100 protein-coding genes and 2 tRNA genes (1 of these 102 running past the window's edge) are annotated in these 114,473 nt (G+C 66.1%); 51 read left to right on the top strand and 51 right to left on the bottom strand.

Features of this window, described 5'->3' with window-relative positions; all coding sequences use genetic code 11:
- From fliR to IAG41_RS18920, 6 genes are all read left to right on the top strand, one after another.
- Positions 1-520: the 3' portion of a flagellar biosynthetic protein FliR gene (gene fliR / locus IAG41_RS18945; RefSeq protein ID WP_187730237.1), read on the top strand. It extends 251 nt beyond the left edge of the window; only the last 520 of its 771 coding nucleotides appear in the window; its start codon lies beyond the left edge, outside the window; it ends in the stop codon at positions 518-520.
- Positions 520-1,656 carry a flagellar type III secretion system protein FlhB gene (gene flhB / locus IAG41_RS18940; protein ID WP_187730236.1) on the top strand — a complete coding sequence of 379 codons (1,137 nt, stop codon included), beginning with the start codon at positions 520-522 and terminating at the stop codon, positions 1,654-1,656. The genes fliR and flhB overlap by 1 nt, the downstream gene beginning before the upstream one ends.
- 42 nt (positions 1,657-1,698) lie before the next feature.
- On the top strand, positions 1,699-3,144 hold the full coding sequence (gene fliD / locus IAG41_RS18935) for a flagellar filament capping protein FliD (RefSeq protein WP_187730235.1): 1,446 nt from the start codon (positions 1,699-1,701) through the stop codon (positions 3,142-3,144).
- A complete protein-coding gene (gene fliS, locus IAG41_RS18930; protein ID WP_187730234.1) occupies positions 3,144-3,542 on the top strand; it encodes a flagellar export chaperone FliS in 399 nt (132 codons plus the stop codon). The genes fliD and fliS overlap by 1 nt, the downstream gene beginning before the upstream one ends.
- Before the next feature lie 37 nt (positions 3,543-3,579).
- On the top strand, positions 3,580-4,116 hold the full coding sequence (locus IAG41_RS18925) for an NADPH-dependent FMN reductase (RefSeq protein ID WP_187730233.1): 537 nt from the start codon (positions 3,580-3,582) through the stop codon (positions 4,114-4,116).
- 81 nt (positions 4,117-4,197) lie between these two features.
- Positions 4,198-4,785, top strand: coding sequence for a two-component system response regulator (locus IAG41_RS18920; RefSeq protein WP_262408769.1), 588 nt, complete (start codon positions 4,198-4,200; stop codon positions 4,783-4,785).
- 9 nt (positions 4,786-4,794) lie between these two features.
- Here IAG41_RS18920 and IAG41_RS18915 read toward each other — a convergent pair whose 3' ends face one another.
- The 5 genes from IAG41_RS18915 to argH are packed head-to-tail and all read right to left on the bottom strand — an operon-like array spanning position 4,795 to position 9,395.
- Complete coding sequence (locus tag IAG41_RS18915) at positions 4,795-5,751, bottom strand: zinc transporter ZntB (RefSeq protein WP_187730232.1); 957 nt, start codon at positions 5,749-5,751, stop codon at positions 4,795-4,797.
- Positions 5,748-6,509 (bottom strand): bifunctional precorrin-2 dehydrogenase/sirohydrochlorin ferrochelatase, encoded by a 762-nt coding sequence (locus IAG41_RS18910; protein ID WP_187730231.1) that lies wholly within the window; start codon positions 6,507-6,509, stop codon positions 5,748-5,750. The genes IAG41_RS18915 and IAG41_RS18910 overlap by 4 nt, the downstream gene beginning before the upstream one ends.
- Complete coding sequence (lysA, locus tag IAG41_RS18905; RefSeq protein ID WP_187730230.1) at positions 6,506-7,765, bottom strand: diaminopimelate decarboxylase; 1,260 nt, start codon at positions 7,763-7,765, stop codon at positions 6,506-6,508. Before lysA ends, IAG41_RS18910 begins: the two co-directional genes overlap by 4 nt.
- 11 nt (positions 7,766-7,776) lie before the next feature.
- The gene (locus IAG41_RS18900) at positions 7,777-8,019 is read right to left on the bottom strand and encodes a hypothetical protein (protein WP_187730229.1); all 243 of its coding nucleotides are present in this window, start codon (positions 8,017-8,019) and stop codon (positions 7,777-7,779) included.
- Positions 8,016-9,395, bottom strand: coding sequence for an argininosuccinate lyase (argH, locus tag IAG41_RS18895; RefSeq protein ID WP_187730228.1), 1,380 nt, complete (start codon positions 9,393-9,395; stop codon positions 8,016-8,018). The genes IAG41_RS18900 and argH overlap by 4 nt, the downstream gene beginning before the upstream one ends.
- A 16-nt stretch (positions 9,396-9,411) precedes the next feature.
- Between argH and IAG41_RS18890 the strand changes: the two genes are divergently transcribed.
- Positions 9,412-9,987: a TlpA disulfide reductase family protein gene (locus IAG41_RS18890; RefSeq protein WP_316251187.1), complete on the top strand. Its 576-nt coding sequence runs from the start codon at positions 9,412-9,414 to the stop codon at positions 9,985-9,987.
- Positions 9,988-10,001: 14 nt separating this feature from the next.
- Here the strand turns inward: IAG41_RS18890 and IAG41_RS18885 are convergent.
- Positions 10,002-10,075, bottom strand: a tRNA-Gln gene (locus IAG41_RS18885).
- A 254-nt stretch (positions 10,076-10,329) separates the two neighbouring features.
- Here IAG41_RS18885 and IAG41_RS18880 point away from each other — a divergent pair.
- Positions 10,330-11,391 (top strand): Ppx/GppA phosphatase family protein, encoded by a 1,062-nt coding sequence (locus IAG41_RS18880; RefSeq protein ID WP_187730226.1) that lies wholly within the window; start codon positions 10,330-10,332, stop codon positions 11,389-11,391.
- Positions 11,388-12,068, top strand: coding sequence for an RlmE family RNA methyltransferase (locus tag IAG41_RS18875; RefSeq protein ID WP_187730225.1), 681 nt, complete (start codon positions 11,388-11,390; stop codon positions 12,066-12,068). Before IAG41_RS18880 ends, IAG41_RS18875 begins: the two co-directional genes overlap by 4 nt.
- Positions 12,069-12,120: 52 nt before the next feature.
- Here IAG41_RS18875 and rpoZ read toward each other — a convergent pair whose 3' ends face one another.
- Entirely contained in the window at positions 12,121-12,465 is a 345-nt protein-coding gene (rpoZ, locus tag IAG41_RS18870) for a DNA-directed RNA polymerase subunit omega (RefSeq protein WP_187730224.1), read from the bottom strand.
- A 233-nt stretch (positions 12,466-12,698) separates the two neighbouring features.
- Here rpoZ and IAG41_RS18865 point away from each other — a divergent pair, with 233 nt between their 5' ends.
- A complete protein-coding gene (locus tag IAG41_RS18865; RefSeq protein WP_187730501.1) occupies positions 12,699-13,856 on the top strand; it encodes a phospholipase D-like domain-containing protein in 1,158 nt (385 codons plus the stop codon).
- 6 nt (positions 13,857-13,862) lie between these two features.
- Here the strand turns inward: IAG41_RS18865 and IAG41_RS18860 are convergent, their stop codons facing one another.
- Positions 13,863-14,531, bottom strand: a complete 669-nt coding sequence (locus IAG41_RS18860; protein ID WP_187730223.1) for a DsbA family oxidoreductase — start codon at positions 14,529-14,531, stop codon at positions 13,863-13,865.
- A 204-nt stretch (positions 14,532-14,735) separates the two neighbouring features.
- On the opposite strand from IAG41_RS18860, the gene IAG41_RS18855 reads away from it, so the two are divergent.
- On the top strand, positions 14,736-16,361 hold the full coding sequence (locus IAG41_RS18855; RefSeq protein ID WP_187730500.1) for an L-lactate permease: 1,626 nt from the start codon (positions 14,736-14,738) through the stop codon (positions 16,359-16,361).
- A 56-nt stretch (positions 16,362-16,417) separates the two neighbouring features.
- A complete protein-coding gene (locus IAG41_RS18850; protein ID WP_262408767.1) occupies positions 16,418-17,671 on the top strand; it encodes a glycerate kinase in 1,254 nt (417 codons plus the stop codon).
- Here the strand turns inward: IAG41_RS18850 and IAG41_RS18845 are convergent.
- Together IAG41_RS18845 and IAG41_RS18840 are read right to left on the bottom strand one after the other, a co-directional pair.
- Complete coding sequence (locus IAG41_RS18845) at positions 17,631-18,422, bottom strand: hypothetical protein (protein WP_187730221.1); 792 nt, start codon at positions 18,420-18,422, stop codon at positions 17,631-17,633. The two genes, IAG41_RS18850 and IAG41_RS18845, sit on opposite strands and share 41 nt — an antisense overlap.
- Positions 18,422-21,082, bottom strand: a complete 2,661-nt coding sequence (locus IAG41_RS18840; protein WP_187730220.1) for a TonB-dependent receptor — start codon at positions 21,080-21,082, stop codon at positions 18,422-18,424. Before IAG41_RS18840 ends, IAG41_RS18845 begins: the two co-directional genes overlap by 1 nt.
- Positions 21,083-21,246: 164 nt before the next feature.
- Here IAG41_RS18840 and IAG41_RS18835 point away from each other — a divergent pair, with 164 nt between their 5' ends.
- From IAG41_RS18835 to IAG41_RS18815, 5 genes are all read left to right on the top strand, one after another.
- Complete coding sequence (locus IAG41_RS18835) at positions 21,247-22,227, top strand: LysR family transcriptional regulator (RefSeq protein ID WP_187730219.1); 981 nt, start codon at positions 21,247-21,249, stop codon at positions 22,225-22,227.
- Positions 22,228-22,341: 114 nt separating this feature from the next.
- Positions 22,342-23,928 carry an alkaline phosphatase D family protein gene (locus IAG41_RS18830; protein ID WP_187730218.1) on the top strand — a complete coding sequence of 529 codons (1,587 nt, stop codon included), beginning with the start codon at positions 22,342-22,344 and terminating at the stop codon, positions 23,926-23,928.
- A 111-nt stretch (positions 23,929-24,039) separates the two neighbouring features.
- The gene (locus tag IAG41_RS18825) at positions 24,040-24,456 is read left to right on the top strand and encodes an organic hydroperoxide resistance protein (protein ID WP_187730217.1); all 417 of its coding nucleotides are present in this window, start codon (positions 24,040-24,042) and stop codon (positions 24,454-24,456) included.
- Positions 24,457-24,606: 150 nt separating this feature from the next.
- Entirely contained in the window at positions 24,607-25,554 is a 948-nt protein-coding gene (locus IAG41_RS18820) for a redoxin domain-containing protein (protein WP_262408766.1), read from the top strand.
- A gap of 37 nt (positions 25,555-25,591) precedes the next feature.
- Complete coding sequence (locus tag IAG41_RS18815) at positions 25,592-26,638, top strand: alpha/beta fold hydrolase (protein WP_262408765.1); 1,047 nt, start codon at positions 25,592-25,594, stop codon at positions 26,636-26,638.
- Between the two features lie 11 nt (positions 26,639-26,649).
- Here IAG41_RS18815 and IAG41_RS18810 read toward each other — a convergent pair whose 3' ends face one another.
- Both IAG41_RS18810 and IAG41_RS18805 read right to left on the bottom strand, forming a co-directional pair.
- On the bottom strand, positions 26,650-27,225 hold the full coding sequence (locus tag IAG41_RS18810; protein WP_222950774.1) for a transcriptional regulator: 576 nt from the start codon (positions 27,223-27,225) through the stop codon (positions 26,650-26,652).
- Between the two features lie 118 nt (positions 27,226-27,343).
- Positions 27,344-27,646 (bottom strand): hypothetical protein, encoded by a 303-nt coding sequence (locus IAG41_RS18805; RefSeq protein WP_187730216.1) that lies wholly within the window; start codon positions 27,644-27,646, stop codon positions 27,344-27,346.
- 207 nt (positions 27,647-27,853) lie between these two features.
- Here IAG41_RS18805 and IAG41_RS18800 point away from each other — a divergent pair, with 207 nt between their 5' ends.
- Positions 27,854-30,889, top strand: coding sequence for a sensor histidine kinase (locus IAG41_RS18800; RefSeq protein ID WP_187730215.1), 3,036 nt, complete (start codon positions 27,854-27,856; stop codon positions 30,887-30,889).
- Between the two features lie 3 nt (positions 30,890-30,892).
- The gene (locus IAG41_RS18795) at positions 30,893-31,531 is read left to right on the top strand and encodes a response regulator (protein WP_187730214.1); all 639 of its coding nucleotides are present in this window, start codon (positions 30,893-30,895) and stop codon (positions 31,529-31,531) included.
- Between the two features lie 52 nt (positions 31,532-31,583).
- Here IAG41_RS18795 and IAG41_RS18790 read toward each other — a convergent pair whose 3' ends face one another.
- From IAG41_RS18790 to rpmI, 6 genes are all read right to left on the bottom strand, one after another.
- Positions 31,584-32,327 (bottom strand): SDR family NAD(P)-dependent oxidoreductase, encoded by a 744-nt coding sequence (locus IAG41_RS18790; RefSeq protein WP_187730213.1) that lies wholly within the window; start codon positions 32,325-32,327, stop codon positions 31,584-31,586.
- Positions 32,328-32,338: 11 nt separating this feature from the next.
- Entirely contained in the window at positions 32,339-34,717 is a 2,379-nt protein-coding gene (pheT, locus tag IAG41_RS18785) for a phenylalanine--tRNA ligase subunit beta (protein WP_187730212.1), read from the bottom strand.
- Entirely contained in the window at positions 34,714-35,796 is a 1,083-nt protein-coding gene (gene pheS / locus IAG41_RS18780) for a phenylalanine--tRNA ligase subunit alpha (protein WP_187730211.1), read from the bottom strand. Before pheS ends, pheT begins: the two co-directional genes overlap by 4 nt.
- Entirely contained in the window at positions 35,793-36,287 is a 495-nt protein-coding gene (locus IAG41_RS18775) for a GNAT family N-acetyltransferase (protein WP_187730210.1), read from the bottom strand. Before IAG41_RS18775 ends, pheS begins: the two co-directional genes overlap by 4 nt.
- A gap of 83 nt (positions 36,288-36,370) precedes the next feature.
- Complete coding sequence (gene rplT / locus IAG41_RS18770; protein ID WP_187730209.1) at positions 36,371-36,736, bottom strand: 50S ribosomal protein L20; 366 nt, start codon at positions 36,734-36,736, stop codon at positions 36,371-36,373.
- Positions 36,737-36,750: 14 nt separating this feature from the next.
- The gene (gene rpmI, locus IAG41_RS18765; RefSeq protein ID WP_019369717.1) at positions 36,751-36,954 is read right to left on the bottom strand and encodes a 50S ribosomal protein L35; all 204 of its coding nucleotides are present in this window, start codon (positions 36,952-36,954) and stop codon (positions 36,751-36,753) included.
- 153 nt (positions 36,955-37,107) lie between these two features.
- Between rpmI and IAG41_RS18760 the strand changes: the two genes are divergently transcribed.
- The 3 genes from IAG41_RS18760 to IAG41_RS18750 are packed head-to-tail and all read left to right on the top strand — an operon-like array spanning position 37,108 to position 42,053.
- Positions 37,108-39,240 (top strand): AsmA family protein, encoded by a 2,133-nt coding sequence (locus IAG41_RS18760; RefSeq protein WP_187730208.1) that lies wholly within the window; start codon positions 37,108-37,110, stop codon positions 39,238-39,240.
- A gap of 22 nt (positions 39,241-39,262) precedes the next feature.
- Complete coding sequence (locus IAG41_RS18755; RefSeq protein WP_187730207.1) at positions 39,263-40,387, top strand: acetylxylan esterase; 1,125 nt, start codon at positions 39,263-39,265, stop codon at positions 40,385-40,387.
- A 46-nt stretch (positions 40,388-40,433) separates the two neighbouring features.
- Positions 40,434-42,053 (top strand): alpha/beta hydrolase, encoded by a 1,620-nt coding sequence (locus IAG41_RS18750; protein WP_187730206.1) that lies wholly within the window; start codon positions 40,434-40,436, stop codon positions 42,051-42,053.
- Between the two features lie 156 nt (positions 42,054-42,209).
- Here the strand turns inward: IAG41_RS18750 and hisN are convergent, their stop codons facing one another.
- Positions 42,210-42,992, bottom strand: a complete 783-nt coding sequence (gene hisN, locus IAG41_RS18745; protein ID WP_187730205.1) for a histidinol-phosphatase — start codon at positions 42,990-42,992, stop codon at positions 42,210-42,212.
- 93 nt (positions 42,993-43,085) lie between these two features.
- Here hisN and IAG41_RS18740 point away from each other — a divergent pair, with 93 nt between their 5' ends.
- From IAG41_RS18740 to IAG41_RS18725, 4 genes are all read left to right on the top strand, one after another.
- Positions 43,086-44,117, top strand: a complete 1,032-nt coding sequence (locus tag IAG41_RS18740) for a phospholipase A (protein ID WP_262408764.1) — start codon at positions 43,086-43,088, stop codon at positions 44,115-44,117.
- A 58-nt stretch (positions 44,118-44,175) separates the two neighbouring features.
- Positions 44,176-44,724, top strand: a complete 549-nt coding sequence (locus tag IAG41_RS18735) for a peroxiredoxin (RefSeq protein WP_222950773.1) — start codon at positions 44,176-44,178, stop codon at positions 44,722-44,724.
- Between the two features lie 233 nt (positions 44,725-44,957).
- Positions 44,958-46,022, top strand: a complete 1,065-nt coding sequence (locus IAG41_RS18730) for a GGDEF domain-containing protein (RefSeq protein WP_187730202.1) — start codon at positions 44,958-44,960, stop codon at positions 46,020-46,022.
- Positions 46,023-46,523: 501 nt separating this feature from the next.
- Positions 46,524-47,375 carry a glucose 1-dehydrogenase gene (locus tag IAG41_RS18725; RefSeq protein WP_187730201.1) on the top strand — a complete coding sequence of 284 codons (852 nt, stop codon included), beginning with the start codon at positions 46,524-46,526 and terminating at the stop codon, positions 47,373-47,375.
- Between the two features lie 147 nt (positions 47,376-47,522).
- Here IAG41_RS18725 and IAG41_RS18720 read toward each other — a convergent pair whose 3' ends face one another.
- Complete coding sequence (locus IAG41_RS18720) at positions 47,523-48,137, bottom strand: YbhB/YbcL family Raf kinase inhibitor-like protein (RefSeq protein ID WP_187730200.1); 615 nt, start codon at positions 48,135-48,137, stop codon at positions 47,523-47,525.
- Positions 48,138-48,181: 44 nt separating this feature from the next.
- Positions 48,182-48,853 carry a glutathione S-transferase family protein gene (locus tag IAG41_RS18715; RefSeq protein ID WP_187730199.1) on the bottom strand — a complete coding sequence of 224 codons (672 nt, stop codon included), beginning with the start codon at positions 48,851-48,853 and terminating at the stop codon, positions 48,182-48,184.
- 97 nt (positions 48,854-48,950) lie between these two features.
- Between IAG41_RS18715 and IAG41_RS18710 the strand changes: the two genes are divergently transcribed.
- Positions 48,951-49,298: a hypothetical protein gene (locus tag IAG41_RS18710; RefSeq protein ID WP_187730198.1), complete on the top strand. Its 348-nt coding sequence runs from the start codon at positions 48,951-48,953 to the stop codon at positions 49,296-49,298.
- 34 nt (positions 49,299-49,332) lie between these two features.
- On the opposite strand, the gene IAG41_RS18705 is transcribed toward IAG41_RS18710, so the two are convergent.
- The 7 genes from IAG41_RS18705 to IAG41_RS18675 form a co-directional block, all read right to left on the bottom strand.
- Entirely contained in the window at positions 49,333-49,776 is a 444-nt protein-coding gene (locus IAG41_RS18705) for a hypothetical protein (protein ID WP_187730197.1), read from the bottom strand.
- Between the two features lie 178 nt (positions 49,777-49,954).
- Positions 49,955-54,469, bottom strand: a complete 4,515-nt coding sequence (gene gltB, locus IAG41_RS18700; protein WP_187730196.1) for a glutamate synthase large subunit — start codon at positions 54,467-54,469, stop codon at positions 49,955-49,957.
- Between the two features lie 5 nt (positions 54,470-54,474).
- The gene (locus tag IAG41_RS18695) at positions 54,475-55,227 is read right to left on the bottom strand and encodes a DUF2059 domain-containing protein (RefSeq protein WP_187730195.1); all 753 of its coding nucleotides are present in this window, start codon (positions 55,225-55,227) and stop codon (positions 54,475-54,477) included.
- A complete protein-coding gene (locus tag IAG41_RS18690; protein ID WP_187730194.1) occupies positions 55,224-55,910 on the bottom strand; it encodes a hypothetical protein in 687 nt (228 codons plus the stop codon). Before IAG41_RS18690 ends, IAG41_RS18695 begins: the two co-directional genes overlap by 4 nt.
- Positions 55,911-55,924: 14 nt before the next feature.
- Positions 55,925-57,379, bottom strand: coding sequence for an NAD(P)-dependent oxidoreductase (locus tag IAG41_RS18685; protein WP_187730193.1), 1,455 nt, complete (start codon positions 57,377-57,379; stop codon positions 55,925-55,927).
- 122 nt (positions 57,380-57,501) lie between these two features.
- A complete protein-coding gene (locus IAG41_RS18680; RefSeq protein WP_187730192.1) occupies positions 57,502-58,308 on the bottom strand; it encodes an undecaprenyl-diphosphate phosphatase in 807 nt (268 codons plus the stop codon).
- A gap of 64 nt (positions 58,309-58,372) precedes the next feature.
- Positions 58,373-59,311, bottom strand: a complete 939-nt coding sequence (locus IAG41_RS18675) for a complex I NDUFA9 subunit family protein (RefSeq protein WP_187730191.1) — start codon at positions 59,309-59,311, stop codon at positions 58,373-58,375.
- 145 nt (positions 59,312-59,456) lie between these two features.
- On the opposite strand from IAG41_RS18675, the gene IAG41_RS18670 reads away from it, so the two are divergent.
- From IAG41_RS18670 to IAG41_RS18660, 3 genes are all read left to right on the top strand, one after another.
- A tRNA-Leu gene (locus tag IAG41_RS18670) sits at positions 59,457-59,543 on the top strand.
- 190 nt (positions 59,544-59,733) lie between these two features.
- A complete protein-coding gene (locus IAG41_RS18665) occupies positions 59,734-60,600 on the top strand; it encodes an aldose 1-epimerase family protein (protein WP_187730190.1) in 867 nt (288 codons plus the stop codon).
- 74 nt (positions 60,601-60,674) lie between these two features.
- The gene (locus IAG41_RS18660) at positions 60,675-62,243 is read left to right on the top strand and encodes a peptide chain release factor 3 (protein WP_187730189.1); all 1,569 of its coding nucleotides are present in this window, start codon (positions 60,675-60,677) and stop codon (positions 62,241-62,243) included.
- Between the two features lie 126 nt (positions 62,244-62,369).
- Here the strand turns inward: IAG41_RS18660 and IAG41_RS18655 are convergent, their stop codons facing one another.
- Positions 62,370-63,569 (bottom strand): spinster family MFS transporter, encoded by a 1,200-nt coding sequence (locus IAG41_RS18655; protein WP_187730496.1) that lies wholly within the window; start codon positions 63,567-63,569, stop codon positions 62,370-62,372.
- A gap of 196 nt (positions 63,570-63,765) precedes the next feature.
- Positions 63,766-66,126 carry a TonB-dependent receptor gene (locus IAG41_RS18650; protein WP_187730188.1) on the bottom strand — a complete coding sequence of 787 codons (2,361 nt, stop codon included), beginning with the start codon at positions 66,124-66,126 and terminating at the stop codon, positions 63,766-63,768.
- A 116-nt stretch (positions 66,127-66,242) separates the two neighbouring features.
- Between IAG41_RS18650 and IAG41_RS18645 the strand changes: the two genes are divergently transcribed.
- Entirely contained in the window at positions 66,243-66,920 is a 678-nt protein-coding gene (locus tag IAG41_RS18645; protein WP_187730187.1) for a TetR/AcrR family transcriptional regulator, read from the top strand.
- Positions 66,921-67,071: 151 nt separating this feature from the next.
- Here IAG41_RS18645 and IAG41_RS18640 read toward each other — a convergent pair whose 3' ends face one another.
- The 3 genes from IAG41_RS18640 to IAG41_RS18635 are packed head-to-tail and all read right to left on the bottom strand — an operon-like array spanning position 67,072 to position 68,686.
- A complete protein-coding gene (locus IAG41_RS18640; protein ID WP_316251193.1) occupies positions 67,072-67,602 on the bottom strand; it encodes an AAA family ATPase in 531 nt (176 codons plus the stop codon).
- Positions 67,603-67,628: 26 nt separating this feature from the next.
- Positions 67,629-68,177 (bottom strand): YceD family protein, encoded by a 549-nt coding sequence (locus IAG41_RS23000; RefSeq protein ID WP_222950772.1) that lies wholly within the window; start codon positions 68,175-68,177, stop codon positions 67,629-67,631.
- The gene (locus IAG41_RS18635) at positions 68,174-68,686 is read right to left on the bottom strand and encodes a ubiquinol-cytochrome C chaperone family protein (RefSeq protein ID WP_187730185.1); all 513 of its coding nucleotides are present in this window, start codon (positions 68,684-68,686) and stop codon (positions 68,174-68,176) included. The genes IAG41_RS23000 and IAG41_RS18635 overlap by 4 nt, the downstream gene beginning before the upstream one ends.
- A gap of 118 nt (positions 68,687-68,804) precedes the next feature.
- Here IAG41_RS18635 and IAG41_RS18630 point away from each other — a divergent pair, with 118 nt between their 5' ends.
- Both IAG41_RS18630 and IAG41_RS18625 read left to right on the top strand, forming a co-directional pair.
- A complete protein-coding gene (locus IAG41_RS18630; protein ID WP_187730184.1) occupies positions 68,805-69,284 on the top strand; it encodes an outer membrane protein assembly factor BamE in 480 nt (159 codons plus the stop codon).
- A 105-nt stretch (positions 69,285-69,389) separates the two neighbouring features.
- Positions 69,390-69,911: an RcnB family protein gene (locus IAG41_RS18625; protein ID WP_187730183.1), complete on the top strand. Its 522-nt coding sequence runs from the start codon at positions 69,390-69,392 to the stop codon at positions 69,909-69,911.
- 194 nt (positions 69,912-70,105) lie between these two features.
- Here the strand turns inward: IAG41_RS18625 and pbpC are convergent, their stop codons facing one another.
- Positions 70,106-72,202 (bottom strand): penicillin-binding protein 1C, encoded by a 2,097-nt coding sequence (pbpC, locus tag IAG41_RS18620; protein WP_187730495.1) that lies wholly within the window; start codon positions 72,200-72,202, stop codon positions 70,106-70,108.
- A 152-nt stretch (positions 72,203-72,354) separates the two neighbouring features.
- Positions 72,355-78,132: an alpha-2-macroglobulin family protein gene (locus tag IAG41_RS18615; RefSeq protein ID WP_187730182.1), complete on the bottom strand. Its 5,778-nt coding sequence runs from the start codon at positions 78,130-78,132 to the stop codon at positions 72,355-72,357.
- A gap of 227 nt (positions 78,133-78,359) precedes the next feature.
- Between IAG41_RS18615 and IAG41_RS18610 the strand changes: the two genes are divergently transcribed.
- From IAG41_RS18610 to IAG41_RS18590, 5 genes are all read left to right on the top strand, one after another.
- Entirely contained in the window at positions 78,360-79,757 is a 1,398-nt protein-coding gene (locus IAG41_RS18610; protein ID WP_187730181.1) for a glycosyl transferase family protein, read from the top strand.
- On the top strand, positions 79,754-80,776 hold the full coding sequence (locus IAG41_RS18605) for a hypothetical protein (RefSeq protein ID WP_187730180.1): 1,023 nt from the start codon (positions 79,754-79,756) through the stop codon (positions 80,774-80,776). The genes IAG41_RS18610 and IAG41_RS18605 overlap by 4 nt, the downstream gene beginning before the upstream one ends.
- Before the next feature lie 47 nt (positions 80,777-80,823).
- Positions 80,824-81,738 (top strand): sulfite exporter TauE/SafE family protein, encoded by a 915-nt coding sequence (locus tag IAG41_RS18600; RefSeq protein WP_187730179.1) that lies wholly within the window; start codon positions 80,824-80,826, stop codon positions 81,736-81,738.
- 35 nt (positions 81,739-81,773) lie between these two features.
- Entirely contained in the window at positions 81,774-82,496 is a 723-nt protein-coding gene (locus IAG41_RS18595; RefSeq protein WP_187730494.1) for a TIGR02186 family protein, read from the top strand.
- Between the two features lie 90 nt (positions 82,497-82,586).
- Positions 82,587-84,257 carry an ATP-binding protein gene (locus IAG41_RS18590; protein WP_187730178.1) on the top strand — a complete coding sequence of 557 codons (1,671 nt, stop codon included), beginning with the start codon at positions 82,587-82,589 and terminating at the stop codon, positions 84,255-84,257.
- Positions 84,258-84,404: 147 nt separating this feature from the next.
- Here IAG41_RS18590 and IAG41_RS18585 read toward each other — a convergent pair whose 3' ends face one another.
- Positions 84,405-85,976, bottom strand: coding sequence for a M23 family metallopeptidase (locus IAG41_RS18585; protein WP_262408763.1), 1,572 nt, complete (start codon positions 85,974-85,976; stop codon positions 84,405-84,407).
- A gap of 161 nt (positions 85,977-86,137) precedes the next feature.
- Here IAG41_RS18585 and IAG41_RS18580 point away from each other — a divergent pair, with 161 nt between their 5' ends.
- Genes IAG41_RS18580 through fdxA form a run of 3 tightly spaced genes read left to right on the top strand, consistent with a single transcriptional unit; the run spans position 86,138 to position 89,306 of the window.
- Complete coding sequence (locus tag IAG41_RS18580) at positions 86,138-88,612, top strand: helicase-related protein (RefSeq protein WP_187730177.1); 2,475 nt, start codon at positions 86,138-86,140, stop codon at positions 88,610-88,612.
- A gap of 13 nt (positions 88,613-88,625) precedes the next feature.
- Positions 88,626-88,907, top strand: coding sequence for a S4 domain-containing protein (locus IAG41_RS18575; RefSeq protein ID WP_187730492.1), 282 nt, complete (start codon positions 88,626-88,628; stop codon positions 88,905-88,907).
- Positions 88,908-88,967: 60 nt separating this feature from the next.
- Positions 88,968-89,306 (top strand): ferredoxin FdxA, encoded by a 339-nt coding sequence (gene fdxA, locus IAG41_RS18570; RefSeq protein WP_187730176.1) that lies wholly within the window; start codon positions 88,968-88,970, stop codon positions 89,304-89,306.
- Positions 89,307-89,310: 4 nt separating this feature from the next.
- On the opposite strand, the gene IAG41_RS18565 is transcribed toward fdxA, so the two are convergent.
- Positions 89,311-89,805 carry a tetratricopeptide repeat protein gene (locus IAG41_RS18565; RefSeq protein ID WP_187730175.1) on the bottom strand — a complete coding sequence of 165 codons (495 nt, stop codon included), beginning with the start codon at positions 89,803-89,805 and terminating at the stop codon, positions 89,311-89,313.
- On the bottom strand, positions 89,745-90,185 hold the full coding sequence (locus IAG41_RS18560) for a tetratricopeptide repeat protein (RefSeq protein WP_187730174.1): 441 nt from the start codon (positions 90,183-90,185) through the stop codon (positions 89,745-89,747). The genes IAG41_RS18565 and IAG41_RS18560 overlap by 61 nt, the downstream gene beginning before the upstream one ends.
- A 261-nt stretch (positions 90,186-90,446) precedes the next feature.
- Here IAG41_RS18560 and IAG41_RS18555 point away from each other — a divergent pair, with 261 nt between their 5' ends.
- From IAG41_RS18555 to IAG41_RS18545, 3 genes are all read left to right on the top strand, one after another.
- On the top strand, positions 90,447-90,980 hold the full coding sequence (locus IAG41_RS18555; RefSeq protein ID WP_187730173.1) for a CarD family transcriptional regulator: 534 nt from the start codon (positions 90,447-90,449) through the stop codon (positions 90,978-90,980).
- Between the two features lie 120 nt (positions 90,981-91,100).
- Positions 91,101-91,817, top strand: a complete 717-nt coding sequence (locus IAG41_RS18550; RefSeq protein WP_187730172.1) for a head GIN domain-containing protein — start codon at positions 91,101-91,103, stop codon at positions 91,815-91,817.
- Between the two features lie 40 nt (positions 91,818-91,857).
- Positions 91,858-92,541 carry a GIN domain-containing protein gene (locus tag IAG41_RS18545; protein ID WP_187730171.1) on the top strand — a complete coding sequence of 228 codons (684 nt, stop codon included), beginning with the start codon at positions 91,858-91,860 and terminating at the stop codon, positions 92,539-92,541.
- 10 nt (positions 92,542-92,551) lie between these two features.
- Here the strand turns inward: IAG41_RS18545 and IAG41_RS18540 are convergent, their stop codons facing one another.
- The 9 genes from IAG41_RS18540 to IAG41_RS18500 all read right to left on the bottom strand — a co-directional run bounded on the left by IAG41_RS18540 (position 92,552) and on the right by IAG41_RS18500 (position 100,504).
- Entirely contained in the window at positions 92,552-92,884 is a 333-nt protein-coding gene (locus IAG41_RS18540) for a UrcA family protein (protein WP_187730170.1), read from the bottom strand.
- Positions 92,885-93,047: 163 nt separating this feature from the next.
- Positions 93,048-93,710 (bottom strand): ligase-associated DNA damage response endonuclease PdeM, encoded by a 663-nt coding sequence (gene pdeM / locus IAG41_RS18535; protein WP_187730169.1) that lies wholly within the window; start codon positions 93,708-93,710, stop codon positions 93,048-93,050.
- A 52-nt stretch (positions 93,711-93,762) separates the two neighbouring features.
- The gene (locus tag IAG41_RS18530) at positions 93,763-95,178 is read right to left on the bottom strand and encodes a M20/M25/M40 family metallo-hydrolase (protein WP_187730168.1); all 1,416 of its coding nucleotides are present in this window, start codon (positions 95,176-95,178) and stop codon (positions 93,763-93,765) included.
- Between the two features lie 46 nt (positions 95,179-95,224).
- On the bottom strand, positions 95,225-96,289 hold the full coding sequence (gene rutA / locus IAG41_RS18525) for a pyrimidine utilization protein A (protein WP_187730167.1): 1,065 nt from the start codon (positions 96,287-96,289) through the stop codon (positions 95,225-95,227).
- Between the two features lie 5 nt (positions 96,290-96,294).
- On the bottom strand, positions 96,295-97,095 hold the full coding sequence (rutD, locus tag IAG41_RS18520; protein WP_187730166.1) for a pyrimidine utilization protein D: 801 nt from the start codon (positions 97,093-97,095) through the stop codon (positions 96,295-96,297).
- Positions 97,095-97,478, bottom strand: a complete 384-nt coding sequence (gene rutC, locus IAG41_RS18515; protein ID WP_187730165.1) for a pyrimidine utilization protein C — start codon at positions 97,476-97,478, stop codon at positions 97,095-97,097. The genes rutD and rutC overlap by 1 nt, the downstream gene beginning before the upstream one ends.
- A gap of 3 nt (positions 97,479-97,481) precedes the next feature.
- On the bottom strand, positions 97,482-98,222 hold the full coding sequence (rutB, locus tag IAG41_RS18510) for a pyrimidine utilization protein B (protein WP_222950771.1): 741 nt from the start codon (positions 98,220-98,222) through the stop codon (positions 97,482-97,484).
- A 67-nt stretch (positions 98,223-98,289) separates the two neighbouring features.
- On the bottom strand, positions 98,290-99,546 hold the full coding sequence (locus IAG41_RS18505; RefSeq protein WP_187730164.1) for a DUF2264 domain-containing protein: 1,257 nt from the start codon (positions 99,544-99,546) through the stop codon (positions 98,290-98,292).
- A 28-nt stretch (positions 99,547-99,574) separates the two neighbouring features.
- Positions 99,575-100,504: a DUF4861 family protein gene (locus tag IAG41_RS18500; RefSeq protein WP_187730163.1), complete on the bottom strand. Its 930-nt coding sequence runs from the start codon at positions 100,502-100,504 to the stop codon at positions 99,575-99,577.
- 110 nt (positions 100,505-100,614) lie between these two features.
- Here IAG41_RS18500 and IAG41_RS18495 point away from each other — a divergent pair, with 110 nt between their 5' ends.
- From IAG41_RS18495 to IAG41_RS18480, 4 genes are all read left to right on the top strand, one after another.
- Positions 100,615-101,397: a FadR/GntR family transcriptional regulator gene (locus tag IAG41_RS18495; protein WP_187730162.1), complete on the top strand. Its 783-nt coding sequence runs from the start codon at positions 100,615-100,617 to the stop codon at positions 101,395-101,397.
- A gap of 156 nt (positions 101,398-101,553) precedes the next feature.
- Entirely contained in the window at positions 101,554-102,705 is a 1,152-nt protein-coding gene (locus IAG41_RS18490) for a glycoside hydrolase family 105 protein (RefSeq protein ID WP_187730161.1), read from the top strand.
- Between the two features lie 37 nt (positions 102,706-102,742).
- Positions 102,743-103,576 carry a 5-dehydro-4-deoxy-D-glucuronate isomerase gene (gene kduI / locus IAG41_RS18485; protein ID WP_187730160.1) on the top strand — a complete coding sequence of 278 codons (834 nt, stop codon included), beginning with the start codon at positions 102,743-102,745 and terminating at the stop codon, positions 103,574-103,576.
- Between the two features lie 285 nt (positions 103,577-103,861).
- Positions 103,862-106,132 (top strand): TonB-dependent receptor, encoded by a 2,271-nt coding sequence (locus IAG41_RS18480; protein ID WP_187730159.1) that lies wholly within the window; start codon positions 103,862-103,864, stop codon positions 106,130-106,132.
- A 201-nt stretch (positions 106,133-106,333) separates the two neighbouring features.
- Here IAG41_RS18480 and IAG41_RS18475 read toward each other — a convergent pair whose 3' ends face one another.
- From IAG41_RS18475 to IAG41_RS18460, 4 genes are read right to left on the bottom strand one after another with little or no spacing between them, the layout of a single operon-like run.
- Positions 106,334-107,005 carry a hypothetical protein gene (locus IAG41_RS18475; RefSeq protein ID WP_187730158.1) on the bottom strand — a complete coding sequence of 224 codons (672 nt, stop codon included), beginning with the start codon at positions 107,003-107,005 and terminating at the stop codon, positions 106,334-106,336.
- Between the two features lie 16 nt (positions 107,006-107,021).
- Complete coding sequence (locus IAG41_RS18470; RefSeq protein ID WP_187730157.1) at positions 107,022-107,825, bottom strand: hypothetical protein; 804 nt, start codon at positions 107,823-107,825, stop codon at positions 107,022-107,024.
- 23 nt (positions 107,826-107,848) lie between these two features.
- Positions 107,849-108,556 (bottom strand): hypothetical protein, encoded by a 708-nt coding sequence (locus IAG41_RS18465; protein ID WP_187730156.1) that lies wholly within the window; start codon positions 108,554-108,556, stop codon positions 107,849-107,851.
- 27 nt (positions 108,557-108,583) lie between these two features.
- Positions 108,584-110,905: a hypothetical protein gene (locus IAG41_RS18460; RefSeq protein WP_187730155.1), complete on the bottom strand. Its 2,322-nt coding sequence runs from the start codon at positions 110,903-110,905 to the stop codon at positions 108,584-108,586.
- A 571-nt stretch (positions 110,906-111,476) separates the two neighbouring features.
- On the opposite strand from IAG41_RS18460, the gene IAG41_RS18455 reads away from it, so the two are divergent.
- From IAG41_RS18455 to IAG41_RS18445, 3 genes are all read left to right on the top strand, one after another.
- Positions 111,477-112,637, top strand: a complete 1,161-nt coding sequence (locus tag IAG41_RS18455) for a tyrosine-type recombinase/integrase (protein WP_187730154.1) — start codon at positions 111,477-111,479, stop codon at positions 112,635-112,637.
- Between the two features lie 284 nt (positions 112,638-112,921).
- Positions 112,922-113,260 (top strand): hypothetical protein, encoded by a 339-nt coding sequence (locus tag IAG41_RS18450; protein ID WP_187730153.1) that lies wholly within the window; start codon positions 112,922-112,924, stop codon positions 113,258-113,260.
- An 853-nt stretch (positions 113,261-114,113) separates the two neighbouring features.
- Positions 114,114-114,467, top strand: a complete 354-nt coding sequence (locus IAG41_RS18445; protein ID WP_187730152.1) for an immunity 53 family protein — start codon at positions 114,114-114,116, stop codon at positions 114,465-114,467.
- The last annotated feature ends 6 nt before the right edge of the window (positions 114,468-114,473 follow it).

The following is a 114,473-nucleotide window of genomic DNA, read 5'->3' as shown; positions in this document are numbered from 1 at the left end:
CGGTTTCGTGCTCCAGATCGCCTTTTCCGCGCCGATGATCGCCAGCGAGGTGATCGGCATGGGCATGGGGCTCGGCTTCGCCAATGCCGTCGATCCCAATAGCGGGCATTCGACGCCAGCGCTCGGCCAGTTCCTGTCGCTGTTGCTGACCCTGCTCTTCCTCGCGGTCGACGGGCATCTCGTCCTCGTCGACCTGGTGGTGCGCAGCTATGAGGTGATGCCGCCCGGCGCCTGGATCGCGCCGCAGCGGCTGCTCGGCATCGCGATGTTCGGCGGTTACGCCTTCCTCGCCGGGTTGCTGCTCGCGCTGCCGGTCGGCTTTCTCTTGCTCTGCCTCAACGTCGTCGTCGGCATGCTCAGCCGTGCCGCGCCCGCGCTCAACCTGTTCGCGATCGGCATCCCCGCCAGCCTCGCCATCGGCATCGTCGCCATCCTGCTCGCGTTGCCGGCGATGGGCGACTATATGCTCGTCATCATCCGCGAGGCGCTCGCCGCCGCGCCCAGCCTGGTGTTCGGCTGATGGCGGAGACCTCGGGCGAACGGTCGGAAGCCCCAACAGCCAAGCGCAAGCGTAAGGCGGTAGAGGACGGCCAACTGCTCAAGTCGCGCGATTTCGGCGCGGCGCTGATCATTCTCGCGGGCTGCGCCTGGATGATGTTCATGGGTCCGTCGCTGCTGCGCGCCTGTCGCGACGTGATGACCGCGAGCTTTTCGTTCAGCCATGCCGATGTCGAGGATTTCGAGCCCTTTCGCCCGCTCGCTTCGGCGGGTTGGAAGCTGCTGCCCTCGCTGGGCGGGCTCTTTGCCTTCACGATGATCGCGACGATCGCTGGCCAGGCCGCACTCGGGTCATTGGGCTGGAACAACAAGCTGTTCGCGCCCAAGGCGTCGCGGATCGATCCCGGCGCCGGGCTCAAGCGGATCTTCGGTCCCACCGGATGGATCGAGCTCGGCAAGTCACTGCTCAAGGTCGTGCTGCTCGGCGTGATGGGCGGCTGGATGCTGTGGTCGATCACCGGCAAGTCGATCGGCCTCACCTCGGCGGACCTGGACGGTGCGGTCGGCTCGCTCGGCGCGCAGTTCCTGACCTTGATGTTCGTGATGGGCGCCGGGTTGCTGCTGATCGCGGGCGTCGACCTGCCGATCCAGATCTTCCGTCATTTGAGCCAGCTGCGCATGTCCAAGCAGGAAGTGAAGGAAGAGCACAAGGAAAGCGAAGGCTCGCCCGAATTGAAGGGCGCGCAGCGCCAGCGTCAGCGCGAGATATTGAAGGGGGGCTTCCGCAAGTCGGTCGCCACCGCCCATGTCGTGCTCACCAACCCGACGCATTTCGCCGTCGCCCTGCGCTACGAACAGGGACAGGACCAGGTGCCCGTCGTGGTCGCCAAGGGTCGCGGGCAGACCGCGCTCGCCATCCGCGAGCTGGCCGGCGAGTTCGAGGTTCCGATCCTCGAATATCCGAGCCTTGCCCGCGCGGTCTATTACACCAGCCGCGAGGGGCAGGAGGTGCGCGACGACCTGTATCTGGCGATCGCGACCGTCCTCGCCTTCGTTTTCGGGGTCAATGCGCGCGCCGCCGGCATCCAGCCCTTGGTCAATGTGCCCACGACCGCGCTTTTCGACGAAGAAGGCAATCAAATCGGAGCTTCGGCCTAAAGCCGCCGCGCCCGCGGCCGCTTATCGGGACAGGGGGATTCCATGACGACCACCACGCCGACCACATCATCCACTTCGTCGATCACGACCACGCTTGGCGCGGGGTCGGGCATCGACATCAAGGGGCTGGTCGATCAGCTCGTCGCTGCGCAGTACGAGAACAAGAACAACACGCTCACCGCCAAGAACGACACGCTGACCGCACAGATCTCCTCCGTTGGGCAGATCAAGAGTGCAGTCGCGGCGTTCGACAGTGCGCTCAAGTCGTTGATCAAGGGCGGATCGCTGCAGACTCAGCCGGCCAGCAGCAACACCGGCATCGTCCGCGCCTCCGCGATCGTCGGCAAGACGATCGACCAGCTGTCGGGCACCGTGGAAGTGCGCCAGCTCGCTTCCGCCCAGGTCGCCAACGCTATGCCTGTCCCCGACAAGAGCGCGGCGATCGGCACCGGCAAGCTCACGCTCACCTTCGGTACCGCCACCGTCACCGATGGCGCGATGACCGGTTTCGCCGCAGGCAGCGGCACCCCCATCGACATCGACATCACCTCGGCCAATTCGAGTCTGCAGGGCATCGCCGACGCGATTAACGCCAAAAAGGCGGGCGTCACGGCATCGATCCTGACCGACGGCGATGGTTCGCGGCTGGTGCTGAAGGGCGCGACCGGCGCTTCCCAGGCGTTCACGCTGGCCGCGACCGAGGATTCGGGGGCGCCCGGCCTGGCGGCGCTCAATATCGGCGTCGGCGCGGCCGGCACGACGATCGGCACGACCGCGCAGGACGCGATCGTCGCGGTCGACGGCCTTGCGTTGAAGCGTCCCACCAACTCGATCGACGATCTGATCCCGGGCGTGAAGCTCGATCTCGTCTCGGCATCGCCGGGCACGAAGGTGTCGCTCGGTGCCATCGCGCCGACCGATTCGCTCAGCCAGGCGGTAGGCGATTTCGTCGACGCCTATAACCAGCTCTACGCCATGCTGCAGACTGCGACCGATTCGGTGACCGGTCCGCTCAAGACCGACAGCGCCGCCAAGGCGCTGATGCGCTCGATGAGCCAGCTTACCGTCAAGGACATGACGCCCGGCGCGGCCAACTCCGAGCCGCACACGCTCGCCGCGCTCGGCGTGGCGACCAATCGTGACGGCTCGCTCAAGATCGATGCGACTCAGCTCACCAAGGCGCTGGTCGAGCATCCGGCTGCGGTGGAGGCAATGTTCAAGGACGGCGCGGGCGTGTCGGCCGCGCTCGCCGGGATCGCTACCGCGGCGGCGAGCAGCACTTATGGCCTGGGTGCCAGCGAAGACCGTTACGAGAAGGCGCAGGCGGAGATTGCCGACGACCAGCAGGCCGCGCTTGCCGCCGCGGACGATACCCGCACTCGCATGACGCGCCAGTTCGCGAGCATGGACGCCATCGTCGCGAGCTACAAATCGACGCAGACCTTCCTGCAGCAGCAGGTCGATGCGTGGAACAACAGCAACAACTGATGGCACGCTATACAACGGCACTCGCCGCCGACCCCGCGGCGACCTATCGTCAGATCGACGTCGTCGGCCGCACCGCCGACGCTGATCCGCACCGGCTGGTCGCCTTGCTCTATGAAGAGGGCGTGGGCGCGCTTCGCGCCGCGGCCTGGGCGGCCGAGAACGGCAAGCCCGCGGTTAAGAGCGAGCGCATCGCCCGGGCGACCGCGGTGATGTTCGCGCTCGAAGCCGGGCTGGATTTCGCCAAGGGCGGCGAAGTCTCCAAGATTCTCGCCACCTTCTATCATGGGCTACGCAATCAAGTGGTGCAGGCGAGCCTGGGCAACAACCCAAAGCCGTTCCGCGACGCCGCGGCGAGCCTCGAGGAAATCGCCGGCGCCTGGTCAAGGGTCCGCGCCTGATCTGGCGCGCGCTGGCGCTTTGGGCTAGCGGCCTCTTATGAGCGCACCCCATATCGTTGCCCTGGGCGGAACGCTGCGGGCCCAATCGGCCACCGGCAAATTGTTGGCGGCTGCTTTGGCCATGGCCGAGGCGCGGGGCGCACGCACGACCTTGCTGACCGGCGATGCCATCGCCTTCCCCCACTATGAACCCGGCAATGCCGATGGGAACGAGGCGATCGCCCGCTACCTGGAGGCGTTGCGCAGCGCCGACGCGATCATCGTCGGCTCGCCCGGCTATCACGGAACCTTGTCCGGACTGGTCAAGACCGCGCTCGATTATGTCGAGCTGCTGCGCGGCGACGAACGTGTGTATTTCGACGGGCTTCCTGTCGGCCTGATCGCCACTGCGGCGGGTTGGCAGGCGGCGGTCTCGACGCTCCAGGCGCTGCGCACGATCACGCATTCGCTGCGCGGCTGGCCGACGCCGATGGGGCTGGCGATCAACACCGCCGAGCCCGGTGACGTCATCGTGGCGTGCGACGGCGCGATGCGGGTCATGGTCGACCAGATCTTCGACTTTCTCGGCAGCTAACAAGCGGTTTCCGCCGCCTTTACCCTTTGCTCAGGGCTTGGGGCTTAAGCCGGGTGCCTGGACGCCTGGGGACCGGAGGCAATGGAGCACGCTGCTGGTGGTGAGATGATGGGTACGCGCCGCCGCGCCGTGCCTGTGATACTGGCCGTCGACGATTGCCGATCGACCCTGAATTCGCTTGCCCATCGGCTGGGCCATCTCGGCCATCTCGTGGTGCTCAGCGATCGCGGCGCCGAGGCGCTCGATCTGATCGCCGGACGCGGCTTCGACCTGGTGCTGCTCGATACGCGCCTTCCCGACATGTCCGGTATGCACGTACTCCGCGAGATCCGCGGTTCGCGCGAGACCGCCGACCTGCCCGTCATCATGCTCACCGATCGCGAGAACGGCGCCGGGGCCGAGGCCTTGGCCGCGGGCGCCGATGATTATTGCGTCAAGCCGTTCGATTTCGAGATCCTCTCGGCCCGTGTCGAGCGCACGCTGGCGCGCGCCGGACGGATCGAAGAACTCAAGCGTTCGAACCTCGCGCTCGATGCGCGGATCGCCGCGCGCGCGATCGAGCTGGGCGAGGTCCGCGGCGAACTCGCCGCCACGCGCGCCGATCGCACCCGACTCGCGGCATCGATCCGCGCGCTCCACGACGAACTGGGCCGAAGCCAAGCCGCCTGAAAACGGACGCTAGCGCTCGAACCAGTGACGGCGGATGAAATAGGCCGCGATCGCCACCGCAAGCACTACGCATATCGCGACGACGGCGCCGAACGCCCAGGTTTCGTGCGCATAGGGAATGCCGGCGACATTCATGCCGAGTAGGCCGGTGATGAAAGTCAGCGGCAGGAACACCATCGCCACGATGGCGATGATCAGCGAGCGCTGGTCGATCTGCTCGGCACGGAGGTCGGTCAGCGTCTCGTGCGTCAGCGCGGCGCGCTCGCGGATGCTTTCCAGTTCCTCGGCCATGCGCGCGGCGCGATCGGCGGCGGCGGCGAGATGGAGCCGGTCGTCGTCGCGCAACCACTCGCCGGGCAGGTTCGCAAGCTTTTCGAGCGCGGTGCGCTGCGGCACCAGGAACCGCCGATAGCCTATCGCCTGAACGCGCACGCTATTGACCATCCGGCGCAGCTCGAACGCGTGGTGGGTGGTAATCTGCTCTTCGCAATCGTCGAGCGAATCGCCAAGCTCGGCGACTTCGGGATCGAGTTCCTCGGTAATCGTCTGCGCGATCGCGGCGATCAGATCGCCCGGATCGAGGATCTTGCCGCCTTCGATCTGCTCCCGGACCGGCCCGAGCGCGTTGAGCGGCTTTCGCGTGACCGAGAACACGTAGCCGCCCAGCGCATACATGCGGATCGACGCAAGCGGATCGGATGCCACCAGCTTTTCCGACGACAGGCCGCGCAGGTTGATGACGGCGCCTTCGCCCACCGCGTCGCAACGCGGGCGCGTCTCGGCCGCGGTCAGGGCATCGATGATATATTGCGAGAGCTTGGCCTCGCCGCTCAACCAGGCCTGGGCGCGCTCGTCATTGGTGCTCAGATGGATCCAGGTGAGCCCGGCGTCCTGGTTGCCCAGGGCAGCCTTGAGGATCGGCTTCTCGACCTTCCCGTCGCGCACCACATAAGCGAAGCCGCTCAACGCGCCATCTCCACCAGGATCGAAAGCCCAGCACCGGGATCGGTGGGCTGTTCGCTGCAGCGGATGCGCGGCGCATCGGCGCGCGCGCGGTTCAGGATCGCTTCTGGCACGTCGCCAAGATGGAAGACCCGATCGGCCTGCGCAAGGAGGCGTGCCTGGCGCAATGTCAGATCGTCGGGATCCGGAGACGGCAGCAGCAGATGGACCAGCGCCTGCGGCGGCGCGTCGCCGCTAGAAGCGATCCAATCGCCGACCTCCCCCGTGCGCCTTTCGGCAAGAGGATCCAGCGGACCGGCGAGTCCCACGCCCAGCATGCGTCGTCTCTCCGCCGGGTCGGGCCAGCGCGCGCGAAGCGCCGCCTTATGGCTCTCCAGGTCGAGGGCGAGCGGGCCCAGGCCTTGGGGCAGGACCGTTTCCAGCCGCTGGCGCAGTGCCGCCGCGAACCCGGCCGAAGCGCCGCCGGTGCCGACCGCAACGACCACGGGGTCGCGATCGATGATCGCCGGGAGCGTGAAGTCGCACAGATCAGGCCGGTCGGCGGCGTTGACCAGCACGCCGCGCGCTCGAAGCCGGGCCACGGTCTCTTCGGGTTCGTCGAGTGCCACGATCGCCAGCGCCGCTTCGGCTTCTTCGCCGACGATCATGGCGCCGGCGCGCTCCAGCAGCCGGCGCTTGGCCTCAGCTGCCTCGCCCTTGCCGATCAGGATCACCGGCCGCCCTGCCAGCCGCACGAAGATCGGCAGGGCGGGCAGGCTCATTTCAGCCAGTCCGGCACATGTTCCTCGGCCATGATCTGCTCGGCGGGGATACGCTTGGCGACGATCTCGAACCGGTCGTCGGACACCAAGACCTCGGGCACCAGTGGGCGGCTGTTATAGGTGCTCGCCATCGTCGCGCCATAAGCGCCGGCGGTCTGGAGCACGGCGAGATCGCCCTTTTGCATCGCGTCGATCTCGCGGCCCTTCAGGAACACGTCGCTGCTCTCGCACACCGGTCCGGCGACATTGGCGACCATCGTCTCGCCCGTCGGCTTCACCGCCGCGAAGCCGTGATAGGCATCATACATCGCAACGCGCACCAGGTCGTTCATCGCGGCATCGACCACTACCCAGGGATGGGTGACGCCGGGCTTCACCCACAGCACTTCGGTCACCAGCACGCCGGCATCGCCCGCAATCACCCGGCCAGGCTCGAACATCAGCTCGACATCCCAGTCCTTCGTCACGCGCGCGACCATCTCGCCGAACGCGGCGGGGGTCGGCGGCGTCTCGCCGGGGCGATAGGCGACGCCCAGGCCGCCGCCCAGATCGACATGGGTGACGGTGTGACCCGCGGTGCGGAGCTCCTCGACCAGATGCCCGATGCGCTCGAACGCGGCTTCCAGCGGCGCGAGGCCCAGCAGCTGACTGCCGATATGGACCGCGACACCATGCAGGTTCAGCCCTTCGAGGCGGGCGAGGCGATCGAAGATCGCCGGCGCCTCGCTGATCGGCAGGCCGAACTTGTTCTCCGCCTTGCCGGTCGAGATCTTGGCATGCGTGCCGGCGTCGACATCGGGATTGACGCGCAGCGCTGCGCGCACGCTCAAGCCCCGGGCCGCAGCCAGTTCGGCCAGCACCACGCCCTCTTCCTCGAGCTCGAGATTGAACTGGCCGATCCCGGCTTCGAGGCCCTGGATCAGTTCGGCGCGCGACTTGCCGACACCCGAGAAGACGATGTCCCTGGCCGGGATGCCCGCCGCAAGCGCGCGCGCCATCTCGCCGCCGGAGACGACGTCGGCGCCAAAGCCCTCATTGGCGAGCAGGCGCAGCACCGCGAGATTGGGATTGGCCTTGATCGCGAACGCCAGGTGGACGCGGCCCAACCGCGCGACGCCGTCGCGAAACGCACGGGCGTTCTCGCGCAGCCGCGCTGCGGAGTAGGCATAGACCGGCGTGCCGACGGCTTCGGCGATCGCGGAAATCGCTACGTTCTCGACGTGCATCTCGCCGCCGATCAATTCGAAATGGGTCATGGTGCTCGGAATCAGTGGGGAGGGGGCAGGTCGTATTCGTCGGTGCGGCGTTTGTCCGAACTTTCGATCAGGTCGTCGCTGCGCGCCGGTCGCGTCTGTGGGGGCGGCTTGAGCAAATCGCCAGGCCCGGGTGTCGATTTCGCGCCATAGGGCGTCGCGGGGGGCGCCTCGCCCTGCGGCAGCTTGAGATCGCCGCGCGCGCCGCATCCGCCCAGGATCAGGAGCAGGGCCGCTGCCGACAACAATCGCTTCATCGCCCAATCTCCTCGTGGCGCGCGCGCGCCGCAGCGATCGCCTCGCGCACCCGGACCGGCGACGTGCCGCCAAAACTGGTGCGGCTCGATACCGATGCGTCGACGCTCAGAACGCCATATACGCGTTCGTCGATCCGCGCGTCGATTTCCTTCAATGCATCGATCGATAACTGATCGAGCCGGATTCCATCCGCTTCGGCCCTGGCGACGGCGCGGCCGGTGATGTGGTGTGCCTCGCGGAACGGGATGCCGGCCTCGCGCACCAGCCAGTCGGCCAGATCGGTCGCGGTCGAGAAGCCGGCTTCGGCGGCGGCGCGCATCCGGTCGGTGCGGAAGGTCGCGCTCTCGATCATGCCGGTCATCGCCGCGATGCTAAGGCCGAGCAGGTCGTGCGCCTCGAACACCGGCGGCTTGTCGTCCTGCATGTCCTTTGAATAAGCGAGCGGCAGGCCCTTCATCGTGATCATCAGGCTCACCAGGCTGCCGACGATCCGTCCCGAATGGCCGCGCACCAGTTCGGCGGCGTCGGGGTTGCGCTTCTGCGGCATGATCGAGCTCCCGGTCGACCATTGATCGCTCAGGGAGACGAAGCCGAAGGGCTGGCTCGCCCAGATCACGAACTCCTCGGCTAGCCGGCTCAGATGCAAGCTGCACTGCGCGGCGGCGGTGAGATATTCGATCGCGAAATCGCGGTCGGAGACCGAATCGAGCGAATTGCGCGTCGGGCCGTCGAAACCGAGCGCGGAGGCGGTCGATTCGCGATCGATCGGAAAGCCCGTGCCCGCCAGCGCGGCCGAACCCAGAGGACACAGGTTCATCCGCGCGCGGGCGTCGGTCAGGCGCGAACGATCGCGCGCGATCATCTCATAATAGGCCATCAGATGATGCCCCAGCGTCACCGGCTGCGCGGCCTGCAGATGGGTGAAGCCCGGCATCACGCTTGCGGCATGTTCCTCGGCGCGGGCGAGCAAAGCGTCCTGCAGCACGGCGAGCGCACGGTCGGCCTCGTCGGTCGAATCGCGCACCCATAGGCGGAAGTCGGTCGCTACCTGATCGTTGCGCGAACGGGCGGTGTGCAGTCGTCCCGCCGTTGCGCCGATCTTGTCGGCCAGCCGGCTCTCGGCGAGCATGTGGATGTCCTCGAGCGCGAGATCGACCGGCACGCCGTCCGCATCGAAATCGGCGGCGACGAGTTCGATTCCCGTGCCGAGCGCAGCTGCGTCCTCGGGCGTGACGATGCCCTGTGCGCCCAGCATCGCGGCATGCGCCTGGGAGCCGCGCAGATCCTGTCGCCACATTCGCTTGTCGAAGGGGATCGAGGCGTTTATCTCGCGCATCACCGCAGACGGGCCTTCGGCGAAGCGCCCACCCCACATGGCATTGGAGCTGTCCTTGCGCTCGGCGATCGGTTTTCTCCTTCTGGGCGCGCTGGCAATCGGCGGCTGCGATAGGCAATCGCAGGCCCCTCAGCAAGCAAACGAAACTACGGCAGCGGCAAATGCGTCCGTTGGGTCCGAACCCGAATATGGCGGCACGCTCGATCGCACCCACAAGGGCGAGGCCGCTCCCGCGACCGAATTCACCGATCCGAGCGGCAAGAAGGTTTCGATCGCCAGCTTCAAGGGCAAGCCGGTGCTGCTCAATCTATGGGCGACCTGGTGCATCCCCTGCATCAAAGAGATGCCGACGCTCGATACGCTCGCCGGCGCCAACGGCGATTCGCTGCAAATCCTTACTGTCAGCCAGGATCTGAAGGGCAAGGAATCGGTCGACCCGTTCTTCACCAAGGCGGGCTACAAGCATCTGAAGCCCTATCTAGACACCGAGGCCGCGCTCAGCACCGGCATGGGCGCCAATCTGCCGACGACGATCCTCTACGATTCGGCCGGCAGGGAAGTCTGGCGGATGTCGGGCGACTATGACTGGTCGGGAGAGAAGGCCGCCGCGCTGATCGCCGAGGCGAAATGAGCGCGGGGAAAGCCTGGATGCCCCGTGAGGATTCGAACCTCAATTGACGGAGTCAGAGTCCGTAGTCTTACCTTTAGACGACGGGGCAACAGGCGGGTGCGTCTAAGCGGCGGAAATCCTCGGGTCAAGCTCCTCCGCAAGCCGCTGCGCGACATTCGCTTTGCCGCACATGCCGCATAATAGACGAATCGGGCGGATCATCGCTCCGATCGGCCAAAGAAATCCCATTTGTCGGCGGCCGGGGCGCCGCCTTGCCCCATGGAACCCCCTGCGCTAGCTTTGCGTCCAAGCACCGGCGGCCCGTATCGGCCGTGACGGAACAGAACATAAGCGAGTGAAACCATGGGGGATGGCTCCGCCAGAATGCCCCGCGGCCGGAATGCAGGCTCCGCCCGCCCCGTTAGTCCCTCCCTGCCACCCGAAAGACCGGTGCGCGCGCGCTGGCCCGAATCGCGTCATTATGCCGCGCTCGATCTGGGTACCAACAATTGCCGGTTGCTCATCGCGCGGCCGCAGGGTTCGGGCTTCACCGTGATCGACGCTTTTTCGAGGATCGTCCGGCTGGGCGAGGGGCTCGCCACCACCGGGCGCCTGTCCGACGCTGCGATCGAGCGCACGCTCGCGGCGCTGCGCATCTGCGCGGAGAAGCTCAAGCGCCGCAACGTCTCGCTCGCGCGTTCGGTGGCGACCGAAGCCTGCCGCCAGGCGTCCAACGGCGCGGAATTCATCGAGCGCGTTTATCATGAGACCGGCATCGCGCTCGACATCATCACCGCCGAGGAAGAGGCGCGGCTGGCCGTGCTCGGCTGCCACGCGCTGCTCGAGCCGGGTGACGGGCCTGCGCTCGTCTTCGACATCGGAGGCGGATCGACCGAGCTGGTGCTGGTCGATTCGCATGTTCCCGTGCCGCGCATCCTCGACTGGCACAGCGCGCCCTGGGGCGTGGTCTCGCTGACCGAGGCGACCGCGGCGGCGGGGCAGGACCCGGAAGCGCGCGCGGCCGTCTATGCCGATATGCGCGCGCGCGTGCAGGCGAGCTTCGCACCCTTTGTCGCCCGGCTGCGGCCGCCGACCGGCACGCCGCGCCTGCTGGGCACCAGCGGCACCGTCACCACGCTCGCCAGCGTCCATCTGGGACTACCCGCTTATGACCGCTCCGTTGTCGACGGCCTTATCGTTCCCGCCGCCGCGATGCGCGACGTCAGCCGCCGGCTCGCCGGCATGAGCATGGGCGAACGCTCGCAGGTGCCCTGCATCGGCAGCGAGCGCGCCGATCTGGTGGTGGCGGGCTGCGCGATCCTCGAATCGATCCTCGACCTGTGGCCGGCCGAGCGGCTCGGCATCGCCGATCGCGGCATCCGCGAGGGGATATTGCGGCGATTGATGAGCGGGGCCGGGCTGTGAGCCGTGGCGGCGGGCGCGGTCATACGCGCGTAAAGACCTCGCGCGGGCGGACGCCGCAATCCAACCGCTGGCTCGAGCGCCAGCTCAACGATCCCTATGTGAAAAAGGCCAAGGCCGAGGGCTATCGCAGCCGCGCCGCCTACAAGATCATCGAGCTCGATGAGAAGTTCGGCTTTCTCAAGGGCTCGAAGCGCGTCCTCGATCTTGGCCTCGCGCCGGGCGGCTGGACCCAGGTCGTGCGTCGGCGTCTGCCCAATGCGGCCGTTGTCGGCATCGATCTACTGCCGGTCGATCCGATCGATGGGGCGATCATCCTGCAGATGGACTTCATGGACGATGCCGCCCCAGAGCGGCTGATCGAGGAGCTTGGCGGCGCGCCCGACCTGATCGTGTCGGACATGGCGGCCAACACCGTCGGCCATCCGCAGACCGACGCGCTTCGGACCATGGGGCTGGTCGAGGCCGCGCTGGAGTTCGCGATCCAGGTGCTCGAGCCGGGCGGTGCTTTCGTGTCGAAGGTGTTCGCCGGCGGTGCCGATTCGCAGCTCGTCGCCGAGATGAAGCGCAATTTCACGACGGTGAAGCACGCCAAGCCCCCGTCGAGCCGCAAAGGATCGGTCGAATGGTTCGTTGTGGCGCAGGGTTTCAAGGGACGGTCCGAACCCGAGCCCGAATGAAAACGGCCCCGGATCGCTCCGGGGCCGTTTTCGAATTCAGTCTGTCGGACGATCAGCCGTCGTAATCGCCGCCCAGATTCTGGTTGCGCGGCGGCGCGGCGGCGGTGAGGCGTAGCGCCTCTGCCGATGCGGCCAGCGAGCCGACCTCGTCCGGTGCTTCCTCGTCGTCGACCTGGACGCGCTGGAGGCTGGAGACCACCGCTTCCTCGAGGTGCGTCGGGCGCACGGTCTCTTCTGCGATCTCGCGCAGCGCGACGACCGGGTTCTTGTCGCGGTCGCGATCGATGGTCAGCTCGGCGCCGCCCGAGATCTGCCGCGCGCGTTGGGCGGCGAACAGCACCAGGTCAAAACGGTTGGGAACCTTGTCGACGCAATCCTCGACTGTGACGCGCGCCATATACGCTTCCTTGGAATAACGGTGTCCGGGAGAGGGGCGGCACTTAAGGACGGCGCGTGCCAATGTCAAGAAAATCGGCCCCGGGCAGCGATGCGCGCGCCGTTGAACCAGTGCCGCGCTCGCTCGTTGCCCGTCGTTCCAGTTCCGTTACAGCCGGAGTCGCAATGCGCATGCTTCCCGACATCGAGACCCCGGCGCTTGCAGTGGCGGCGCGCGACCTGCATCTGAACGGAATGAAGCCCCTGTCCCAGCCCAGCTTTCCGGTGGAGGGCAACCAGCTTACCTTGCTCCCCGACGGGCCAGAGCGGATGACCAAGCTGCTCGAGCTGATCGGCTCGGCCCGGCAAAGCCTGCGCGTTCTCTATTATATCTATGTCGACGATGCCGCTGGAACCGCGGTGCGCGACGCGCTGATCGAGGCGGCCGGGCGGGGCGTCACGGTAAGCCTCATCGTCGACGGGCTGGGCAGCGAACATGCCCAGAGCCACCATTTCTTCGATCCGCTGCACGCGGCCGGCATCCATGTCTGCCGCTTCGTGCCGCGCTGGGGGCGGCGCTATCTGCTGCGCAACCACCAGAAGCTCGCATTGGCCGATGAGGCGCGGGTGATCATCGGCGGCTTCAACGTCGAGGACAGCTATTTCGGCACTGCGCAGGAGGGCGCGTGGCGAGACCTCGGCTTGCTGGTCGAGGGGCCGGCGGCGACGCGGCTCGTCGGTTACTTCGATGCGCTGGCGCGCTGGGCGCAGCATCCGCGCTCGTCGCTTCGATCGCTGGCGCGCCTGCTCCGGGCGTGGAGCGAACCCGAAGGTGCGGCGCGCTGGCTGCTTGGCGGCCCGATGCGGCGGCTCTCGCCCTGGGCCCGCATGGTCAAGCGCGACATGGAGTGCGCGCGCACGATCGACCTGATCGCCGCCTATTTCGCGCCCAACCCGGCGATGCTGCGCCGGCTCGACAAAGCGGGCAAACGCGGCCGGGTGCGCTTGGTGCTTCCCTCCAAGCTCGATCACGGTGCGGCGATCTGGGCGGCGCGATTCACTTATGCCGGGCTGCTGCGCAAGAACGTCCAGATCTACGAATATCAGCCGACCAAGCTGCACACGAAGCTCTTCGTCATCGATGATGTGGTCCATATCGGTTCGGCCAATTTCGACATCCGCAGCATGTTCCTCAATCTCGAGCTGATGCTGCGGATCGAGGATCCGGTGTTCGCCGCCTATGTCCGCACCTATGTCGAAGGCGAGATTGCCCAGTCCGAGCGGATCACGTCCGAACTCTACAAGGCGCGTACCGGGCCCTGGACGCGGTTCAAGCAGCTCGCCGCTTATTTCGTGATGGCGGTGCTCGACTATAACGTCACCCGGCGGCTCAATTTCGGCCGGCGCCGCTGATCCCTGCTACCCGATCGGAGCCGCGTGCTCCGCCTCGGTGGCGATCTGGCGCAGTGCCTGCTCGAACGCTTCGGACGGCTGGCCGCCCATGATCAGGTACTGCCCATCGATGATCACCGCCGGCACGGCATTGATGCCGCGTGACTGCCAGAGCTGCTCGGCGCTGCGCACCTCGTCCGCATAGCGGCCGCTCGTCAGCACCTCGCGTGCGGCCGCGCCGTCCAGACCAACCTTTTCGGCCGCCGCTACCAGCACGTCGTGATCGGAAGGATTCTCGCCAAGGGTGAAATAGGCTTCGAACAGCGCGTGCTTCAGCGCGGGCTGCCGGCCTTCGATCTCGGCCCAGTGGAGCAGCCGGTGCGCATCGAAGGTGTTGTAGATGCGGCTCTGGTCGGATGTCGCCATGGTGAAGCCGAGCTGCGCCGCGCGGTCATGGATCATCTTGCGGTTCTCCGCCGATCGCTCGGGTGTCGCGCCGTATTTCTGCGCTACATGCTCGACGATGTTCTGCCCCTCGGGCGGCATGTGCGGGTTGAGCTCGAACGGCTGGAAGCTGATATGCGCGTCGACCACGTCGCCGGTGCGCGCCAGCGCTTCCTCGAGCGCGCGCAATCCGATGATGCACCAGGGGCACGACACATCGGATACGAAATCGATCTTCATCGGCCGGGCCATGCGCAGTTCCTTTTCCAGCAGCTCGCACCCGATATTAGGATTGCGCCGTCGAATTGCATCGGCTGAATCGATCCGCATGGTCCTGATCACGGACGCAACACAGTGTTGCACGGCGTCACGCTGGCCGTCGCCCGAATCCATGGCAATAGAGCCTATGCGCGCCGAGGTGGCCGTGCGGAACCGGGCCGATTCTCCTTGTCGTGGATGCAGACCTATTCGCCACTGGCTTCGCCGATCGCATCCGTCGCGATATCGGCGTTGCCCATCCTGGCGCTGCTCGCCGCGATCGCCGTGTTTCGTATCCGTGCGCATCTCGCCGCCCTGCTCGGGCTCGGCATCGCGCTGGCGGTCGCGGTCTTCGCTTATGGCATGCCGGTCAAGCTCGCGGCAGGCGCCGCGGTGCTGGGCGCGGGATATGGCCTGCTGCCGATCGGCTGGCTCGTGCTCAACGTGCTGTTCCTCTACCGGCTGACCGTGCAGCACGGCCTGTTCCAGCGATTGCAGGAACAGGTGGGGGGAATCACCCCCGATAGACGGCTGCAACTGCTGCTGATCGCCTTCTGCTTCGGCGCCTTTTTCGAAGGCTGTGCCGGGTTCGGCGCGCCGGTCGCGATCACTGCGGCGATGCTGGTGGGGCTAGGCTTCGCGCCCGTGGGCGCCTCGCGGCTCGCGCTGATCGCCAATACCGCGCCGGTGGCGTTCGGGTCGCTCGGTACGCCGATCCTCGCGCTCTCCGCCGCTAGTGGGCTGCCGCTGATGCAGTTGAGCATGATGGTCGGCCGCCAGCTTCCCTTCTTCTCGCTGCTCGTCCCGTTCTGGCTGGTCATGGCCTTTGCCGGGTTCCGGGGCATGCGCGAAGTATGGCCGGCGATCCTGGTCGCAGGGCTGGCATTTGCCATTCCGCAATTCCTGGTCTCGAACTTCCACGGCCCGTGGCTGGTCGACGTCGCCAGCTCGCTTGCGTCGATCGGCTGCCTTGCATTGTTCCTGCGGCGCTGGCAGCCGGCGCGCATCTGGAGCGCGGTGGAGGGGCGTGACGGCGGCGAGCCGGTCGAGCATGTCGCGGTGCGGATCGACTGGCGCGCCTGGATGCCCTGGCTGGTGCTGAGCCTCGGCGTGTTCCTGTGGGGCCTGCCGGCCACCAAGGCATTTCTCGACGGGCTGTTCGCGCTGAAGCTTCCGGTGCCCTGGCTCGATGGGCTCGTCCTGCGCGTCCCGCCCGTGGTCGCAGCGCCGCGCGCCGAGCCGGCGGTGTACGTCTTCAACATCCTATCCGCGACCGGCACCGGCATCCTCGTCTCGGCGATCGTCGCGGGCTGGGCGATGGGGGCGCGCGCGAGAGAGATGGCGACGACCTGGCTCGCGACTTTGCGCCTCGCGCTGCTGCCGCTGCTGACGATCGCCTCGATGCTCGCGTTGGGCTACGTCACCCGCTATTCGGGCATGGACAGCGTGATCGGCCTGTCGCTCGCCCAGTCCGGCTTCCTCTATCCCTTTTTCGGGACCATGCTCGGCTGGCTGGGCGTCGCCGCGACGGGCTCCGACACGGCATCGAACGCGCTGTTCGGCGGGCTTCAGCGCACTACGGCCGAGCAGCTCGGGATCAGCCCGGTACTGATGGCGGCGGCAAACAGCTCCGGCGGGGTGATGGGCAAGATGGCGGATGCGCAGAGCATCGTCGTCGCTGCCACCGCCACCGGGATACGCGGCCGCGAGGCCGAGATATTGCGATATGTGCTGTTCCACAGCGTGGCGCTCGCGGCGCTGGTGGGACTGTTGGTGATGGGCCAGGCCTATGTCTGGCCGTTTACGACTATGGTGGTGAAATGAGGCAGAGTGCGCCCGGCGGGGCGATTGCGACAAGTGCGCCGCCGGCGCCGCGGCAGATGCTGACGGCGTTGTTCGAGAATGCGATCGCAGCGATTTCGGCGCGGCACGCGATGCCGCCACTGCCCCCGCTGCCGCTGCCCGGGCGAACGCTGGTGATCGCGATCGGCAAGGCGGCGGCGGAAATGGCCGCGGTTGCGCAAGAGCGGTTGACCGGCCCGGTGTCCGGGCTGGTGATCACGCGCGCCGGGCATGGCATCGATGGTGGCCGGCTCGATTCGATTTTCCGCTATGTCGAGGCGGGCCATCCGGTGCCCGACAGTGCGAGCATGGCCGCGGCCGAGGACGCGCTGGCGATGGCGCGCGGGTTAGGCGCCGGCGACCGGTTGCTGATGCTCGTATCGGGCGGCGGCTCCGCGCTGATGGCGTTGCCGGTTGCGGGCGTGACGCTGGCCGACAAGCAGGCGATTACCGGCATGCTGCTCCGCTCGGGTGCGATGATCTCGGAGATCAACTGCGTGCGGAAGCATCTGTCGCGGGTGAAAGGCGGCCGGCTCGCGGTCGCTGCCGCGCCGGCGAGTGTGCGCACCTTGGTGATTTCCGACGTTCCCGGCGACGATCCCTCGTTCGTCGCGAGCGGGCCGACGGTGGCTGATCCGTCGACACTGGCCGAGGCGCGCGACATATTGCGCCGCTATGCGATCGAGGCGCCGACCGCGGTATGGCGCGCGCTCGAGGATCCCGCCAATGAGACGCCGCCGCCCGATACGCTCGGTCTCGCAGGCAGCGACATCGCCGTGATCGCCCGTGCCCGCGACGCGCTGGCGGCGAGCGCACGGCTGGCGGAGAGCTTCGGCTACCGCGTCACCGATCTCGGCGACCGGCTCCAGGCCGAGGCGCGCCATCTCGGCGCGGGCCATGCCGGCCTCGCGCGGCGGCTGGCGGCGGATGGAATACGGCGGGTGATCCTGTCGGGTGGTGAGACGACGGTGCGCGTCAACAACGCCGCCGGACGCGGCGGGCGCAACCTCGAATATCTGCTGGGGTTGGCGATCGCGCTGGCTGGCGCGCCAGGTATCCATGCGATCGCATGCGACACCGACGGCATCGACGGGACCGAGGACGATGCGGGCGCGATCATCGGCCCGGATACGCTCGCCCGCGCTGCCGCTCTGGGCCTCGACCCGGCGGCGGCGCTGGCGAACAACGAGAGCTACGCGTTCTTCGCGGCGCTGGGCGACCTGGTGGTGACCGGGCCGACCCGCACCAACGTCAACGACTTCCGGGCGATCCTGATCGAGGGTTCAGGCTGATCGGCGTGGCGACCATCTCGCGGGTCTTGCGCTCGATCGACCAGAGCGTGGCGGGTTCGAAGGGATCCCAGTCGATCGCCTGGCCGTTCGTGGGGATCGGATAGGTCGCGACGAGCTCGAGCACATTGCCTTTGGCAGGAACGCGCAGCGCATAGAGTTCGGGCCGGTCGTGCCCGGTCACATAGAGCAGGTCGCCCTTCCAGCTCCCGCCCGAGCAGCTCTTCGGCGCGAAGCGCTCGAGCACGGCCTCGGGGAAAGTGAAGCGGCGCTTCTCGTGGAACTTGCCGTCGAGCTCGACCAGCAATGTCGCGCGATGGTCGCGGCCGGGGGCACCGCCGCGATCGTCATAATTGGCGAACACTGCCCACCAGCTCAAGCCGTGCCGGGTGAGCACGGTGAGCGATCCGGGGAAGGCACCCAGGGGAACGGTGCGCATGTGGCGGAGCGTATCGGCGTCGAAGAATTCGACCATCGAATGCTGCGGCACGTCGGGATAGTTGGAAGCGGCGCATGCGAGCTCGCGCCCGATCAGGCTGCAGCTGTTCATGTGCTTGAAGTGCGCGGGATCGCCTTCCCAGTGGAGCACGCGCTTGCCGGTGCGCTTGTCGTACTTGCCGATCTCGTGGTTCGAGATCGCATAGATGAAATGCAGCCCGGCGGCGACGCCCTGATTGGCCTCGCTCGCCGGGATGCGATGGGGAGCTGCTTGCGGCGCGAACGCCGCAAGCAGCAGAGGGATGGCAATCCGCATCAGAATTTCGCCGACACGCCCGCATAGAAGGTGCGGCCATAGCGCTCGTTCTGGATGAGCCAGTCGGTATTGTTCGACTGGTACTGGCGGGTCGGCTCGTCGGTCAGGTTCTGGGCCTCGAAGAACAGCCGGGCGCCCGGCAGGATCTTGAAGCTCGCCTTGGCGTCGAGACGGCGCAGGTCGTTGTTGAACTGGTCCTGGATGCCCGAGTCGAGCAGGCCCGCCGAGATCAGCTGTTTGCCGGTGTTGTGATAGGCGACCGAGGCCTCGACCCGGCCCTTCTGGTAGAAGAGCTTGGCGCCGTAGAGATAGTCCGACTGGCCGGGGAAGGTGCCCTTGGGCCCGTTCGGGATGTCGAGGTTCGATTCGGTCAAGGTAGCGTTGAGCGAGATGCCGAAGCCCGAAAGCAGGCCGGGCAGGAAATCGAACTGCTGCTGATACTGCGCCTCGATGCCCAGGATCTTGCCCTTGTCGGCGTTCAGCGGCTGCGAGAAGCTCGCGGTCTCATAAGGCTGGCCGTTGAAGGTCGTGTTGAACAGTGTGTAGGACTGGGTGAAGATCGGGTTCTTGATGAACTTGGCGAAGGCGCCGAAGCTCAGCAGGCCGCCCTTGGCGAAATACCATTCGGCGGTCGCGTCGAAATTGTCCGAACGGAACGGCTTGAGATCCGGATTGCCGAAGGAGACGCTGACGACCTGCAGGCCCGGCTGGGTGCCGTCGTCAACCGTGATCTCGCCGCCCGGGGAGAGGCTCGCATATTCCGGCCGGCCGATGCTGCGCGAATAAGCGAGGCGCATCACCATCTGCGACGAAGGCTCGATGCGCACGATCAGCGTCGGCAGGAAGTCGTTGTAATCGCTGTTGCGCGTCGCCGGGAGGATCGTCGTGCCGTCCTGCAGCTGGTTGCCGGTGATGTGCAGGCTGGTGTGCTCGAAGCGTACGCCCGGCGTCACCGTGACCATGCCGAGCTTGATGTTCGCCATCGCATAGGCGGCGGCCACGTCTTCGGTGAGATCGAAGTCGTTGAGCGTCGCGTTGGCGATCGAGGTGGGGGTGTCCTTCACGAAGAAAGCGCCGCCGATATTCTGCGCGGTGAAGTCCTTCAGCGCCGAGATGTTGAAGGTCGGGCCGTTGACGAAACCGCGGCTCGGATCGTCATTGTCCGGGTGGACGACGACGGCAGGGCCGTCGAGGCCGAACTGGCCCATGGTGAAGCGCGTGGCGTTGCTGCCGCCGCGTGCCCAGGTATCCTCGCTCGAGTCGAAATCGCGGTCGCTGGTGCGATACTTCACGCCCGCCTTGAGGAAGCTGTCGCCGCCCAGGTCGTAGGTGGCGTCGAAGCGGCCCTGCCAGATGCCTTCGGTGCCCGCCTCGTGATGGAAGAGGTACGAGCGGAACTGCATCTGGTTCGCCGTGCACTCGGTGCGCGGCGTGGCGCTGTAAATCGTGTGCGAGAAATCGAAGTCGACCGTGCCGGGATTGCAGCGGAACTGCCAGGTCGGGAAGCGATCGAGCACCTCGTTGTGGCTGCGCGCGCCCATATATTCGAGCTTGAGCCGGTCGAGCTCGGTCGAGCCGCCGACGATGCCGGTGAGCACCGTCTTGACCTTATAGTCGAGCCGCAGGTCCTCGCGGCGCTCCGGACCCGAGCCCGAGCCTACGCCGTTGGCGGGCGTCGGCGTGCCGGTGACAAAACCGGTCTCGCCATCCGGGTTCAGGTGGAAATTGGGATTGTTGACCTCCGGGTCGGTCAGCGTGTCGCCGACCAGTGCCTGGGTCGCGAAATCGAGGCGGTAGCGCGCGCGGATCTCGTTCTCGATGAACTTCGAATAGAGGCCGCGGACATAGAAGGTCTGGTGGTCGTTCGGATGCCAGTCGAAGGCGCCGGTCGCGCCGACGCGCTTACGGTCGAGCGAATATTCGGTGTATTTGATATTGGTCGGTGCGCCGCCGCGGGCGAAGCCGTCCACCGCACGCCAATCGTCGGGATAGAAGCCCTCGGACACGAAATCGCGGTTCGAATAGCTGACGCCCAGCACGACGCCGAACTGCTCGTCGGCGCCGAAGCGGCCGGCGATGCTGGCGTCGCCGCGTACCGGGACCTTCTTGTTCAGTTCCTGATAGCCCGCCTGCGCATTCACCGAGACGTTGAACGCGTCCCTATAGTCGAACGCGGTCTGGGTGACGAGGTTGAGCGTGCCGCCGATGCCCTGGCCGTCCATGTCGGCGGTCTTCACCTTGGCGATCTCGACGCGGTTGAGCAGTTGGCCCGAGACGACGTCGAGTGGTAGCGCGCGCGTATTGCCGTCCGGGTTGCCGATCTCGAGGCCGTCCAGCGTATAGCCGTTGAGCGCGGAGGGAACGCCGCGGACGGAGACATAGCGGCCTTCGCCCTGGTCATAGGCGACGCCGACGCCCGGAAGATGCTCGACCACTTCGGCGACGTTGCGATCGGGCAGCTGGCCGATCTCGTCCGACGCGGCAACGTCGAGCACGCCGATCGCGTCGCGCTTGATCTCGATCGAGCGCTCCTGCTGGGCGCGCTGGCCGGTGACGATGATCGCGTCTTCGGATTCGGTGGTATTCGCCGTGTCCTGCGCGAATGCGGTGTACGGGATGCAGCAGAGCACTGCCGCGCCAACAAGATATTTGTGCTTCATCTGGACCCACCCTTTGATTGTGCCTGGTCCGGCGCGGGGTGTTCCCCGCCCCCCGGTCGAGGCCCCACTGGGTGCGGCTGATGTTGCTTTTGTGACTCCACCGCGTCGCGGAATCGCAACATTGTGTTGCCATGGACGGGACGCCGCGCGCGGGGGTCCCTAACATGCTCGAACTCAACGATCTGCTGACCTTCACCAAGATCGTCGAGATGGAAAATCTCACCAAGGCGGGGCGCGCGCTGGGCGTTCCGAAGTCGACGGTCAGCCGGCGGATGACCCGGCTGGAAGAGCATCTCGGCACCCAGCTTGTACGGCGCAGCACGCACCAGGTGGTGCTGACCGACCAGGGCGCATTGTTCTACGAATATTGCCAGCGCTGCCTGGGACTGCTGCGCGACGGCGAGCGCGCGATCCAGAACCAGCACCTCAATCCGCAAGGGCTGCTCCGCATCGTCGTGCCGCATGAGCTCGATCGCTCGGTGCTCGGCCCGCTGATGCGCGATTATCTCGAAACCTATCCCGATGTGCGGCTGGTGAGCGTGGTCGCGAGCGAACAGGTGGCGCTGCTCCGCGACGGGTTCGACGTCGCGATCGTCGCCGGCGAACTGCCCGATGCCGGCTCTTCGTTCCTCGCCACCAAGCTCGGCGAGGCCGAATACGGCATCTACACCGCGCCCAGCTATGTCGAGCGCAAGGGCATGCCGCAGAGCCATGTCGATCTCGCGCGGTTCGACCTGCTTGCCTGGGGCGAGACCGATATGCGCGGGCTGTGGCGGCTGCGCAGCGAGGCCGGCGAAGTCGCGGTCGAGTTCAAGCCCCGTCTGGTCTGCAACGATCTGATGCTTCTGCGCCAGTCAGTGCTCTCGGGGCTCGGTATCGCCGCGCTGCCCGCATTCATCTGCAAGCATGATCTCGCCAGCGGGCGCATCCTCGAAGTGCTGCCGGGCTGGCATGCGCCGCCGACGCAATTCTATGCGGTATTCCCGCACCAGCATGGGATTCCGCCGCATGTCCGGGCGCTGATCAACTATCTGGTCGAACGGCTGCGACCGACCTTTTCCTGGGACGTGCGACCCTCGGCCGGAATGCATGATCCGGTCTCGGGCGAGACGCGCGTGGCCGGGCGTGAGCCGGAATTCACCTGAAAGATCGGAGTTTCCTGCAAGGGAACACAGTGTTGCGGCAATGCCTCGCCGCTGGTCTTCAATCGGCAATCTCCCCGGCCTAGCCGCTCGCACGACTCGAACCGGAGACGCGGAATGACCGACCCTCGCCTGCACCTCACGCGCCGTGCGCTCGTTGCCGGCGGCATGGCCGCGGGATCGGCGGCTTTGCTGGGGATCGGTGCGCGCGCGGTGACGTTGCCGGCGGGCTATCCGTTCACCCTCGGCGTGACGTCGGGCGATCCTTCGAGCGACGGCATGGTGCTGTGGACGCGGCTCGCGCCGAAACCGCTCGAGGGCGATGGCGGCATGCCCGCGCGGCGCATCCCAGTGCGCTGGGAAATCGCCAGCGATCCGGATTTCCGCAAGCGCGTCGCCACGGGCAATGCCATGGCCGATCCCGAATGGGGCCATTCGGTGCATGTCGAGGTCGCCGGGCTGCAGCCCGACCGTGTCTATTGGTATCGCTTCCTCGCGCTCGGCGAAGCGAGCCCTGTCGGCCGCACGCGCACCGCGCCGCTGCCGGGCGCGCCGGTCGCCAGGCTGCGCTTCGCTTTCGGCTCGTGCCAGAAATATGAGGCGGGCCGCTATGCCGCGCATGCCCATATCGCGGCGTCCGAGCCCGATCTGATCCTGTTCCTCGGCGACTATATCTATGAGGGTGATCCGTCCTCCAAGGCGATCCGCCCGCACCTCAATCCGCAGCCCTTCGATGTCGCCGGTTATCGCGTCCGCTATGCGACCTACCGGCTCGACCCGCAGCTCCAGGCGAGCCATGCCGCCGCGCCCTGGGCGGTGATCTGGGACGATCACGAAGTCGCCAACGACTATGCCAACGCCACCGACCAGCATAACGGCGATCCCGTGGCGTTCCTCCGGCGTCGCGCGGCGGCCTACAAGGCCTATTGGGAGCATATGCCGCTGCGCCGCGCCGCGCGTCCCGATGGGCCAGCGCTCAAGCTCTACCGCACGCTTCAATGGGGCGATCTCGCCACCTTCCAGCTGGTCGACGACCGGCAATATCGCTCGTCGCGCCCCTGCCAGCCGCCCGAGCTGGCGCTGGAGCACAAGGATTATGCCTCCAACCTGCCGACCTGCCCCGAGCGCGAGGATCCCGCCCGCTCGATCCTCGGCATGCCGCAGGAGCAATGGCTGCACCAGGCTTTCTCGGCCTCGCGCTCGAAATGGAACCTGCTCGCGCAGCAGACGCTGATGAGCCCTTATCCCCGGCTCGATCCCAAGGCGCCCGATGCGCCGCCGCGCCTCTATGGCTTTGACGGCTGGGAAGGCTATCCGGCGACCCGCGAGCGAATCCTGCGGCATTGGCGGGATGCGAAGATCGCCAATCCAATGGTGTTGAGCGGCGACATCCACGCCTTCGTCGCCGCCGACATGCCCGATCCCGATCGGCCCGACGCGGCCCCGGTCGCGTGCGAATTCGTCGGCGGATCGCTGACGTCGCACGGCGACGACGCCAAGCTCAAGGCCAACACCGCACACAACCCCCGCTATCGCTTCACCGATGGCGCGGCGCGCGGCTATGCCAGCGTCGAGCTCGATCATGAAGCGGCGCGCGTCATCTTCCAGACCACGGCGGACGTGACCAGGGCCGATTCCCCCGTCACGCCGCTCGCGCGCTTCCGGGTCGGCGCGGGGGACAAGCGCCTCGAGGTGCTGGACTGATCAGCCGATCGCATCACAATTTCTAACGGCGGCCAACAAGCCCTCACGGGTTTTCTTGCATGCGCGTTCCTAACTGGCTGGGACAGCTTTGCCTCCCAGTCAGGAACGCCCATGACCGACACCAAAGTCCTCTACACCGCGCAGACCCACACCACCGGCGGCCGCGAAAAGGGCCATGCCCGCAGTTCCGACGGCCAACTCGACGTGCGGCTCTCGACCCCCGGCACCGATCGCCCGGGCACCAACCCAGAGCAGCTCTTCGCCGCCGGCTGGTCGGCCTGTTTCGAAGGCGCCCTGGGCGTCGTGGCGCGCAAGATGCGAGTCACCCTGCCGGAAGATCTGGCGATCGACGCGGAAGTCGATCTCTGCGCGAACGAGGAAGGCTATTTCCTTCAGGCGCGCCTCAATATCAGCCTGCCGGGAGTCGAGCGCGACACCGCCCAGGCGCTCGTCGATGCCGCGCATCAGACCTGTCCCTATTCCAAGGCGATCCGCGGCAATGTCGATGTGACGATCAACCTGGTCTAGGCATCGGTGCGACCCTTGCATGTTTTCTTCGCAGCATTGGCGGCCGGCGCGGCCGCGATCGGACTGGGCCTGGGCACGGGTCTCGTGCCTTCGCCCATGACGATAGGAACGCACGCTCCCGCTGCGCCCGCGGCGGGCTTGGCGAGTCCCTTGTCGTCGCTGCTCGGCGCGCGTCAGTGGCTGAACGGCAAGCCGCTCGGCGCCGCGGACCTGCGCGGCAAGGTCGTGCTCGTCAACTTCTGGACCTATTCCTGCATCAACTCGCTCAGGCCGCTGCCCTATCTGCGCGCCTGGGCCGAGAAATACGGGAAAAGCGGCCTGGTCGTCATCGGCGTGCATACGCCCGAGTTCGGGTTCGAAAAGGATCTCGGCAATGTCCGCAAGGCGATCGCCGCGCAGGGCATCCCCTATCCCGTAACGCTGGACAGCGACTTCGCCGTCTGGCGATCGTTCGGCAATCGCGGCTGGCCGGGCTTCTATTTCATCGGCGCCGATGGCCGGGTCCGCCATTATGCGCTCGGCGAAGGCGACTATGCCGCGTCCGAACGGCTGATCCAGAAGCTGCTCGCCGAAGCCGGCACGCCCGCTGATGGGCCGATCGCCGAAATTCCCGGTCAGGCCATCCAGGCAGCGGCGGATTGGGCCAGTCTGCGCTCGCCCGAAACCTATCTCGGGCATGCCCAGGCCCAGAACTTCGAGTCGCCGGGCGGGGCGCACGCCGATGTCTCGAGCCGGTACCGCGCTCCAGCGGAACTGGCGCTCAACCATTGGGGCCTGGCCGGCACCTGGACGATCGGCGGCGAGTTCGCGACGCTCGACAGCCGGACCGGCAGCATCCGCTACCGCTTCCATGCGCGCGATCTTCATCTCGTCCTGGGCGCTCCCGCCAAGGGGCGGTCGGTCCGCTTCCGCGTCACGATCGACGGGGTCGCTCCCGGCGCCGATCACGGCTTCGATGTCGACGCGGACGGCATGGGCGTTGTGCGCGAGGACAGACTCTATCAATTGGTCCGCCAGGCGCGGCCCGTTGCGGATCGGACCTTCGAGATCGAGTTCCTCGATCCCGGCGTGCGCGCATATGTCTTCACATTCGGATAGGGCGCCCGCAGCACGGCGTCACAAGGCAAGGACTTTCATGATGGACTCGACCCTTCCCGCGGATGAAATCGACCAGTTTCGCCGCCAGTTCTTCGGCACTGCCGCGCTTGGCGTTGCCGTGCTGCCTTTCGCCACGACCGCGAGCGCACAAACGGCCGTGCCCGCCCGCACTTCAGACGCAAGCGCGCGATTCGACACGGTCAAGCAGATCGATGCCGGCGTGTTGAACATCGGCTATGTCGATATGGGGCCCGCCAAGGGTCGGCCGGTCGTCCTGCTGCATGGCTGGCCCTACGACATTCACAGCTTCATCGAGGTCGCGCCCCTGCTGGTGGCGGCCGGCTACCGCGTCATCATCCCGCATCTGCGCGGCTATGGCACGACGCGGTTTCTCGCGGCCGCCGCGGTGCGCAACGGCCAGCAGGCGGTGTTCGCGCTCGATGTCATCGCGCTGATGGACGCGCTGAAGATCCCGACCGCGATCGTCGCCGGGTTCGACTGGGGGGCCAGGACCGCTAATATCGTCGCCGCATTGTGGCCCGAACGCTGCAAGGCGCTGGTCTCGGTGAGCGGCTATCTGATCGGCAGTCAGAAGGCCAACAGCATGCCCCTTCCGCCCAAGGCCGAGCTCTCCTGGTGGTATCAATTCTACTTCGCGACCGAACGGGGGCGGCTTGGCTATGAGGCCAACCGCCACGATTTCGCGAAGCTCATCTGGCAGACCGCGTCACCGACCTGGAAGTTCGACGACGGGACATTCGATCGCTCCGCGGCGTCCTTCGACAACCCGGATCATGTGGCGATCGTCATCCATAATTATCGCTGGCGGCTCGGCGTCGCGCAGGGCGAAGCGCAATATGACGCGCTGGAGGCGCGGCTTGCAGGGGCTCCGAGCATCGCGGTGCCGACGATCACGATGGAAGGCGATGCCAATGGCGCGCCGCATCCCGAGCCCTCGGCCTATGCGGGTAAGTTCACCGGCAAGTACAGCCATCGGCTGATCGACGGCGGCATCGGCCACAACCTGCCCCAGGAAGCGCCCAGGGCGTTCGCCCAGGCGGTTATCGACGTCGCCGGTTACTGACGCCCGAGATCTTACCCGCACGTTCCTGCGCCGATCGCCGCTGAGCGGCTCTCCAGGAACGCGGCGAGCGAAGCGAAGCACTCGACCTCCGCATCGAAGGGGCGCAGCAGCCGCTGAAGCGACGCGCGGTTCTCCGGATCCTCGTCGATGATGAAGATCGCGGCCTTGGTCGTTTTCGTCGGGGCGGCCGCTTCGTCGACCGGCCGAAACAGCATCGAAACCTTGTCCGCCGCAAATCCTTCGTCGTCCACGAACAGATAGCCCCTGCCCGGCACGGTCTTGATCCTGTCGCGGTCCTTGCCGAGCACCCTTCGCAGCACCGTCATCTGAAAGCGCAGGTTGCTCTCGTCGACGGTCGTCGAGGGCCAGACGCGTCGCACGATCTCTTCCTTGGAGACGATTTCGCCGCGCGATCGGAGCAGGACGATCAGCAGGTCGAATGCACGGCTGCCGATTTCGACGGGCGCGCCTCTGAACATCAGCTTGCGCGCGGCGGGTACGGCAAGGAACTCGCCGAACACGATCGGCCGGGCATCGTCGCGTTCGTGATGGTCGTCGGGCAGGAAGGGCCAGAGGGTTTCAGCCATTTGCATCGCTCGGTTGCTCATGTTCCACCTCCTTTCGAGAAGGGCGGTCTTCGGCCTTCTCGGCGCCGGTAACCATACCATGACGGGGCGCGCGGCGACTACACGATCGGGACCGCGCTCAGCCGGGCAGGTGCATGGTGCGGCGGCCGAACAGCCGCGCATCGATCGAGAACGCACCGGGCCCGATCAGCGCCAGCGCGGCGGCGTCAAGCACATGCGGGAAGAGGGACAGGGGCGGGGCCGCCGTCATGGGCCATATCATGATCGCGCAGGCCACCGCGCAAAGGCCCGCCACAATTCGCGTGAGATAGCCGGCGCTTATCAGGATCGCGGCAAGGCAAAAGAGGATGGCGATCCAGGAACTCGGAGCAGCCACGACCGCCGGCACCGTGACGACGAAAAGCGCCAGCGATGCGCGCAATAATAGCAGCGCCGCACCGGCAAATCCCCCCGGAAACGCGAAAAAGATATGTTTCATGGGCGTTTAGCTAGGCCGGTTGGCGGGCTGTCGGAAACATCAGAATAGGCTATGCTGCTCTAACCCTTTCGAGGGCTGCGCGCCTTGGCCGCTTGCGCGAAGCACCGGCGACGGCGCGAAACCAGGATCGCGCCGGGGAAAGGGGGATGCATGCGGCTGCTCAGGATGCTGCTCCCGCTATTGGGCATGGGCTGCCTGTTGCTGGCGATGCCCGTCGGTGCCGCGGACCCCGAGCCGAAGCCCGAACCCAAGATTATTGGATATAAGCACACCGCCTGGACCCCGGAGAATGGCGGCCCGGCCGCGATACGCGATCTCGCCCAATCTACGGACGGCCACCTTTGGATTGCGGCAGCCGACGGCCTGTTCCGCTTCGATGGGCTCATGTTCGAGAAGATGCCGGACTTGACCGATCCGGAGCTTGGCGAATTCCAGCCCCAGGTCCTTTACGCCGCGCCCTCGGGGGACATGTGGATCGGCTATAATCAGGCCGGGATTGCACGCTATCGTCGCGGCGAATTGCGCAGCATGAAGATGCCCAATGCGCCCGAGTTCGTCGTCGGGATCGTCGACGACGGAAGTGGCGGCCTGTGGATCATCAACGGTCGCGACAAGGCTTCGCTCACCCATTTCTCGAACGGCAAATGGCAGGAGATGGGCGAAGCCCAGGGGGTCCCCCTGGGCCAGGTGCGCAACCTCGTCGTGGGCCGAGATGGCACGACCTGGATCGTCGTATCGCGGAGGTTGCTCTTCCGGCGCAGCGGCGCGACGCGTTTCGAAACCACGCCCGAGCCGATTGGTATCGGCGTAGCCATCGCCGAGGATGCGCGTGCCCAGCTATGGCTGGTGGACACGCTCGGCGTTCGACGGGTCCCCGATTACCAGAACCGCGCGAAGGTACCGGCCGCTCCGGTCGTGCTTGCGCAAAGTGGTCCGCAACGTGCGGCAGTCTTCGACCGCGACGGGAATCTGTGGAGCACCGATCGCTCGACCGGGCTTTCGCGCATCCGTGCCTCGCAGTTCGGCGATCCAGCCCGCGCAAGGCCCGAATTCTTCCAGGAGGCCGACGGGCTGACATCCGACCGCGCCCGCCCGGTGTTGCAGGACCGCGAAGGCAATATCTGGGTCGGCACCGAAACTGGTCTCGACCGGTTCAGACCCGCGGTGGTCCGCCTCCAGGACGGAATTCCGCTGGCTTCTCCGACGGGGTACACCGCCGCCCGCGCCGCCGACGGCGTTGTCTACGTCGCGCTCGATACGGGCATATTCTCGATCTCGTCGCGCCAGCCCGCGAAACGCATCGCCGCAGTGTCCGGTATGCTCGCCGGTCCGTGCCTCCGCCGTGACGGCTCCGCCTTTGCCTGGACGCCGGGCACCTTCCTCGCGCTCCGGCCCGACGGAGCCAGTGCCGGCAAGGGCATCGACCAGCCGATCTACGACTGCGGCGAAGACAGATCCGGGCGGCTCTGGGTCGACACCGTGCGGGAGGGCTTGCTCTGGCGCGGCCCGGACGGATGGCACCCGCTTGCAGGACCGCCCGAGAAGGCGCTGAGCGACGGCCTGACGGTCGCGCCGTCCGGTGTGGTGCTGGCCAAGCTCGGATCGCGCTACCTGATGTCTCTCGATCCCGAGCGGCCCGTGCTCGAACCCGCTGCCAAATTCGGCGTGGGAGCCCTCGTCAGCGTCAACCGCGGCCAGCGCGACGTGCTGATCAGCGGCGCGCGCGGGCTGGCCCGGCTTCGCGGTGGCGTCATCCGAGTCCTGGACGGAAGCCGCTATCCCTGGCTGACCCACCTGCGTGGCCTGGCGCAAAGCGCGGCCGGGGATACGTGGATGCTCTCGCCCGCCGGTATCGTCCGCGTCGCCACGCGCGACCTCGATCAGGCCTTCGACCAGCCCGGGCGCTCGCTCTCTCATGATCTGTTCGATGCCGAGGACGGGCTCAGCGGCAGGATGCAGAAATATGGCTATTCGGGCGGCCAGGTCTTCGAAGGCGCGGACGGCGGCATGCGCTTCCTCACCACCGCCGGTGTGGCGCTGATCTATCCCGACACGATCAAGCGCAATACCGTGCCTCCCCCGGTCAGCGTGACTGCGCTGATCAGCCGCGGCACGAAATATCTCGACCCATCGAGCCTCGCGCTGCCCGCCGGCACATCGAGCGTCCAGATCGCCTATTCGGCGCTCAGCCTGGCGGTCCCCGAGCGAGTCAGCTTCCGCTACAGGCTGGAGGGTGTCGACGAGGACTGGATGGACCCGGGGATGCGCCGCCAGGCCTTTTACAGCAATCTCGGTCCCGGAACGTATCGGTTCCGCGTGATCGCCGCGAACAGTGATGGCGTGTGGAACCGCGAGGGCGCGATGCTCGCGTTCACCATTCCGCCCACCTTCCTACAGTCGATCTGGTTCAAGCTGCTCTGCGCGCTGGTGGCCGGCGCGGCGTTGTGGATCACCTATTCGGTCCATGTGCGCCGCGTGACCGCGCGGTTGCAGGCGGGGCTGGAGGTGCGGCTCGCCGAGCGCGAGCGGATCGCGCGCGAACTGCACGACACGCTGCTCCAGGGTTTCCAGGGCCTCATGCTGCGCTTCCAGTCGGTCGCCGATCGCATCCCGCCGGGCGAACCGTTGCGGAAGGTGGTCGACGAAGCGCTCGACCGTGCCGATGCGGTGCTGGTCGAGGGCCGCGACCGGGTGCGCGAGCTGCGCACCGTAGCGAGGACCGACGATTTGGCCCAGGCGCTGCTGGCGGCCGCGGGCGAGATCGCCATGGATCCGCCGGTGCGCTTCGACCTCACCATCGAAGGCAGTCCGCGCCCGCTGCATCCGATCGTCTCTGAGGAAATCCAGCGCATCGGCGAGGAGGCGATCCGCAACGCGTTCCAGCATGCGCAGGCGAGCAAGGTTGCGGGGACCCTCGCCTATCACGCCCATCAGCTGCGCTTCGATATCCGCGACGACGGGATCGGCCTGCCGGCCGATGTCGCCGCGGCGGGCGAGCGTCCCGGGCATTTCGGACTGACCGGCATGCGCGAGCGGGCGGCACGGATCGGCGGCATCCTCACGATCGTCAGCCGTGAAGGCGCGGGCACTGAAATTCTGTTGTCGATTCCCGGTCGGGCGGCCTATGTCGCGAAGCGCAGCCGGTGGCGCCTTCCGCGCCTTGGCGCCGGGAAGCCGAAAGGCTGAGCCATGCAGACACCCGACCCCGCACGCCCGATCCGCATCATGACCGTCGACGACCATCCGGCGCTGCGCGACGGCATCGCCGCGATCGTCGAGCTGCAGCCGGACATGCTGCTGGTCGGCGAGGTTTCCAACGGCGCCGAAGCGATCGCAGCCTTTGCCAATCTGCGGCCGGATGTGGTGCTGATGGACCTGCAGATGCCGGTGATGGGCGGCATCGACGCAATCGCCGCGATCCGCAAGGAATCGCGCAACGCCCGCATCATCGTGCTGACCACCTATGACGGCGACGTGCAGGCCGCGCGCGCGCTGAAGGCCGGTGCCGCAGCCTATCTGCTCAAGAGCTCGCTGCGCAAGGAGCTGCTCGATACCATCCGCTCGGTGCATGCCGGGCGGCGCTACATCCCGCCTGAGATCGCCCAGGAGATCGCGCTCCATGCCGCCGACGAGCCGCTGAGCGAGCGCGAGATCGGCATCCTCCAGCTCGTCGCCGCGGGCAATGCGAACAAGGAAATCGCCTGGCGCCTCTCAATCTCCGAGGACACGGTGAAGGCGCATATGAAGAGCATCTTCGGGAAGCTCGACGTCAATGACCGGACGCACGCGGTGACCGCGGCACTCAAGCGCGGCGTCATCGAGCTCTGACGGCGTAGCCGCCCGGATCGACAAGAAGCTGTTTCCGCCGCGGGTTTGCATTTCAGCCCGGGCGGTGGACCGCGAAACCCTGCCAGCTCTGGTTGACCGGCATCAGCTCGAGCGAATTGATGTTGAGGTGCGGCGGCAGCGTCGCGACCCACAGCAAGGTCTCGGCGATGTCCTCGCCGGTCATCGGATCGACGCCGCCGTAAAGCTTGTCCGACGTTTCCTGGCTGCCGGTGCGCACCAGGGTGAACTCGGTCTCGACCATGCCAGGCTCGATCGAGGTCACGCGCACGCCGGTGCCGTGCAAATCGGCGCGCAGATCGAGGCTGAACTGGCGCACGAATGCCTTGGTGCCGGCATACACATTGCCGCCCGGATAGGGATAGTTCGCCGCCACCGACGAGATGTTGATGATCGCGCCCTTGCACGCGATCAGTCCCGGCAGAAGCTTGTGCGTGATCGAAACCAAAGCCGTGATGTTGGTGTCGATCATCGTCGTCCAGTTGGCGAGCGACGCGTTCTGCGCGGGCTCCAGCCCCAGCGCGAGCCCGGCATTGTTGATCAGCAGGTCGATGTCGCGGAATTCGGTGGGCAGCGCATCGAGCGCCACGTCGCGCACGGCTTCGTCGCGAACGTCGAACACCGCGGCGTGGAAGCGCTCGCCCAATTCGCCCGCAAGCGCTTCGAGCCGGTCGGCGCGGCGGCCCGTGCCGATCACGTGCCAGCCCGCCTCCACGAACGCTCGCGCCGCCGCTTCGCCGATACCGGCGGTAGCGCCGGTGATGAGTGCAACTGCCATGAAAGTCTCCGTTATCCGCGCAGGGTGGCGCCAAGTTTGACGGCAGCCGCGACGACCTTGTCCGCAACTGCCTTCAACTCTTCGTCGGTGAAGCTCTTCTCGCCCGGCTGGAGTGTCACTTCGATCGCGAGGCTCTTCTGCCCCTCCGGAACACCGGTTCCCGTGAAGACGTCGAACAGCCGCGCATCGGTGATCACCGCCTTGTCGGCGCCCTTCACGGTGCGGACAAGATCGCCCGCCGCCAGATCCACCGGCACCAGGAACGCGAAGTCACGCGTCACTGCCTGCAACGCTGGCGGCGTATAGGCCGTGCGCATGAAGCCGCTGCCGCGCTTCGCCGGCAGGGCATCGAGATAGATCTCCACCGCAGCGACGTCGCCATCAAGGTCGAATGCCTTGAGCACGCTCGGATGGACCATGCCGAACGCCGCGAGCACGGATTTCGGCCCCAGCCGGAGCGTTGCCGACTGGCCGGGATGATAGACTTGGCCCGCCTCGCCCATCACCTGCAGGTTCGCAGTCGGAGCGCCGACGGCCTCGAGCAGCGCCAATGCCTCGGCCTTGGCGTCGAAAGCGCCGAAGCCCTGCACCTTGCCCGCGTGCCAGCCACGCGGCGAACGCGATCCGGCGAGCACCACGCCCAAAGTCAGTCGCTCCCGATCGGCCAGATAGCGCCGGCCGATCTCGAACAGGCGAACCGACGCCGCGCCACGCTTGAGGTTGCGCTCGGCCGCGGCGAGCAGGCCGGGCAGCAGCGAGGGCCGCATGACCTTCATGTCCTCGCTGATCGGGTTGGCGAGGCTCCAGGCCCCGCCGCCGAACGGCGCGGCCTCGGCTTCGGAGATGAAGCTCCAGGTCACCGCCTCGCTCAGCCCGCGCGCGGCCGCGGTGCGGCGCGCCTTGCGCTCCAGCTTCTGCTCGGCCGTCGCAGTCGGCCGTGCCACGCCGGGCGCGCGCTCCAGTGGCACCGGCGGCACATTGTCGATGCCCTGGATGCGGATCACTTCCTCGACCAGGTCGGCCGTGCCGTCCACGTCGCGGCGCCAGCTCGGAACGGTGATGTTCCAAGCCCGCGGACTTGATCCGGGGTCCACGGTGAAGCCCAGGCTCTCCAGGATTTCCTTCTGCCGCTCGTCCGCCACTGCGAGCCCGCCCAGCATCTCGGCGCGCTTCGTGTCGTAGCGATAGCTGCGCGGCACCAGCGGCGGCTCGCCCGATCGCGTCACCCCGCTTGCCGTGCCCCCGCAGATGTCGAGCACCATGCGGCTGGCAATGGCGAGACCATCGTCGAGGAATGCCGGATCGACGCCGCGTTCGAAGCGCGTGCGCGCGTCGCTGGTCAGCGTCAGCTTCTGGCCGGTCTTGGCGATATGGTCGGGATCGAAAAAGGCGCATTCGATCAGCACGTCGGTGGTCGCGTCGCTGCAGCCCGAATGCTCGCCGCCCATGATCCCGCCGATATCGTGGACGGTCTCGGCGTCCGCGATCACGGTCATGCTCGCGTCGAGCGTATAGGTCTTGCCGTTGAGCGCCAGCACCTGCTCGCCGTCCACGGCCTTGCGCGCGACCAGCCCGCCCTTGAGCTTGGCGCGGTCATAGACGTGCAGCGGCCGGCCGAGATCGATCATGATGTAGTTGGTGATGTCGACCAGCGCCGAGATCGGCTTCTGGCCGATCGCGGTCAGGCGCTTGCGCATCCATTCGGGCGCCTCGCCATTGGTCACGCCCGAAACCGACTGGCCGAAGAATGCCGGGCAGCCCGCCGTGTCGTCGGTCCGCACGTCCGGCCCCGCACCTTCGCCCGCAACCGGCTCGACCTTCAGCGGTTTGAGCGTCCCCAGCCCTGCCGCCGCGAGGTCGCGCGCGATACCGCGCACGCCCATGCAATCCTGCCGGTTGGGCGTGATCGAGACGTCGATCACCGGATCGTTCAGGTCGGCATAATCGGCAAAGGCCACCCCGACGGGCGCGTCGGCCGGCAGCTCGATGATGCCTTCATGATCCTCGCCGAGCTCCAGCTCGCGCGTCGAGCACATCATGCCATTCGATTCGACGCCGCGCACGGCAGCCACCTTGAGCTGCATGCCGTTGACCGGAACCACCGCGCCTGGGGTGCCAAGCACGCCGACCAGGCCCGCGCGCGCATTGGGCGCTCCGCAGACGACCTGGAGCACGCCCTCGCCGGTATCGATGGAGAGCACCTGCAATTTGTCCGCCTGGGGATGGCGCTCGGCGGTGAGCACCTTGGCGACACGGAAACCCGAGAATTTCTCGCCCGGATTCTCGACGCCCTCGACCTCGAGCCCGACGCGGGTCAACGCCTCGACCACGGTGTCGAGGTCGGCTTCGGTCTCCAGATGCTCCTTGAGCCAGCTCAAAGTGAACTTCATGCGCCCACTCCTCCGCTCAAAGTAGGCACGTCGAGCGCCGAGAAGCCGTAGTGCCGAAGCCAGCGGATATCGCCGTCGAAAAAAGCGCGCAGATCGTCCATCCCGTATTTGAGCATCGCCAGCCGATCGATCCCGCAGCCGAACGCGAAGCCCTGCCATTCGTCGGGATCGAGCCCGCATGCGGCGATCACCTTGGGATGCACCATCCCCGAGCCGAGCACTTCCATCCAGCCGCCGGAACCGCCGATCACGCGCTTGCCGTTCTGGATCGTGTAGCCGACGTCCACTTCGGCCGATGGCTCGGTGAAGGGGAAATAGCTCGGGCGCAGGCGCAGCTCGATGTCGTCGCGCTCGAAGAACGCCTTGAGGAAGGTCTCGAGCGTCCATTTGAGATGGCCGAGCGTGATCCCCTTGTCGATGACGAGGCCCTCGACCTGGTGGAACATCGGCGTGTGCGTCGCGTCCGAATCCGAGCGATAGGTGCGGCCGGGCGCGATGATGCGGATCGGCGGCTTCTGCGTCACCATCGTGCGGATCTGCACCGGCGAGGTGTGCGTGCGCAGCAGCATCTTGCGCTCGCCGCTGCCGTCCTCCGGGAAATAGAAGGTGTCGTGCATCGCCCGCGCCGGATGGCTTTCGGGGATGTTGAGCGCGGTGAAATTGTGCCAGTCGTCCTCGATCTCGGGCCCGGTCGCCACCGCGAAGCCCAGATCGGCGAAGATCTCCGCCAGCTCGTCCATCACCTGGCTGACGGGATGCACCGTCCCCGGCGGCTGGAGATCGACCGGCAGCGTCATGTCGAGCGTCTCGCTCGCCAGCCGCGCGTCGAGCGCCTTGCGCTCCAGCACGTCCTTGCGCTCCGCCAGCGCATTGGTCACCGCCTCGCGCAGGCCATGGATACGCGGGCCCTGGATTTGGCGCTCCTCCGGGCTCATCGCGCCCAGCGTCTTGAGCAGGCCGGTGACCGCCCCTGCCTTGCCGAGCGCATGAACGCGCAGCGCCTCGATGGCGTCCAGCCCCGTCGCGGCGTCGATGGCGCCGAGCAGGTCGGTGCGCAGCTGGTCCAGGTCGGTACTCATTCTCGTTCCCCTTGCGCCAGTCGAAGCGACCAGCAGATCAGTGCGCCGTCCTCATCGTCGTATCGTTCGCCGCTGCGCTCGAATCCGTTGCGTTCCAGCACCCGCTGCGATGCCCGATTGTCGATGCTGGTCTCGGCGGTCAAGCCGGCCACGCCATTTGCGCGCGCGAGCTCGGCAAGTGCCGCCACCGCCGCGATCGCCAGCCCGCGTCCTTCGCGCGCCGGCGCGATGCCATAGCCGATGTCGATGGCACCCGCCTCGTCGGGCGCGGCCTTGTAGCTGATCAGCCCCACCGCCTCGCCATCCGCCACGGCAAGCCAGGCCGATGCGCCGGAATAATGGGGCCGCACGCATGCCGCCATGTCCGCGACGATCGGCATCACCGCGTCCGGCGCCAGCCCGCCCTCGCAAACCAGGGGCATTCCCGCTGGCGCGGGCGCGCCCTTCAGCAGCCAGTCGAACACGGCCTGGTCGGCGGGAATCAGCTCCATTCTCGGCTCCGTCGGTCCAAATCAAAACAAAGGGCGCCGGTGTTGCCACCGACGCCCCAATGTTGCTTGCGCGCGTGCCCGGCTCAGGCGGCCTGGGGCAGCGCCGCCTTCGCCTGCGCGACGATGGCGGTAAACGCCTCGCCTTCGTGCATCGCGATGTCGGCCAGGACCTTCCGGTCGAGTTCGATGCCGGCGAGCTTCAGCCCGTGCATGAACTGCGAATAGGTCAGGCCTTCGGCGCGGACGCCGGCGTTGATGCGCTGGATCCACAGGCCGCGGAACGTGCGCTTCTTAACCTTGCGGTCGCGATAGGCGTACTGGCCGGCCTTCTCGACGGCCTGGCGCGCGATGCGGATCGTGTTCTTGCGACGGCCATAATAGCCCTTCGCCTGATCCAAGATCCTCTTGTGCTTCGCCTTGGTGGTCGTGCCACGCTTTACTCGTGCCATTGTCTAGGCCTCCCTTACTTCAGGCCGTACGGCGCCCACGCGACAACGCGTGCGACGTCAGCATCGGCGAGCACGGAGGTGCCCCGGTTCTGGCGGATATACTTTGCATTATGGCTGATCAGACGGTGGCGCTTGCCGGCGACGCCGTGCTTGATCTTGCCAGTCGCGGTGAACTTGAAGCGCTTCTTCACACCGCTCTTGGTCTTGAGCTTGGGCATTTTGGTCTCCTCGTAAGTCGACGATTGCGGACAGACGCGGCAGCCCTATTGGCCGGACGGTCCCTCGATCGCGGAAAGCGGGGCGCATAGCCGAAGCCTCGCCGCATTGCAACCAGCGCGGAACCCCAAGGGGTTGCGGGGCTTTTGAACGCAATGGCAGAGCCCGACGAACCCGTCCCGGAACCCGAAACGGCCGCCCCGCCCAGGCCCGCCCGCGCGCTGGGCACGCCCTTAGCCTCGACCATCGCTGTCGTCACCACCCTGCTCGGCCTGATCGTGCTCGCCTGGACGATCCTGTTCGTCACCAAGGGCCGCTTCCTCAAGCATAGCTTCGAGACCATCATCGCGAGCCAGACGCACCGCCAGGTCAAGGTCGCGGGCGACTTCCAGCTCTATTTCGCGCCCCTGAACGTCAAGTTCGTCGCGGAAGGGCTGACGATCTCGAACCCCGAATGGGCCGGCACCGGCAATTTCTTCTCGGCCAGGCGAATCGATTCGCGCATCTCCACCTGGAGCCTGATCACCGGTAAGCGCCGGATCAACTGGCTCGGGCTCCAGGACGGCCATGTCGATCTGCAGTGGGACAAGGCCCGCAAGCGCAACACCTGGACTTTCAGCGAAGAGAAAGGCGAGCCGCTCGAGCTGCCGCTCATCCGCAGTGCTATCATCGAGGGCACCCGCATCCGCTATATCGACCCGCGGATGTACATCGAGGCGGCAATCCGCGTTCAGACCACCGAGGCCAAGGATACGCGATTCGCAAGCGCGATTCGCTTCGACGGCAATGGCACATTGCGCGGTGCGCGCTTCACCATGTCTGGCGCGCTGCTCAGCCCCAATGCGACGATCGGGGGCGGCAGGAACCAGCTCCAGCTTCATGCCGAGGGCTTGCGTACTCGGCTCGACGTGTCGGGCACCTTGCCCGGTGCGACCGAGATCGAAGGCTCCGACCTCCACATGGAGCTGCGCGGCGGAAATCTTGCGGACGCCTTTACGTTGCTCGGAGTCGCGGTGCCCGACACGCGCGGGTATCGCTTCACCTCGGCGCTCACCAAGCATGGCGACGAATGGCGCTTCACCGGCCTCAAGGGCCGGTTCGGCGACAGCGATCTCTCGGGCAAGCTCACCGCCGCGATCCGCGAGCCCCGGCTCCTGCTCACCGCCGAGCTCTATACCAACGTGCTCGACATCATCGATGCCGGCCCGTTCATCGGCTATAATCCGGACAAGCTCGCCGCCCAGGGCGCCGCCGGCACGATCACGACCGTCGCGGGCACGCCGCGCCTGCTGCCCGACGCCCAGCTCCGCGTCGAAGCGCTCAGGAATTTCGACGCCAAGGTCGATTGGAGCGTGCGCACCGTCCGCGCGGACAATCTGCCGGTCTCCAACATCAAGCTCGGGCTCGACCTCGACGACCGGCTGCTCAAGCTCAGCCCGCTCAATTTCAGCCTCGCGCGCGGCACGGTCAGTTCGGACATCATCATCAATGCGCGCAAGGAGCCGGTCGTCACCGATTACGACATCCGCCTGTCGCCCACGCCGATGGGCGTGCTGCTCGCGGGCTTCGGCGTCGAGGAATCGGGCACCACCGGCACGCTCAAGGCACGCATCCAGATGACCGGCACCGGCAACAGCGTGCATGATTCGCTGGCCAATTCGAACGGCCGCATCGCCGTCATCCTGCCCAAGGGTGCATTCTGGACCCGCAACGTCCAGCTCGCCGAGCTCGATATCGGCACCTTCCTCCAGAAGATGTTCGAACAGAAGCTCAAGGAGCCAGTCCAGATCAATTGCGGCCTGATCGGCTTCACCGTGCGCAATGGTATCGCCGCCGCCGATCCGATCCTGATCGACACCCAGAAGAGCGTGATGCTCGGCCGCGGCGGCTTCAGCTTCAAGAACGAGTCGGTCGATCTCGCCTTCCGCGCCGACGCCAAGAAGTTCAGCATCTTCTCCGGCCAGTCGCCCGTCGGGATCGGCGGCTATTTCGCGCGACCGGGCATCGACGTGATCAGCCCCGATCTGCTCACCCGCGCCGGCGCCGGGCTCGGCCTCGCGATGGTCGCCAGCCCGCTGGCGGCAGTGATCGCGTTCGTCGATGTCGGCGATGCCAAGGCCGCCGATTGCGGCCCCGTGCTCTCGGGCGCCAGCGCCGCCGCCCAGCGCGACACCAAGGGACGGCCGCGCGACGATGTCGGCAAGGGCACGACCGCGAAGGCCGAAAGCGGCAAAAGCTCCCCGCAGGAGCGCAAGCAGCAGCGCAAGAAGTTCCTCGGCATTTTCTGAGCCAGGGGCTAGCCTGGGGCACATGCTGTTCCGCCACCTCGCCCTTCTGCTCTGGTTCGCGGCCGCCACCGACAGCGCGCCGCCCCAGCTCGTCGTCACCGATAGCGGAAACCACAGCGTCACCCGCGACATGCAGCCGCTCGCCGTCCATGTCGGCGGCCGCGTCGAGGTGTCGGGCCGCAGCTATCGCCATCAATGGCCGGGCGTCTATTTCGAGGCGGCGTTCAAGGGCGACCGCGTGATCCTCCGCTTCGACGATACGGCGAACGAATATCGCGCGCAGATCGACGATCTCCCGCCCGTCACGATCGCGCAGCCAGGCAAGGGCGACGTGACGATCGCCGCGCTCGGCGCGGGCGCGCACCGCATCCGGCTCGACAAGGTGACCGAGAGCATCAACGTCACCACCCTGTTCGGCGGCTTCTATGTTCCCGCCGGGAAAGCGTTGCCGGCGCCGCGTCCGCGCAAGCGCCAGATCGAATTCATCGGCGATTCGGCGATGACCGGCTATGGCGCGCGCTCGCCCAAGCCCGAATGCTCGGCGGAGGAAGTGCGCCTGCGCACCGATACGCCGCGCGCCTTCGCCGCGCTCACCGCGCGCCATTATGACGCCGATTACCAGATCAACGCGGTGTCGGGCCGCGGCCTCATCCGCAATTTCGGCGATGCCGTGCCCGACCTGGTCATGTCGCGGATCTATCCGCATCTGTCTCCCCGCGAGCCCGCACCCTATGCGGACAAGAGCTGGCGGCCCCAGATCATCGTCATCAAGCTCCAGGCCGATTTCGTCGGCTTCCCCGGCAAGCCAGAGCGCTGGAAGAGCCTCGATCAGGTTATGATCGACTATGCCAGGGCCTATGGTGCGTTCGTGGCCGATCTGCACAGACGCCAGCCCCAGGCGGCGATCCTGCTCTGGTGGTTCGGCCCGGACGCCTCGTCGAACCCGCAAATAGCCGCCGCGCAGGCCACCATCTCGGACGCCGCCGCAAAAGCCGGCGTGAAGTATTTCGGCTATCTCCCCTTCGCCAATACGGGCCTGGAGAGCACCGCCTGCCACAATCATTTCAGTCTTGCCGATCATCAGAACGCCGCCGAATGGCTGGAGCGCGAGATCGACGGGCATCCCGAATATTGGAGCGGGCGCTAGCCTGCTCGGGGACTCATCAAGAGCAGATCGCAAAGGGGGCGTGACAATGAAGTTCGTTCGGACATCGATCATCGCGCTGGCCCTCCTCGGTACCAGCGCCGCCGCGCAGCAGGCCGCGCCGCCGCTCGCAGCGATCCCGGTGACCCTGGCGCCCGCGATCCCCGGCCCCGAATCGGGCCGCATCATCGTCTTCGCCAAGCGCGCCGAACCCGGCGAGGCACCCGCGACGATGATCGATACCTCGCCGTTCGAGCCCAGCGGCACCGCCATCGCGGCGCGCGAGATCTGGTCGCTCACCCCCGGCGAGGTGGCGAGTGTCGATACCGAAACCGACACCTTCCCGGCCGCCTTCGCCAGCCTGCCGCCCGGGACCTATCGCTTTCAGGCCGTGCTCGATCGCAACCGCGATTATAATTATGGTGGGCGAGGGGGTGGCGACATCGTCTCTCCTATCGTCGAGGCGACCTTGCCCGGCCCATTGCCGCTGCTGACCCTGACCGACACCCTTCCAGAGCGCACCATGGAGGACGGCCTTGCCCGCGTGCCGGCGGAAACGGCGGCGATGCTGCGCGAGAATCTCTCCAAGGCGGAGCCGATCGACTTTGTCAGCCCCGCGCTCTCGGCCTTTTGGGGTCGGCCGGTCCATGTCCGCGGCTGGGCGGCGCTCCCTCCGGGCTATGCGAAGGGCGGGCCGCGTTTCCCGACGGTCTATTCCACCGGCGGCTTCGGTTCGACGCTGATGAGCGCGCAAGGCAATGCCGCGGCGATGATCGACCTGATGGCCAAGGGCGAAGCGCCCCCGATGATCTGGATCTATCTCGACCAAAGCTCGCCTACCGGCACGCACGAGTTCGCCGATTCGGTCAATAACGGTCCCTGGGGACAGGCGCTCACTGCGGAGTTCATTCCATGGATCGAGACGCAATATGCGATGGACGCCAAGCCGTCCTCGCGCTTCCTGACCGGCCATTCGTCCGGCGGCTGGGCGACCCTGTGGCTACAGGTGCGCTACCCGAAGCTGTTCGGCGGATCCTGGCCGACCTCGCCCGATCCCAGCGACTTTCACGACTTCACCAATGTCGACATCTATGCGCCGAGCGCCAACGCCTATAGCGATGCCCAGGGCCAGCCGGTGCCACTCGTGCGCGACAAGGGTAAGGTGATCGCGACCTTCGAACAGTTCGCCAAGATGGAACGCGTGATCGGCCCCTATGGTGGGCAGCTCGCTTCGTTCGAATGGGTATTCTCGCCCAAGGGGCCGGACGGGCGGCCCATGCCGCTCTATGACCGGCTGACGGGCAAGGTGGATCCGGAGGTCGCTCTATATTGGCGCGACCATTACGACATCGCCTATATCGTCGAGCGCGACTGGCCCAAGCTGAAGCGCGATCTCGATGGCAAGATCCATCTCGCCGTCGGCACGGCCGACACCTTCTATCTCGACGGCTCCGCGCATCGGCTGAAAGCGGTGTTCGACAAGCTCGGCGCGCACCAGGATTTCACCTTCATTTCCGATCGCACCCATTTCGACCTGTTCAAGCAGGGCGATGACGATCGCGGACTGATGAAGGAGATCGCCTGGGCGATGTATGCGAAAGCACGTCCCGGGGCGAAGCGGCCCGCCAAAGAGGGCCGTACGACCCCGCCGGTTTCGCTGGCAATGTAGGATTTGCGCTGCAATCCTCCGCCAGGCTCTTTCTCATCGTCGGAATCCTGAAACGCGCAAAATCCGGGAAGGAAGATTTTTCGACATAGCAGGTGTCAACCGTGTCAACTTGGCAGGCCGGAACTCCTCCGCGAGTAAACTTCATCAACCGACAGCTCAGTGCCCCCTGCAGGCCAGCGCATCGAGGATGTCGTCGATCCGCGCCGGATCGCCCGCCGCGATCACTTCACCGTTGCTGCCGGCATGGAGCGGATCGCCCTGCCAATCGCACATCCGCCCGCCCGCGCCCTCGACGATCGGCACCAAAGCGGCGAAGTCATGGAGCTTGAGCCCGGCCTCGACCACCACGTCCATCCAGCCGCTCGCGACGCAGCCATAATTATAGCAATCGCCGCCCAGCACCGTGCTCATCACCGCCGCGTCGAGATGCTCGAAGGCATGGAGCTGGTCGTCGCCGAACAGTGCCGGGGAGGTCGTCGCGAGGATTGCGCCCTTCAATTCGCGGCAGATCCGCGTCGCCGCCGGCTTGCCGTTGAACAGGGTTGTCCGCCCCGCTACCCCTAGCCAGCGCTCCCGGGTGATCGGCTGGTCGATGATGCCGAGCACCGGCCAGCCATCCTCGATCAGCGCGATCAGCGTGCCGAAGATCGGCCGCCCGGCAATGAAGGCGCGCGTGCCGTCGATCGGATCGAGCACCCATTGCCGCTTGCTCGTGCCTTCGCGGGTCTCGAACTCCTCGCCGATGATGCCGTCCATCGGCCGTTCCGCGATGATCAGCCGCCGCATCGCTTCTTCCGCCTCGCGATCGGCGCGCGTCACGGGGGAGAGATCGGCCTTGGCCTCCAGCCCATGCTCCTTGCGGAAATAGGGCCGGATCGCCGCGCCGGCGGCATCGGCGAGGCGCCCTGCAAGCGCGACATCTGTTTCGGAAACGGGCATGTGCTTGGCCCTAGCCCTCCAATTTTGACTCGCCAAGGTCACAATCGCCTGCCACTTCCCGCAGCAATGCGTCCGCTCCTCCTAGCGATCGGCTTGACCGCCGCCGTGCCCGCTGCGGCGCAGATCCGCGCGGTCCCCGCCCAGCCCGCTTCCGAACAGGCTGCCCTGCGCGGCGTCGAGGTGTTCCTGGTCAACGAGGGGCCGGATCCGATCGCCGATGCGGGTCCCCGCCAGATCGAGATCACCGCGACCGACGGCACCAAACTGATCCTCGAGCGCACTCCCGGCCCCATACCGACGATCGCCCCCGGCGGCTTCGCCAAGGCACGCTATGTCCCGGTCGGTGTCGCCGGCACGGCGATCCCACCCGGCGAGCAGCATGCCGCGGCCGAAATCCCGTCCGGCGAGACGATCGTGCAGACCTCGACAGGCGCATCCTCCGGCTTTCTCGACCGGTTCGAGCCGCACGAGCCGATCTACGGTGCGTTCGGGCTCAACGATTCGGGCGGCAAGCTCCAGGTCAGCTTCGGATTCCGTCCCTTTGCCGAGACTGCGCCGCTCCATCTTGGCAATCTCCGCTTCGCCTATACCCAGACGATGTTCTGGGCGATCGACCAGCCTTCGGGACCGTTCCGCGCGACGACCTACAGCCCCGAAGTCTATGCCGACATACCCTTCGACGAGACGACGCGCGTGGCTCTGGGTTGGCGCCACGATTCGAACGGCCGCGGACCGGCAGACTCAGTGGACGTCAACCGCCTGTTCCTGCGAGGTGAAAAGAGCTTTGATCTGGGTGGAGACTGGCGGCTCCACGTCGCCCCCCAGGCCTGGCTCTATATCGGCCGGCTCGGCGTCGCCCCCGACGTGAAGGACTATTTCGGCTATACCTCGCTCACCGCCGCCATCCAGCAGAAGGACGGCCTCAAGCTCTCGATCACCGGCCGCGGCAATTTCGAGACGGGGCACGGCGCCGCCGAAGCCTTTGTCTCCTACCCACTCGCCCCGATCGGCGGCGGGCTCGGCGTCTATCTGTTCGGACAGGTCTTCACCGGCGACGGCGAAGCGCTCGACGAATATCGCAAGAACGACACCCACGCCCGGCTCGGAATCGCTTTCACCCGCTAGCCACGCGATCGGCACAGGCGTAGGAGAGCAGCCGCACACCCTCCCGGAGTCCTGAGTCATGCGGATGAAGCTTCTTTTCGCGGCGCTGATCCTTCCCTTCGCGGTTCCCGCCGGCGCGGCGCTCGCGCCCGGTGCCACGGCACCCGACTTCACCGCCCAGGGCGCCTCGGCCGGCCAGCCCTTCACCGTCAAGCTAAGCACCGCGCTCAAGAAGGGGCCGGTGGTGCTTTATTTCTTCCCCGCCGCCTTCACCAGCGGTTGCAACGCCGAAGCCCATGCCTTTGCCGAGGCGCTGCCCGATTTCACCAAGGCCGGCGCCACGGTGATCGGCATGACCGCGGGCAATGTCGACCAACTCGCCAAATTCTCGAGCGAGCATTGCGCGGGCAAGTTCGCCGTAGCCGCCGCCAGCCCCGAAGTGATCAAGGGCTATGACGTGCTGCTCAAGAAGTCTGACGGCACGCCGACCACCATCACCAGCCGCACCAGCTTCGTGATCGCGCCCGGTGGCAAGGTGCTGTTCGCGCATACCGACATGAATCCGGCCGATCATGTCCGCCTGACGCTGGAAGCGGTGCAGAAATACAATCAATCCAAGCACCATTAAGGCGCTCGCCGCTAGCGTCTCCGAAACGGCGCGAACGCTGAAAAATTTCGGAAACATAGTGGCAAGCGCCTGTTTCTGCTCGTGAAAATAACTCATCATCCCTTCCGAGGGATGAATTCTTTACGTGTGCGAAACCTTTACACACCAGATTTTAGCTTTCTGTCCCTACCTCATCCGCATGCAATCGCGGCCTAGGGAGCCGCACCGCAGGATTGGTGGGGGAATTGGAGCTTATGTCGGTGGCGCGGGCAGTCCGGGCAGCTAATGCAAGCGATTCGACGCGCCGCCTGTACGAGCGGATCGGCGATTTCCTGTTCGATCAGCGGCTGGAGCCCGATCCGGCGAACTTCACCTTCGCCTATCATCTGCTGGCCGATCCCAACGGCCCGCTGGCGCGCGCGGTGCATGCGCTGACCGATGGCGGCGTCCGCCTGACCCAGCGCGACATCGAGACGCTCAACGTCGATGCGAAGCCCAATCACGACGTCAATGTGAAGGAGCGCGCCGAGGGCCTGGTCGCCCGCACGCAGATGCAGGTCGAAGGCTTTGCCGACATGGTCACGGCGATGCGCGCCGAGACCGCCGATTTTGGCCGTAACCTTGCCGCGAGCGCGGAAGCGATCTCCCGGTCGGTCGTCGAGATCAAGGACGAGGATGGGCTTGCACTCGACGAAGTGACCCAGATCACCGCCGCCATGCTCGCCCGCGTGCGTGCCGCCGAGGCGCAGCTCGAAAATGCGACCCGCGAAGCCAGCGACCTGCGCGAGAAGCTCGAGGAAGCGCGCGACAATGCGCGCCGCGATCCGCTGACTCAGCTCCCCAATCGCCGCGCCTTCGAGGAAGCCTTTGCCAACAAGTCGCTGACGCGCGGGCAGATGTGCATCGCAGTGTGCGACGTCGACCACTTCAAGTCGGTCAACGACCGCTTCGGCCATGCGGTGGGCGACCGCGTGCTGAAGGCCATCGCCGAAGCGCTGTCGCAATCCTGTGTCGGCCAGCTCGTCACGCGTTATGGCGGCGAGGAATTCGCGATCCTCTTCTCCGGCACCACGCTCGAACGCGCGCAGGAGACGCTGGAGACGGCACGCGTGTTCGTCCAGACCAAGCGCTACAAGCTGCGCGACTCCGACGAGCCGCTGGGCGAAATCACCTTCTCGGCGGGCCTTACCCCGGTTGCCGAAGGCGAGATGCACCAGACCGCATTCCACCGCGCCGACCGGCTGCTCTACGAAGCCAAGAACGCCGGCCGCAACTGCGTGCAGATCGGCGCTGCTCCGGATCGGCCGTCCCGCCGATAATTGGGGTTTTTCGCCACTGCCTCGAGAGAAATTTACCAACTCTCGATATCGGCCTCGAGCCCCGATACGCAATTTCAATTACTTAGAGAATTGGCACGCCTCCTGCAAAGCTCCAGGCATCGGCCGCCGGATGGTCCGGAAGCCGATCCGCAGGGAGTAATTGCAATGACCGTTCGTATCGACTCGCTTCACCGCACCGTCGCCGTCTTCGGCGCCTTTCTCTTCACCGCCGCTCTGGTGGTCTTCTCCACTCCGATCGTGCCGATTGCGTGATGTCCGGCAATAACGACAAGCAGGAGAAGATCTCCATGGCACGCAGCATACTCGTCGGGTTCGCGTCCTTCGCGCTCACCGTCGTCCTGATCGCCGGAAGCGGCTTGCAGGGTTCGGGCCTGATCGCCTGAACCCTCCCCGCCTCCGGCGGCGGAAAATACTCGGAACCTCCGGCGTTCCGCACCGGTTTTGCCCGCACATTCTTCCCTTTGTCAGGAGGTTAGTGCCGTGAGCGACACCGTAGAGATGATCCACGAAGACGCGCTGCCCGGGCATGAAAGCGCGCTCGAACCCAAACCCGATTGGGAGCCGCGCTATCCCGGCTCCGAACGCCTCCAGGGCAAGGTTGCCGTCGTCACCGGCGCCGACAGCGGCATCGGCCGAGCGGTCGCGGCGCTCTATGCGCGCGAGGGCGCCGACGTCGCGATCCTCTATCTTTGCGAGCATGACGACGCGGAGAAGACTGCCGGAATCGTGCGCGGCGAAGGCCGCAAGGCGCTGACCATCGCCGGCGATGTGGGCGACAAGGCATTCTGCGAGTCCGCGATCGAACAGGTCCTGTCCGAATTCGGACAGATCGACATATTGGTGAACAATGCCGGCGAGCAGCATCCCGACAGGGACATCACCGAGATCACCGAGCAGCAGCTCCGGCGCACCTTCCAGACCAACATCTTCGGCATGTTCTTCATGGCCCAGGCCGCGGTGCCGCACCTGAAACAGGGTGGCGCGATCGTGAACTGCACCTCGGTCACCATGTATCAGGGCGAGGCCGAACTGCTCGATTACTCGAGCACCAAGGGCGCGATCACCGCTTTCACGCGCAGCCTTTCCGAGAACCTGATTGGCAAGGGCATCCGCGTGAATGCGGTCGCACCGGGGCCGATCTGGACCCCGCTCAACCCGAGCGGCGGTGCCAGCCCCGAGAAGCTCGAGAGTTTCGGGAAAAAAACGCCAATGGGCCGTCCGGGCCAGCCCAACGAAGTCGCACCCGCCTTCCTGTTCCTGGCGTGCGAGGATGCGAGCTACATGTCCGGACAGGTGCTCCACCCCAATGGCGGGACGATCGTGAACGGCTGAGCGCCGACTCGGAAGGTAACGAAGTTCACGGGGATGACGCGCGATGTGCACCCCATTGCGTGGCGATCGACGGAGTCAAAGAGCGGTCCGGCACAGCCCCGACCGCGCGAGCCCAGCAGGCCAAATCCTACATTGCAAGGCCCGCTCTCAGGCGGGCACGCTCGCGCCCACCGGCCCGACCGGCGATTCCTCGCCACGCGAATATATGCCGGTCAACAGTCCGGCCGCCAGCACGCGGCCGGCCATCGCCTTGACGATCGCGCCGCGCCCGGGATTGTTGCCGGGATCGGGGCACGGGCCGAGCGCGAAAAGCTGGAAGGCATAATGATGCGCGCCGTGCCCGGTCGGCGGATCGGGCGGCAGCCAGCCTTCGCCGAAATAGCTGTTGCGGCCGACATCCTTGCCATCGGGGCTGCCCGCGCCGTCCGCGCGGATGGCACCTTCCTTCAGATCGCCTTCGACCGGCAGGCCCCAGACCACGGCATGGACCAAAGGCTGCGGGGCCGGGGCGTCGGGATCTTCGACGATCAGCACCAGACACTCGGTCCCCTCGGGCACCCCCGTCCAGAACAAAGGCGGCGACACCCCCTCGCCATCGGCGGTGAAACGCTCGGGCATCCGCGCACCATTAGCGAAGGCGGGGCTGGCGAGATGCAGCGATTCGAAGGTGCCGAGCTCGGGCTGGACGATCGCCAGCTTGCCGCTGCCCGCGCGCAAGCCCTTGAGCGCGCTTCCCAGCCAGTGCGGCACATGTTCGAGCATCGCCTTCTCCTCTCCCGCTCAACTCGCCAATCGCTTCGACGCTCCTAAAGGTCGAGCTTCTCGTAATCGGCCGGCGGCGGGATTCCCTCCATCCGCTCGGTCAGCAGCGGGCGGAAGCTCGGCCGGCTCTTCATGCCGATATACCAGCGCTTGGCCTGTTCATGGCTCTTCCAGTCGATCCCGCCGAGATAATCTGCGATCGAGATCTGCGCGGCGGCCGCCAGATCGGCGAGGCTCATCGTCGGCCCGGCCAGCCAGGTGCGGTGATCAAGCAGATAGTCGATATAGTCGAGATGGCCGACCGCGGCCTTCATCGCCTCGCGCAGCGCCTTGGCGTCGGGCGCCACCTTGTGAACGACGCGCTTGATCATCCGCTCGTGGAGCAGGGGCGCTGTGATGTCGCCATAGAAATGCGAATCGAACCACACGACCAGCCGGCGCTGCTCGGCGCGGTCGGTCGCGGTGCCGTTGAGCATCGCGCTCTTGCCGACGGTCTCTTCGAAGAATTCGCAGATCACGGTCGAATCAATCAGGGTCACGCCTCGCTCGGTATCGACCATCACCGGCACCTGGCCGGTGGGGTTCAAATCGAGGAATTCGTCGCGCCGCAGCCAGGGCGATTCGCGCACCGGCTCATAGCCCACACCCTTCTCGCCGAGCAGGAGCCGGACCTTGCGGGAGAAGGGGCAAAGCGGGAATTGATAGAGCTGCCACATGCGATCGGTCTTAGCGCGTGCGGGCGACGGGTAAAGCAGTCAGAAATCGGTTGAGCGAAGATAGCGTGTTGATGAATTCTGCTCGCGGGGGACGAAAATGCACGCCGACAGCTTCGAGACGGTCGCGATCACCTATCGCCAGCCACAGACGGCGGTGATCCTTTCGATGTTCGAATTCTATGGCATCCCCGCTTATGCACTCTGGGCGAACACGCTTCGGATGACACCCGGCGACACGATCGCATTCGGCGGCATCCGTATCCGGGTACATATCGCCCATGCGGACGAAGCACGGATATTGCTGCGCGAGGCCGCCGCACGCGAAGACGAAACGCCGCACGAAACCCCGGTGATGCGGATCAACAACGGCCTTTGGGCGCTGGCTTTGACTTTGGTCGGCGCGCTGCCACCGCCGCGACTGGGGCCGATTATCGTCGGTCGATAGACGGCGCGATCAGCCGAGTGGCCTGACAGGCCCGCTAATCGCCGCGGTGATCTTCGCGCGGTCCGCGTTGCGCCTCGGCCGCCTTGCGCAGCGGTTCGAGCGCCGCGCGCAGGCGATCGGAGGTCTCCTGCAACGACTTGCTCATCGTCACCACATCGTCCGCAATGATGCCGGCGCCCGCAACAGCGCGGCGGGTATCGTCGTGAAGCCGCTTCTCGAATTCGGGATCGCGGCGTCGCTCGATGTCGCGCAGCGTGTCGTTCGGGCGGATATCGTCCTCCGGATCGGCATAATGGGCGAGCGGACCGACCTTCGTGTCGAGCACGATGCCGGCTAGGTTGCTCATCGTCGCGGCGACGGCTTCCTGCACCATCGGATTCTTGAGCGCCTGCGCGACCGCGGCGCCCTGGTCGCGCGACTGCGCCATGGCAGGCACGGCGATGGTGCAGAGGATAGCGGCGGTGGAGACAAGACGCATGTTACGCTCCCGAGTCGTCAGGATCTGGCAGCGCTTATATCACAATCGCTTAGCCGTGGCTGAACAGTGTTGATCTACCTTTCCGTCATCCCGCGAAAGGGGGGACCCGAGCCAAGCGGGACATTGCCTGCGACCCTGGATCCCCGCTTTCGCGGGGATGACGGGAAAGCGGGGATGCCTATTCCGCCGCCACCGCCTCGACGCTGTCGTCGAGCGGATAGGGGAGGCGGGTCAGCATCTCCTTCGGCACTACCTGCCAGAACTGGCCGACCGCGCGATCCCATTCGTCGAGCAGCCCGCGCGACCATTTGCTGTCGGTCGCCTCGGCATGTGCCTCGACCAACGCGCGCAGCTTGCCCTCCCAATGCTCGGAAGCGAGCCGCTGCCAGACGATGTTCTCCGGGTTGGCGCGGCGCTCGAAGCTGCCATCGGCGTCGTAGACGAACGCCATGCCGCCGGTCATGCCCGCGCCGAAGTTCATGCCGACCTTGCCGAGTACAACCGCCGTGCCGCCGGTCATATATTCGCAGCCATTCGCGCCACAGCCTTCGACCACCACTTCGGCGCCCGAATTGCGCACCGCGAAGCGCTCGCCCGCCTGGCCCGCGGCGAACAGCCGGCCCGAGGTTGCGCCATAGAGCACGGTGTTGCCGATGATTGTGTTGTTCCAGCTCTCAAGCGGTGAACTGACCATCTGGCGCACGACGATGACGCCGCCCGAGAGCCCCTTGCCGACATAGTCGTTGGCGTCGCCGAACACCTCCAGCGTGATGCCCTTGCACAGGAACGCGCCGAGCGACTGGCCGGCGCTGCCGCGCAGCCGCACTTGGACGTGATGGTCGGCGAGGGTGGACATGCCGAATCTGCGCGTCACCTCGCTCGACAGCCGCGTGCCGACCGCGCGGTGGGTGTTCCGCACCGAATAGGTAAGCTGCATCTTCTCGCCGCGCGAGAAGACCGCCGCCGCGTCGTTGATCATCTGCGCGTCGAGGCTGTCGGGCACTTCGTTGCGGAAGGTCGACAGGCTGAAGCGCCGCTCGGCATCGTCGGCATCGACCTTGGCGAGCACCGGATTCAAGTCGAGATCGTCGAGATGCTCGGCGCCGCGGCTGACCTGGCGGAGCAGCTCGGTGCGGCCGATCACTTCGTCGAGGCTCTTGAAGCCGAGCTTGGCGAGAATCTCGCGGACTTCCTCGGCGATGAAGGTCATCAGGTTGATGACCTTTTCCGGCGAGCCGACGAACTTGGCACGGAGCTTCGGATCCTGGGTGCAGACGCCCACGGGACAGGTGTTCGAATGGCACTGGCGCACCATGATACAGCCCATCGCTACCAGGCTGAGCGTGCCGATGCCGAATTCCTCGGCGCCCAGGATCGCGGCGATGACGATGTCGCGCCCGGTCTTGAGCCCGCCATCGGTGCGGAGCTTCACCCGGCCGCGCAGGCCGTTGAGCGTGAGCGTCTGGTTGACCTCGGACAGGCCCATCTCCCAGGGCGTGCCGGCATATTTGACCGAGGTGAGCGGCGAGGCGCCGGTGCCGCCGACATGGCCGGCGACGAGGATGACGTCGGCATGGGCCTTGGCGACGCCAGCCGCGACCGTGCCGATGCCCGCCGAGCTGACCAACTTCACGCACACGCGGGCGCGCGGGTTGATCATCTTGAGGTCGTAGATGAGCTGCGCCAGGTCCTCGATCGAATAGATGTCGTGGTGCGGCGGCGGCGAGATCAGGGTCACGCCCGGCGTCGCGTGGCGCAGCTTGGCGATGAACTCGGTCACCTTGAAGCCTGGCAGCTGGCCGCCCTCGCCGGGCTTCGCCCCTTGCGCGACCTTGATCTCGATCTCGTCGCAGGCGTTCAGATATTCCGCGGTCACGCCGAAACGGCCCGAGGCGATCTGCTTGATGACGGAGTTGGCGTTGTCGCCGTTTTCGTAGGGCGAGTAGCGCGCCGAATCCTCGCCGCCCTCGCCCGACACTGCCTTCGCGCCGATGCGGTTCATCGCGATCGCGAGCGTCTCATGCGCTTCCGGGCTCAAGGCGCCTAGCGACATGCCGGGAGTGACAAAGCGCTTGCGGATCTCGGTGATCGCCTCGACCTGGTCGATCGGCATGGCTTCGGAGGGGAAGTTGAACTCGAGCAGGTCGCGCAGATAGACCGGCGGCATATCACGCACGCCACGCGAGAATTGCAGGTAGGAGGAATAGCTGTCGGTCGCGACTGCGGTCTGCAGCAGGTGCATCAGCTGCGCCGAATAGGCATGCGTCTCACCGCCTGCACGCTGGCGATAGAAGCCGCCGATCGGCAGCGTCGCGACTTCGCGGTCGAACGCCGCTTCGTGGCGCATCATCGCGTTCAGGTGCAGCGAGGCATAGCCTTCGCCCGAGATCTTGGCGGGCATGCCTGGGAACAGGTCGTTGACCAGCGCGCGGGAAAGCCCGACCGCCTCGAAATTATAGCCGCCGCGATAGGAGGAGATCACCGCGATCCCCATCTTCGACAGGATCTTGAGCAGCCCCTCGTCGATCGCCTTGCGGTGGCGCTTGAGGCATTCCTCGAGGCTGAGATCGCCGAACAGGTTGCGCGCATGGCGATCGGCGATCGAGGCCTCGGCGAGATAGGCGTTCACCGTCGTCGCGCCGACGCCGATCAGCACCGCATAATAATGCGTGTCGAGGCATTCGGCAGTGCGGACGTTGACGCTGGCATAGGAGCGCAGGCCCCGCCGCACGAGATGCGTATGCACCGCCGCAGCCGCCAGCACCCCGGCGATAGCGACCTTGTCCGGTCCGAGATGCTCGTCGGTGAGGAACAGTTCGGTGCAGCCGGCGCGCACCGCCTGCTCGGCCTCGTAGCGGATGCGCTTGATCGCCTGGCGCAGCTCGTCGGCGCCGCCGGTGACTGCGAAGGTGCAGTCGATCTCGGCGGATTGGCCGCCGAAATGGCTGCGCAGCCGCTCCCAGTCGGCATTGGTGAGGACCGGGCTTTCGAGCACGAGCACGCGGCTCGCCCCTCCCTGCGCGTCGAGGATGTTGGCGAGATTGCCGAAGCGCGTCTTGAGCGACATCACATGGCGCTCGCGCAGCGGATCGATCGGCGGGTTGGTGACCTGGCTGAAATTCTGGCGGAAGAACTGGCTGATCAGCCGGGGCTTGTCCGAGATGACGGCGAGCGGCGTATCGTCGCCCATCGATCCGATCGCCTCCTTGGCAGTCTCGACCATCGGCGCGAGGATCAGTTCCATGTCCTCGAGCGTCTGCCCGGCTGCGACCTGGCGACGAGTAAGCTCGGCGCGCTCGAAGCGCAGCGGATCGCCCTCGGGCGCGGGAAGATCGTCGATGCCCATGAACTCGCCGATCATCGAAGCGTAATCGGCCTCGCCGGCGATCCGGTCCTTGATCGCAAGATCGTCGAGCAGCACGCCTTCCTGAAGATCGACCGCGATCATCTGACCCGGACCGAGCCGGCCCTTGGCGACGACATTGCCCTCGGCGACCTGGACCATACCGGTCTCGGAGCCGACGATCAGCAGCCCGTCCGACGTCTGGGTATAGCGCAGCGGACGCAGCGCGTTGCGGTCCATGCCCGCCACCGCCCAGCGGCCGTCGGTCATCGCCAGCGCGGCGGGGCCGTCCCAAGGCTCCATCACCGAGGCGAGATATTTGTACATCGAGAGGTGCGTCTCGGGCGTGTCGTCGCCCATCGCTTCGGGCACGAGCATCAGCTTGGCGGTCGGCGCGTCGCGGCCCGAGCGGCAGATCGCCTCGAACACCGCATCGAGCGCGGCGGTGTCCGATGCGCCGGCCGGAATCACCGGCTTGATGTCCTCTGATTGCTCGCCGAACGCGATGCTCGCCATCTTGATCTCGTGGCTGAGCATCCAGTTCTTGTTGCCGCGGATCGTGTTGATCTCGCCATTGTGCGCGAGGCAGCGGAACGGCTGCGCCAACCACCATTGCGGGAAGGTGTTGGTCGAATAGCGCTGGTGGAAGATCGCGACGCGGCTCTCGAAGCGCTGGTCCTTGAGGTCGGGATAGAAGTCCGACAGCGATTCGGCGAGGAACAGCCCCTTGTAGATGATCGAGCGGCACGACAGCGAGCAGATGTAGAATCCGCTGATCTGCGCCTCGATCACGCGCTTCTCGATCCGGCGGCGGATCAGATAGAGATTCTTCTCGAACTCAGCGGCATCGACATCGCCCGGCATCGGTCCGGCGATCATGATCTGCTCGATCTCGGGGCGCGTCGCCTGCGCCTTGAGGCCGATCACCGAGACGTCGACCGGCACCTGGCGCCAGCCATAGATGGTGTAGCCCGCGCTGATCACTTCCGATTCGACCAGGGTGCGGCAGGTCTCCTGCGCGCCGAGATCGGTGCGCGGCAGGAAGACCATGCCGACCGCGAGCCGGTTCTTGCGCACGCGGTGGCCGCCCGCGGCGATCGCGTCGTCGAAGAAGCGCGCAGGCAGATCGACATGCAGGCCGGCGCCGTCGCCGGTCTTGCCGTCGGCATCGACCGCGCCGCGATGCCACACCGCCTTGAGCGCATCGATCGCCGACTGGACGACGCGGCGGCTCGCCTGGCCGTCGGTGGCGGCGACCAGGCCCACGCCGCAGGCATCGCCCTCGAACTCGGGACGATACATGCCTTCGCGCGCCATGCGCTCACGTTCGCTCTGGGAGACACCGGACATCGCTATCATTCCTTCTCGCCGTGCTCGGCGATGAACTTCTGGACCGTATCGATCGCAAGCTTCTGCAACTGCGCGCTGTTTTCGGATTCGTTCGCCCATTCGACCGCCAGCGCCTGGATGCGGGGCGCGAGCGCACCGGCCTTGCTGCCTGCCGGCGTGACCGCGAAGCGCACAACCGCGGCCTGTTCGTCGGCCGTCAGCCGGTCGCCGAGCTTGTCCATACCGGTCGTGAGACCTTTACGCAGCGAGTCGGTCGAAATCTTGTTGTCCTCCGACTCGATGGATTCTTTGACCGCGGCCGAGAAGTCGGTCTCAGCCGTCATGACCTGAATGACTTTCGCGCCCGCCGGCGAGCGATAAAATTGCAGGGCCGCGCGAATTTCCGCGTCGGTCAGGTTCTGCGCGTAGAGCGTACCTATCCGGTCCCATAGGAGCGGCAGGCGCTGGATCGTCTGCTCGAGCGCCGCCGGCATGACCGCGTCGAGCAGCGCCTTGATGACGCCCGGATAGGCCTGTTCGGCCATCTTGAGATCGGGATCGGCGGCCAGCGCCTGCGGGAAGGTCTGGGCAATCATCTTCGCGCCCTGCGCGCGCGTGATCTCCTCGCTGTTGAGCAACCGGGCCAGTTCGACACCCAACACTTTGCGCGCAGGATCGATGGCCTGCGCGCTGGCTGGCGCAGTGGCGACCACGGCATTTCCCGCAACCGCCGCCAAGAACAGCAACGCGAAGCGCACAGAGAAAGTGTCCGCGCTCATTTGCTCTTCGCCAGGAATTCGGCCGTCGCCGCTGCCGCGAGCTTGCGCAGCCGCGCTTCGTTGGCGGCGATCATCTGCGCCGTCCAGCTCTGGCTGGCGGCCGAGATCTTGGGCGTCACCGACTGCATCTTCTGCGCGGCGCTGCTTGTGCCGAACGCCATCAGCGCCGGATAGTCGTCGGGCGTCAGGTTCGTCATGGCCGCATCGACGATGCTCTGCTGCATCTCGGCCTGGGTCCGGTCCGGCCTGTCGCCGATCGACCGATAGATCTGCGCCTTCATCTTGATCCCGGTGGGACTGGAGAAGAAGGCGAGCGTGTCGGCGATCTCGCCCGCCGTCATTTCGGCGGTCACGATCGCACCCAGGTCACGCCGCAGATCGGGAAGCGCACGGCTGAGGATCGCCTGGAATTCCGGACGGACCTTTCCGGTGACATATTCCTTCATCCCGGGGTGCGCGTCATAGACCTTGCGGAGTTCGGGGTCGATGAGATCGCCCTGGTTCACGCCATATTCGAGCGCGCGCCCGCCTAGATCGAGAATATCGTCCTGCGAGGCCAGGATGCCGATCAGCTTCTCGACATCCGCCCGCGCGTCAGCCGCCACCGCGCGCGGCGCCGGATGCGCGGCGGCGTGGCCCGGGAACGCCAGGGCCAGCGCCAGCATGGCAACAAGCGACTTCATCGATTCCATTTCCTTCAAGCCGCCTGTGCGGAGGCATCCGCATGGGCACGCATCCAGGCATGCATGTGCGCCGCTACGTCGCGGCCGTCGCGAATCGCCCAGACGACGAGACTCGCGCCGCGTACAATATCGCCCGCCGCAAATACGCCGTCGAGGCTCGTCATCATCGTCTTGCCGTCGGTGCGCACAGTGCCCCAGCGCGTCACGCCAAGTCCATCGGCGTTGAAAAGCCTGGGCAGATCCTCCGCCTCGAAGCCCAAAGCCTTGATCACCAGATCGGCCTGGAGCTGGAAGCCGCCGCCGGGATCGAGCTCGGGCGCGCGGCGGCCGCTGGCGTCGGGCGCGCCGAGCCGCATTCGCGTGGCGCGCACGCCGGTCACCGCGTCGCCCCCATTGCCCTCGCTATCGAACGCCTCGGGCGCGGAGAGCCAGACGAACTCGACGCCTTCCTCCTCGGCATTGGCGACTTCGCGCTGCGAGCCGGGCATGTTGGCGCGGTCGCGGCGATAGAGGCACTTCACCGAAGCCGCGCCCTGGCGAACCGCGGTGCGCACGCAGTCCATCGCGGTGTCGCCGCCGCCGACCACGACGACATGCTTGCCTTCGGCATCGAGGCTACCGTCGTCGAACTCGGGCACCGCGTCGCCGAATCCCTTGCGGTTGGACGCGGTGAGATAGTCGAGCGCCTCGACCACGCCTGCGGCGCCGACGCCCGGCGCCTTGATCGCGCGGGCCTTGTAGACGCCGGTAGCGATCAGGATCGTGTCGTGGCGCGCGCGCAGATCGCCCAGGGTCGCGTCGCGGCCGACTTCGAAGCCGCGATGGAAGACGATGCCGGCTTCCTCGAGCCGTTCGACGCGACGCTGGACGACATACTTTTCGAGCTTGAAGCCGGGGATGCCGTAGGTGAGCAGTCCGCCTGAGCGATCGTGGCGATCATAGATATGGACGTCATAGCCCATTTCGCGAAGATACTCGGCTGCAGCCAGACCGGCGGGGCCGGCGCCGATCACACCGACCGACTGGCCCTTGGGCCGCCCGACATGGACCGGCTCGACCCAGCCCTGTTCCCAGGCCGTGTCGGTGATGAACTTTTCGACCGATCCGATCGTGACCGCGCCGTGGCCGGAGAATTCGATGACGCAATTGCCTTCGCACAGCCTGTCCTGCGGGCAGATGCGGCCGCAGATCTCGGGCATGGTCGAAGTGCTGTTTGACAGCTGATAGGCTTCTCGGAGGCGCCCCTCGGCGGTCAGCCGCAGCCAGTCGGGGATGTGGTTATGGAGCGGGCAATGCACCGAGCAATAAGGCACGCCGCATTGCGAGCAGCGCCCGGACTGCTCCTCGGCATCGGGTATTGCATAGCGATCGGCGATCTCGCGAAAGTCCTCCGCGCGCAGCTCCGCCGCGCGCTTTTCCGGATAGACCTGCCCGGTCCCCACGAATTTGAGCATTGCATCATCGGCCATGGCGCTCGCCTATCGCGCGAGCGGCAGAAATAAAAGGCAGTATTACTTACCTATATATCGATTCGGATTGCCGCGGCCTGATTTTCCGGCGTTTTGAAACAAAATAAGAGGCCGTAACGGACCTATCGGAGCGTCAGCCAGATCAAGGCGCTCACTCCCGCTACGATTCGATACCAGGCAAAAGGTGCGAATCCGTGCTTGCTGACGATGCCGACGAACCATTTGATCACCAGGATCGCGACGACGAAGGCGACCACGAAGCCCACGCCAATCTCGCTCCAGCCCACACGGCCTGAGGTGATCGCGTCGTGGTTCTTGGCGAGCTCGAGCACGGTCGCGCCGAGCATCGTCGGGATTGCGAGGAAGAAGCTGAACTCGGCCGCGGTGCGCCGCTCTACCCCCAACGACAGCGCACCCATGATCGTCGCACCCGAGCGGCTCACGCCCGGGATCATCGAGATGCACTGGATGAAGCCGATGCCGATCACGCGCACCAGCGGAATCTCGGCAATGCCGTGGATCGTGGCGTTCTTGATCAGCCGCTCGATCACCAGGATCGCGATACCGCCCAGGATCAACGCCCAGGCGACCACCTTGGGCGCGCCCAACATCGCCTCGATCTGCTTGTGCAGCGCCAGCCCGATTACCGCGGCCGGAATGAAGGCCACCACCAGGTTGCGCAGGAAGCGCCACGATGTCGGATTGCGCTGGAGCAGCCCAAGCGCGACCGCCCAAAAGGTGCGCCAGTAGAGCACCACCACCGCGAGGATCGCGCCGAGCTGGATGATGACGTTGAACATCGCCCATTGCGCGGCGTCATAGCCCATCAGCTCGCTGGCGAGGATCAGGTGTCCCGTCGACGAGACGGGCAGGAATTCGGTCACGCCTTCGACGATGCCGAGCAGGATCGCGACGAGAAGTTCGGTCATATGCAGGGGGCTCCGGTTGGACGCGGGTCCGTGGCCGGGGCGAACCCCTGGCTAGATGCAATATTCAGGCGGCCTCGCCCACACGGCCGAAACGCCCGTGGCGCCGGAAGCGGACGAGCCAGGCGGGCGCGACGCTGGCGAGCGGCGCCGGCGTGATGCCGAACGCGGTGATGCCCTCGGCACCCGCGGACGCGACATTGTCGTGCTGGAGCATGCGCCACTGGTCGCCGGTGATCGGGGCGCCAGGGAGGAAGCCGAACGCGGCGATCATGCCGCCGAGCGCATCGGGAAGCTCGACGAAGCTCCGACGGCTGCCGATCGCGTCGCCGATCCAATGGAACAGCTCGGACATGGTCAGCACGTCGGGGCCGCCCAGTTCATAGATCTTGCCGCCATGCGCGTCCGGATCGGCGAGCGCGGCCACCGCCGCCTGCGCGACATCGGCAACATAGACGGGCTGGAAGCGCACCGTTCCGCGCAACACCGGCACCACCGGCGTCGAGGCGATCATGCTGGCGAATCGGTTCACGAACGCGTCCTCGCGACCGAACATCAGCGAGGGACGGAAGATCGTCGCGTTCGGAAACGCTTCGCGCATGGCCAGCTCGCCTTCGGCCTTGGTGCGGCCATAGGCGGAGGGCGATTGGGGATCGGCGCCGAGCGCGGAGACGTGGAGCAGCACTTCGACACCCGCCGCGCGGGCCGCGACGGCGACGTTGCGCGCACCCGCGACATGCACCGCCTGGAAATCGCCGTTCAGGATGCCGACCAGGTTGACCACCGCGTCCGAGCCCTGCACCGCGCGCGTGATCGTCTGGGGCTGGGTGATGTCGCCGGCGACGAACTGGGTCTGGCCGAGCCCGCCCAGGGGCTTCAGGAACCAGGCGTCGCGGGGCCGCCGCTCGACCACACGCACGCGCGCCCCGGCGCGCAGCAGCTCCTGGGTGACGTAGCGGCCGAGAAAGCCCCCGCCGCCGATCAGGGTTACCAGCTTGTCCTTCATGCGTGCCTCGATGCGTCTGTCGCGAGCCGCCTCCCATGCCGCGCGGCGCCGCAAACGGCAAGCCATCGCGGCACCTTCGAATTTCGGCGAAGGGCGCGGTTGACAACCCGCCCGACGCTCCCCTAGAGCCCCCCGCCTACCCCGTGCCCAGATGGCGGAATTGGTAGACGCACCAGCTTCAGGTGCTGGCGGTCGCAAGGCCGTGGAGGTTCGAGTCCTCTTCTGGGCACCATTTTCCAGTCCGGGGACGCCTGCGAACGTCCCATAGACCGGTCGCAAAGCATTTTTGCTAACTCGTCGGCGTGGTTCGGACGGATCCGGCCGCAGATTACAACTATATTCTTAGTCGATAAAGCGGGCGAACTCCTGATTGTCGCGCGATGGGCTTCGGCCTAATCAGCGCCAGGCTTCGGGAGCGGCGAATGATCGAGATTGCGTCAGAAAATCTATCGGCAACGATCAATCCGTTCGGTGCCGAGCTCAGCCATCTGCGCGACGCCGAAGGGCGCGAACTGATGACCGATGCCGATCCGGCCTTCTGGACGGGGCGGGCGCCGTTGCTCTTCCCGATCGTCGGGCGGCTGGTGGACGACAAGTACCGGCTGGAAGGCGTGGAGTATGCGCTGCCGTCGCACGGCTTTGCCCGGCGACAGATGTTCGAGGCTGTAGAGCACGCGGCAGATCGCGCGGTGTTCCGGCTGGCGGACAATGACGCGACGCGGGCGGTCTATCCCTTCGCCTTTACGGTCGACGCAGCGTTCACGCTGGCGGGGACGACATTGTCGATCGACATTACCGTCACCAATCGCGGTGACACGGCGATGCCTGCGAGCTTCGGCTTCCATCCGGCATTCGCCTGGCCGCTACCCTATGGTCGGCCGCGCGGCGATCATCGCATCCTGTTCGAGAAGGACGAGCCGTCCGATCTCTCGGCGATCGTACTGGGCGGGTGGATCGACGAGCATGGCTGGCCGAGCCCGCTCGACGGGCGTGAACTCAGGCTGACCGACGCGCTGTTCGAGCGCGATGCGCTCATCTGGGCGAAGGTCGAGAGCCAGTCGGTGCGCTATGACGGCGGGGAGGGGCCGAGGCTGCGGGTCGATTTTCCCGATACGCCGAGTCTGGGAATCTGGACCAAGCCGGGCGCACATTTCGTCTGCGTCGAGCCCTGGCACGGCATCGCCGACCCGATCGGCTTTTCCGGCGGGATCTGGGACAAGCCCGGCATCCTGCGTTTCGAGCCTGGCCAGAGCCGGACCTTCAGCATGCAGGTGACGTTGGAGCCGTGAGCCGAGTCCTGCTGTCGCATCGCGGGCGCGAAAACCGGTTCCCACTTTTCGCTGCGATGCTCTAGAGGGCCGCGATGTCTGTTTCTGACCGCCGCACCTTCGCGATCATTTCTCACCCCGATGCGGGCAAGACCACGCTAACCGAGAAGCTGTTGCTGTTCGGCGGCGCGATCCATCTCGCCGGCGAAGTGAAGGCGCGCGGCGCTGCCCGGCGCGCGCGTTCGGACTGGATGAAGATCGAGCAGCAGCGCGGCATCTCGGTGACCAGCTCGGTGATGACCTTCGAGCGCGAGGGGATCACCTTCAACCTGCTCGACACGCCGGGCCACGAGGACTTCTCGGAGGACACCTATCGCACGCTGACCGCGGTCGATTCGGCGGTGATGGTGATCGACGTCGCCAAGGGCATCGAGAGCCAGACGCGCAAACTGTTCGAGGTCTGCCGGCTGCGCAACGTGCCGATCATCACCTTTGTCAACAAGGTCGACCGCGAGGGGCGCGAGGTATTCGATATCCTCGACGAGGTGGCGAATCTGCTTGCGCTTGACGTGACGCCGATGACCTGGCCGGTGGGCATGGGCGGGACGTTCGAGGGGATCTACGACCTTGCCAACAAGCGCCTGCTGCTGCCCGAGGGCGACAGCCGCGAATTTCACGGCAAGGTGATCCAGACGAGGGGGCTCGACGATCCGCAGCTCGATGCGATCCTCTCGGCGGACAATCTTGCCAAGCTGCGCGACGATGTCGAGCTGGCACAGGTCGGCTATCCCGAATTCGACGCGGCCGCCTATCGGCATGGCGACCTGACGCCGGTCTATTTCGGATCGGCGCTCAAGGAATTCGGCGTCGATTCGCTGATCAACGCGATCGCCGAGTTCGCCCCGCCGCCGCGCGCCCAGCCGGCCGAACCGGCGCCGGTCGAGCCGACCCGCGACGAAGTCACCGGCTTCATATTCAAGGTCCAGGCGAACATGGACCCCAACCACCGCGACCGCATCGCGTTCATGCGGCTGTGCTCGGGCACCTTCAAGCGCGGCATGAAGCTGACGCCGACCGGGCATGGCAAGCCGATCGCGATCCACTCGCCAATCCTGTTCTTCGCCCGCGAGCGCGAGCTGGCGGACGAGGCGTTTCCCGGCGACATCATCGGCATCCCGAACCACGGCACCTTGCGCGTGGGCGATACGCTCTCCGAGCGCGCAGACGTGCGCTTCACCGGACTGCCCAATTTCGCGCCCGAAATCCTGCGCCGCGTGGTGCTCAAGGACCCGACCAAGACCAAGCAGCTGCGCAAGGCACTGGACGACATGGCCGAAGAGGGTGTGACCCAGGTCTTCTATCCCGACATCGGCTCGAACTGGATCATCGGCGTGGTGGGGCAGCTCCAGCTCGACGTGCTGCTCTCGCGGCTGGACGCGGAGTACAAGGTCGCGGCGGGGCTCGAAGTCGCGCCGTTCGAGACTGCGCGCTGGGTATCGGCCGAGGACCCGAAGGATCTGCAAGGCTTCATGGAGCTCAACCGCGGCGCGATGGCCAAGGACCGCGACGGCAACCCGGTGTTCATGGCCAAGTCCGCCTGGGAAATGGGCTATATCACCGACCGCTATGCCAAGGTGAGGTTCGCGGCGACGCGGGAGCGGTAAAAGGAGCCGGACGACCTTCGGCCGTCCGGCTCGTGTTCCGTAAGGCCCCGCCCTCGGAATGCCTGCATAGAATCGGCTATTACGACTCCCTCCGCGATTCCGGGGCTTACCGACTCGGTAGACTACCTAGTCCACCCAGTCCTTCGCCAGCCGCCGGCTCGCCAGCGCCATCAGCGCGCCCGCGACGAGATAGAGGCACAGCCCGGCGGCGATCGCGTAGCGCAATGCGTCTGTGCCGTAGCTGGGCGTCAGATGGTCCGAGAGCGCGCCGATCACCCAGGAGCCGAGCCCAAGGCCGATCAGATTGTTGATCAAGAGGAAGCTGGCCGAGGCGGTGGCGCGCATATGGGCGGGGACGAGGTGCTGGACCGCGGTCAGCACCGGGCCGAGCCAAACATAGACAAGCGCCTGGGGCAGCAGGAACAGCGCGAAGGCGGCCTGCCAGGTGCCCGAGAGCACGCCCGCGATGAACAAGGGTGTGCCGGCGACATAACAGATTGCCGGGGCCAGCGCGTACCAGCGGCGGTTGTTCGGTCCCAGGCGATCACCGAGCCAGCCGCCAAAAAGAATGCCCGCCACGCCGCCGGTGAGAAGGAGCGCACCGAAGAACTGCCCGACCTGACCGACATTCAGGCCATAGTTGCGCATGATCATGCTCGGCAGCCAGAAGGCGACGCCATAGCCGCACATCGACCCAGCCGCCGCGCCGAAGGCGAGCAGCCAGAAGCTGGGCTTGGCGGCGAGGATGCCGAAAACATAACTCAGCGGCACCTGATCGGCGGGCGCCACGGCGCGCGGGCGATCGTGTACGATCCACTTGAAGGCGGGCGCGATGACGAGCCCGAGCAGCCCGACGACGATGAACGCCGTCCGCCACTCGATATTCTGGGCGATATAGCCGCCGAGCAGCGCCCCCAGGGCGGCGCCCACCGGGATGCCGAGCGAATAGATCGACAGGGCGCGGGCACGTTTCTCCGCCGGATAATAGTCACCGATCAGAGCATAGCTGGGGGCGACGCCGCCCGCCTCGCCTACGCCGACGCCCAACCGGAACAGGAACATCTGAGTGAAGTTCTGCGCGACGCCGCACAAGGCGGTGAACGCGCTCCACACGCCGAGCGAGACGGTGATCACCCAGCTTCGGCTGGTCTTGTCGGCCAGCAGCGCGAGCGGGATCGCCAGCGTCGAATAGAGCGCCGCGAAGGCGAGGCCGCCGAGCATGCCGAGCTGGGTATCGGTGAGGTGCAGCGACGCCTTAACCGGCTGGGCAAGGATGCTGAGGATCTGCCGGTCAAGGAAATTGAAGGTGTAGACCAGCAGCAGCATTGCGAGGACGAGGCCGCGAGGGGCGGAGGCGTTAGTCGAAGCGGGCACCGGTAGCCTTTCGCCAAAATGCCCTCTCTCGCTTGCGGGAGAGGGTTGGGTGAGGGTCTGTAGTGGCCTCACCCGATGCGCTCAATCTTGCACGATTCACTCTCACCCGGACCCTCTCCCGCAAGCGGGAGAGGGGGAAGAAGGAAGCTTAGAATTTCAGGCCGAACGTCGCGAAGATCTGGCGGGGATTGCCGTAGAAGGCGGTGGCGATGCCTTCCTTGCCCAGCGTGGGGGTATAACCGCCCTGGGCATTTTTGATCGGTACGCCCGCGATCGTCGTGCTGATATATTGATAGCCCGAGGTCTTGTAGTGCTCGTCGGTCAGGTTCTTGCCGTGGAGGCCGATCGAATAGCGGCCATTCTCGCCAAAGCTGTAGGTCAAATGCGCGTCGAGCAGCGCATATCCCGGCTGATCGAGGAACGGGCTCGCCGTTTCGAACTGGTGCGTCAGGCTGCGATAGGAGAGCGTGCTCGACGCGGTCAGATCGCCATCGCCCACTGGAAGCGCGGCGCCGAGCGTGCCCGACAGCGTCCATTCGGGCGTGTTCTGGAACACGCGGACATTGGCGATGTCGACGCCGGTCGGCCCGATGAAGCGCTTATACTTGGCGTCGATATAGCCGAGCGTGCCGGTGAAGGTAATGTTCGACCCCGGCCCGGCGAAGCCGCGCGAGAGCACGGCGTTCGATTCGAGCTCGACGCCCTTGATATCGGCCTTGGCCGCGTTGGTGGTGATGCCGCAGAAGGTCTGGACGCCGCCGACCAGGCAGCCGACCGAACCCGGGATCTGGACGTCCGAATAGTCCGAATAGAAGCCGTCGAGCGCCCAGCTCAGGCGATGGTCGAACGCCGAGCCCTTCCAGCCGATCTCGTAGCTCTTCACCGTCTCCGGATCGAACGAGAGGTAGTTGTAGATGTCCTGATAGGTACGGCCCGCCGCCGGATTGCTGATCGGCGCCGAAGTGCCGGAGCCGCGCGGATCGAAGCCGCCGCCCTTGAAGCCTTCGGAATAGGACGCATAGATCATGTGGTTGTCGCTCGGCTTGAAGGCGAGCGAGGCGCGCGGGGTAAAGCGCTTGAAGTTGGCGGTGCCGTCGAAATTGGTGGAAGGCGCGCCGAACGGAACCGGCTTGCCGCCGAATTCGGAAGTCAGGCCGATATAATTGGCCTTGAACACATGGCTGCGGCGCTGATCCCAGGTGTAGCGGCCGCCGACGGTAAGACTGATTTGCGGCGTGATGTCGTAGGTGAAATCGCCGTAAATCGAGCTGGTCTCGGTGCGCACGTCGCCCGCGGTATAGGCGTTGAGGCCCGCAAGCGTGGTCGACAGCAGCACGCCGAAGCCGGTCTGCGCGGTGGCGCCCAGATAATAGAAGCCGACAATGCCGTTCAGCTTGTCGCTGTTGTAGAGCAGCTGGAATTCCTGGCTGGTCTGGCTGTTCTTGTAGATCGCCGGCACGTCGACATCGACCGAGGGCGTCGAATCGAAATCGATCGGCGCGTGCGACGTATCCTCGCGGTACGCGCTGATGCTGCGCAGCGTGATGCGATCGGAAATGTCGGCATTGACCGCCATCGAGACGCCGCCCGCCTCGACATCCTGCTTCGGATTGGTGAGGCCGGCATTGGTGTCATAGACGTTCGGGAGATAGGGCGAGCCGGTCAGCAGGCCGGCGAACAGGCGGTGGCCGTTGCGCGGTTGCGACTTGTCATGGGTATAGTCGCCGGTGATGCGGATCGACATGCGCTCGTCGGGCGTCTCGAATTCGAGCGTGCCGCGCGCGGCCCAGACGTCCTTGTTGTAATTCTCGGTGCCGAGATACTTGTTCTCGCCGAAGCCGTCGCGCGTCAGCCGCGCGCCCGACACGCCGATCTTGAACAGGTTGCCCAGCGGCATCGAGGCCCTGACGATCACGTCTGCCTGCTTGTACGAGCCATAGGTGCCCTTGACCGACAGCGTCGGCTTGTCCTCGAGCTTCCTGGTGACGTATTTCACCGCGCCACCGATCGTGTTGCGGCCATAGAGCGTGCCCTGCGGACCGCGCAGGATCTCGATCCGGTCGACATCGTAGATGTCGAGCACCGCCGCCTGGGGACGGTTGAGATAGATGTCGTCGAGATAGATGCCGATGCCAGCCTCGAAGCCCGGTACCGGATCCTGCTGGCCGACGCCGCGGATGAAGGCGGCGAGCGTCGAATTGGTGCCGCGGGCGTCCTTCAGCGTGGTGTTGGGGGTCGTGTTCTGGATGTCAGTCAGGTCGATCGCGCCCTGCTGCTCGAGCGCGGCGGCGGAAAAGGCAGTCACCGCGGTCGGCACGTCGAGCAGGCGCTCCTCGCGGCGGCGTGCCGTGACGACGATTTCGCCGCTGTCCTGCACGGCGGTCTCGTCGGACCGCGCGGCTGCATCGGTGGCGGCGCTGTCCTGGGCGAAGGCTGGGGCGGCGCCCAAAGCGGCGAAGGCGGCCCCGACAAACAATAGGGCGCGTGCAGACGGATTCAGGCGTGACATTGTATATCTCCTCCCCGGTGGCCAACCCGTCGTTCGTGCGGGTTGTAAGCGGTCGCCGGACGCTATACTGAAACCTGAACCGGGTTTCAACTTGGATCAAGCAGGGAGAGAGCAACATGGTTGAAGGGCGTGGCAATGCGGCCACATCCTCTGGTGCGGGGCCCACGCCGGGCCAGCGCCCCAGCTCCTCCGAGGCCGCCAGCGCGGGCAAGGAACCGCGCACCGCGCGCGGGCGGCGGACGCTCCGCGCGATCCTGGATGCCGCGGCCGAGGAGTTCGGCGAAAAGGGATTCCACGAGGGCTCGATCAGCGGAATCACCCGCCGCGCCGGCGTCGCGCTGGGCAGCTTCTACACCTATTTCGATTCGAAGGACGATGTGTTCCGCGCGCTGGTCCGCGACATGTCCGAACAGGTGCGCGAGAATGTCGCGCCGGCGCTGAAGGGCGCGACGGGGCAGATCGCCGCCGAGCGCGCCGCGCTGCTGGCGTTCATTCGCTTCGCCCGCTCCCACAAGGAAATCTATCGGATCATCGACGAGGCCGAGTTCGTCGATCCCGAGAGTTTCCGCATGCATTATGCGACCACCGCCGACCGCATCGCCAAGCGTTTGCGCGCGAGCGCCGAGCGGGGCGAGGTACGCGAGGATGTCGGCGAGATCCACGCCTGGGCGATCATGGGGATGAACGTGTTCCTGGGGCTGCGCTACAGCGTATGGGACGAGGACGTCGATCCCGAGACGATCGCCGATACCGTCGCGACGATGCTGGCGCGGGGGATCGGCAAGGGAATTTGAGCCCGCGCAGATTCGTGGCCGGTCATGCCTTCGAGCGGTAGCCGGTTACCCTAAAGTCACAAACGTCACAGGGTCTACGCGCGCATACGCGTGAGGCAGTTCGATTTTATTCGCGATGAGAAAGAGCCGGTATCGGCTCGCAGGCGAAGTCCTACATTGCAACCGGCGGCGCGGCGCCCAGTGTTGCGAGGACGAAATCGGCGCGCGCTTCGACGTCGACCCTGGACAGCAGGTGCATGGTGTAGCCGAGCGCGCGATAGGCCCGTTCCAGCCGTGCATATTCCGCGACTGCCTCGGTGAATTCGAGTCGGCGCTCGGCGTCGTGGACATGGATCTCGGACCAGGGCGGGGCGAGAAAGACGTTGGCATTGTAACGATGGGCCGTGCCGAGCGGCATGACGGTGCGTTCGCCCGTGGCATGTTCGAGCGCGACGGCGGCATCGACGAGCCCGCGGTCGAAGAACACCAGAGCCTTGCGTGATTCCGCAGCGAGACGATCGGCCAGCGCCATCGCGATCGCCCGCCTCGCGAAGGTAGCCATGTCCGTCCAGGGCAGAGCGTTGCCGTTGCACCGCAGTTCCTCGGTGACGATACGGCGCCCCGGCTCGGGTACGGTGCTGAATCCCCGGCGCGCGAGTTCGGCCAGCAAGGTCGATTTGCCGCCACCCGAGCAGCCGGAAATGACAACGAATTGGTCCAGAAAATCTCTCAGCTCTTGTCGGGCGTGCCCCGGAGCGCGGCCAGCGCGCCGAACGGGCCGCTCTCCTCGGCCAGACGCTTCGCTTCCTCTTCGCTGAGCACGCCTGCCCGTTTCAGCGTCGCCTCGGCATTGGGGCTGCGCGGGAAGGGATCGAGCGCGAGCGCCAGCGTCTCGGCAGCCGCTTCGCCCAGGTCGATCGCGCTGCCGGTGTAGAACACCGTATCGCATTCGTCGGCGTCGAGCTCGATCTCGTCGTTGGGATCGCCTTCGGTCTCGGGGACGAAGCGGATCGCGAAATCCTCGTCGATCCTGGCGGGGACGGGATCGCGGGTGGCGATGCAGCTCTGCACGACGCTCGCCCGGATGCGGCCGCGGGCGACGATGCCGGTGGCGTCGCGGCGAATCGCATAATCGGCTTCGAGCGAATCGATCGCCGGGATGTCGAAACGCCTGGCGAGCGCGGCGCGCTCGGCCGGATCGGCCGCGACGTGGACCTGGCTTTCGCCGGCGCCGATCTGGTCGAGCCGGTGCGGGCGCGAGAATTCGGACGCGGTCATGCGGGCAGCTTCCCGGCGATGACGGAGGCGATCGGCGCGGCGGCGAGCTTGCCGCGGAACACGAGCAACTCGGCCTCGACATGCGCAAGCGCCGCGTCTTCGGGCGCGTGGCCGCGATAGAGATTGCGGACCAGCGCGTCCTGGAGCGACCCCGCAGCCAGCCCGGCGCGATAGGCGGTGAGCCGCCCGCCCAGCATGCCCATCATCCGGCCGATATGCTTGCCGACGACGATGTCGCCGATGCCGATCTCGCGCAGCTGGCCGTCCATGTCCTGGATGAAGCATTCGGCGAGCGCGGCGTTGGGGGCGGCGCCTTCCGGCTCGGCCTCGAGCCGGAGCAGCACGATCGAAAGCACCGCCGCGATCATGTCGAAGCGGCCGTCGATCGTATCGGGCACCTGCCCCGTCTGATACCAATGCGGCCGGCGCCCTTCGGCCACGACGGCCTGATAGAGAAGCGGCGCCGTGCCGCGATCGTGGCCGCCGAGCAGCCGCTTTAGCAATCGCATGGTCTGGTTCTGGTCCGTGTAATCAGGCGCGACCTTGTTTGGCCGCATTTTGCCGCATATTGAGGCGAACGGCCCGCGATGCAATGCGCGGTCGGGTTGCTTCTGCCTGGAGACCATCATGTCATTTCCCGTTCGCGCGCTTGGCGCCGTTGCGCTGCTAGCCGCCATGGGCACCGCCGCCTGCACTCCGGTGCGGACGCACCAAGGCTATGTCGTGGATTCGGCGCTGGTGGATGCGATCCAGCCGGGCATCGACAATCGCGACTCGGTCCTCCAGACGCTCGGCCGCCCGACGCTGACCAGCCAGTTCAACGAAGGCGAATGGTATTACGTCTCGCGCGACAGCAGCAACATGGCGTACCAGGGCCCGCGCACCAAGACCCAGCTGACGCTGCGCGTCCGCTTCGATGCGGCAGGCAATGTCGTCGGCGTCGATCGCATGGGCGCCGAGATGATCGCGTCGATCGATCCTTATGGCAAGAAGACCCCGACGCTGGGCCGTCACTCCAACTTCTTCCAGGATCTGTTCGGCAATATCGGCACGGTCGGCGCGCCGGGCACCGGCGGCCCGGGCGGCGGCGACAACACCGGCCCGTAACGATCCTTGCTCCCAGCTGACTGGCGCGTTCCCGCCGCGTTCAGCGCAGCTCCTCCATTCCATGCGCGTGCCGGCGGTTTCGCCGGGCCATGTTTGGAGGAAGCCATGAAGAAGTTCATCACCGCCACGCTGCTCGCCGCGGTCGCCATGCCGGCGGCCGCGCTGCCGACCGCGGCCTATGCCCAGTCGACTCGCGAGCTGCGCCGCGACCGCCAGGATATCCGCGAGGAGCAGCGCGAGCTGCGCCAGGCGCAGCGCCGCGGCAATCCGCACGAGGTCCGCGAGCAGCGCCGCGACGTGCGCGAGGCGCATCAGGAATATCGCGAGGACCTGCGCGACCGCAACCGCAACTGGGGCGACAATGACTGGCGCACCAACCGCGACCGGAACCGCGGCGTCTATTCGCGCGGCAACTGGCGTGCGCCCTTCCGCTACAATCGCTTCACTGCGGGCGCCCGGATCGGCGCTCCCTATTTCGGCTCGCGCTACATCATCGCCGATCCTTGGCGCTATCACCTGCCGCGCGCCGGGCGCTACCAGAGCTGGGTGCGCCACTATAACGACGTGCTGCTGATTGACACGCGCCGCGGCGTCGTGATCCGCGTGCTTCCCGGCTTCTACTGGTAAGTCGATTTTCGTCGGGGCCCGGGCGGCTTTTTGCCGCTCGGGGTTCGGCCGCGCCGTTGCGGCAGCGCGGCCGGTGCCCGTGAGCACGGCCCCGAAAGGGGGTGGGACCGACGCGTAAACGCCGGAAAAGCATTTCGGGTCCGTATTAATCCACCATATGTGAAGATATTTCGACGAGCCGTTCAGCGCCCGATCTACCGGATCGTGAATAGGATCTGGTCGACCACCTTCCCGCCCGGATCGACCAGCTTCAACCGGTGCTGACCCGGCGGCGCGAGCACCATCGGACGCGCATCCGCCGCGCCCAGATCATGGGTGTCGAGCAGGAGGCGATGGCCGGTCACCTCACCGCTCACCGATATGGCAAGTCGCTGATTGGCGGGCGGAATATCGGGATCGAGCGCATAGACGCTGCCCGCCACCGGATTGACGATGCGCGGGCGCCGGGCGGCTTCGGGCGCGAAGGCGATCTGGGTCAGCGCGGTGCCTTTCAGGAAGTATTCGCGGCGCGGCTGCTCGACGCCCTGGGCGAAGCGAATCTGGCGCATCTCGATACCGGCTGGCTCGGGCAGCGGCCTGCTCGGGGTTCCGTCGTGGAGCGCGAGCATCACGTCGCGCCAGACCGGCGCTGCGCCGCTGGTTCCCGAAACGGCGCGCATCGGATCGCCCTCGAGATTGCCGACCCAGACCGCGACCGTGAAGCGGTCGGAAAAGCCGATGCACCAATTGTCGCGCATTGCCTTGGAGGTGCCGGTCTTGGCTGCCGCCCAGAAGGGCAGACGCAGCGCTGAATCCGTGCCGAAGGTGCCGGCGCGGGCGTTGGGATCGGCAAGGATGTCGGCGACGATCCACGCCGCCTGGGGCGTAGTGACATGGCGCAACGGCTCGTGCGGGTCGTCCTTCGTCAGGCGGAGCGGCGCCCAGCGTCCGCCGAGCGCGAGGCTGCGATAGGCATCGGCCTGCTCCAACAAGGTAACTTCGGCTGAGCCCAGCGCCAGTGAATAGCCATAGTACTGACCGTCTTCGACCAGGCCGCGATAGCCCGTGTCCCAGAGCCGGTCGCGGAAGGAATCGACGCCGGTAAGGAGCAAAGTGCGCACCGCGGGGACGTTGAGCGAGCCGGCCAGGGCGACGCGGGCCGACACCGGCCCCTTGAAGGCGCGGTCGTAATTCTGGGGGACGTAGAGGCCCGAGGCAGTGTCGAGCTGGACCGGCGAATCGTCGAGGATCGAGGCGGCGGTGAGATAGCCCTTCTCGATCGCCTGGGCATAGAGGAAGGGCTTCAGCGTCGATCCGGCCTGGCGATAGGCGGCGGCGCCGTCGACCGAGGGGGCAGTCGATTCGCCGCCGATCCCGCCCACATAGGCGAGCACGTCGCCGCTTTGGTTGTCGACCACCACCACCGCGCCGTCGCGGGCACGGGTGCCGCCCAGGCCCTGGAGTTGGCGGCGCAACGCCGTGATGGCGACCGCCTGGATCCGCACGTCGAGCGTAGTGGTGATCCTGGCGCCGGGCTTGGTGAGCAGGCGGGCGGCGAGGTGCGGGGCGAGGCCGGGATCGAGCGCCAGGCTGCGCGCAGGGCCGAGCATCGAGGCGGCGGCGCCGGCGAAGCGGCTGCAATCCTTGTCATGGCTCAGCGCGCAGGCGCGTTGCGCCACCTTGGTGGAGCCCGCGCCGGGATCGGGGAGCAGCGCCGCGAGCAACAATGCATCGTCGCGGCTGAGCGTGGCGGGGGTCTTGCCGAACAGGCCGAGCGCGGCTGCGGCGATGCCCTGCGCCTCTCCGCGGAACCCGGCGAGGTTGAGATAGGCCTCCAGGATCTGGTCCTTGGTCCAGCCCGCTTCGAGCTGCGAAGCGGCGCGCATCTGGCGGAGCTTGTCCCAGAAGCCGCGATGGCCGGGCCGTGACAGGTCGGGCGCGAGATAGGCGGCGACCTGCATCGAGAGCGTGCTGGCGCCGCGGGCGCGCTTGCCCTCGGCCTTGTCGCGCAGCGACCCGGCGAGCGCCCACCAGTCGACCCCGCCATGGTCGCGGAAACGCCGGTCCTCGGCGGTGACGAGGACGTCGCGGGCAACGGGAGCGACGTCCTCGAGGCGAACCCAGGCGAGGCGGCGGGCCCGATAATCGATACGGGCGCTGTCGATCAGCCGACCGTTGCGGTCGTAGAGCCAGGCCTCGGACGGCTGCCATGTGGTGCGCACCGTGGCGTAGCCCGGGAGCGGCGGCGGCAGGGTGATCCAGTAGAGCGTGCCGACGCCGGCGAAGAGCAAGGCGCCGCCGCCGATGAGGATGCGCGGCGGCGTGAATAAGCCGCGCCAGCCGCGTTCGCGATGCGTGGCGCGGAGCGTGGCTACTCCGCGCGCGAGTGCGTCGGGTGCAGCATCGATGCGCCTTGCCAGCGATCGGGCGAAGGCGAGCAGGCGGGCGAGCGGCGTTCCCCCGTTCACCGCTCCGCCACGGTCATCACGGCATTGGGCAATTGGGCGCGGATCTCGGGCGAATACATCGCCTCGACCCGCGTCGCCGGCAGGTTGAATTTGCCCGCCGTGTTCAGCCGCATCACATAGGTGATGGTGAAGCTGCCGCGCGGCACCCAGCCATAATAAGCGCGGAAGGTGCCGCCCGAGCGCTCCAGATAACTCGGCCAGCTACCACCGTCGCTGCCCGCATCCTTGTTGAGCAGTTCGGACTGGCCGCCGAGATTGCCGAGCACGGTTGCGCCCGCGGGCATCGGATCGTTGACCACCACCCAGTTGCGCTCGGCTGAGGCCTCGACCGTGATGGTCACCTTGACCACGTCGCCGCGGGTCAGCGTGCCCGGGCGGGCGGCCTGAACCATCTCGACCTTCTTGGTCATCTTGTAGCCCGCCATCAGCGGCTGGGTGAGCGGCACTGCCGCCTTGACCCGGACGAACGCCCAGGGACCCGCGCCGCCGCTCTGGCCGAGCATCAGCGGGGTGGTCTGCGCGGGGAGCGGCAGGCTGAACATGCGCTGCGGCTCGAGCAACGGCCAGGTTCGGCTGACCGAGCTCGGGCCAAGCGTCGCGGTGGTGACGCCGGCGATCGCCTGGGCGGGGTACATCGCCATGAATTTCCGGGCGGCGATCGTGCCCCAGGCATTGGCGGTGGTCGTGTCCCAATGGCCGCGCTGCTGGCGCATCGCGACGCCGACCATCATCTTGGCATTCTCGTCGTTCCAACCGGGGCGGCCGAGCGTGGCGAGGACGGCCTTGATCGCGGCGCTGTCGTCCGACGCCATCAGCCACCAGGGCATGCGACCCTTGTCCGACAGATCCACGCGGGTACCTTCATAGACCAAGCGGGTGCGCAGCGTCTTTTCCGCTTCGGCGCGCAGCTGGGGACCGTTGGCGAGGCCGGGGACACTGCCGATCGCCGCGGCATAATCGGCAAGCGACGAAGTTGGCATCTCGGCTGGCGTAATGCCGAGCTGGCCGAGCATCGGCGCGGTCGCCGCGCCCTGCCTGGCGAGCGCGTTGAAGGCCGCGAGCCGCTGGAGGCGGACATCGCCATAGTCTTCGCGGCGCAGGCGGCCATCGAGCACCGACTTCATCGCCTCGATCATCTTGGCGCGCGGCGCTTCGGGCAATGGAAGCCCCGCCTCGGCGGTGACCGAGAGGATATAGGCGGTGAGCGCTTCCGAACCCGGCCAGTCGCCCGGGAAGTAGCGGAGCAGTCCGTCACCATCCTGATAGGACGGGATCTCGCCCGCGATCAGGTTCCACGCGCCGGTGTCGCCCAGGGCAATCGCCCTGGAGGTGCGTTGTTCGAGACAGCCATAGGGATAGGCGGCCATGTAGTCGCGGACGCCCTGGAGCGGCGGCGCGAGCGTATCGGCCAAAGTGATGTCGACCATGCCGCGGCCCGGCAGCGCGCCCATAGGCGGGGCGATGCTGAAGTTCGCCTGACCGACGCGGCCGAGGCTGGCGGCCCAGGTTTCGACTGGCACCGCGGGCACGACGTCCTGCGTCACCGTGATCTTGTCGGTCGACTTGCCGTCCGCCGACTTGGCGGTGACGGTCCAGGCGAGCTTGCCCTCATTGGGCGGCGCGGTGAGGTTCCAGACGATCGGTGAGGCGCCGCCCGGCGGGATGTCGACGGTCAGCGGCTTGCCCTGCGCGACATTGGGATTGAGCGCCACCGTCGCGGTGACGCGTATCGGCTTGGCCGATCCGTTGCGCAACGTGAACATCGCCCCGAACGTATCGCCGGTACGGATGAGCTGGGGGACGCCGGCATAGATGCTGAGATCCTGCGCGGTGCGCACGCTGGTCTCGCCGGTGCCGAAATATTGCGCGCCGTTGGTGGCGATCGCGACCAGCTTGAACGAGGTGAGCGCGTCGGACAGCGGCACCTGCACCCGGGCGTGGCCGTTTCTGTCGAGATCGACCTTGCCCTTCCACAGCAGGACGGGCTGGAAATTCTCGCGGTTGAGGCCCGAGAGATCGCCGCCGCCACCGCCGCCCGCCTCGACGGCCTTCTTGCCGTAATGACGCTTGCCGACGACCTGGGTCTGCGCGGTCGAGGTGAGCACCGAGATCGGGCGGTCGCCCATCATCGCGTCGAGCAGGTTCCAGCTGTCGTTGGGCGCGAGCTGGAGCAAAGCCTCGTCGACTGCGGCGAAGGCGACTTCGGCCTGGCGTGCGGGCGTGCCGTCGGGGTTCTTCACCTCGACATCGACATTGGCGATGTCGCGCGCGCCATAGCTCGCTTTGTCGGCCTTGACCGCGACGCCGAGGCGGTGGCCTTCCCAGCCCACCTTCACCTTGGCGAGGCCGAGGCGATAGGCGGGCTTGGCGAGATCGACGGTGGCGGTCGGCTTGCCGCCGTCCTTCGACCAGGGGACACCCCATTCGCGCGCCATGTCAGATCGCCACTGCGCCCAGCCCGAGACGCGGCCGCGCACCGCCATCACCGAGACGAAGACGTCGGGGGCATAGTCGGCGGGCATCGGCACTTCGACGACCGGGTCTTTGCCCGACAGGTCGACGACGAAGCTGGAGAGCACGCCCTCGCGCTCGACCGTGACCAATGCGGTCGCCTCGCGGAACGGCATGCGGACCTGGAACTTGGCGGTCTCGCCGGCCTTGTACTCGGTCTTCTCCGGGATCAGGTCCATCCGGTCGCCATTGTCGCCGCCGAACCACCAATCGTCGTCGCCGACCAGCCACACCGACTGCGTGGCGCGCGAGACATTGCCATTGGCGTCCTTGGTGGTGGCGACGGCATAGACTTCGCCAGACACGCCGGGATCGAGCTGGCAGGTCGCCAACCCTTGCGCGTCGGTGGTCGCCGAGCAGGTGGCGCCGAGCTTGGTCGTCTTCACCTGGTTGTCGTATGCGTAGAAGCCGCCGATCAGCCGGCGCCGTGCGGTCAGGATCTCGCGGCTGTAGAGCTCGATCGAGACCTGCTGGTTGGCGACCGGCTTGCCCGCGGTATCAAGCGCGACGAAGCGCAGGCGCAGATCGTCCTGCTTCATCAGCCAGCCATCGGTCTTGACGCCGAGCTGGATCGCCGAGGTGTAGAGTGGGATGCGGCGCGAAGCGGTCAGGATCTCGCCATTGGCGTCCTGATAATCCATCTCGACGAGCATCGAGGTGTTCTGGTCGAGCGATTGCGGGACATCGATCGCCGCGCGCGCGCTGCCCTCGCCGTTCAAGGTGACCGGTAGCGTCTGGGTCGGCGGGAGCTGGGGCGATTCCTCGTCGCTTTCATCATTGCCGTTGAGCGGCTTGGTCCCCTCGGCCATCGGGCGGCCGCCGAAGCTGTAGCCTTCATAGCCGTCGGGGGTCGGGAAGCTGTCGAAATAGCCGATGCGCAGCTCGACCGGCAGGTTCGACGCGCCGCCCCCGGCGAGATAGCCGACGAACAGATCGAGCGGCAGCGTCGTCGGGCGCACGGCCGGATCCTTGGGGCCGGCGACGCTCGCCTTCATTGTCGGAAGCTTATACTCGTCGACCTTGAACGACTGGCCGGTCCAGATCGTCTTTTCCTCCGCGCCCTCGCCCTTCACGACGAAGCGGATGTCGTAATCGCCCATCTTGGCGCCGCTGGGTGCGGTCCAGCTCGATTCGCCGATGCCGTTGGCGTCGATCGAGACCGGAATGTCGTAGACCGTGTCGTCGCCGCGATGTTCGAGGCGCAGCGTCGCGTCGAACGGCTTGGGCGCCTCGAAGCCCGCCGCGACGGGGCGGCGGATGATGTGCTTCATGTGGATCGTCTCGCCCTGGCGGACGAGCGCCCGGTCGAACACGGTGTGGTAGATCTCCTCGGGCGCGCTCCAGCCATAAGGCAGGTCGAAATCGTAGGGGCGGATGCCCTCGCCCCAATCGGTGAGAGTGAAGCTGAAATCGTCGGCCTTGCGCGCCGAGACCATCAGCGGCGAGGCATTGCCGTTCTCGCAGCTGGCATAGGTTTCGGGCTGGGGAAGCCCCTTGGGCACGCCGAGACGGCCCGAGGCATCGGTGGTGCCCTTGGCGAGCAACTGGCCGGTGCAGCTGTCGGTGATCCGCACCTCGGCGCCGCCGACGCCGGTGCCGCCGTCGAGCGAGGTCACCCAGACCAAGGAGGTCTCGCGGCCCCACTTGAAATGGACGCTCATGTTCGTGACCAGCGCGCCGGCGGCGACATAGCGCGGCGCCTTACGGCCCAGCAAAGCCTCGCCGAGCCGGGGGCTGGCGAGCTCGACGACATAGAATCCTGGCTTGGTGAGCGGGATGCCCACCACCTCGAATTCCTTGCCGCCGCCGGGGAGGTTGACCTGGAACGGTTTGCCGGTCGCGGGTGTCAGTAGCGGCTTGGCGCCGGTCTGGTTGATATAGACCGTCTCATCGCCGCGCTTGATCTCGTCGCTTTTGGTCTTCGCGGCGTCGTCGATCGCATGAAGCCAGTTGGCGATCTCGCCGTCGCCACCCTCGATGCGCAGGCTCTGGCCGTTGACGGCCATCTGGCTGCCGCCGAGCCTGGCCTCGACATTGCGGACGCTGACCGGAAGGACGCCGCCCTCCTTGGCTTCGAGGATGCCGAAGTTCGCGGCGAATTTCACCAAAGGCGGCGCTTCATCGAAGCGGATATCGAGCGGGAAGCGTTCGGCATTGGAGAGTTTGCGCCCGCTCTCGTCGGTGACGTCGGCGGGGAGGACCAGCTTGGCGGTGACCGGTCCGGCGGGCAAAGGTGCCTTGAACTTGAGATCGGCGACGGTTGCACGGGTCTTGTCGTCACCCTTGCCCTTGTCGTCGCCGAAGACCGGAGCCAGCTCCTTGCCGTCGGGCAGCTTGATGCGGACCGCCTTGGCCTGCGTCATCGGAATCGGCGCGGAGAAGCGGACCCATGCATCCTGCACCGGGTTGCAGCCCGCCTGCGGATTGACCCGCGAGCATTCGAAGCGCGCGGTGAAGGGCTTGCGGACGGTGAAGTCGTAGCGCTGGTCGGTGCCGGCGACGCGGCCCGAGGCGCTGGCGATGTCCTTGCCCCAAACGAGCGCCATGTCGCGGCCGGGGGGCAGCGGGCGGCGGCATTTGAGCGCTACGACGCTGGCGGTCGCCTTGGCGCGATCGGCGGCTGCGGCGGGAAGCGCCTGGGGCAGGCCGGCGTCGCTTAGGAAGCTCTGCACTTCCCAGCGATCGGTGCCGAGATCGGAGAGGAGCTTGGACGCGACATCGGCGGGCAGCACGTCGACCGGGATCTTCTCGCCGATACCGTCGACCGCGCAATAGGCATTGGCGGCGACCGAGGCGCGATCGGGCGCGAGATTGGCGGCAACGAGAAAGACCTGATCCTCCTCGATCTCGCTGCCATAGCGATTGGGCAGCACCGCGCGCGCGATCGGGCCGCCACTGTCGACGGTGAACTTGCTCTGGCCGGTAATGGCAAAGCCCGCGAGGCTCTTGAGCTTGTCCTTCAAGGTGAAGGTGCAGGTGACTCCTCCTGGGAGCGGGCTGGCGAATTCATGGACGAAGGTCTGCTGGTCGACCCAGCGGCCCTCGCCGCCCACCGGGCATTCGACATCGAACGGCCCCGCCGCGCGCGGATCGCCCAGAGGCACCATCGGCTGGTTGAAACGGGCGGTGAAGCGCTCGATCGCGCCGTCGCCGACACCGGGGGTCGCCATTTCGACCTGGGGGCTGTTGTCCCCGAAGGCGACGACCGCGCCCAAGGGAGCAAGGACCAGCGCGAGAATACCAAGCCGGGCAACGAGCTTCATGGAACACCCCTCTCCAAGGCCGTGCGTGAAGATTTGCAGGGGGCGGGAATGCAAGTCCAGCGATGATTGGCGATGACGCGTGATTGTCGCACCCAGACCGGTTTACGCCAAAATGGATCAGATTGTGCCTTTCCGATAGGCGAAATGCCCCACGAATCCCGTGGTTTCGCCTTGATTGTTTCGCTCCCGACACGGGATAATGCCGTTTCCGAATCGGAGATATCGCCGTGGGGGATGGGGGCATCCTAGTTGCGATCGACGCAGCGGCGCGCGAGGCGACGCTGTTCGCGGCGATATTCTTCCTGCTCGGGGGGATCGACGATCTTCTCGTCGACCTCATCTATGCGGTCCGGCGCATAGGCGTGGCGCTGCGGCGATTGGTACTGCCCCGGTCGGAGGAGCAGGAGATCGCCGCAGCGCCGCCAATTCCGATCGCGATCTTCGTCGCGGCATGGGATGAAGCGCAGGTGATCGGCCAGATGCTGCGAAGCGCGCTCGGCCGCTTCGACTATCCCGACTATGCGCTCTATGTCGGCACGTATCCCAACGATCCCGCGACGATCGCCGAAGTGGCCAGGGTGGCGGAGTTGGACGAGCGGGTTCGGCTGGTGATCGGGTCCAATCCGGGGCCCACGACAAAGGCCGATTGCCTGAACGCGCTGTGGCGGGCGCTGCGGCATGACGAGGCGGCGGAGGGCCGACTGGTCGCCGCGGTGGTGTTGCACGACGCCGAGGATCTGGTTCATCCGTTCGAACTGCGCGTCTTCGCCGATTTCCTGCGGCGATACGGCGCGGTGCAATTGCCGGTGCTGCCGCTGCGGCATCCGGATTCGCGCTTCGTGTCGGGCCATTATCTGGATGAGTTCGCGGAGGCGCACAGCAAGACGCTGCTTGTTCGGCAGGCACTGGGCGCGGGACTGCCGCTTGCCGGCGTAGGCTGTGCGATCCGGCGCGACGTGCTGGGGCGCATCGCCGCGGCGCGGGGCGGGATGCCGTTCGACGCGACCAGCCTGGTCGAGGATTATGAGTTGGGGCTCGCCTTTCGCGCATTCGGCTGCGACTGCGTTCTGGCGCGGGTACCCGAGTGCCCGGGTGGGCGACCGGTGGCGGTGCGCGCCTATTTTCCGGCGACGCTGAACGCGGCCGTTCGGCAAAAGGCGCGCTGGATGACGGGGATCGCCCTCGCCGGTTGGGACCGGACCGGCTGGGGTCGGCCGGGCGATCTGGGCGATCACTGGATGCGGGTGCGCGACCGGCGCGCGACGCTGGCGATGCCGGTGCTCGCGATCGCCTATTGCGCGCTCGTGTTGTGGGGGGCGGGGCTTGCCGGGCATGCGGTTGCCGGCACGGTCGCGGCGTCGCCGTCGCCGCTGGTGCAGGTTCTGCTCTGGACGAATCTTGCGCTGCTGGGCTGGCGGCTGACGGTCCGCGCCGCGTTCGTGACCCGTGCCCATGGCTGGCGCGACGGGCTGTTGTCGGTGCCGCGGATCCTGGTCGCCAACTATATCGCGCTGCTCGCGGCGCGGCGCGCGATTGCGATCTATGCGCGGCTGCTCGCCGGCTCGGCGCCGCAATGGGACAAGACCGATCATCAGTTTCCGGATGCCGGGCAGGGCGCGGCGTGACCGGGCGCGGCCGTCCGCTGCGCTTTCTGGCGCTGGTGGCGGCCGGATGGATCGGCGTGCGCATCGCGATACTCTGGCCGCAGACGGGCTCGCTACCGGCGGCGATCGAGACTCTGGTCCCGCTGGCGCAGGCGAGCCGACCGGCCCCGGCGGATGCGGTGCTCCTCCAGGCCGCGCACGTCGCTGTCGAACGCAGGCACGCGAGACCAGTAGCGAGAGTGCATGACCGAAAGCCGCAGCCGGACCTCGCTGCGTCGAGACCGGCCGCCGATCCGGCGCGCATCCAGATGGCGCTGTTGGGGCTCATCCAATATGGCGCGCCCGAATTTCCCGGTACTCCTGTCGTGGCGCTTCCGACGGCTGCACAGCCGGTGACGATCACGCCGATGCTGTCGCGCTGGTCGGCGAGCGCCTGGCTGGTGGCGCGTCCCGGCAAGGGGCTGGGCGCGGCGCCGGGGGCCAGCCAGCTCGGCGGAAGCCAGGCAGGGTTGCGGGTTTCGTATCTGCTGGCGCCCGAGCGGCGGGTCGCAGCCTTCGTGCGGGTTGCTGCGCCGCTCGCGGGCAGGGGCGCGGAAGGTGCGGTTGGGCTCGAATGGCAGCCGACACGAGCGCCGGTACGGCTGGTCGCGGAACAGCGCTTCGGGCTCGACGGCACGCGCGGCGGGACGGGGCTGGGCGTGATCGCGGGGATCGACACACGGGTGCCCGCCGATTTCCGGCTCGAAGCCTATGGTCAGGCCGGTGCGATCCGGCGGGCGCGGATCGAGCCCTATGCCGATGGCGCAGCTCGGGCAACACGCGTCGTGGCGGAGCGCGGCGGCGTGCGCTTGTCGCTCGGCGCGGGCGCCTGGGGCGCGGCGCAACGCGACGCGCAACGGCTCGATCTCGGCCCCTCGGCGACGCTAGGGTTGCCACTGGGCCGCCAGAACGTCCGGCTCGCGCTCGACTGGCGGCAACGGGTGGCGGGAGATGCAAGGCCGGGTTCGGGGCCGGCGCTGACGATCGGCAGCGATTTCTAGCCGCACCCTTTTGCAGTGCTGCGCAAAAGCGGTAGTGCGGTGGGCGCATGGACCTTTATCTTCCCATCGCCAATCTTTCGGTAAACGCGCTGGTGATCGTGGCGCTGGGGCTCGGCGTCGGCCTGCTCTCGGGCATGTTCGGCGTCGGCGGCGGATTCCTCACTACCCCGCTGCTGATCTTCTACGGCATCCCGCCCACCGTCGCGGCGGCATCGGCGGCGAGCCAGGTGACTGGCGCCAGCGTATCCGGCGTGTTTGCGCATTTCCGACGGGGTGGCGTCGACGTCCATATGGGTCTGGTGTTGGTGGTCGGCGGCGTGCTAGGGAGCATCGCCGGCGCGGCGCTGTTCACGTCGCTCCAGGCGACCGGCGCGATCGATACTGTGATCGGCATCCTCTATGTCGTCATGCTGGGGTCGATCGGCGGGCTGATGCTGCAGGAATCGATCACCGCCGTGCGGGTGTCGCGCGGCGCGAGGCCGCCCAAGCCGCGGCGGCGGCGGCACCATCCGCTAGTCGCTTCGCTGCCGCTGCGCTGGCGCTTCTATCGCTCGGGCCTCTATATCTCGCCGCTGGCGCCACTGCTCCTGGGCTTCTGCACCGGCATATTGACCGTGCTGCTGGGCGTGGGCGGCGGCTTCATTCTGGTGCCGGCGATGCTCTATCTGCTCGGCATGGGCACGCAGGTCGTGGTCGGCACCTCGCTGTTCCAGATCCTGTTCGTCACCGCGGCGGCGACGATGGTGCACGCGACCACGACCAAGGCGGTCGACATCGTGCTGGCGGCGCTGCTGCTGCTTGGATCGGTGATCGGCGCGCAGATCGGTGCGCGGTTCGCGCAGAAGGTGAAGCCCGAATATCTGCGGCTAATCCTTGCGATCATCGTGCTGCTCGTCGCGGTGCGCATGCTGGCCGGCCTCGCCTGGCGGCCCGACGAGATCTACACGGTCGAAGTCTCGTGAAGCGTTGGGCTGTCCTCCTGCTCGCGCCGTTGCTGATGGGCCAGGCCAAGCCGGTGCTGGTGCCCGACGTTTCGCAGCGCGCCATCGAGATCGCCTATTCGTTCACCGGCGCCGAGCTGCTGCTGTTCGGGGCAATTCTCTATCCCGGCGGCCGCACGCCTGAGCGCGGCGAGAAGCCCGCGGACATCGTCGTGGTGGTGAAGGGACCGACCCAATCGGTGCTGGTCCGCGAGAAGGAAAAGGTCGCCGGCATCTGGATGAACGCCGAGCGGACGCGTTACCGGTCCGCGCCGAGCTTCTATGCGATCGCCTCGTCCAAGCCGATCCGCGAGCTCGTCGACGAGCGCACCAGGGCGATCTACGAGCTTGGCGTCGACAGCCTCCAGCTTTCGCCGTCATCGGGTGCCCAGCCGGAGGTGCAGGCGCGGTTCGACAAGGGGCTAGTCGACCTCAGGACCCGGGGCGGGCTCTATTACGAGGCGCCGGGCGCGGTAGAGATCACCGACGGCGTGCTCTATCGGGCGCGGCTCAACATCCCAGCGCGCGTGCCGGTGGGCCGCTTCACCGCCGAGACCTTCCTGATTCGCGACGGACGCGTGCTGGCGGCGGCAGTGCGGCCGATCGACATCCGCAAGTCCGGTTTCGAGCGATTCGTCGCCACTGCGGCGGAGGACCAATCGCTGGCTTATGGGCTCGTCGCGGTGGCGCTTTCGATCCTGCTGGGCTGGGGCGCGGGAGCGATCTGGCGGCGCTTCTGACACCGGCCGGCAAAGCATGGTAAACACCTGCGAACATACCCAATCTTTACTTCCCTGCGGCATGGTGGCTCCGATTCAAGGGAGTAGCCGATGGAAGGCCAGTTCGGGGCGCGTGGTTTCGAGAACGCGGCACCCATCGCATCGTCGGACATTCTGCCTGCGCACGCGCCGTCGCAACCGATCGGCGCGGTGCTGGAAATCGCCGGCTCGACGAGTCAGGTGATCTTCGATCAGGCGGCTCTCGAAACGCTCGCCGCCAGCAGCGATGCGGCCATTGCCAATGCCGGAACCGTCGGCAGCCAGGTCAAGGTGCGGGTGGGCAATACCTGGCTGATCGCCAATGTCCGCGCCCTCAAGCTCGAGACCGCCGACCGGATCGCCGCGCAGATCGACTTTCTCGGTGAAGGCGACGAAGAGAAGCTTACCGGCAAGCTCTACAAGTTCCGCCGCGGCGTGACGCGTTATCCGACGCCGGGTGCGCCGGTGTTTGCCGTCACCACGGCCGACCTCAAGCAGATCTACGCCTCGGACGATCGCGCGCATATCGAAGTGGGCAATGTCTATCCGACCAAGGATATCCGTGCCGCGCTCTATATCGACGCGATGCTCGGCAAGCATTTCGCGCTGCTCGGCTCGACCGGCACGGGTAAGTCGACCGCGGCTGCGCTGATCCTGCACCGGATCTGCGAGCTGGCGCCGCAGGGCCATATCCTGATGATCGATCCGCACGGCGAATATGCCAGCGCGTTCAAGACGATCGGTGCGCTGTACGACGTCTCGAACCTGCAGATGCCCTATTGGCTGATGAACTTCGAGGAGCATTGCGAAGTGTTCCTCACCACCTCCGGCTCGGACCGCCAGGTGGACGCCGATATCCTTGCCAAGTGCATCCTGCTCGCCAAGGGCAAGAATCGGCTGGCGCAGGAAATCGGCAAGCTCACTGTCGACGCACCGATCCCCTATCTGCTCTCGGACCTGACCCAGATCCTCCAGCTCGAAATGGGCAAGATGGACAAGGCGACCGACACGGCGCCCTATCTTCGGTTGCGCAGCAAAATTGACGAGATCAAGGGCGATCCGCGCTATGCCTTCATGTTCTCGGGCATGCTGGTGGCGGACAGCATGGCTTCATTCCTGGCGCGGGTGTTCCGCCTGCCGGGCGACGGCAAGCCGATCTCGATCGTCGACGTCTCGGGCGTGCCTAGCGAAATCACCTCGGTGGTCGTCGCGGTGCTCGCCCGGATGGTGTTCGACTTCGCGATCTGGTCGCGCGGCGAAACCAAGCGCCCGGTGCTGCTCGTCTGCGAGGAGGCGCACCGCTATGTGCCCAATGAGCGCAATGCCGATGGCTCGTCGGTGGGGCGGATCTTGAGCCGGATCGCCAAGGAAGGCCGCAAATATGGCGTGTCGTTGGGGCTGATCACGCAGCGCCCGTCGGATCTGGCCGAAGGGGTGCTCTCCCAATGCGGCACGATCCTGTCGATGCGGCTCAACAACGAGCGCGACCAGGCATTCGTCCGCGCGGCGATGCCCGAAGGCGCGCGCGGCTTCCTCGATTCGATCCCGGCACTTCGGAATCGCGAATGCATCGCGGTGGGCGAAGGCGTGGCGACGCCGATCCGGCTGCTGTTCGACGCGCTCGATGAGGGCAAGCGCCCGGCATCGGACGATCCGATCTTCTCCGAATTGTGGCGCGACACCGGCGGCGAGGAAATGATGCTCGAGCGCACGATCAAGCGCTGGCGATCGCAGGGCAAATAACTGGCGAACGGTAGCCGGTTACCCTAAAGTCACAAAGGTCTCAGGTTCCGCGCGCGTGTGTGCGTGAGGCGGCCGATTCCATTCAAGATGAGAAAGAGCCTGTGCGGGATCGCAGGCCAAATCCTACAATTCAACGGTAGCGGGCGCTCAGTCCTCGTCGCGCTGGGCGCCGTGGCCGATGGGCACCGCGAGGAGGGTGCTCAGCTTGGCCTTGAACGCGCCGAGCGCGCCCCCGGTAAGGCGATTCTCTACCGAGAAGGATACCGAGCGCGGGTTTACTGCCACGCCGTTCTTGTAGAGCTCGTAGTGAAGGTGCGGGCCGGTCGAGAGACCAGTGTTGCCGATAGCGCCGATCTGCTGTCCCTTGCGGACATGCTGGCCTGGCCGGACCAGGATACGGCTGAGATGGCCGTATCCGGTGCCGTAGCCGCCGTCATGGCCGAGCTTGATGAAGTTGCCATAGCCGGCGCTGCGTCCGGCGACCTGCACGACACCGTCGATCGCGGCATAGACCGGCGAACCCCAGGGCGCGGCGATGTCCACGCCCCTGTGCATGCGGGTATAGCCCAGGATCGGATGCATACGCATGCCGAAACCGGATGAGAAATGCCCGGCGGCGGGCATGCCCATCATGCCGGTCTTGTTGCCGCGGCCGGCGCCGTCGAACCATTCGGTCTTGCCCTCGTCACCCCAAGGGACGAGTTGGACGCTGTTTCCGCAACCGGTGACGCCGGCATACATCAGGCTGCCCATCTGCACCTCGCCGGTCGCAGCGCGCGCCTGACCGACGATGATGTCGAACTTGCAGCCCGATCCGATCTTCGAGACCGACACGCGGCTGGCGACGGTGCGGAGATAGGCCTCGACCGCCTTGGCCGGGGCGCCGGCGGCGCGGGCCGAGCGATAGAGGCTGGAGCCGACCATGCCCTGGATGCGCAGCGGCGTGCGGTCGATCGCGATCGGGATCTGCTTGAGCGAGAGCGCACCGCCGTTGCGCGCGACTTCGAGCTTCAAGTCGAACTTGGCGCGGAATTCGAGCTTCTCGAGGGGGCGCGGCTGCGACTTGTCGAGGCGGCGGCCCAGCGTGAGATCGAGCATCGTGCCCGGCTGGATCTCGTTCAACGCCATCGCCTTGGTGACGAGCGCGCCGACCTGGCCCGCATCGGTCTTGCCGACGCCCGAGCGCTGGAGCACGGCGAGCAGCGCCGTGCCGGATGAAAGCCTGGTCTCGTTCTGGATGATCGGCCGTTCGGGCGTGTCGGTGAGCGGCGCGACGAGGTTGGTCGCGGCGACATGATAGCCGCTGATTGATCCCTGGCCGAGCGGCTTGATCGCCTGCGCGCGCGCCGCATCCCATTCGCCGCCGCTCAAGGGGGGCGGCACGGTGCCGTAGATCGGGGCTTCGAAGCCTGGCGCCAGCAAGAGGGTAAAGGCGCAGAGGCCCACACAGGTCGCAGCACCGCGATACCAGGTGAGCGTGCCGATGCGCGAACCGAGATCGGGGGCGAGGTCGATATCGCCGAACCGCGCGAACAGCCGATCGATCAGCGTCCGCGGCTTCGGCACGAGCACCAGCGCGCGCGACGTGCCGCCGCCGCCCTCTCCGGTGCTCAGGTCCTCGCGCTGAAACAAGGCGTGGTGCCCCCAAAAATCGTCGTCGAGCTTGCCGCAACCCCCGGCATGGGTGCGATCACTGTGGAAGACAGGGTTTAATGTCAAATTAAGCAGCCTGATCTTTGCCGCATGCTGCGGCGACCTGTGCTGCACCCAAGATGAAGGGATTCAGCACCTTACATGATCAGGGAACCACCATGGTTAACAAAGATTCGCAATTGGGGGGAGTTGCTTAAGGGCTGACTCGGAACAATCTTGGCAATGCCATGAGCCAGTTCGCGCGTTCTCCCGTCACTGCGGTGCTGGGCCCGACCAATACCGGCAAGACCCATCTCGCGGTCGAGCGGATGTGCGGCCATGCCAGCGGCATGATCGGCTTCCCGCTGCGGTTGCTTGCGCGCGAGGTCTACGACCGCGTCGTCAAGATGAAGGGCGCGGCCAATGTCGGACTGATCACCGGCGAGGAGAAGATACTCCCCCCGAAAGCGCGCTGGCTGCTGTGCACCGCTGAGAGCATGCCGCTGGAGCGCGAAACTGCGTTCGTGGGGCTCGACGAGGCGCAACTGGGGGCGGACCCCGAGCGCGGGCATGTCTTCACTGATCGGCTGCTGCGCGCGCGAGGCCGTGAAGAGACGATGATCCTGGGTTCGGAATCGCTCAAACCCATGCTCAAGGCGCTGGTGCCCGATGCCGAAATCATCGGGCGGCCGCGCTTCTCGACCTTGAGCTATGCAGGCGCGCGCAAATTGTCGCGGCTGCCGCGGCGCTCGGCGATCGTCGCTTTCTCGGCGGAGGAGGTTTACGCGGTAGCCGAGGCATTGCGGCGGCTGCGCGGCGGCGCGGCGGTGGTGATGGGCGCGCTCAGCCCACGCACCCGTAACGCGCAGGTGGCGATGTTCCAGGCGGGCGAGGTCGACTATCTCGTCGCGACCGACGCGATCGGCATGGGGCTCAACATGGATGTCGCCCATGTTGCCTTCGCCTCGCTCTCCAAGTTCGACGGCAAACGCCAGCGGCGCCTGACAATCGCCGAGATGGCACAGATCGCCGGGCGCGCGGGGCGGCATCAGCGCGACGGGACGTTCGGGGCGCTGCACGAGCAGGGTCCGAACGCGTTTACACCCGAGGAAGTGCTGGCGATCGAGGCGCATCAGGTGCCGCGGCTCGAGCATCTCTATTGGCGCGAGGGCGAGCCCGATTTTGCCAGCGTGGACGCGCTGATCGCGAGCCTGGAGACCAGGCCGCACAACGACGCGCTGCGAGCGGCACCACAGGCGGTCGACCTGGCGGTGCTCAAGCGGCTGGCCGAGGAAGATTGGGTGCGCGCGCGCGTGCGCTCGCCGCTGATGGTCGCGCGGTTCTGGGCGGCGTGCGGCCTGCCCGATTTCCGCAAGCTCGGCGTCGATCCCCATGCGCGCTTCGTCGGGCGGCTTTTCGGGCATCTCTCCGAAGGCAATGGCCATGTGCCGCACCAATGGTTCGCCGACGAGATCCAGCGGCTCGACAATATGGGCGGCGATGTCGAGACGATCGCCGGGCGGATCGCGGCGACGCGGAGTTGGGCCTATATCGCGCAGCGCACCGACTGGCTGGAAGAGCCGCTCCACTGGGCCGAGCGGACGCGGGCGATCGAGGAGAAGCTCTCGGACGCGCTGCATGCCAGCCTGACCCAGCGCTTCGTCGACCGGCGGACCACGGTGCTATTGCGGCAGATCGGCGCTGATGCCTCGAACCTGCCGGTGACTATCGGACCCGAGGGCGAAGTGAGCGTCGAGGAACATCCCCTGGGCAGGCTGGAAGGCTTTCGCTTCACCGTGGCGCCCGATGCGCGCGCGGCGGACAAGCGCATGCTGCTCGCGGCGGCGGAGAAGCGGCTGGCGGGCGAACTGCGCCGGCGCGGCCAGGCGCTGGCGGAGGCGGGCGATGAGGATCTGGCGCTGAGCGGCATTACGCTGACGTGGCGGGGCGCGGGGATCGCCGAACTGCGCGCTGGCCAGCATCTCGCGCGGCCGCGGATTGTACTGGATCGCGCGCTCGACGTGCTTGATGCGCAGGCGAAGGCCGCGGTGCAGGCGCGGCTCGAACGCTGGTTCGCGGAACGGATCGAGCGGCATGTGCCGGTGTTCGCCAGGCTCGACGCGGTGACGCGCGACCTTGGCGCAGGCGCGCCGCTCAGGGCGCTGGCGAGCGCCCTGCTCGAAGCGGGCGGGTTGCTGCCGCGTCGTGCGGCTGCGGCCCTGGTCGAAGCGCTCGATGCGGATGCCCGGAAGAAGCTGCGCAAGGTCGGCGTGACGATCGGCACGCTCGACCTCTTCGCGCCGGCCCTGCTCAAGCCCGGCCCGGCGCGCTGGCGGCGCGAGCTGATGGCGCTGGCCGATACGCCGCGCGAGGGTGCCACGGTGCTTTCCCGCAACGCACCCGGCGCCGATCTCGCTTATGGTTTCCGCCCGCTGGGGCAGCAAGCGGTACGCGTCGACTTGGTCGAACGGATCGCGCGCGCCGCCCATGATGCGCGCAAGGGCCGCGCGCCGTTCGCACCCGATCCGGCGCTGGCGACGTCGATGGGGCTGAACGCGGACACGCTCTCCCGGTTGATGGCGCAGCTCGGCTTCCGCACTGCGCGCGCGCAGGAAGGGCAGCCGCCGCGCTGGATCTGGCAGGGGCTGGTGCCGGTGGCCAAGCCCAAGGCGCCACCCAAGGACAACGCCTTTGCAATGCTCGAGGTGTTGCGGCGTGGCTGAGCGTGACGGGACGATGCGGGTCGACCGCTTCTTATGGTTCGCCCGGCTGGCCAAGACGCGCAGCGCCGCGCAAGCGATCGCTGAGAAGGGCACGCTGCGCATCGACGGGCGGCGGATCGAGCGATCGGCGGCACCGGTGCGGATCGGCTGTGTGCTCGCCTTTCCGCTATACGGCCAGGTGCGCGTGTTGCGGATCGCGGCGCTTCCCAAGCGGCGCGGCCCGCCGGTAGAAGCGCTTGCGTGCTATGAAGATTTGATCACTGAGAACGTCTCGCAGGAAGCGCGCTTCGATTGACGCCGCGAATCTGCGCGCATAGCAGGGCAACGGAATTTCGTTCGAACAGAGGCCCGACCCATGACCTACGTCGTCACCGATGCCTGCATCAAGTGCAAGTATATGGACTGCGTCGAAGTGTGTCCGGTCGACTGTTTCTATGAGGGCGAGAACATGCTCGTCATCAATCCCAGCGAATGCATCGACTGCGGCGTCTGCGAGCCCGAATGCCCCGCTGAGGCGATCCTGCCCGATACCGAAAATGGCCTCGAGAAGTGGCTCGAGCTCAACAAGACCTATTCGGAGGAATGGCCGAACGTGACCCAGAAGGGCGACGTTCCCGCCGATGCCGACGAGCACAAGGGCGAAGACGGCAAGTTCGAGAAGTATTTCTCGGCGACGCCCGGCACCGGAAACTAAGTTTCTAGTTTTCCACGCCGAGATCCTTGACGGTCGCGGCGAAATCGGCTCGCTTGGCCGGGTCCGGATCCTCTTCGGCGGCGATACGCAACCAATGGACCGCATCTGACGCGGCGCTGCGGTCCACGACCTTGCCATCGGGAGCCGCGCGCTTGAACGCAGCGCGGGCGAGAAATGCGGCGGCATCCTTTCGGCCATTGTCATAGGCGACCTTCAACCACTTTGCGGACGCTTCCGGATCCGCGGCGCCGCCGTCTCCGTTCCACAGCATCTGGCCTAACAGCATCGCCGCGTTCGCCTGCTTCTGGCTTGCCGCGGCCGTGAACCAGCGCCATGCCGCAACCATGTCGCGGGACAACCCCTTCCCGAGCAGCAGAAAGGTGCCGTAATCGGTCTGCGCACTGGGGTTGCCCGCCTCGGCCGCCTCGCGGCACAGCGTTAGGCCCTTGCCGATGTCCGCCCGCCGCTGCCTGACACCAGCATCGTTCCTAGCGCGCACTTGGCCTGGATCCAGCCGAGGCTGATCGCCTGGGTGTAGAGCAACCGGGCGCGTGCCGCGTCCTGCGGGCGCCCGCGGCCGGTCTCGTGACATAGAGCGAGATTATGCGCGGAATCGCCCCGCATCGCGGCAGCGCGCTCGAACCAGTCGCAGGCCTTTTGCGCATCGATCGGCCAGCCGATGCCGCCGAACTGGCTGCCCTCCCCCGCCATCTCCGCTGCAGAGGCGTCGCCGCCCAGTGCCAGCGTCTCGACCTGACGGACGAATTCGCCGGCCGGCAGCGTCGCGCGCATCTTTAGCAGCCGCTCCATGGCCCGCGACAAATTGGCACCGGTGTCCGGTGCCGCCTGGGCTATCGCCGGACATAGAGGAAACAACATCGATTCATTTTCCACGGAGCTGCCGAAGGACGCGTGGTTTTACCCGCAATGCACAGCTTTCTGCGCGTTCGCGATTACGTTTGGCTGGTAATTTTATTACGAGCATGTTAAATAGGCGGAGACGGAGGCAGTAGAGTCGCCTTCGCACGGAGTCGCTTTAAGAAAAAAATTCGTCCCGATCCGCCTTGTCCATGCGCGTAGCGCGCCTGGGCGAGCACCGCAATCCATCGGGAACGGTAAATCACGAAAGGTTCCTCGCACATGGCTGCCAAGGCGCTGTCCTTCGATGTCGGCGATTATGTCGTTTACCCCAAGCACGGCGTTGGCCGTGTGATCGAGCTGCAAAAACAGGAAATCGCGGGCATGCAGCTCGAGCTTTACGTGCTGCGCTTCGAAAAAGAGAAGATGACGCTCCGCGTGCCCACCAACAAGGCCGAGAGCGTCGGCATGCGCAAGCTTTCCAGCGACAAGACGCTCAAGGAAGCGCTCGAGACGCTGAAGGGCAAGCCGCGGGTCAAGCGGACCATGTGGTCGCGCCGCGCGCAGGAATATGAGGCGAAGATCAATTCGGGCGACCTGGTGTCGATCGCCGAAGTGGTCCGCGACCTGTTCCGCGCCGAGGACCAGCCCGAGCAGAGCTATTCGGAGCGTCAGATCTTCGAAGCTGCCGCGAGCCGTCTGGCGCGCGAACTGGCCGCCATGGAGCAGATCGACGAACCGGCCGCGCTGGTGAAAATCGTCGACATCCTCAAGGCTGCTGCGGCGATCCACAACAAGGACAAGGTTCCCGCCTAACCGCGCGAAGCCGCGTTCGATTTCGAAAAGGGGGCGGACCGGCAGTGGCTCGCCCCCTTTTCCTTTGCCGGAAGATGGTGTATTGCAGGCGCAACACACATAGACATCCGGGAGATATCGATGCGCCTGTTCCTGATCGCCGCCATGCTGCCCGTCACCGCTTGCCACGCGAGCTGGGAGAAGGAAGGCCATGCCGCGCAGCCGAGCGGCAGCGGTGGCACGCGCAGCTTTGACGCGACTGGTTTCACCGGGGTCGATCTGCGCGGTTCGGACGATGTCGACGTCAAGGCCGGCAACAGTTTCTCGGTCACCGCCGAGGGCGATCCCAAGGTGCTCGACCAGCTCGAGATCAAGGTGGTTGACGGTACGCTGCGCGTCGGCCGCAAGTCGAACAACGTCAACTGGTCGGGCGATCATGGTGCCAAGATCCATGTGGTGATGCCCAAGTTGAACCTGGCGAGCGTGAGCGGGTCGGGCAATCTGACTGCCGACCGCGCCGAAGGCGATTTCACCGGTTCGGTCGCGGGATCGGGCAATCTCGACATCGCCGCACTCAACGCCAATGCGGCGAAGCTTTCTGTCGCCGGATCGGGCGACATGACGCTTGCCGGGACCGTGGCCAAGCTTACCGCTTCGATCGTCGGGTCGGGAGATATCGACGGCGAGAAGCTGACCGCCAGCGGCGCGAGCATCTCGATCGTCGGATCGGGCAATTTGCGCGGCATAGTGAAGGGCGGCGCTTCGGTTTCGATCGCGGGATCGGGCGATGTCGATCTGACCGGCGGCGCCAATTGCTCGGTCAACGCCGTGGGATCGGGCGAGGCGCACTGCTCGTAAGCGCTTGCGCCCGAGTGGCGGCGGGTGCGACACTCGCCGCATGCGCTGGCTAGCCATTCCCTTGTTCCTGCTGACCGCCGCTTCCGCGCCCGCGGAGCGCAGCTTCATCGTCGGCAGCTTCGAGCGGCTTCGCGTCGACGGGCCGTTCGACGTGACGGTGGTCACGGGGTCGCCGAACGCATCGGCATCGGGTGACACGCCTGCGCTCGACCAGGTTTCGGTGCGGGTCGACGGATCGACCTTGTTCGTGAGCCCCGGAGCACTCGGCGTGGGGCAGCAGGCGGCGATGGCGAAGATCACGATTTCGGCGCCCGCATTGCATGCCGTGCTGGTCAATGGCGGCGGCCGGGTAAGGATCGCCGAGATGCGCGGCGCGCGGGTCGATGTGGTGCTGAACGGCGCGGGCGCGCTCGACGTGAGGGCTATTCAGGCGGACGAGGCGAATGTGTCGCTGAACGGCACTGGCGCAGTCACGGTCGGCGGCAAAGCGGGGAAGGCGCGGCTCAGTTCCTATGGCGCCGGTTCGATCGACGGGGGCGGTTTCACCGCCAATGACGCGACGATACTCTCCCAGAGCAGCGGCGATATGCGCGTCGGGGTGCGCTACACCGCGCAGATCATTGCGGCGGGCGCGGGCGGGATCGGCATCATCGGGGCACCCGAATGCCGAGTGAGCGGTCCGGGTCGGGTGGATTGCGGCGCGGGCAAGCTGGTTCGGCGCTGAGGTCGGGCACCTACCTACGGCGCCGCCGCATGCCGGCTTCGCGCCGCGCAAGACCATAGTATTTGCGGATCTCCCGAGGCATCGCATCGACGATCGAGGCGCGCAGCATTTCGAGGCAATAGGAGGCGTCGAGCCGCAATTCGCCCGGAGTCACGTCCTTTCCGTGCCTTCGGCAGAATTGGCGCGCGGCCGCCTCGACCCGCTGGTGAAGCTCAGCCCGGCCCGCGGGCGCTTTGAACGTGAGATCGCCATAGGCAACACGCGCCGCCGGCTCGGCATATCTGCCGGGCGCGGGCGCCATGCATGCCCCGATCAGTGCCAGCGGTACGAATCTCAGCCACATCGTCAGCCTCCCCTGGTCGCCGGACAAGCCGGCGGTGTGGCGCGAAATCGCGCTCTCCATGCTTCGGTGCTTGGTGAGGTGTACCTAGCTCAGGCGATGTGCGGGCGGGATGAGCGGTCTGTGAGGCTTTGGTGGAGAATGCCGCCCGGGCGGGCCGCGTGCCTCAGGCGGCGAGCGGGAATCTCAGCAAGCGATCCTCCAGCGCTACCAGCGCCTGTGCGCCGCGTCCCACCGCGCGGACGATCTCGGGATGGTGCGCGTCGAGGCCGCCGGTGAGCGCGCCGAAGGCGGGAAGGATCAGCTTGGTCGCGGTGGCGACGAAGCAGCGCCGGGCGACCTGGCGGCCGCGCACCGATACGCGCAGCTTGGGATGGAAATGGCCGGAAAGCTCCGGGCGCGGATCGCCGGGCTCGGCTTCGTGACGCAGGATGAGACCGCCGACTTCCGCCTCTTCCAGGATCGTGCCGCCGCAATGATCGACCAGCAGGCTGTCGTGGTTGCCAGTGATCCAGCGCCAGTCGAGCCGCGCGGTAAGCGAGGTCAGCAGCGCGCGGGCATCGTCGGGCAGGCGCTCGCAGCCGGCGGAATCATGGAAGCTGTCCCCCAGGCACCAGAGCTCGGCCGCGCCCGTGCGGTCGATTAAAGCCGCCAGTTCGGTCAGCGTCGCCATGGAATCATAGGGCGGCAGCATCTGGCCCTTGCTCGCGAACCAGCTCGCTTTCTCGAAATGCAGATCGGCGACAAGCAGCGCGTTTCGCGCAGGCCAATAGAGCGCGCCCTCGGGCAGCACCCTCAAATCTTGGCCGGCGAACGAAAGGGGAACCATGTCGTTGCTATCCGGCCTCCGCGGGTCCGCGTCAACCGGAGCGCATGCGATTTCAGGCGGTTGCGGTCTCCGGCGCGGCGGCCGTCTTCATCGCGCCGAGCCGGTCGAGGATACGCACCCAGGAGCGGATCCCCTTGTGGAAGCTCTTGAGGTCGTATTTCTCGTTGGGCGAGTGGATATTGTCGTCGGGCAGCGCGAAGCCGACCAGCACCGTGTCCATGCCGAGGATAGTGCGGATCGACGTGACTACCGGGATGCCACCACCGCAGCCGATCAGCGCCGACTTGCCCCATTCCTGATCGAGCGCGGCGCGCGTCGCTTCGAGCGGGGGGCTGTCGCTGGCGACGGTGACCGCGGGGCTGCCGGGACCGCGCGAGGTGAATTTGGCGGTGCAGTCGGCGGGGAGACGCGCGCGGACATGGTCCTCGAACGCCGCCCATACCGCGTCCGGATCCTGGTGGCCGACGAGGCGGAAGCTGACCTTGGCGTGCGCCTCTGCCGGGATCACGGTCTTGAAGCCCTCGCCGGTATAGCCGCCCCAGATGCCGTTCACTTCGGCGGTCGGTCGCGCCCATATCTGCTCGAGCGCGTCGGTGCCGGCCTCTCCCGCGGGGAGGCGCAGACCCACCTCGCCGAGGAATTCGTTCGCATCGAAGCCGAGCGCGTCCCAGGACTTGCGCACCGCAGGTGCCACCGGATCGACCCCGTTATAGAAGCCCTTGAGCGTCACATGGCCGTCTGCGTCCTTCATCTCGCCGAGGATCGTCGCGAGGATCTGGATCGGGTTGCGCGCGGCGCCGCCGTACAGGCCGGAGTGCAGATCGCGGCGCGCGGCGCGGATCGTTACCTCGCCCGCCGCCATGCCGCGCAGGCCGATGGTGAGGCCGGGCGTTTCGGTGTCCCACATCAGCGTGTCGCAGATCAGCGCGAAATCGGCCTTCAATTCCTCGGCATTGGCGCGCAGGAACGGCTCGAGGCTCTTCGAGCCCGATTCCTCTTCGCCCTCGAAGAGGATGGTGACGCGGCAGGGGAGCTTGCCTTCGGTCTCCTTCCAGGCGCGGCAGGCCTCGACGAAGGTGCGCAGCTGGCCCTTGTCGTCGGATGCGCCGCGGCCGACGATTTCCTTCGCACCGTCGGCGCGGGTCTCGATCACCGGATCGAACGGATCGCGCCGCCACAGGTTGAGTGGATCGACCGGCTGGACGTCGTAATGCCCGTAGAAGAGGATGTGCGGACCGTCACCGTCGTGATGCGCGACGACCATCGGATGGCCCTCGGTCGGTGCTACGCGCGCCTCGAAGCCGAGTTCGGTGAGTTCGTCGGCGAGCAATTGCGCCGCGCGCTGGCACTCGGCGGCATAGGCGGGATCGGTCGAGACCGACTGCACGCGCATCAGCGCGAACAGGCGATCGAGGCTGTCGTCGAGGTGGTGCTCGGCATAGTCGAGGGCGGTAGTGGAGTCGGTCATGCGCTTGAGGTAGGCCCGCGAAACGCGCCCCGCAAGCCGGGCGGGATCAGCTGTTCCGGCGACTCTTCATCAGTGGCTGGATGCGTGTGCCGAAGGCCTCGACCCCCTCGATGAAATCGTCGAAGGTGAGCAGTACGCCACCGGTATTGGGCACCTCGGCCATTTCGTCGAGCATGCGCGCTACACTCTCGTAGCTGCCGACCAGCGTGCCCATGTTGATGTTGACCGCGCCTTCCGGGGCAGCGAGCTGGCGCACATTGGTGGTGGTGTTGTGCTTGTCCGCCGCGCCCTGGTCCTTGAGCCAGGCGATCGCATCGAGATCGACCCCGTCATTGTACGACTTCCACTTGGCCATCGCATCTTCGTCGGTCTCCGCCGCGATGATCATGACGAGGACGAAGACCGAGACGTCACGGCCGGTCTTGGCGGTGGCGGCGGCGAGGCGCGCATTGTTGAAGGCGAAGGCGGTCGGTGTGTTGACGCCCTTGCCGAGGCAGAAGGCATAGTCCGCCCATTTGGCCGAGAAGGCGAGGCCTTCGTCCGAGCTCCCTGCGCAGATGATCTTCATGTCGCCGGTCGGCGTGGGGCGGACGAGGCAGTCGTCCATCTGATAATATTCGCCCTTGAAGTCGCTGCGGCCGGTCTCCCACAATTCGCGCAGGATGCGGGCATATTCGTCGAGCATCTGGTAGCGGTTGCGGAAATGCTCGTCGCCCGGCCACAGCCCCATCTGGCTATATTCGGGCCGCTGCCAGCCGGTGATCAGGTTGAGCCCGAAGCGGCCGTGGCTGATCGAATCGATCGTGTTGCACATGCGTGCGGCGAAGGCCGGCGGGATCACGAGCGTGGGGCAGGTGGCGTAGATCTTGATCTTGCTCGTCACGGCGGCGAGGCCGGCCATCAGTGTGAAACTCTCCAGGCCGTACTCCCAGAACTCGGTCTTGCCGCCGAAGCCGCGCAGCTTGATCATCGAGAGCAGGAAATCCAAGCCGTGCTTCTCGGCGCGGATCGCGATCTCCTTGTTGAGATCGAAGCTCGGCATGTATTGCGGCGCGTTCTCGCTGATCAGCCAGCCATTATTGTTGATGGGCACGAAGACGCCGACTTGCATGGGGCTCACTCCTCTGGAATTTCGCCCGCCAGCCAGGCGAGCACGAAGCTGTTGAACGCGTCCGGATCGACGATGTTGACCGCATGGCCGCCATGCTCGGCGCGGCAGAAGCCGGCGATCGGCAGGCCGTTGGCGAGCGCGACGCCGGCATTGGAGGGAACGAGCATGTCGTCGTCCGAGCAGATCACCAGCACCGGGCGGTGAATGTCGCGCAGGCGGGCGGAGATGTCGAAGGCGGCGAGTGCGGCGATGCGCTTCTCCATCGTCTCGGCGCCGGGAAAATGTTCGAGCTGGACGGGCAACTCGGCTTCCAGCGTATCATGATGTGCCGAGATCCAGTTGGCGGGATAGAGGAAGATCGGCTGGGCGCGGAGATAGGCTTCGGGGCCACTGCCACGCAGCAATGCGAGTCTTGCGTCGAAGCAGCGCAGGAAATGCGGATCGGGCGCGGCCCAGCCGTTGACGACGATCAGCTTGTCGATCCGCTCGGGCGCCATCAGCGCCAGCGCCAGCGCCGCGACACCGCCCGCGGCGTGGCCCATCACATTGGCGCGGGCGATGTCGAGTGCGTCCATCAGCCCGAGGATGTCGGCGGCGAAGTCCTCGACCGTGACGGTTTCGGGCAGCGCGCGGTCGCTACGGCCGGTGCCGCGATGATCGTAGAGCAGGACGCGGTAGCGCACCGCAAGCGCGTCGAGATTGGGTGCCCAGTAGTTCGCCGACCCGCCTAGCCCGGGGGAGAGGATCAGGACCTCGCCATTCTCGAGGCCGCGCCATTCGTACCAGAGCCCGTTCGCATGCGGCATCAGGCGAGGTGCGCCACGGATGCGATCTCGACCAGGCAATCCGGCTTCACCAGCTCGGTCTTGATGCAGTAGCGCGCCGGCTTGGCGCCCGGGAAATACTCGGCATAAACCGCGTTGAACGCGGCGTAATCGGCCAGGTCCTTCAGGAAGATATGGTTCATCGCGACATCCGCCAGCGTCGCGCCGGCGGCTTCGAGCGTGGTCTTGATGACCTCCAGCACATGGCGGGTCTGTGCCGCCGCATCGCCGACATGGAGCACCGCGCCGCCCTCGCCGAGCGCGAGCACGCCCGAGACATAGACGGTGTTGCCGGCCTTTGCGGCCGCCGAATAGGGCGCGATCGGGGTGGGGAATTGCGGCGGATTGATTGGCTCGAAGGGCATGTTCTACTCCTGGGGAAGCTCTGTGGGGATTTGGCCGAAGCTGCCGCAGAAATCCTGGGTGGTGGAGACCCAGCCGAAGAATTTCTCGACATTGTAGACCGTGGCTTCCTGCATCATCGGCGGCCCGAGATGATGCGTCGCATCCTCCAGCATCACCCCGAAATATTCGAGGTGGAAGCCATCGCGCAGCGTGCTCTCGACGCAGACATTGGTGGCGATGCCGACAAAGACGATGTAGCGGATGCCCCTGCTCCGCAACGTGCTGTCGAGCTGCGAATTGAAGAAGGCGGAATAGCGCGTCTTGTGGAGCGAGATGTCGCCCAGCTGGGGCTTGAGCGCATCGACGATGGCATAGTCCCAGCCGCCGCGCGCGAGCAGCTGGCCCTGGAGCTCGGGGCGGGCGCGCATCGTCTTGAGCGCATTGGACTTGTGCCAGTTGGGCGAGCCCGGACCGCCCGCCTCGACATAATCGGGGTCCCAGCCATTCTGCAGGAAGATCACCTGCATTCCCGCGCGCCGCGCGGTGTCCAGCACGGTGGCGATCTTGTCGATCGTGCTCGCCGCGCCGGCGATGTCGAACCCCGCGAGATCGACATAGCCACCTTCGGAGGCATAGGCGTTCTGCATGTCGATCACGACGATCGCGGTCTCGTCGGCATTGACGCGGATCGGCTCGGGGCGGGCGGGCAGGGTCACCACGCGCGGTCCGGTCAGTCCGTGGCCAACCCCTGGTTCACCCTGCATCGCGCGCTCCCGTCATGGACGCGAATGTCCATGAGAAGCGGCGCGGATACAAGCGCGGCGCGCGCCGTCAGTATTCGACGTAATAGTCCTTCGGGAAAGGCTCGCCGGCGAACGCCTTTTTCGACGTCCAGGGAAGCTCGGCGCTGGTCCAGTAGCTGTTGTCCGCGGGGAGGCCGAGCGCCACCAGGCTCTCGGCGGCGAGATACATGCTGCCGGCGTTCGAATACCAGTCCGCCAGCGCCGGTTGGTGGCCGGTGAAGCCGAGGGTCAGATAGCCCTTGTCATCGAAATTGCTCGGGAAGCGGAAGACGGCGCGCTGTGCGGCGAGCGTTGCGCTGCGCACCTGACCCTCGGGCAGCGACTTAGGCAGTTTCTTGCGCCACGCGAGCAGGCCCAGGGGTTGGAACACCGCGGTGCGATAGGTGAGCGAGCGGCCGATCGGCGCATAGGCGCCGTCCGGCCCCACCAGCCGCTCGAGATGCTCGCCATAGCGCTGCATGCGCTTGTACGCCTGTTCGAGCAAAGCGGGGGCATCGAGGCTGTTGAACTTGGCCTTGGTGGCGACGAGCACCTCGAGAATCTCGACCAGCATCGGATGGATCACGTACGACCCGTAATGATCGAAATGGAAATGCGGACCATCCGAATACCAGCCGTCCCCGACATACCATTCGTTGATCTTGCGGACCGCCAGATCGATGCGGATCGGATCCCAGTCCTCGCCGATCGAGAGCAGGAACGCCTCGTTCATTGCGGCGAAGAGCAGCCAGTTGGTATAGGGCGGCGAGAAGCGGCGCAGTCCCTTGATCTCCTCGATCACGCGCTTCTTCGTCGTCGCGTCGAGCGCCTTCCAGAGCTGCGGTGCGCGCATGAAGGCGTTGGTGTAATAGGCCGAATCGACCAAAGCCTGTGGCGCCTCGCGCCAGAGCAGATAGTCCGGGCTGGATGGGTCGACCGAGTGTGCATAGCTCGCCACCGCCTGGCTGCGCAGCGTAGCGCGCAGGCGGCTTTCGGCGGATGCATCATCGGGAAGCGCGAGCCATGGCGCGATGCCGGCGATCAGGCGGCCGAAGCATTCGAGAAAGGCGACCTTGGGGTTGCGGCCATCCCATGTAGGGCTCAGTTCGGGCTTGAAGACCGCCTGCAACTTGCCTTGCGACATCGGCCCCAACACGGGCACGGCCATCTTCTCGAGCAGATCGAGCATGTAGCGCCGGTCGCCAGTGCTGCTTTCTGCCGAGGTGGCGGCCGCTGTGGCGCTGGTGCCGATCGTCGCAAGCGCACTCGCGCCGAGCGCCGAGGCGAGGAAATGGCGGCGTTCCATCAGGGTGTCCGATCGGGTTCGAGTGGGGTCAGTGGGCGAGGACGGCGAAGTCCACCGGTGCGGCAGCAGCGTAGCGATCCCAATCCTCACGCTTGCGGAAGCCGCCTTGGCCGAGGCTCCAGGCCGAGCCCGAATAATAGACGAAGGGCTTGCCGGGCGTGACCTTGAGCAGGACGAGGTAATTGTCGGCGTCGTTCTTCACCTCGGCTATCATCGCGGGATCGACGCGCAGCGCGATAGCCATGCGGCCGTGGTGCGGATCGTTCGGACCCCAATAAGAGAGGACGCCGTGTTCGCGGTCGACGGTGAGGTCGCCGCCCTCGCCGGTGGTGCGCTTGCCGATGCCGATGCCGACGATCAGCGGTCCGGGCTTGTCGGAGCGTATCGTGGATACCAGGCGGGTGAACTGGGTGCCGAGCGGCAGCGTGAAGCGCCGCGTTTCCCAGACCTTACGCGTCACGTCGACCGGCCAGGGGGCGTAGTCGACCTCGAAATCGGCGACGTCGGGGCCGTTCTTCAGGATGCGATAGGCGCGGAAGTTGCGCGAGGTCCAAAGCTTGTTGTCCTGCCAGATGCCCAAGCCGCCGGCGCCGCGGCCGGTGCCGACATTGTAGAAGTCCTGTCCCTCGCCATGATAGGCGTGCTGATCGCCTGAGCGCAGCTGGCGATCCATGAACGGCCAGGCGACATTCTTGCCCCAGCTGTCGATCCCCGAGCCCGAGGGCGGCTCGGCGGCTTCGAGCGCGCGGCCATAGATGCGGTGCGCGGTGCGATCATTCTCCCAAAGCAGATCGTCGTAGCGATAGTCGGCGAGCATCACCGTCGCACGCGGCGTCTTGTCCGGCGCGGGGGGCAGTGGTTTCTCGACTCGCGGCAGCGTCGCCTCGGGCACGTCCTGCGCCAGGGCGGACCCGGCGAGCAGCGCCGTGCCGGCGATCAGCGCAAGGCGACGATTCATTGCAATGCTCCAGCGTAGCGAGCGCATACCCTCTTCCTCCTCGGTTCTTTTCGCCGGATCGACTGGCTTGGCCATTGATGATAGACCTGACCTACATTTTGGAGATTCGTATGACAAGTCGGGTCAACGTAGCCCGATCATCGGAGGGGAATAATACAGGCGAGGATAATGCGCGGACCTCGTCGCTCACCGACGATCTGTTCACCAAGCTGGAAGCGCAGATCCGCTCGGGCGCGCTTGCTCCGGGATCGCGGCTGCCCACCCAGAAGGAGATCGCGCTCGCCGAGAATGTGAGCCGTACCGTGGTGCGCGAGGCGGTCGCGCGGCTTTCGGCGCAGGGGCTGACATTGTCGCGCCAGGGATCGGGCGTGTTCGTCGCCGAGAATGCCGAATATCGCGCGTTCCAGATCACGCGCGACGAGCTCAACGAACTGGCAGACGTGATCAAGCTGCTCGAGATGCGGCTCGCGGTGGAGACCGAGATGGCTGGGCTGGCGGCGGCCCGGCGCACCACCGCGGATATCGGCGCCATCCAGGAAGCGTTGCAGGACATGGTCGAGCTGAGCGGGGACCCGGTCGCCGCAGCGAAGGCGGACGGCGCGTTCCACCTCGCGATCGCCCGCGCGACGCAGAACGATTATTATGTGCGGCTGGTCGATTTTCTCGGCCTGCGGCTGGTGCCGCCGCGCAACCTCTATCTGCGCGACCAGCCCGACGAGGCGCATCAAGCCTATGCCGCGAAGGTGCTTGCCGAGCACGAGGCGATCGTCGATGCGATTGTCCGGATGGATCCGCAGCGCGCCCGCGATGCGGCGCGGCATCACATGCAGGAAAGCCTCAGCCGCCACTCGATGCTGAGCGCGTCGGCGCGGCTTCGCGACCGGACCGCCTGAGCTTCGCGCACGGCGCGTTGACCCAACTCGCTTAAGTTGTATGATAACTCCGTAAGCCGGGCGCCATGCCCGTGTCTCGGAGAGGGCGATGCGACAGTCGAGTATCCTGCCGGCCGCCGGCACCGCAACCCCCTCGCGCGCAACTGGGGATTTTCGATGATCCTGCGCCCGCTCGCTGCGCTCGCCGTCACGCACCTGTTCGCCATGCCTGCACTGGCTCAGTCGACGCGACCCGCGCCGCAGGTCCACAGCGCGCGCGAGGTGATCCGGCTCGCGACCGGTCTGGCGAAATGGCAGCTGGGGCGGATGGGGGATGCGCAGCATGTATCCCGGATCACCACTGAGACGCGCAACCCGCGCGCCTGGGAGCAGGCGGTGTTCTGGATCGGCATGACCGCGCTGGCCGATGCCGGCGGGCCGCCCGAGATAAGGCAATCGATCCTCGCAATGGGCCGTGCCAACCAGTGGCTACCGGCGCGCCGGCCCTTCCACGCCGACGATTTGGTCATCACCCAATCCTATCTCTGGGCCGCGAAGCATGGCGCCGGCGCGGGCGCGATCGCGCCGGCGCGCCAGGCGTTCGACTACATCGTCACCCATCCGCCGCGGGTCACGCTCGCATTCTACCAGCCGCCATCCGGCTATGACGACACCGAGTGCCTGACGCGCTGGTGCTGGTGCGACGCATTGTTCATGGCGCCGCCGGCGATGCTCGAGCTGTGGAAGCAGACCGGCGATCGGCGCTTCCGTAGCTATGCGATGCGGGAATATTGGGCGACGACCGACTTCCTCTACGATCCGGCCGAGCATCTCTTCTATCGCGACAGCCGCTTCTTCGAACGGCGCGACAGCAAGAGCCGCAAGCAGTTCTGGAGCCGAGGCAATGGCTGGGTTTTCGCCAGCATGGCGCGGATCATCCCGCTGCTCGAGCCCGGCAGCCCCGATCGCAAGCGGATGGAGGAACTGTTCCTCGAAATGGCCGCCAAGCTGAAGGGCCTGCAGAAGGACGACGGATACTGGGCGCCCTCGCTGCTTGCGCCCGAGGATTCGCCACCGGAATCGAGCGGCACCGGCTTCTACACCTACGGCATGGCCTGGGGGATCAATGCCGGGCTGCTCAACCGCCGCGACTATGAACCGGTGGTGCGCCGCGGCTGGGGGGCGCTCGTCCGCGCGATTCAGCCCGACGGGCGGCTGGGCTGGGTGCAGCAAGTGAGCGACCGCCCCGAGCGCGTCGAGGCCAGCGACACGCAATATTACGGTGTCGGCGCGTTCCTGCTCGCCGCCACCGCCGTCGCCGCGCTGTGACCTCCGGCCGTCGCTGATCCTCCCGCTGGAGCGCTTCGTGTACGAAAAAACCTATTACGCCACGCATCCGGACATGATGGCGGGCGCAACCAATGCGGAACTGCGCGACCGCTATCTGGTGAGCGGCATCTTCCGGCCCGGCGAGATCGTGCTCACCTATTCGCATGGTGAGCGCTTCGTCATTGGCGGTGCCGTGCCCGCAGGTGCCGTGCTCGCGCTGCCGCGCCAGACCGAGCCCGAGAGCGCGGCGGGGCACCCCCTGCTCGAGCGGCGCGAGATGAGTGTCGTCAATATCGGAACGGCGGGCGCGGTGACGGTGGACGGGCAGCGCCACGCGCTGGAGCGCCGCGAGACGCTGTATATCCCGATGGGATCGCAGGACGTGACCTTCGAGGGCGAGGGCGCGCGTTTCTATCTGTTGAGCGTGCCGGCGCACCGCGCCTTTCCGCTGCGCAAGCTGACTCTCGCCGATGCCGCTCCGATGGAACGCGGCAGCCTGGAAACCTCGAACGACCGCAGGATCTACCAGCTGATCCTGCCGCACACCTGCGCCAGCGCGTCCTTGTGCCTGGGGATGACGTTGCTCAAGCCCGGCAGCGTGTGGAACACCATGCCGCCGCACGTCCATGAACGGCGCTCCGAAATCTATCTCTATTTCGACCTCGAAGCGGACGATCGCGTCTTCCACTACATGGGCGAGCCCGATGCGCTGCGGCACATCGTGATGGCCAATGAGGAGGTGGTGATCTCGCCGCCCTGGTCGGTCCATATGGGATCCGGGACGCGCGCCTATAGCTTCATCTGGGCAATGGCCGGCGAGAATCTCGATTACAACGACATGGACGTGCTCGACATCTGCCAGCTCGCCTGACCAATTTCGCGCGCTCGACGCAAGTGGTCAGACCAATTTGTGCTATAACATTGCGCGATTTTGTGGCGCGGCTACAACACTCCGATCGATGCGCCGGCCGCATTCATCCCATAAAATATCAATTAATCAATGTGTTAAAATACGAAACGTCACGTGTGCCCAATGCTGGCCTCCGACAAGTTTTAATAGTTATCATACAACTATTGCGGCGGATAATCGGACTTGGTACAGGGCGAGGAAGAGAAGTCATCAGACTCGAATTCCTGAAAATTAGGGGAGGCACCCATGAAATTTCTACAATCCACGGCTCTTTCGCGCGTGATCGCCGCCGCCGGCCTCGCGCTGGTCCCGGCCAGCCAGGCGTTCGCCCAGACGACCGAGCCGAGCGCAACCGCCAGCACGGATGAACAAGCAGCGAGCCGGGGCAATGACGAGATCGTCGTCACCGCGCAGAAGCGCGAGGAGCGCGTCCAGGATGTTCCGATCGCGGTCCAGGTGCTCGGCGGCAAGGCGCTCGAGGCGCAGGGCATCCGCGAATTTTCCGAACTGACGCGCGCCGCGCCGTCGCTGCTGATCCGCCCCGCCGAGCACCCGGTCAACGCTTCGGTCTCGATCCGCGGCATCGGCACCTTCGCCTTCTCGCCCAGCGTCGAGCCCAGCGTCGCGGTCCAGATCGACGACGTGCCGGTGCAGTTCCTCGCCCGCGCCTTCGCCGATCTTTCGGACATCGAGCGGATCGAAGTGCTGCGCGGTCCGCAGAGCACGCTCTACGGCCGATCGGCTTCGGCCGGCCTGCTCAACATCGTGTCCCGCGGGCCGACCGCGAAGCTCAGCGGCCGTATCGCCGGGATGGTCACCACCGACGACGAATATAGCGTCAACGGCGCGCTTTCGGGGCCGATCACCTCGACCCTCGGCTTCCGCGCCAGCGCCAATTATGACAAGTTCGAGGGCAATGTCCGCAACTTGTTCAACGGCGACAAGGTCAACGGACGCGAGATCTTCTCGGCGCGCGGCAAGTTGGTCTGGGATCCCACCGACACGCTGAACCTCACTGCGCAGATCGGCTATATCGACGGCCACACCACGATCGGCCGCCCGTTCATCCGCGTCTCGCCCAATGCGCGCCTGCGCGGAAACGCGGCCTATGGCCCCGCGGTGTTCGCGCCCGGCGTCACCTTCGGCGAAGACAATACCGACGTGGTGAACAACATCAATTCGGGCACCGACTATACCGATTTCTCGCAATCGCTGCGCGCGTCGCTGGATGTCGGCTTCGCGTCGATCGTGTCGATCACCGCCTGGGATCATTTCAAGCAGTTCGACATATTGGACCAGGACGAGTCCGCGATCGCCGCGCTCGACAACCGCCAGTTCGGCACCTTCAACACGCATGCCTTCTCGCAGGAACTGCGGCTGGTTTCGCCGGGCGCGAGCAAGCTGCGTTACACGCTGGGCCTGTTTTATTCGAACCTCAATCTGACGCGCGACTTCACCCGCGGGCCGTTCTTCTCGGTCGCGCGCTGGTATGCCACCAACGGCACCAAGCAATATGCCGCGTTCGGCCAGGTCGAATATGACGTGATCGCCGGCACGACGCTGATCGCCGGCATGCGCGCCGGCAAGGGCAAGATCGACTATACGTTCCTCGATATCGCCGCGAACAATGCCCATTTCGCCGGCGACGATTCCGAGACCTACCAGACCTACAAGGCCGGCATCCAGCAGCGCCTCGCGCCCGACGTGATGGCCTTCTTCACCTATGCGACGGGTCACAAGGGCCAGGCCTATGATATCGGCACGGGCTTCAACCTGGTTCGCCAGAATTCCGGCCCGGTGAAGCCCGAGACGTCCGAGGACTGGCAGCTCGGCATCAAGTCGCAATTCTGGGATCGTCGCGTCACGCTCAACGCGACCCTGTTCAACACCACGTTCGACAATTTCCAGGCGCAGGGCATCGAGACGCTGGCGGACGGCACGATCAACTTCCGCCTGGCCAATGTGGGCAAGCTGCGCACGCGCGGCGTCGAGATCGAGGGCAGTGTGCGCGCTGCAGACGATCTCAATTTCTCGGGCGGCGTTACCTATACCGACGCGACGATCCGCTCCTTCCCGCTCGCGCAATGCTATCCGGGGCAGACCGCGGCGCAGGGATGCGTCGGCAGTCCTTCGCGCCAGAACCTTGCGGGCTTCCGCCCGGCCCAGGCACCCGAATGGAAGCTGTCGATCGGCGGCGACTATAGCCCGGCGATCACCTCCGACCTCAACGGCGTGATCCAGGCGGCGTATAATTATCAGAGCAAGTTCAACTTCGGGATCAATAACGATCCCGAGTCGATCCAGAAGGGCTATGGCGTCCTGAACCTGTCGCTGGGCATCCGCAGCCACGACAGCAAATGGGAAGTCATCGGCTTCGTCAACAACGTGTTCGACCAGCAATATTTCTACAACATCGCCAACTCGTTCGGAAACCAGGGTAGCGCCCAGGCGGTACAAAGCTATGTTCCGCGCGATTTCCGCCGCTATGGCGGCGTGCGCGCGGCCTTCAACTTCTAAGGGACATCTTCCCCCCGGCGCGCGCCTTCACGGGCGCGCCCATTCTTTCGAGGCCGCTTCACAGGTTTTGGACTTATATTGTTGCCGTCATCCCCGCGGAAGCGGGGACCCAGGGTCACAAGCGATTCACTGATTGGCTCTGGGGTGCCGCTTTCGCGGGGATGACGACAGTAATATCAATGACTTGTATGAGTCTCCAACCTAGGCCTTGCTCGTCGCCGAGCCTGCGCACGGTACCTCATAGACATGGGTCAGCAGCCGATCGTCGGTGATCGAGATGCCCGGCGTCTTCACGATCGCGAAGAACACCGTCTGGCCGGTCATGATGTCGATCTCGGTGTGATCGGCCTTGCCGTCGTTGATCATCACCAGGCTGCCCTCGGCCAGCGCCGCGCGCCATTTCTTCATGTCCTTGTCCTTGGAGCAGTCCGGATCGCGGACCCGCACGACACCGGCCAGCTTGCTGCCGAACGCGTCCTGCCAGCGATATTCGCCCGGTTTGCCGAATGCGTGGCTGAAGCCGCATTCGTTGACCATGCGGTGGCTGTTGAAGAACTCCTGCTCGCCGACGACCGCGAACGGAATGTCGCCGCCGCCGTTCCACACCGCCATGTCGCCGACGGCGATCGTGATCGTCGCGGGCGTGACCGAGAATCCCTTGCCGTCGACGGCGACGCGCAGATTGTGCTGCGCCATCTGCCCATCGGTCTTGCCCTCGTGCTTGTCCTTGACATGCACGACGAAGGGATAGTCGGTCGAGAGCGCCTGGCCATGGCCGGGCACGACATTGTAGCGATAATCGCCGGCGCGCATGAAGCGCTGCGCATAGCAGTCCGCGCGTCCGAGGGCGCGACTGTCGAGCTCATTGTACATCGCGTGTCTCCTTGATTCAGGCGGGTGAGATGTCGGCGGTGAGCACGAGCTCGTCCTCGTCGGTCGACTCGACACTCGCCGCGAGGGCATCGATCGTGATGTGGACCGCCGGATCGATCGGACCCTCGATCGGCAGCACCTCGAAGAGCTGGGGCTGCTTGTAGATCGGGATCTTCAGCCCGCTGACGAAGGGAGTGAGGATCGGTCCGAGCAGGCCGATCAGCCCGGCCACCCCGATCAGCGCCAGGATCGTGTTGATCGCGACCGCAAGGAAGATGCCGATGAAGGGAACGGCGAGCAGGACCGGTGTGATCGCCGCGCCGATCGCGACCAGCAGCAGCGCGGTGGTCGGCCCGAAGCGTAGCGACGGCACGCCGACGACCACGCCCTCCACGTTCCAGATCCCGCCTGACAGGCTGATCGCCAGCCGGAAATCGGCATCGGCCTCGACAAAGTCGGAAAGCGGTACCGTTACCCCGATCGTCGGCCAGTCGATGCAGATGCGTGGCGTGCAGACCCGCCCGACGCACGGGATGTTGACGCAGACCTGGGGCAGGCAGAAGTCCGGCAGGATCGTGCTCAGATCGATGCCGATGCCGAGGGTGGCCGACCAGTTCACACGCAGATTGGCGACGCGGATGATGTCGGGCGCGATCAGGTCGATATCGCCGTTCGCCAGGGTCGCGGACACCGAATAGCTGGCGACAAAGGGTCCGAGACTGCCCGATCCGCTCGCCGATTGCGGGGGGATCAGTGCGATCGCGGTGTCGATCAGGGTGTTGGCCGCGGTTTCGTCAACGGCTGCGATAATTTCCGCCATGGCTTATCTCCTTGGCTTGGTGGTCACACGGTTCCGCGGACCTTGATCTGGTCGTCCTCGATGAGCGGGCCGACGACGGGAACGAGCTGGAATGCCCCCGCGCGCAGCGCCCTGAGCGGCAGGCGAATGCCGGCAAGCACCGCCTGCAGGATCAGGAACATCAGGCATTCGAGGAAGGATTCGAGCTCGTCGGGCTTGATGTCGACGATCTCCACGGCATCGACGGCGAAGGCGATTCCGTCCTCGCCGGTGGAGGTAAATACATGCTCGAGATGGCCCACCGCGAACACGCGGAGCTTGAAGCAGGTGAGCTCGCTCAGCGGATGCTTGTCGTCGCGCGGCGGTTCGTTCGGATTGTCGTTGCCGCGCCCCTTGTCGGGACGCGGCGGCTTGGGGTCGATCCGGATCTTGCGGCACTCGATGCAAAGCTCGGCATCGAGCTCGACGCTGAACTGGCCGGGCCCGAGGCTGAGTTCGGGGGGCAGCGCCTGGGTCTGCTTGAACAGATCGACCCGCGGGATCGACAGGCGCAGGCGCCACTGGATGCCGCCCGGCACACCGGGAAAGGCAATCGCATCCATCCGCGTCTCGGCCGCCGTCGTCACGGGGGTGAAGGCCGGCGAGCCGTAAGCGAGGTAACGCGGCCTGGCGGTGCAGAAGGCAGTGAGCGCGTCGTTGATCGCGTCTTCGTGCACGCTCGCGAACACGGTTTCGGCTTGGGTGAGACTCATCGGATTTCTCCTTGCGTTCCAGGCCCTTCAGGCGGGCGTGATGGCGAAGGCGCGCAGGCCGATCTGGCCCGGCGGGATCGCGTTGGGCGCGTCGAGACCGCTCAGCCGGCCATAGCCGTTGGTCGCGAGCGCATAGACGTATAGGCTCTCGCCGAAAGCGGCCCTGGTGCATGGCCCCTCCGTGGGTCCGAGCCCCTCTGCAAGCAGTGCCGTCACCGCCACGCTCTTGCTGAACTGGTCGCCGGAGCGGACATAGCCGTTGACGCTGGCCGCATCGGTCAGCCCCGCCGCGCTTGCCGAGGGCAGCCCTGTCGCGACGCGTGCAACGGCGAAGCCGAAGCTCGCGAAATTGCCCGGATGGCTGGCGCGGAAGGTGATCGTCGCGGAGGCGCCCGGCGCATATTCCAGGAAGCCGCACTTGGTGTCGTTCGCGCCGGGCGCGACCGATACCGAGTCGATCGTCCCGAAGCACGATCGGTTGTCGACATGGAGCACCAGCCGATAACCCACCGCATGCAGCGTCACCGGATCGATTAGCAGCCGATCGCTGGTGGCGGGCGTCGCGGTATAGGTGGGGCCGGTAAGCGGCGCGGGATCGAGGATCTGGTTGATCCCCACGCTTTCGGCGGTGAGGTCGACCCGCGTCATCGTCGTGCCGGTCTTGCGGAACAGCTCGAGCTTGAGCTCATATTTGCCGAGCAGCCCGGTCGTATCCCAATATGCGCTGGCAAGATCATAGCCTTCGTCGAGCACCTCCCAGTCCTCGCCCCCTGCCGGGAGCGCGGGCTCGACCTGGAAGAAATAGCCGCCGGTGATCGCCGGGTCGGGGCCAACGAGCGCCGATTTGTAGACGGTCGGATCCAGCGGTCCGGCAGGGATCTCGCGATAATGGCGCCGGACATCGGCCTGGATCGCGATCCAGTCGTCCTCGTCAGTCGAGCCGAGCGGGCGATACGACCAGCGATAATGCGTAATGCCCGCGGGCTTCAGCCCGTTGCCGAAATCGACGCGTGGCTCCAGCGTGGCGCCGAACGGCGATTCACGGCCGTAGCTGATCGAGAACATCGGCTGCGCGGTCCCCGCATTGGCCGCCGGCTCGTGGTTGATCTCGCCCATGCTGACCTCGCGGCCGATGGTCTTGACCACGACCTGCTTGCCCTGGAGATCGGGCACGTCGCCACAGCCGGGTACGCGCGGATCCGTCACCGTGATGGTCACCTCGGTTCCGCAGGCATAGTCCCACCAGACATGGCAGGGGATCGGCGGGCGATAGACCGGCGTCCAGGTGCCGCCGATCGCATACTCGACCCAGAAATACAGGTCGGGCTTGTCGCCTCCGCAGAGATACCAGATGCTGGTATCGAAACGCCCCTGATCGTCGGTCGTGACGACGCGCAGCTCGTCGCAGGTGTAGAACCAGCGATGCAGCCAGGGCCACCAGCAGATCCAGGGCCGGATCAGCTCGATATTGTCGAGCAGCGTGCGGCGGATGACGGCGGCTGCGTTCGAGCGAAGCGCGAATTGCGCGGCCTGCGGCAGGGCTCGGAAGGGGTCGCCGGGAGGATCGGGTTGCGGATTGAACGCCACGGCGTCGCTGGCCCGCCGCAATTTCCCGCTGAACGCCGGTCCTTCGACGGGCGGCAGAGGTTGCGGGTTGAGCGCAACCAGCTCTGTCGGCCCCGGAGGGAGCGGCTGAGGATTGAGCGCGACGCGATCGAGGGTGTTGCCCACCACCCGGCGCGCCAGCGCCTCGGGAAGCATGGCGATGTCGCGCAGCGGGCCGGGATCGGGCTCGGGCGGCCAGGGAATGGGCCGGCGGATGATATCGATCAGTTCGTCGCGCAGACGGAATATGTCGGGATCGGGGAGGCGCAGGATCAGCCAGGGCAGGCGATCGACTTCGCAGATATGGACGCGCGCGTTGCACACGGGAGCTTCGACGACGACGCCGTTGGGCGAGGTCTTGCGGACCATGATGCGCCCGCGCACGCGGCAACGGCATAGCGGCCAGTGCGGCCAGAACAGCTCAGGCACCTTCGCCAGATCATAGATGGAGATGTCAGGCCGGATCCGGATCGGCGGCTCAAACGCGGAAATGCGCTCCATCGTCGAGAGCGATGGCGGAGCGGCGCGCTCGGTCTTGTCCAGCGACGGGCCGACGAACACACGCGCGCCGCGCGGCAGGCGATCGAGCGCGAACCTGGCCTCGCCCTTCGCCAGCGGCGCGCTGGCAATCAGCGCCCCACCGCGATCGAACAGATAGACGGACGAATCGATTTCCCCGTCGGGCTTGCCTTCGAACCCGGTACGGATCGTCAGTTTGCGCGATTTTTCATTTGGTGTCGCCATGAGAACCTCCCGTTAAGCATCAACTCTCCGATCTGACAGTCATAGCGAATCGGCCGCAGGATGACGCACATCCTCGGCAAGCAGCGTGCATATGATCGACAGTTGCCGATCGCATGCAGCGGCAATATTCCTTAATAACCTGTCAGTGTGAATCGGATGGATACGAACGGCCCATGACTCCACCTCTTACTGGGCGGGGTCCCGTAGCTCCGATATTTCTCATATATATTCAAACGCCGGCGCAAATAGCTTTCCGGAGTCGAGGCGTAATTTATCCGATTCGTTCCAGAGGTGCTAGGATGAATCCGACATCGTCGACGAACCGGTGCGCACGTGCGGCGGTTCACTCGCTAGCCGGCAGCACTGGCGCAAAGGCAAAGTCTGAAGCTGGCGCACCCGACAGGATTCGAACCTGTGGCCTCTGCCTTCGGAGTGCACAGAAATGGGTGTTTTTGAGATTTCCTGAAATTGCTATCATACTAGGAAGTATTGATTTTATATCTCTGGTGATCTAACTATCTCCCACTATGTTTTCCGTACGTTTTCCGTACGGAATGAAAGGGAGGCCGGCATGGCGCTGGACCTGAGCAAAGTGAGAGAGCGGGAGGCGCTCCGCAATCAGCGCGAGCCGTACTGGCAGCGCATTCGGCCAGGATGCTTTCTCGGCTATCGACCCTCGGCACGAGAGGGGGCGGGAACCTGGATCGCTCGTGCTTACGACGAGGATCAACGCCGCTATCACCTCAAGGCGCTTGGCGACTTCGGCAAGGTTCCCGGCCGCGATCGGTTCGCCGACGCAAAGAGGGAGGCGGAAGCCTTCGCTGCCTTGGTGGAGTCGGGCGGCCAGATCGAGGAAAAGGTTGAGACCGTAGAGGAAGCGTGTGGCCGATATGCGGAGACGCATCCCGACGCTGCAGGTCGCTTCAAGCGCCACGTGTATTCCGATCCGATCGCCAAGGTGAAGCTGATCAAGCTTCGCCGACATCATTTGCAGGCCTGGCGCAAGCGCCTGGAAGAAAAGCCGGCGCTGGTCACCCGCCGCAAGAAAGGCCCGCAGGTCACCCGCGATCGCGCGCCCTCCTCGATTAATCGGGACATGGCGATGCTCCGCGCAGCATTGAACAAGATACTCGCGCCGGGCGCACCAGATACGGAAGCTGCGTGGCAAGAAGCATTGAAGGCAATCCGAAATGCTGACCGGCAACGGACGCTCTATTTGGATCGCGACCAGCGGCGCGCGCTTTTAGAGAAGATCGACACGGACGCTGAGCCCTTCGTTCGGGCGCTTTGCCTGCTTCCGCTCCGGCCGGGGGCGGTCGCCGGCCTGAACGCCGGGGATTTCGACAAGCGGACGTCGGAACTGACCATCGGCAAGGACAAAAGCGGCAAGCCTCGCCGTATCCTTATACCGGCCGCCGCCGCCAAATTTTTCGCGGCGCAGGCGAAGGGCAAGCTGCCCCATGCCCCGTTACTGGCGCGTGCCAATAGCAAGCCATGGGACAAGGAAACATGGAAGAGGCCGATCGCGGAGGCTGTCGTCGCTGCCAAGCTGCCGCCCGGGACGACCGCCTACACGCTCCGTCATAGTACGATCACCGACCTCGTGAACGGCGGACTGCCGTTGCTCGCCGTGGCGCAGATCAGCGACACGAGCGCGGAGATGATCGAACGGCATTACGGCCATCTCAGTCGGCATGCGGCAGCGGAGGCGTTGGCGGGTCTTGCCCTATGAGCGCGGTCTCTAAGAACGCATCAGCGGCCTAGGCGGCGTGAATAGATTCTGGCCGCGGCGGAATTGACTTCGATTGGGTAGAAGCGGTCTGGCGGCTTCTGGTGGTTTGCAGACCGGTCGCTTTTGGGGGTCAAAGTCTGATAGCCGCCGTTTCGGATCAAACTTCCGGGGACGACCGCTTCCGCCCCATTCTTTGCCGTTCATTGGCCGACTGGCTACTCCTGATTGCAGACGTTCTCGAACGATGGCACGCCCGTGGCTGGCAAGCGGAAAGGGCTTAAGCGTTGGAACTCGGAGATGCTGAAACGGGCCTTCTGGAAGACTGCCACGAGGACTGGCGGGCGTTGTGGGAAATACCTGCGGGGCCGCCGACTAAAAGCGTTGCCGAAAGTGTCGCTTTCCTGTTGCCGCTTATCCAGGGTGGCTACCTAACAACGCTTGCGGTTACTGCATGGGAGCAGGCGAGGGCTGCCGCCCCGATGAACCGGGACGATGCTTTGACTGCTGTCCGACGGAGCGAGAGTTACGCTCCACCGGTGGCTGACGGCGAGACCTTCTATTTGCTCTCCATCACGCCTAAAGGCGAAGCCGCCATCCCGCAGGGTGCGTTCCCGAACGATTGACCCATCCGGGTCCTTTTTGCCGGTTGCCGCGCCCGAAAGCTGCCGGACGGTTCACCACCCAATTCCCGGACTTTCGCAGGCGATCATCGGCGAGGCCGGCTCTGAATCGCGGTGGTTGTTAGCTGCCGTTCCGCTTTGAAAGGGCTGCGCTACGCATCATCGCCACCCACAACATCACGAGCATCGTGTAGGGAACCCACCATAAGCCGTGCCAGCCGGGCGGCGCACACACTTCACCCCACAATGATAGAACGCTAACAACGAGCGGTGGCAAAGCGCAGACGCTTACAAGCCCGCTCAAGACTGGCCGGCTTCCGTCCCATGCGAGCAGCTTCACAGGGGGCGCTGTTCCGCGAAGGCACAGCCAGCTTATCACGGCCACAACCGGCGCCATGACAGTGGCGAGAAAAATACTTTCCATCATCGGGATCAAGATCGTGTCGGCCTCGGGCGGCAAGACGCCAGCCTCTCCAACGGCGGGCCAATAGACCCAACTGGTGGCCGGAAATCCGACTACTACGAGCAACGCAAGCACCGACCCAATGACCTTGGGGGTTTGAAAGCGAACGTGGGACATGCGCGGTCCATGCCATACGTACTCTGCCCCGCAAGGGTGCTTTAGACGGGGCGCACTAACTCGACTAAAAACGAGCAGGAAATGCATATTTTCTGCAAGGTCTACGTCCGCAATTGGTGGATTGCGGACCGGCAGCTTTTGGGGACGGGGAAGCGCAATAGCGGCCGTTCCGGATGGGCTGGCGTGAACTTCTGGTAACGACCCAAACTGCGTCGTTCAGGTGGATCTCGGTCGTACCCACTAGCGGACACTCCAAATTCATCGTTACCATAAGACATGGAAGCACCTGACGACCTGACATGGCTGATGCAATGGTACCTCGCCCAGTGCGATGAGGACTGGGAACACGAGTTCGGCGTCACGGTGGACACCCTCGACAATCCGGGGTGGAGTCTGACCGTCGATCTTGAAAGAACTTCTCTCGAAGGCCAGCGTTTCTCGCCGATCTACGACGGTGTCTCGGCGCAGGAACAACCCGTTCAAGGCGGCGACGGTGACGTGCCATGGTTAGTTTGCCGCGTCGAAGGTTCACAATTCAAAGCTTGGGGAGGTCCGCGTGACCTTAGCCGGTTAATCCGAACCTTCCGGCGATGGGCGGATGAGAGCAGCCTGTCATCGAACGACGGCTAGCGCCCC

Origin of the sequence: Sphingomonas sp. JC676 (assembly GCF_014489075.1) — a bacterium.
In the GTDB taxonomy this organism is placed as follows: Bacteria; Pseudomonadota; Alphaproteobacteria; order Sphingomonadales; family Sphingomonadaceae; genus Sphingomonas.
The sequence above is the reverse complement of the archived record's forward strand: the minus strand, read 5'-3'. Positions and strand labels throughout refer to the sequence as shown.

Coding starts and splice junctions, on each gene's coding strand:
- flhB (WP_187730236.1), top strand. CDS start 520: ATGGCGGAGACCTCGGGCGAACGGTCGGAAGCCCCAACAGCCAAGCGC.
- fliD (WP_187730235.1), top strand. CDS start 1,699: ATGACGACCACCACGCCGACCACATCATCCACTTCGTCGATCACGACC.
- fliS (WP_187730234.1), top strand. CDS start 3,144: ATGGCACGCTATACAACGGCACTCGCCGCCGACCCCGCGGCGACCTAT.
- IAG41_RS18925 (WP_187730233.1), top strand. CDS start 3,580: ATGAGCGCACCCCATATCGTTGCCCTGGGCGGAACGCTGCGGGCCCAA.
- IAG41_RS18920 (WP_262408769.1), top strand. CDS start 4,198: ATGGAGCACGCTGCTGGTGGTGAGATGATGGGTACGCGCCGCCGCGCC.
- IAG41_RS18910 (WP_187730231.1), bottom strand. CDS start 6,509: ATGAGCCTGCCCGCCCTGCCGATCTTCGTGCGGCTGGCAGGGCGGCCG.
- lysA (WP_187730230.1), bottom strand. CDS start 7,765: ATGACCCATTTCGAATTGATCGGCGGCGAGATGCACGTCGAGAACGTA.
- IAG41_RS18900 (WP_187730229.1), bottom strand. CDS start 8,019: ATGAAGCGATTGTTGTCGGCAGCGGCCCTGCTCCTGATCCTGGGCGGA.
- argH (WP_187730228.1), bottom strand. CDS start 9,395: ATGTGGGGTGGGCGCTTCGCCGAAGGCCCGTCTGCGGTGATGCGCGAG.
- IAG41_RS18880 (WP_187730226.1), top strand. CDS start 10,330: ATGGGGGATGGCTCCGCCAGAATGCCCCGCGGCCGGAATGCAGGCTCC.
- rpoZ (WP_187730224.1), bottom strand. CDS start 12,465: ATGGCGCGCGTCACAGTCGAGGATTGCGTCGACAAGGTTCCCAACCGT.
- IAG41_RS18865 (WP_187730501.1), top strand. CDS start 12,699: ATGAAGCCCCTGTCCCAGCCCAGCTTTCCGGTGGAGGGCAACCAGCTT.
- IAG41_RS18860 (WP_187730223.1), bottom strand. CDS start 14,531: ATGGCCCGGCCGATGAAGATCGATTTCGTATCCGATGTGTCGTGCCCC.
- IAG41_RS18855 (WP_187730500.1), top strand. CDS start 14,736: ATGCAGACCTATTCGCCACTGGCTTCGCCGATCGCATCCGTCGCGATA.
- IAG41_RS18850 (WP_262408767.1), top strand. CDS start 16,418: ATGCTGACGGCGTTGTTCGAGAATGCGATCGCAGCGATTTCGGCGCGG.
- IAG41_RS18845 (WP_187730221.1), bottom strand. CDS start 18,422: ATGCGGATTGCCATCCCTCTGCTGCTTGCGGCGTTCGCGCCGCAAGCA.
- IAG41_RS18840 (WP_187730220.1), bottom strand. CDS start 21,082: ATGAAGCACAAATATCTTGTTGGCGCGGCAGTGCTCTGCTGCATCCCG.
- IAG41_RS18835 (WP_187730219.1), top strand. CDS start 21,247: ATGCTCGAACTCAACGATCTGCTGACCTTCACCAAGATCGTCGAGATG.
- IAG41_RS18830 (WP_187730218.1), top strand. CDS start 22,342: ATGACCGACCCTCGCCTGCACCTCACGCGCCGTGCGCTCGTTGCCGGC.
- IAG41_RS18825 (WP_187730217.1), top strand. CDS start 24,040: ATGACCGACACCAAAGTCCTCTACACCGCGCAGACCCACACCACCGGC.
- IAG41_RS18815 (WP_262408765.1), top strand. CDS start 25,592: ATGATGGACTCGACCCTTCCCGCGGATGAAATCGACCAGTTTCGCCGC.
- IAG41_RS18810 (WP_222950774.1), bottom strand. CDS start 27,225: ATGGCTGAAACCCTCTGGCCCTTCCTGCCCGACGACCATCACGAACGC.
- IAG41_RS18800 (WP_187730215.1), top strand. CDS start 27,854: ATGCGGCTGCTCAGGATGCTGCTCCCGCTATTGGGCATGGGCTGCCTG.
- IAG41_RS18795 (WP_187730214.1), top strand. CDS start 30,893: ATGCAGACACCCGACCCCGCACGCCCGATCCGCATCATGACCGTCGAC.
- IAG41_RS18790 (WP_187730213.1), bottom strand. CDS start 32,327: ATGGCAGTTGCACTCATCACCGGCGCTACCGCCGGTATCGGCGAAGCG.
- pheT (WP_187730212.1), bottom strand. CDS start 34,717: ATGAAGTTCACTTTGAGCTGGCTCAAGGAGCATCTGGAGACCGAAGCC.
- pheS (WP_187730211.1), bottom strand. CDS start 35,796: ATGAGTACCGACCTGGACCAGCTGCGCACCGACCTGCTCGGCGCCATC.
- IAG41_RS18775 (WP_187730210.1), bottom strand. CDS start 36,287: ATGGAGCTGATTCCCGCCGACCAGGCCGTGTTCGACTGGCTGCTGAAG.
- rplT (WP_187730209.1), bottom strand. CDS start 36,736: ATGGCACGAGTAAAGCGTGGCACGACCACCAAGGCGAAGCACAAGAGG.
- rpmI (WP_019369717.1), bottom strand. CDS start 36,954: ATGCCCAAGCTCAAGACCAAGAGCGGTGTGAAGAAGCGCTTCAAGTTC.
- IAG41_RS18760 (WP_187730208.1), top strand. CDS start 37,108: ATGGCAGAGCCCGACGAACCCGTCCCGGAACCCGAAACGGCCGCCCCG.
- IAG41_RS18755 (WP_187730207.1), top strand. CDS start 39,263: ATGCTGTTCCGCCACCTCGCCCTTCTGCTCTGGTTCGCGGCCGCCACC.
- IAG41_RS18750 (WP_187730206.1), top strand. CDS start 40,434: ATGAAGTTCGTTCGGACATCGATCATCGCGCTGGCCCTCCTCGGTACC.
- hisN (WP_187730205.1), bottom strand. CDS start 42,992: ATGCCCGTTTCCGAAACAGATGTCGCGCTTGCAGGGCGCCTCGCCGAT.
- IAG41_RS18735 (WP_222950773.1), top strand. CDS start 44,176: ATGCGGATGAAGCTTCTTTTCGCGGCGCTGATCCTTCCCTTCGCGGTT.
- IAG41_RS18730 (WP_187730202.1), top strand. CDS start 44,958: ATGTCGGTGGCGCGGGCAGTCCGGGCAGCTAATGCAAGCGATTCGACG.
- IAG41_RS18720 (WP_187730200.1), bottom strand. CDS start 48,137: ATGCTCGAACATGTGCCGCACTGGCTGGGAAGCGCGCTCAAGGGCTTG.
- IAG41_RS18715 (WP_187730199.1), bottom strand. CDS start 48,853: ATGTGGCAGCTCTATCAATTCCCGCTTTGCCCCTTCTCCCGCAAGGTC.
- IAG41_RS18710 (WP_187730198.1), top strand. CDS start 48,951: ATGCACGCCGACAGCTTCGAGACGGTCGCGATCACCTATCGCCAGCCA.
- IAG41_RS18705 (WP_187730197.1), bottom strand. CDS start 49,776: ATGCGTCTTGTCTCCACCGCCGCTATCCTCTGCACCATCGCCGTGCCT.
- gltB (WP_187730196.1), bottom strand. CDS start 54,469: ATGTCCGGTGTCTCCCAGAGCGAACGTGAGCGCATGGCGCGCGAAGGC.
- IAG41_RS18695 (WP_187730195.1), bottom strand. CDS start 55,227: ATGAGCGCGGACACTTTCTCTGTGCGCTTCGCGTTGCTGTTCTTGGCG.
- IAG41_RS18690 (WP_187730194.1), bottom strand. CDS start 55,910: ATGAAGTCGCTTGTTGCCATGCTGGCGCTGGCCCTGGCGTTCCCGGGC.
- IAG41_RS18685 (WP_187730193.1), bottom strand. CDS start 57,379: ATGGCCGATGATGCAATGCTCAAATTCGTGGGGACCGGGCAGGTCTAT.
- IAG41_RS18680 (WP_187730192.1), bottom strand. CDS start 58,308: ATGACCGAACTTCTCGTCGCGATCCTGCTCGGCATCGTCGAAGGCGTG.
- IAG41_RS18675 (WP_187730191.1), bottom strand. CDS start 59,311: ATGAAGGACAAGCTGGTAACCCTGATCGGCGGCGGGGGCTTTCTCGGC.
- IAG41_RS18665 (WP_187730190.1), top strand. CDS start 59,734: ATGATCGAGATTGCGTCAGAAAATCTATCGGCAACGATCAATCCGTTC.
- IAG41_RS18660 (WP_187730189.1), top strand. CDS start 60,675: ATGTCTGTTTCTGACCGCCGCACCTTCGCGATCATTTCTCACCCCGAT.
- IAG41_RS18655 (WP_187730496.1), bottom strand. CDS start 63,569: ATGCTGCTGCTGGTCTACACCTTCAATTTCCTTGACCGGCAGATCCTC.
- IAG41_RS18650 (WP_187730188.1), bottom strand. CDS start 66,126: ATGTCACGCCTGAATCCGTCTGCACGCGCCCTATTGTTTGTCGGGGCC.
- IAG41_RS18645 (WP_187730187.1), top strand. CDS start 66,243: ATGGTTGAAGGGCGTGGCAATGCGGCCACATCCTCTGGTGCGGGGCCC.
- IAG41_RS23000 (WP_222950772.1), bottom strand. CDS start 68,177: ATGACCGCGTCCGAATTCTCGCGCCCGCACCGGCTCGACCAGATCGGC.
- IAG41_RS18635 (WP_187730185.1), bottom strand. CDS start 68,686: ATGCGATTGCTAAAGCGGCTGCTCGGCGGCCACGATCGCGGCACGGCG.
- IAG41_RS18630 (WP_187730184.1), top strand. CDS start 68,805: ATGTCATTTCCCGTTCGCGCGCTTGGCGCCGTTGCGCTGCTAGCCGCC.
- IAG41_RS18625 (WP_187730183.1), top strand. CDS start 69,390: ATGAAGAAGTTCATCACCGCCACGCTGCTCGCCGCGGTCGCCATGCCG.
- IAG41_RS18615 (WP_187730182.1), bottom strand. CDS start 78,132: ATGAAGCTCGTTGCCCGGCTTGGTATTCTCGCGCTGGTCCTTGCTCCC.
- IAG41_RS18600 (WP_187730179.1), top strand. CDS start 80,824: ATGGACCTTTATCTTCCCATCGCCAATCTTTCGGTAAACGCGCTGGTG.
- IAG41_RS18595 (WP_187730494.1), top strand. CDS start 81,774: ATGGGCCAGGCCAAGCCGGTGCTGGTGCCCGACGTTTCGCAGCGCGCC.
- IAG41_RS18590 (WP_187730178.1), top strand. CDS start 82,587: ATGGAAGGCCAGTTCGGGGCGCGTGGTTTCGAGAACGCGGCACCCATC.
- IAG41_RS18580 (WP_187730177.1), top strand. CDS start 86,138: ATGAGCCAGTTCGCGCGTTCTCCCGTCACTGCGGTGCTGGGCCCGACC.
- IAG41_RS18575 (WP_187730492.1), top strand. CDS start 88,626: ATGCGGGTCGACCGCTTCTTATGGTTCGCCCGGCTGGCCAAGACGCGC.
- fdxA (WP_187730176.1), top strand. CDS start 88,968: ATGACCTACGTCGTCACCGATGCCTGCATCAAGTGCAAGTATATGGAC.
- IAG41_RS18560 (WP_187730174.1), bottom strand. CDS start 90,185: ATGTTGTTTCCTCTATGTCCGGCGATAGCCCAGGCGGCACCGGACACC.
- IAG41_RS18555 (WP_187730173.1), top strand. CDS start 90,447: ATGGCTGCCAAGGCGCTGTCCTTCGATGTCGGCGATTATGTCGTTTAC.
- IAG41_RS18550 (WP_187730172.1), top strand. CDS start 91,101: ATGCGCCTGTTCCTGATCGCCGCCATGCTGCCCGTCACCGCTTGCCAC.
- IAG41_RS18545 (WP_187730171.1), top strand. CDS start 91,858: ATGCGCTGGCTAGCCATTCCCTTGTTCCTGCTGACCGCCGCTTCCGCG.
- IAG41_RS18540 (WP_187730170.1), bottom strand. CDS start 92,884: ATGTGGCTGAGATTCGTACCGCTGGCACTGATCGGGGCATGCATGGCG.
- pdeM (WP_187730169.1), bottom strand. CDS start 93,710: ATGGTTCCCCTTTCGTTCGCCGGCCAAGATTTGAGGGTGCTGCCCGAG.
- IAG41_RS18530 (WP_187730168.1), bottom strand. CDS start 95,178: ATGACCGACTCCACTACCGCCCTCGACTATGCCGAGCACCACCTCGAC.
- rutA (WP_187730167.1), bottom strand. CDS start 96,289: ATGCAAGTCGGCGTCTTCGTGCCCATCAACAATAATGGCTGGCTGATC.
- rutD (WP_187730166.1), bottom strand. CDS start 97,095: ATGCCGCATGCGAACGGGCTCTGGTACGAATGGCGCGGCCTCGAGAAT.
- rutC (WP_187730165.1), bottom strand. CDS start 97,478: ATGCCCTTCGAGCCAATCAATCCGCCGCAATTCCCCACCCCGATCGCG.
- rutB (WP_222950771.1), bottom strand. CDS start 98,222: ATGCAGGGTGAACCAGGGGTTGGCCACGGACTGACCGGACCGCGCGTG.
- IAG41_RS18505 (WP_187730164.1), bottom strand. CDS start 99,546: ATGGAACGCCGCCATTTCCTCGCCTCGGCGCTCGGCGCGAGTGCGCTT.
- IAG41_RS18500 (WP_187730163.1), bottom strand. CDS start 100,504: ATGAATCGTCGCCTTGCGCTGATCGCCGGCACGGCGCTGCTCGCCGGG.
- IAG41_RS18495 (WP_187730162.1), top strand. CDS start 100,615: ATGACAAGTCGGGTCAACGTAGCCCGATCATCGGAGGGGAATAATACA.
- IAG41_RS18490 (WP_187730161.1), top strand. CDS start 101,554: ATGATCCTGCGCCCGCTCGCTGCGCTCGCCGTCACGCACCTGTTCGCC.
- IAG41_RS18480 (WP_187730159.1), top strand. CDS start 103,862: ATGAAATTTCTACAATCCACGGCTCTTTCGCGCGTGATCGCCGCCGCC.
- IAG41_RS18475 (WP_187730158.1), bottom strand. CDS start 107,005: ATGTACAATGAGCTCGACAGTCGCGCCCTCGGACGCGCGGACTGCTAT.
- IAG41_RS18470 (WP_187730157.1), bottom strand. CDS start 107,825: ATGGCGGAAATTATCGCAGCCGTTGACGAAACCGCGGCCAACACCCTG.
- IAG41_RS18465 (WP_187730156.1), bottom strand. CDS start 108,556: ATGAGTCTCACCCAAGCCGAAACCGTGTTCGCGAGCGTGCACGAAGAC.
- IAG41_RS18460 (WP_187730155.1), bottom strand. CDS start 110,905: ATGGCGACACCAAATGAAAAATCGCGCAAACTGACGATCCGTACCGGG.
- IAG41_RS18455 (WP_187730154.1), top strand. CDS start 111,477: ATGGCGCTGGACCTGAGCAAAGTGAGAGAGCGGGAGGCGCTCCGCAAT.
- IAG41_RS18445 (WP_187730152.1), top strand. CDS start 114,114: ATGGAAGCACCTGACGACCTGACATGGCTGATGCAATGGTACCTCGCC.